This is a genomic window from Catenulispora sp. MAP12-49, from assembly GCF_041262705.1.
GTDB lineage: Bacteria > Actinomycetota > Actinomycetes > Streptomycetales > Catenulisporaceae > Catenulispora.
Window position 1 is genome coordinate 1 of sequence record NZ_JBGCCP010000025.1, and the last position, 112,831, is coordinate 112,831.

At 69.8% G+C, this 112,831-nt stretch carries 106 protein-coding genes and 2 pseudogenes; 45 read left to right on the plus strand and 63 right to left on the minus strand.

Annotated features, from left to right (window positions below; all coding sequences use genetic code 11):
- Positions 1-465: 465 nt before the first annotated feature.
- The 3 genes from ABIA35_RS34315 to ABIA35_RS34325 all read right to left on the minus strand — a co-directional run bounded on the left by ABIA35_RS34315 (position 466) and on the right by ABIA35_RS34325 (position 3,341).
- Positions 466-1,539, minus strand: coding sequence for an ABC transporter substrate-binding protein (locus tag ABIA35_RS34315; RefSeq protein WP_370344027.1), 1,074 nt, complete (start codon positions 1,537-1,539; stop codon positions 466-468).
- Between the two features lie 89 nt (positions 1,540-1,628).
- Positions 1,629-2,534 carry an ABC transporter permease gene (locus ABIA35_RS34320; RefSeq protein WP_370344026.1) on the minus strand — a complete coding sequence of 302 codons (906 nt, stop codon included), beginning with the start codon at positions 2,532-2,534 and terminating at the stop codon, positions 1,629-1,631.
- A 3-nt stretch (positions 2,535-2,537) separates the two neighbouring features.
- On the minus strand, positions 2,538-3,341 hold the full coding sequence (locus ABIA35_RS34325) for an ABC transporter ATP-binding protein (RefSeq protein ID WP_370360736.1): 804 nt from the start codon (positions 3,339-3,341) through the stop codon (positions 2,538-2,540).
- A gap of 237 nt (positions 3,342-3,578) precedes the next feature.
- Between ABIA35_RS34325 and ABIA35_RS34330 the strand changes: the two genes are divergently transcribed.
- From ABIA35_RS34330 to ABIA35_RS34340, 3 genes are all read left to right on the plus strand, one after another.
- Positions 3,579-5,222: an ATP-binding protein gene (locus tag ABIA35_RS34330; RefSeq protein WP_370360737.1), complete on the plus strand. Its 1,644-nt coding sequence runs from the start codon at positions 3,579-3,581 to the stop codon at positions 5,220-5,222.
- Positions 5,219-5,962: a response regulator gene (locus ABIA35_RS34335; protein ID WP_370360738.1), complete on the plus strand. Its 744-nt coding sequence runs from the start codon at positions 5,219-5,221 to the stop codon at positions 5,960-5,962. Before ABIA35_RS34330 ends, ABIA35_RS34335 begins: the two co-directional genes overlap by 4 nt.
- Positions 5,963-6,442: 480 nt before the next feature.
- Positions 6,443-6,778 carry an RNA polymerase-binding protein RbpA gene (locus tag ABIA35_RS34340; protein WP_370344021.1) on the plus strand — a complete coding sequence of 112 codons (336 nt, stop codon included), beginning with the start codon at positions 6,443-6,445 and terminating at the stop codon, positions 6,776-6,778.
- 221 nt (positions 6,779-6,999) lie between these two features.
- Here the strand turns inward: ABIA35_RS34340 and ABIA35_RS34345 are convergent, their stop codons facing one another.
- A complete protein-coding gene (locus tag ABIA35_RS34345; protein WP_370360739.1) occupies positions 7,000-9,381 on the minus strand; it encodes an FdhF/YdeP family oxidoreductase in 2,382 nt (793 codons plus the stop codon).
- 132 nt (positions 9,382-9,513) lie between these two features.
- Between ABIA35_RS34345 and ABIA35_RS34350 the strand changes: the two genes are divergently transcribed.
- A complete protein-coding gene (locus ABIA35_RS34350) occupies positions 9,514-10,248 on the plus strand; it encodes a GNAT family N-acetyltransferase (protein WP_370360740.1) in 735 nt (244 codons plus the stop codon).
- On the opposite strand, the gene ABIA35_RS34355 is transcribed toward ABIA35_RS34350, so the two are convergent.
- Both ABIA35_RS34355 and ABIA35_RS34360 read right to left on the minus strand, forming a co-directional pair.
- Positions 10,249-12,249, minus strand: coding sequence for a prolyl oligopeptidase family serine peptidase (locus ABIA35_RS34355; protein ID WP_370360741.1), 2,001 nt, complete (start codon positions 12,247-12,249; stop codon positions 10,249-10,251).
- Positions 12,250-12,294: 45 nt separating this feature from the next.
- Entirely contained in the window at positions 12,295-12,951 is a 657-nt protein-coding gene (locus ABIA35_RS34360; RefSeq protein ID WP_370344017.1) for a pentapeptide repeat-containing protein, read from the minus strand.
- Positions 12,952-13,004: 53 nt separating this feature from the next.
- On the opposite strand from ABIA35_RS34360, the gene ABIA35_RS34365 reads away from it, so the two are divergent.
- On the plus strand, positions 13,005-13,751 hold the full coding sequence (locus tag ABIA35_RS34365) for a class I SAM-dependent methyltransferase (RefSeq protein WP_370360742.1): 747 nt from the start codon (positions 13,005-13,007) through the stop codon (positions 13,749-13,751).
- 2 nt (positions 13,752-13,753) lie between these two features.
- Entirely contained in the window at positions 13,754-14,518 is a 765-nt protein-coding gene (locus ABIA35_RS34370; RefSeq protein WP_370360743.1) for an ATP-grasp domain-containing protein, read from the plus strand.
- A gap of 119 nt (positions 14,519-14,637) precedes the next feature.
- Here ABIA35_RS34370 and ABIA35_RS34375 read toward each other — a convergent pair whose 3' ends face one another.
- The 7 genes from ABIA35_RS34375 to ABIA35_RS34405 all read right to left on the minus strand — a co-directional run bounded on the left by ABIA35_RS34375 (position 14,638) and on the right by ABIA35_RS34405 (position 23,067).
- Positions 14,638-16,380, minus strand: coding sequence for an ABC transporter family substrate-binding protein (locus ABIA35_RS34375; RefSeq protein WP_370360744.1), 1,743 nt, complete (start codon positions 16,378-16,380; stop codon positions 14,638-14,640).
- 41 nt (positions 16,381-16,421) lie between these two features.
- Positions 16,422-18,608: a dipeptide ABC transporter ATP-binding protein gene (locus ABIA35_RS34380; protein WP_370360745.1), complete on the minus strand. Its 2,187-nt coding sequence runs from the start codon at positions 18,606-18,608 to the stop codon at positions 16,422-16,424.
- Positions 18,605-19,609, minus strand: a complete 1,005-nt coding sequence (locus tag ABIA35_RS34385; RefSeq protein WP_370344011.1) for an ABC transporter permease — start codon at positions 19,607-19,609, stop codon at positions 18,605-18,607. Before ABIA35_RS34385 ends, ABIA35_RS34380 begins: the two co-directional genes overlap by 4 nt.
- Positions 19,609-20,589 (minus strand): ABC transporter permease, encoded by a 981-nt coding sequence (locus ABIA35_RS34390; protein ID WP_370344009.1) that lies wholly within the window; start codon positions 20,587-20,589, stop codon positions 19,609-19,611. Before ABIA35_RS34390 ends, ABIA35_RS34385 begins: the two co-directional genes overlap by 1 nt.
- A 415-nt stretch (positions 20,590-21,004) precedes the next feature.
- On the minus strand, positions 21,005-21,832 hold the full coding sequence (locus ABIA35_RS34395; RefSeq protein WP_370360746.1) for a class I SAM-dependent methyltransferase: 828 nt from the start codon (positions 21,830-21,832) through the stop codon (positions 21,005-21,007).
- Positions 21,833-21,906: 74 nt separating this feature from the next.
- Positions 21,907-22,731: an HAD family hydrolase gene (locus ABIA35_RS34400; protein ID WP_370344007.1), complete on the minus strand. Its 825-nt coding sequence runs from the start codon at positions 22,729-22,731 to the stop codon at positions 21,907-21,909.
- A gap of 39 nt (positions 22,732-22,770) precedes the next feature.
- Positions 22,771-23,067, minus strand: a complete 297-nt coding sequence (locus ABIA35_RS34405; RefSeq protein ID WP_370360747.1) for a bile acid:sodium symporter — start codon at positions 23,065-23,067, stop codon at positions 22,771-22,773.
- Here ABIA35_RS34405 and ABIA35_RS34410 point away from each other — a divergent pair.
- The 8 genes and pseudogenes from ABIA35_RS34410 to ABIA35_RS34445 all read left to right on the plus strand — a co-directional run bounded on the left by ABIA35_RS34410 (position 22,996) and on the right by ABIA35_RS34445 (position 29,331).
- Complete coding sequence (locus tag ABIA35_RS34410) at positions 22,996-23,295, plus strand: FCD domain-containing protein (protein ID WP_370360748.1); 300 nt, start codon at positions 22,996-22,998, stop codon at positions 23,293-23,295. The genes ABIA35_RS34405 and ABIA35_RS34410 overlap by 72 nt on opposite strands.
- Positions 23,296-23,391: 96 nt before the next feature.
- Positions 23,392-24,348, plus strand: a complete 957-nt coding sequence (locus tag ABIA35_RS34415) for an STM4015 family protein (RefSeq protein WP_370360749.1) — start codon at positions 23,392-23,394, stop codon at positions 24,346-24,348.
- Positions 24,345-25,337: a hypothetical protein gene (locus tag ABIA35_RS34420; RefSeq protein ID WP_370360750.1), complete on the plus strand. Its 993-nt coding sequence runs from the start codon at positions 24,345-24,347 to the stop codon at positions 25,335-25,337. The genes ABIA35_RS34415 and ABIA35_RS34420 overlap by 4 nt, the downstream gene beginning before the upstream one ends.
- Before the next feature lie 68 nt (positions 25,338-25,405).
- Positions 25,406-26,302 (plus strand): serine protease, encoded by an 897-nt coding sequence (locus tag ABIA35_RS34425; RefSeq protein ID WP_370344002.1) that lies wholly within the window; start codon positions 25,406-25,408, stop codon positions 26,300-26,302.
- An 83-nt stretch (positions 26,303-26,385) separates the two neighbouring features.
- Positions 26,386-27,279, plus strand: a complete 894-nt coding sequence (locus tag ABIA35_RS34430) for a helix-turn-helix transcriptional regulator (protein WP_370360751.1) — start codon at positions 26,386-26,388, stop codon at positions 27,277-27,279.
- Between the two features lie 211 nt (positions 27,280-27,490).
- Complete coding sequence (locus tag ABIA35_RS34435; RefSeq protein ID WP_370360752.1) at positions 27,491-28,396, plus strand: carbohydrate-binding protein; 906 nt, start codon at positions 27,491-27,493, stop codon at positions 28,394-28,396.
- A 226-nt stretch (positions 28,397-28,622) separates the two neighbouring features.
- Positions 28,623-28,802, plus strand: a pseudogene (locus tag ABIA35_RS34440) (site-specific integrase); the annotation flags it as partial.
- Positions 28,803-29,085: 283 nt separating this feature from the next.
- On the plus strand, positions 29,086-29,331 hold the full coding sequence (locus tag ABIA35_RS34445; RefSeq protein WP_370343997.1) for a hypothetical protein: 246 nt from the start codon (positions 29,086-29,088) through the stop codon (positions 29,329-29,331).
- A 166-nt stretch (positions 29,332-29,497) separates the two neighbouring features.
- Here ABIA35_RS34445 and ABIA35_RS34450 read toward each other — a convergent pair whose 3' ends face one another.
- The 10 genes from ABIA35_RS34450 to ABIA35_RS34495 form a co-directional block, all read right to left on the minus strand.
- Complete coding sequence (locus ABIA35_RS34450) at positions 29,498-29,827, minus strand: hypothetical protein (protein ID WP_370343996.1); 330 nt, start codon at positions 29,825-29,827, stop codon at positions 29,498-29,500.
- A 189-nt stretch (positions 29,828-30,016) separates the two neighbouring features.
- Entirely contained in the window at positions 30,017-30,337 is a 321-nt protein-coding gene (locus ABIA35_RS34455; RefSeq protein ID WP_370360753.1) for an L-rhamnose mutarotase, read from the minus strand.
- A gap of 9 nt (positions 30,338-30,346) precedes the next feature.
- Positions 30,347-33,610, minus strand: coding sequence for a discoidin domain-containing protein (locus ABIA35_RS34460; RefSeq protein ID WP_370360754.1), 3,264 nt, complete (start codon positions 33,608-33,610; stop codon positions 30,347-30,349).
- Positions 33,611-33,818: 208 nt separating this feature from the next.
- Positions 33,819-35,972, minus strand: a complete 2,154-nt coding sequence (locus tag ABIA35_RS34465) for a DEAD/DEAH box helicase (protein ID WP_370360755.1) — start codon at positions 35,970-35,972, stop codon at positions 33,819-33,821.
- A 55-nt stretch (positions 35,973-36,027) separates the two neighbouring features.
- Entirely contained in the window at positions 36,028-37,245 is a 1,218-nt protein-coding gene (gene rocD / locus ABIA35_RS34470) for an ornithine--oxo-acid transaminase (RefSeq protein WP_370360824.1), read from the minus strand.
- Between the two features lie 1,248 nt (positions 37,246-38,493).
- Positions 38,494-39,807, minus strand: coding sequence for a lysine N(6)-hydroxylase/L-ornithine N(5)-oxygenase family protein (locus ABIA35_RS34475; protein ID WP_370360756.1), 1,314 nt, complete (start codon positions 39,805-39,807; stop codon positions 38,494-38,496).
- 31 nt (positions 39,808-39,838) lie between these two features.
- On the minus strand, positions 39,839-40,933 hold the full coding sequence (locus ABIA35_RS34480; RefSeq protein ID WP_370360757.1) for an NAD(P)/FAD-dependent oxidoreductase: 1,095 nt from the start codon (positions 40,931-40,933) through the stop codon (positions 39,839-39,841).
- A 16-nt stretch (positions 40,934-40,949) separates the two neighbouring features.
- Positions 40,950-43,286, minus strand: a complete 2,337-nt coding sequence (locus ABIA35_RS34485; protein ID WP_370360758.1) for a class I tRNA ligase family protein — start codon at positions 43,284-43,286, stop codon at positions 40,950-40,952.
- 284 nt (positions 43,287-43,570) lie between these two features.
- Complete coding sequence (locus ABIA35_RS34490; protein ID WP_370343986.1) at positions 43,571-43,945, minus strand: tRNA-binding protein; 375 nt, start codon at positions 43,943-43,945, stop codon at positions 43,571-43,573.
- A 614-nt stretch (positions 43,946-44,559) separates the two neighbouring features.
- The gene (locus ABIA35_RS34495; protein ID WP_370360759.1) at positions 44,560-45,045 is read right to left on the minus strand and encodes a hypothetical protein; all 486 of its coding nucleotides are present in this window, start codon (positions 45,043-45,045) and stop codon (positions 44,560-44,562) included.
- Positions 45,046-45,417: 372 nt separating this feature from the next.
- Between ABIA35_RS34495 and ABIA35_RS34500 the strand changes: the two genes are divergently transcribed.
- The gene (locus tag ABIA35_RS34500; protein ID WP_370343983.1) at positions 45,418-46,596 is read left to right on the plus strand and encodes an XRE family transcriptional regulator; all 1,179 of its coding nucleotides are present in this window, start codon (positions 45,418-45,420) and stop codon (positions 46,594-46,596) included.
- A gap of 187 nt (positions 46,597-46,783) precedes the next feature.
- Here the strand turns inward: ABIA35_RS34500 and ABIA35_RS34505 are convergent, their stop codons facing one another.
- Together ABIA35_RS34505 and ABIA35_RS34510 are read right to left on the minus strand one after the other, a co-directional pair.
- Positions 46,784-47,371: a TetR/AcrR family transcriptional regulator gene (locus ABIA35_RS34505; RefSeq protein ID WP_370360760.1), complete on the minus strand. Its 588-nt coding sequence runs from the start codon at positions 47,369-47,371 to the stop codon at positions 46,784-46,786.
- A gap of 56 nt (positions 47,372-47,427) precedes the next feature.
- Positions 47,428-48,870 (minus strand): MFS transporter, encoded by a 1,443-nt coding sequence (locus ABIA35_RS34510; protein ID WP_370360761.1) that lies wholly within the window; start codon positions 48,868-48,870, stop codon positions 47,428-47,430.
- Between the two features lie 175 nt (positions 48,871-49,045).
- On the opposite strand from ABIA35_RS34510, the gene argS reads away from it, so the two are divergent.
- Positions 49,046-50,878 carry an arginine--tRNA ligase gene (gene argS, locus ABIA35_RS34515; protein WP_370360762.1) on the plus strand — a complete coding sequence of 611 codons (1,833 nt, stop codon included), beginning with the start codon at positions 49,046-49,048 and terminating at the stop codon, positions 50,876-50,878.
- Positions 50,879-50,888: 10 nt separating this feature from the next.
- On the opposite strand, the gene ABIA35_RS34520 is transcribed toward argS, so the two are convergent.
- The 4 genes from ABIA35_RS34520 to ABIA35_RS34535 all read right to left on the minus strand — a co-directional run bounded on the left by ABIA35_RS34520 (position 50,889) and on the right by ABIA35_RS34535 (position 53,805).
- Positions 50,889-51,323: a DUF3224 domain-containing protein gene (locus ABIA35_RS34520; protein WP_370343978.1), complete on the minus strand. Its 435-nt coding sequence runs from the start codon at positions 51,321-51,323 to the stop codon at positions 50,889-50,891.
- A 158-nt stretch (positions 51,324-51,481) separates the two neighbouring features.
- Entirely contained in the window at positions 51,482-52,204 is a 723-nt protein-coding gene (locus tag ABIA35_RS34525) for an HAD family hydrolase (RefSeq protein ID WP_370360763.1), read from the minus strand.
- A gap of 147 nt (positions 52,205-52,351) precedes the next feature.
- Entirely contained in the window at positions 52,352-53,089 is a 738-nt protein-coding gene (locus ABIA35_RS34530; RefSeq protein WP_370343976.1) for an ABC transporter permease, read from the minus strand.
- Positions 53,086-53,805 carry an ABC transporter ATP-binding protein gene (locus ABIA35_RS34535; protein WP_370360764.1) on the minus strand — a complete coding sequence of 240 codons (720 nt, stop codon included), beginning with the start codon at positions 53,803-53,805 and terminating at the stop codon, positions 53,086-53,088. Before ABIA35_RS34535 ends, ABIA35_RS34530 begins: the two co-directional genes overlap by 4 nt.
- A 452-nt stretch (positions 53,806-54,257) precedes the next feature.
- Here ABIA35_RS34535 and ABIA35_RS34540 point away from each other — a divergent pair, with 452 nt between their 5' ends.
- Positions 54,258-55,205, plus strand: coding sequence for a family 16 glycosylhydrolase (locus ABIA35_RS34540; protein ID WP_370360765.1), 948 nt, complete (start codon positions 54,258-54,260; stop codon positions 55,203-55,205).
- An 88-nt stretch (positions 55,206-55,293) separates the two neighbouring features.
- Here the strand turns inward: ABIA35_RS34540 and ABIA35_RS34545 are convergent, their stop codons facing one another.
- From ABIA35_RS34545 to ABIA35_RS34555, 3 genes are read right to left on the minus strand one after another with little or no spacing between them, the layout of a single operon-like run.
- Complete coding sequence (locus ABIA35_RS34545; RefSeq protein WP_370360766.1) at positions 55,294-55,992, minus strand: hypothetical protein; 699 nt, start codon at positions 55,990-55,992, stop codon at positions 55,294-55,296.
- 43 nt (positions 55,993-56,035) lie between these two features.
- The gene (locus ABIA35_RS34550; protein WP_370360767.1) at positions 56,036-57,037 is read right to left on the minus strand and encodes a hypothetical protein; all 1,002 of its coding nucleotides are present in this window, start codon (positions 57,035-57,037) and stop codon (positions 56,036-56,038) included.
- 7 nt (positions 57,038-57,044) lie between these two features.
- A complete protein-coding gene (locus ABIA35_RS34555) occupies positions 57,045-57,554 on the minus strand; it encodes a SigE family RNA polymerase sigma factor (RefSeq protein WP_370343968.1) in 510 nt (169 codons plus the stop codon).
- A gap of 128 nt (positions 57,555-57,682) precedes the next feature.
- On the opposite strand from ABIA35_RS34555, the gene ABIA35_RS34560 reads away from it, so the two are divergent.
- The gene (locus ABIA35_RS34560) at positions 57,683-58,255 is read left to right on the plus strand and encodes a dihydrofolate reductase family protein (RefSeq protein ID WP_370360768.1); all 573 of its coding nucleotides are present in this window, start codon (positions 57,683-57,685) and stop codon (positions 58,253-58,255) included.
- A gap of 73 nt (positions 58,256-58,328) precedes the next feature.
- Here the strand turns inward: ABIA35_RS34560 and ABIA35_RS34565 are convergent, their stop codons facing one another.
- Positions 58,329-59,069, minus strand: coding sequence for a TetR/AcrR family transcriptional regulator (locus ABIA35_RS34565; protein WP_370360769.1), 741 nt, complete (start codon positions 59,067-59,069; stop codon positions 58,329-58,331).
- A 72-nt stretch (positions 59,070-59,141) separates the two neighbouring features.
- On the opposite strand from ABIA35_RS34565, the gene ABIA35_RS34570 reads away from it, so the two are divergent.
- A complete protein-coding gene (locus ABIA35_RS34570; protein ID WP_370360770.1) occupies positions 59,142-60,620 on the plus strand; it encodes an MFS transporter in 1,479 nt (492 codons plus the stop codon).
- 250 nt (positions 60,621-60,870) lie between these two features.
- Here the strand turns inward: ABIA35_RS34570 and ABIA35_RS34575 are convergent, their stop codons facing one another.
- From ABIA35_RS34575 to ABIA35_RS34585, 3 genes are read right to left on the minus strand one after another with little or no spacing between them, the layout of a single operon-like run.
- A complete protein-coding gene (locus ABIA35_RS34575) occupies positions 60,871-61,458 on the minus strand; it encodes a TetR family transcriptional regulator (protein WP_370343964.1) in 588 nt (195 codons plus the stop codon).
- A gap of 35 nt (positions 61,459-61,493) precedes the next feature.
- On the minus strand, positions 61,494-62,024 hold the full coding sequence (locus ABIA35_RS34580; RefSeq protein WP_370360771.1) for a hypothetical protein: 531 nt from the start codon (positions 62,022-62,024) through the stop codon (positions 61,494-61,496).
- A 50-nt stretch (positions 62,025-62,074) separates the two neighbouring features.
- Positions 62,075-62,683, minus strand: coding sequence for a hypothetical protein (locus tag ABIA35_RS34585; protein WP_370360772.1), 609 nt, complete (start codon positions 62,681-62,683; stop codon positions 62,075-62,077).
- Between the two features lie 61 nt (positions 62,684-62,744).
- Between ABIA35_RS34585 and ABIA35_RS34590 the strand changes: the two genes are divergently transcribed.
- Positions 62,745-63,515 (plus strand): aspartate/glutamate racemase family protein, encoded by a 771-nt coding sequence (locus tag ABIA35_RS34590; RefSeq protein WP_370360773.1) that lies wholly within the window; start codon positions 62,745-62,747, stop codon positions 63,513-63,515.
- On the opposite strand, the gene ABIA35_RS34595 is transcribed toward ABIA35_RS34590, so the two are convergent.
- Positions 63,499-64,665 carry an aminotransferase class V-fold PLP-dependent enzyme gene (locus tag ABIA35_RS34595; protein ID WP_370360774.1) on the minus strand — a complete coding sequence of 389 codons (1,167 nt, stop codon included), beginning with the start codon at positions 64,663-64,665 and terminating at the stop codon, positions 63,499-63,501. The genes ABIA35_RS34590 and ABIA35_RS34595 overlap by 17 nt on opposite strands.
- 421 nt (positions 64,666-65,086) lie before the next feature.
- Here ABIA35_RS34595 and ABIA35_RS34600 point away from each other — a divergent pair, with 421 nt between their 5' ends.
- Entirely contained in the window at positions 65,087-66,412 is a 1,326-nt protein-coding gene (locus ABIA35_RS34600) for an SPFH domain-containing protein (RefSeq protein WP_370360775.1), read from the plus strand.
- A gap of 202 nt (positions 66,413-66,614) precedes the next feature.
- A complete protein-coding gene (locus ABIA35_RS34605; RefSeq protein ID WP_370343957.1) occupies positions 66,615-67,394 on the plus strand; it encodes a class I SAM-dependent methyltransferase in 780 nt (259 codons plus the stop codon).
- Here ABIA35_RS34605 and ABIA35_RS34610 read toward each other — a convergent pair.
- From ABIA35_RS34610 to ABIA35_RS34620, 3 genes are all read right to left on the minus strand, one after another.
- On the minus strand, positions 67,391-68,095 hold the full coding sequence (locus ABIA35_RS34610; RefSeq protein WP_370360776.1) for a L,D-transpeptidase: 705 nt from the start codon (positions 68,093-68,095) through the stop codon (positions 67,391-67,393). The genes ABIA35_RS34605 and ABIA35_RS34610 overlap by 4 nt on opposite strands.
- A complete protein-coding gene (locus ABIA35_RS34615; protein WP_370343953.1) occupies positions 68,088-68,639 on the minus strand; it encodes a SigE family RNA polymerase sigma factor in 552 nt (183 codons plus the stop codon). The genes ABIA35_RS34610 and ABIA35_RS34615 overlap by 8 nt, the downstream gene beginning before the upstream one ends.
- 97 nt (positions 68,640-68,736) lie before the next feature.
- Positions 68,737-70,266 carry a glycosyltransferase family 39 protein gene (locus tag ABIA35_RS34620; protein WP_370360777.1) on the minus strand — a complete coding sequence of 510 codons (1,530 nt, stop codon included), beginning with the start codon at positions 70,264-70,266 and terminating at the stop codon, positions 68,737-68,739.
- 324 nt (positions 70,267-70,590) lie between these two features.
- On the opposite strand from ABIA35_RS34620, the gene ABIA35_RS34625 reads away from it, so the two are divergent.
- Entirely contained in the window at positions 70,591-71,325 is a 735-nt protein-coding gene (locus ABIA35_RS34625) for a hypothetical protein (protein WP_370343950.1), read from the plus strand.
- A 415-nt stretch (positions 71,326-71,740) separates the two neighbouring features.
- A complete protein-coding gene (locus ABIA35_RS34630) occupies positions 71,741-71,950 on the plus strand; it encodes a hypothetical protein (protein ID WP_370360778.1) in 210 nt (69 codons plus the stop codon).
- A 65-nt stretch (positions 71,951-72,015) separates the two neighbouring features.
- Here the strand turns inward: ABIA35_RS34630 and ABIA35_RS34635 are convergent, their stop codons facing one another.
- Positions 72,016-72,207, minus strand: coding sequence for a hypothetical protein (locus ABIA35_RS34635; RefSeq protein ID WP_370360779.1), 192 nt, complete (start codon positions 72,205-72,207; stop codon positions 72,016-72,018).
- 10 nt (positions 72,208-72,217) lie between these two features.
- Positions 72,218-73,366 carry a hypothetical protein gene (locus ABIA35_RS34640; protein WP_370360780.1) on the minus strand — a complete coding sequence of 383 codons (1,149 nt, stop codon included), beginning with the start codon at positions 73,364-73,366 and terminating at the stop codon, positions 72,218-72,220.
- Positions 73,367-73,592: 226 nt separating this feature from the next.
- Between ABIA35_RS34640 and ABIA35_RS34645 the strand changes: the two genes are divergently transcribed.
- Positions 73,593-74,858 (plus strand): MFS transporter, encoded by a 1,266-nt coding sequence (locus ABIA35_RS34645; RefSeq protein WP_370360781.1) that lies wholly within the window; start codon positions 73,593-73,595, stop codon positions 74,856-74,858.
- Positions 74,859-74,867: 9 nt separating this feature from the next.
- Positions 74,868-75,962 carry a serine hydrolase domain-containing protein gene (locus ABIA35_RS34650; RefSeq protein WP_370360782.1) on the plus strand — a complete coding sequence of 365 codons (1,095 nt, stop codon included), beginning with the start codon at positions 74,868-74,870 and terminating at the stop codon, positions 75,960-75,962.
- Positions 75,963-76,006: 44 nt separating this feature from the next.
- Here the strand turns inward: ABIA35_RS34650 and ABIA35_RS34655 are convergent, their stop codons facing one another.
- Positions 76,007-76,486 carry a YbaK/EbsC family protein gene (locus ABIA35_RS34655; protein WP_370343944.1) on the minus strand — a complete coding sequence of 160 codons (480 nt, stop codon included), beginning with the start codon at positions 76,484-76,486 and terminating at the stop codon, positions 76,007-76,009.
- Between the two features lie 50 nt (positions 76,487-76,536).
- On the opposite strand from ABIA35_RS34655, the gene ABIA35_RS34660 reads away from it, so the two are divergent.
- Complete coding sequence (locus tag ABIA35_RS34660; protein WP_370360783.1) at positions 76,537-77,106, plus strand: GNAT family N-acetyltransferase; 570 nt, start codon at positions 76,537-76,539, stop codon at positions 77,104-77,106.
- A 49-nt stretch (positions 77,107-77,155) separates the two neighbouring features.
- On the opposite strand, the gene ABIA35_RS34665 is transcribed toward ABIA35_RS34660, so the two are convergent.
- Complete coding sequence (locus tag ABIA35_RS34665; protein WP_370360784.1) at positions 77,156-77,674, minus strand: methylated-DNA--[protein]-cysteine S-methyltransferase; 519 nt, start codon at positions 77,672-77,674, stop codon at positions 77,156-77,158.
- A gap of 115 nt (positions 77,675-77,789) precedes the next feature.
- Here ABIA35_RS34665 and ABIA35_RS34670 point away from each other — a divergent pair, with 115 nt between their 5' ends.
- Positions 77,790-78,656: an alpha/beta fold hydrolase gene (locus tag ABIA35_RS34670; RefSeq protein WP_370360785.1), complete on the plus strand. Its 867-nt coding sequence runs from the start codon at positions 77,790-77,792 to the stop codon at positions 78,654-78,656.
- A gap of 61 nt (positions 78,657-78,717) precedes the next feature.
- Here ABIA35_RS34670 and ABIA35_RS34675 read toward each other — a convergent pair whose 3' ends face one another.
- Positions 78,718-78,894 (minus strand): hypothetical protein, encoded by a 177-nt coding sequence (locus ABIA35_RS34675; protein WP_370343939.1) that lies wholly within the window; start codon positions 78,892-78,894, stop codon positions 78,718-78,720.
- On the minus strand, positions 78,891-79,898 hold the full coding sequence (locus ABIA35_RS34680) for an ADP-ribosylglycohydrolase family protein (protein WP_370343938.1): 1,008 nt from the start codon (positions 79,896-79,898) through the stop codon (positions 78,891-78,893). The genes ABIA35_RS34675 and ABIA35_RS34680 overlap by 4 nt, the downstream gene beginning before the upstream one ends.
- Before the next feature lie 55 nt (positions 79,899-79,953).
- On the opposite strand from ABIA35_RS34680, the gene ABIA35_RS34685 reads away from it, so the two are divergent.
- Positions 79,954-80,412: an N-acetyltransferase family protein gene (locus ABIA35_RS34685; RefSeq protein ID WP_370360786.1), complete on the plus strand. Its 459-nt coding sequence runs from the start codon at positions 79,954-79,956 to the stop codon at positions 80,410-80,412.
- 129 nt (positions 80,413-80,541) lie between these two features.
- On the opposite strand, the gene ABIA35_RS34690 is transcribed toward ABIA35_RS34685, so the two are convergent.
- Both ABIA35_RS34690 and ABIA35_RS34695 read right to left on the minus strand, forming a co-directional pair.
- Positions 80,542-82,575, minus strand: a complete 2,034-nt coding sequence (locus tag ABIA35_RS34690; protein ID WP_370360787.1) for a M3 family metallopeptidase — start codon at positions 82,573-82,575, stop codon at positions 80,542-80,544.
- A 9-nt stretch (positions 82,576-82,584) separates the two neighbouring features.
- On the minus strand, positions 82,585-83,130 hold the full coding sequence (locus tag ABIA35_RS34695) for an Lrp/AsnC family transcriptional regulator (protein ID WP_370360788.1): 546 nt from the start codon (positions 83,128-83,130) through the stop codon (positions 82,585-82,587).
- A 110-nt stretch (positions 83,131-83,240) separates the two neighbouring features.
- Between ABIA35_RS34695 and ABIA35_RS34700 the strand changes: the two genes are divergently transcribed.
- A complete protein-coding gene (locus ABIA35_RS34700) occupies positions 83,241-84,413 on the plus strand; it encodes a PLP-dependent aspartate aminotransferase family protein (RefSeq protein WP_370343933.1) in 1,173 nt (390 codons plus the stop codon).
- A 194-nt stretch (positions 84,414-84,607) separates the two neighbouring features.
- On the opposite strand, the gene ABIA35_RS34705 is transcribed toward ABIA35_RS34700, so the two are convergent.
- Both ABIA35_RS34705 and ABIA35_RS34710 read right to left on the minus strand, forming a co-directional pair.
- Positions 84,608-85,414: a phosphotransferase enzyme family protein gene (locus ABIA35_RS34705; RefSeq protein ID WP_370343932.1), complete on the minus strand. Its 807-nt coding sequence runs from the start codon at positions 85,412-85,414 to the stop codon at positions 84,608-84,610.
- Entirely contained in the window at positions 85,411-85,995 is a 585-nt protein-coding gene (locus tag ABIA35_RS34710) for an exonuclease domain-containing protein (RefSeq protein ID WP_370343931.1), read from the minus strand. Before ABIA35_RS34710 ends, ABIA35_RS34705 begins: the two co-directional genes overlap by 4 nt.
- A gap of 89 nt (positions 85,996-86,084) precedes the next feature.
- Here ABIA35_RS34710 and ABIA35_RS34715 point away from each other — a divergent pair, with 89 nt between their 5' ends.
- From ABIA35_RS34715 to ABIA35_RS34725, 3 genes are all read left to right on the plus strand, one after another.
- On the plus strand, positions 86,085-86,606 hold the full coding sequence (locus ABIA35_RS34715; protein WP_370343930.1) for an N-acetyltransferase family protein: 522 nt from the start codon (positions 86,085-86,087) through the stop codon (positions 86,604-86,606).
- Between the two features lie 97 nt (positions 86,607-86,703).
- Positions 86,704-87,804, plus strand: coding sequence for an alpha/beta hydrolase family protein (locus ABIA35_RS34720; protein WP_370343928.1), 1,101 nt, complete (start codon positions 86,704-86,706; stop codon positions 87,802-87,804).
- A 29-nt stretch (positions 87,805-87,833) separates the two neighbouring features.
- Complete coding sequence (locus ABIA35_RS34725; protein WP_370343927.1) at positions 87,834-88,322, plus strand: hypothetical protein; 489 nt, start codon at positions 87,834-87,836, stop codon at positions 88,320-88,322.
- Positions 88,323-88,418: 96 nt separating this feature from the next.
- Here the strand turns inward: ABIA35_RS34725 and ABIA35_RS34730 are convergent, their stop codons facing one another.
- Both ABIA35_RS34730 and ABIA35_RS34735 read right to left on the minus strand, forming a co-directional pair.
- Positions 88,419-88,769, minus strand: a complete 351-nt coding sequence (locus ABIA35_RS34730) for a hypothetical protein (RefSeq protein ID WP_370343926.1) — start codon at positions 88,767-88,769, stop codon at positions 88,419-88,421.
- 39 nt (positions 88,770-88,808) lie between these two features.
- Positions 88,809-90,473 carry an amidohydrolase gene (locus ABIA35_RS34735; protein WP_370343925.1) on the minus strand — a complete coding sequence of 555 codons (1,665 nt, stop codon included), beginning with the start codon at positions 90,471-90,473 and terminating at the stop codon, positions 88,809-88,811.
- Positions 90,474-90,764: 291 nt separating this feature from the next.
- On the opposite strand from ABIA35_RS34735, the gene ABIA35_RS34740 reads away from it, so the two are divergent.
- Positions 90,765-91,583 (plus strand): hypothetical protein, encoded by an 819-nt coding sequence (locus tag ABIA35_RS34740; RefSeq protein ID WP_370343924.1) that lies wholly within the window; start codon positions 90,765-90,767, stop codon positions 91,581-91,583.
- A 196-nt stretch (positions 91,584-91,779) separates the two neighbouring features.
- The gene (locus tag ABIA35_RS34745; RefSeq protein ID WP_370343923.1) at positions 91,780-92,910 is read left to right on the plus strand and encodes an IS630 family transposase; all 1,131 of its coding nucleotides are present in this window, start codon (positions 91,780-91,782) and stop codon (positions 92,908-92,910) included.
- Between the two features lie 126 nt (positions 92,911-93,036).
- On the opposite strand, the gene ABIA35_RS34750 is transcribed toward ABIA35_RS34745, so the two are convergent.
- Entirely contained in the window at positions 93,037-94,509 is a 1,473-nt protein-coding gene (locus ABIA35_RS34750) for an MDR family MFS transporter (protein ID WP_370360789.1), read from the minus strand.
- A gap of 81 nt (positions 94,510-94,590) precedes the next feature.
- Between ABIA35_RS34750 and ABIA35_RS34755 the strand changes: the two genes are divergently transcribed.
- Positions 94,591-95,238 carry a TetR/AcrR family transcriptional regulator gene (locus ABIA35_RS34755; protein WP_370343921.1) on the plus strand — a complete coding sequence of 216 codons (648 nt, stop codon included), beginning with the start codon at positions 94,591-94,593 and terminating at the stop codon, positions 95,236-95,238.
- Here ABIA35_RS34755 and ABIA35_RS34760 read toward each other — a convergent pair.
- The 3 genes and pseudogenes from ABIA35_RS34760 to ABIA35_RS34770 all read right to left on the minus strand — a co-directional run.
- Positions 95,235-95,621, minus strand: a complete 387-nt coding sequence (locus tag ABIA35_RS34760) for a VOC family protein (protein WP_370343920.1) — start codon at positions 95,619-95,621, stop codon at positions 95,235-95,237. The genes ABIA35_RS34755 and ABIA35_RS34760 overlap by 4 nt on opposite strands.
- 57 nt (positions 95,622-95,678) lie before the next feature.
- Positions 95,679-96,026 carry a DUF6401 family natural product biosynthesis protein gene (locus ABIA35_RS34765; RefSeq protein WP_370343919.1) on the minus strand — a complete coding sequence of 116 codons (348 nt, stop codon included), beginning with the start codon at positions 96,024-96,026 and terminating at the stop codon, positions 95,679-95,681.
- Positions 96,027-96,443: 417 nt separating this feature from the next.
- A pseudogene (locus tag ABIA35_RS34770) lies at positions 96,444-97,133 on the minus strand (lysophospholipid acyltransferase family protein); the annotation flags it as partial.
- A gap of 143 nt (positions 97,134-97,276) precedes the next feature.
- Here ABIA35_RS34770 and ABIA35_RS34775 point away from each other — a divergent pair.
- Entirely contained in the window at positions 97,277-97,801 is a 525-nt protein-coding gene (locus ABIA35_RS34775; protein WP_370343918.1) for a DUF402 domain-containing protein, read from the plus strand.
- Here ABIA35_RS34775 and ABIA35_RS34780 read toward each other — a convergent pair.
- The gene (locus ABIA35_RS34780; RefSeq protein WP_370360790.1) at positions 97,758-97,979 is read right to left on the minus strand and encodes a DUF6191 domain-containing protein; all 222 of its coding nucleotides are present in this window, start codon (positions 97,977-97,979) and stop codon (positions 97,758-97,760) included. The genes ABIA35_RS34775 and ABIA35_RS34780 overlap by 44 nt on opposite strands.
- A gap of 89 nt (positions 97,980-98,068) precedes the next feature.
- On the opposite strand from ABIA35_RS34780, the gene ABIA35_RS34785 reads away from it, so the two are divergent.
- Both ABIA35_RS34785 and ABIA35_RS34790 read left to right on the plus strand, forming a co-directional pair.
- On the plus strand, positions 98,069-98,737 hold the full coding sequence (locus tag ABIA35_RS34785; protein WP_370360791.1) for a hypothetical protein: 669 nt from the start codon (positions 98,069-98,071) through the stop codon (positions 98,735-98,737).
- A gap of 20 nt (positions 98,738-98,757) precedes the next feature.
- Positions 98,758-99,333 (plus strand): GNAT family N-acetyltransferase, encoded by a 576-nt coding sequence (locus tag ABIA35_RS34790; protein ID WP_370360792.1) that lies wholly within the window; start codon positions 98,758-98,760, stop codon positions 99,331-99,333.
- A gap of 9 nt (positions 99,334-99,342) precedes the next feature.
- Here the strand turns inward: ABIA35_RS34790 and ABIA35_RS34795 are convergent, their stop codons facing one another.
- Positions 99,343-100,488: an acyl-CoA dehydrogenase family protein gene (locus ABIA35_RS34795; RefSeq protein WP_370360793.1), complete on the minus strand. Its 1,146-nt coding sequence runs from the start codon at positions 100,486-100,488 to the stop codon at positions 99,343-99,345.
- Between the two features lie 130 nt (positions 100,489-100,618).
- On the opposite strand from ABIA35_RS34795, the gene ABIA35_RS34800 reads away from it, so the two are divergent.
- Positions 100,619-102,283: an AMP-binding protein gene (locus ABIA35_RS34800; protein WP_370360794.1), complete on the plus strand. Its 1,665-nt coding sequence runs from the start codon at positions 100,619-100,621 to the stop codon at positions 102,281-102,283.
- Between the two features lie 136 nt (positions 102,284-102,419).
- A complete protein-coding gene (locus ABIA35_RS34805; RefSeq protein ID WP_370360825.1) occupies positions 102,420-103,223 on the plus strand; it encodes a PaaX family transcriptional regulator C-terminal domain-containing protein in 804 nt (267 codons plus the stop codon).
- Here the strand turns inward: ABIA35_RS34805 and ABIA35_RS34810 are convergent.
- The gene (locus tag ABIA35_RS34810; protein WP_370360795.1) at positions 103,196-103,798 is read right to left on the minus strand and encodes a TetR/AcrR family transcriptional regulator; all 603 of its coding nucleotides are present in this window, start codon (positions 103,796-103,798) and stop codon (positions 103,196-103,198) included. The genes ABIA35_RS34805 and ABIA35_RS34810 overlap by 28 nt on opposite strands.
- A gap of 54 nt (positions 103,799-103,852) precedes the next feature.
- Between ABIA35_RS34810 and ABIA35_RS34815 the strand changes: the two genes are divergently transcribed.
- Positions 103,853-104,749 (plus strand): alpha/beta fold hydrolase, encoded by an 897-nt coding sequence (locus ABIA35_RS34815; RefSeq protein ID WP_370360796.1) that lies wholly within the window; start codon positions 103,853-103,855, stop codon positions 104,747-104,749.
- Here ABIA35_RS34815 and ABIA35_RS34820 read toward each other — a convergent pair.
- The 4 genes from ABIA35_RS34820 to ABIA35_RS34835 form a co-directional block, all read right to left on the minus strand.
- Positions 104,697-105,602: a hypothetical protein gene (locus ABIA35_RS34820; RefSeq protein WP_370343909.1), complete on the minus strand. Its 906-nt coding sequence runs from the start codon at positions 105,600-105,602 to the stop codon at positions 104,697-104,699. The genes ABIA35_RS34815 and ABIA35_RS34820 overlap by 53 nt on opposite strands.
- 65 nt (positions 105,603-105,667) lie before the next feature.
- Positions 105,668-108,013: a bifunctional salicylyl-CoA 5-hydroxylase/oxidoreductase gene (locus ABIA35_RS34825; protein WP_370343908.1), complete on the minus strand. Its 2,346-nt coding sequence runs from the start codon at positions 108,011-108,013 to the stop codon at positions 105,668-105,670.
- On the minus strand, positions 108,010-108,441 hold the full coding sequence (locus ABIA35_RS34830; RefSeq protein ID WP_370343907.1) for a RidA family protein: 432 nt from the start codon (positions 108,439-108,441) through the stop codon (positions 108,010-108,012). Before ABIA35_RS34830 ends, ABIA35_RS34825 begins: the two co-directional genes overlap by 4 nt.
- A complete protein-coding gene (locus ABIA35_RS34835; protein ID WP_370343906.1) occupies positions 108,438-109,265 on the minus strand; it encodes an enoyl-CoA hydratase family protein in 828 nt (275 codons plus the stop codon). Before ABIA35_RS34835 ends, ABIA35_RS34830 begins: the two co-directional genes overlap by 4 nt.
- 183 nt (positions 109,266-109,448) lie before the next feature.
- On the opposite strand from ABIA35_RS34835, the gene ABIA35_RS34840 reads away from it, so the two are divergent.
- The 3 genes from ABIA35_RS34840 (at position 109,449) to ABIA35_RS34850 (ending at position 112,365) form a co-directional block, all read left to right on the plus strand.
- Positions 109,449-110,222, plus strand: coding sequence for an RNA polymerase sigma factor (locus tag ABIA35_RS34840; RefSeq protein WP_370360797.1), 774 nt, complete (start codon positions 109,449-109,451; stop codon positions 110,220-110,222).
- A 337-nt stretch (positions 110,223-110,559) separates the two neighbouring features.
- The gene (locus tag ABIA35_RS34845) at positions 110,560-111,480 is read left to right on the plus strand and encodes a hypothetical protein (RefSeq protein ID WP_370360798.1); all 921 of its coding nucleotides are present in this window, start codon (positions 110,560-110,562) and stop codon (positions 111,478-111,480) included.
- 405 nt (positions 111,481-111,885) lie between these two features.
- Positions 111,886-112,365 carry a hypothetical protein gene (locus tag ABIA35_RS34850; RefSeq protein WP_370360799.1) on the plus strand — a complete coding sequence of 160 codons (480 nt, stop codon included), beginning with the start codon at positions 111,886-111,888 and terminating at the stop codon, positions 112,363-112,365.
- Positions 112,366-112,831: the final 466 nt, after the last annotated feature.

A 112,831-nucleotide genomic window follows, 5' to 3' on the forward strand; every position in this document is an offset into this window, starting at 1 on the left:
ACTCGAACACATCTACAGCGCCACAGCACTCAACCTCATCCGGCTGGACGCCTGGTGGAACGACAAGCCACTGGACCGCACCCGCACCAGCCACCACTCCCGCCTCGAACTCGCCCTCATTGCTTAACCAAATAAATGGGCAACAGGATCTCCGCAGGGTGGCGCGGTTGTGGGGTGGTGGGCGACGCTGCGTTGGCTGCTGATGGTCTGGGTAGGTGGTGCTGTTTACTGCGGCAGTCAAAGGCGACAGTCAAGGGCGACAGTCAAGGTCGCCTGTGACTGTCAACCCCCGAACAAACCGCATCCAGCCAGCCCAGCCAGCCGCCCACACCTGAGTCAGAACCGCCCAAAAAACCGCCGCCCGCCGAGCGAACTCGGCAGGCGGCGGCTCCGGCCCGGGCGAGGGGAGTGAACCCGGGCGCGCTGGGATCGGTCAGTGCGGCCGCCGGTGTGGCGGCCTTCGGCTCAGCCGGTCGGGCCCGCCGGCGTCGTGGTGGTCGTGAAGCCGTCCAGCTGGTTGGCCTTGATCGCGAAGGTGTTCGTGAACGTGGTGCCCAGGTTGACCGAGTCGTCGGCGTTGCCGATCAGCTTCTCGGTGGCCAGCACCACCTTCGGGCCGCCGGCCGGCATGATGCCGTCGGGCAGGAACTGGCCCTTGTCCATGGTCAGGGCCGTGATGTAGTCGGCCTTGGTGATGGTCGTGTTGCTCGTGTAGGACGCCGGCAGTGCGTTGGCGATGTCCGTCGCGGAGTGCGTGTTGATCCAGTGCATGGTGTCCACCAGGGCGTCCACCACGTCCTGCACCGCCTCAGGGTTCTTGTTGACCCAGTCGGTGCGGGCCAGGACGCCGGCGGCGGGCCAGGCGCCGCCCAGCGCCTTGTTGGCGCCGTCGGTGGTGGCCAGGTCGATCGCGGAGTAGCCGAGGTTCTCCTTCTCGATGGCGGTGACGGTCGGCTGGGTGGTCATGACGCAGGAGATGGAGCCGTTCTTCAGCGCGGCCAGGGCCGTGGAGCCGGCGCCGACGCCGGTGCGGCTGAACTTGTCCTTGGCGATGCCGGCCTGCGCGGCCAGCAACTGGGTCAGGGTGTCGGTGCCCGAGCCGAGGTCGGTGACGCCCATCGTCTTGCCCGCGAAGTCCGCGCCGCTGTGCACGTTCGCCTTGTTCGCGCACATCTCGCGCTCGCCCGGCGCCCCGGACAGCTGCACCACGTCCTCGACGTTCTTGTGCTTCATCTGGAAGTCGATCGCGTGGTTGTACCAGGCGCCGGCCATGTCCACCTGGCCGGAGACCATGGCGTCCTCGGCGCCGACGCCGCCGTCCTGCTCGGTGCTCAAGGTGACGTCGACGTTGTGCTTCTTGTAGAAGCCCAGCTGGTCGGCCAGCTTGTACGGCAGGTAGATCTGCTTGTCGATGCCGCCGACCATCAGCGTGACGTGCTGGGTGGTCTTCCCGCCGCCGGAGGCGGACGAGGCGGAGGAGCTCTTGGAGGACGAGCAGGCGCTCAGCGCGGTCAGGCTCAGCGCGCCGGCGGCGGCCACGATCAGGATTCTGCGAGCGGATATCACGAGGCGATCGCCTTTCTTCAGGGTGAGGGGAGGTGGTGCGGGTGGATCAGAACGGGACCGGATCAGACCATGACGGTCTCGGAGTGGACCTTCGGCCGCCAGGCCAGCAGCCGGCGCTCGAGGCGTTCGATGACGAACTCGACGATCAGCACCAGGGCGGCGATCACGAACATGTTCGCGAACACCCCGTAGGGGTCGAAGTTGCCCTGCGCGGACTTGATCAGCAGGCCCAGGCCCTGCTGGGCGCCCAGCACCTCGCCGACCACCGCGCCGACGATGGCGAAGCCGAAGGCGCTGTGCAGGGAGGCGATGATCCAGGTCAGCGCCGAGGGGATGATCACGTGCCGGATCGTGTGCCAGCGGCTGGCGCCCAGCACCTTGGCGTTGTTCAGCACGTTGCGGTCCACCTCGCGCACGCCCTGGAAGGCGTTGAAGAACACGATGAAGAACACCAGGACCGCCGCCAGCAGCACCTTGGGCGTCATCCCGACGCCGAAGGCGACGATGAAGATCGAGCCCAGCACGATGCGCGGGATGGCGTTCACGATCTTGATGTACGGGTCCAGGACCTGGGCCAGGAACCGGTTCATGCCCAGCCCGACGCCCATGACGACGCCGACGCCGGTGCCGATCAGGAAGCCGTACAGCGCCTCCTGCATCGTGGTCTCGATCTGCGCCGGGTAGGAGCCGAACTCGGTGCCGTTCTCGAAGTAGTCCCACAGCCGGTTCCAGATGCCGGAGGGCTGGGCGTAGAAGAACTTGTCGACCCAGCCGACCGCGGTGAACCACTGCCAGCCGCCGATGACGATCACGGCCAGCAGCAGGCGTGCCGCCCAGACCTTGACCTTGCGGCGGCGGAAGGCCACCGTGGCCGCCCGGGTGCGCTCGTCCAGCGCCTGCTGGCCGGTGGCCAGGACTTCCTCGGGAGCGGGCCGCGTCGCCGTCGCCGAAAGCTTGTCATCACTCATGCGTCAGACTCCTGCCGTGCGGGCGTAGGCGCGCTCGACCTCGTCGCGCAGCGTGGCCCAGATCTCGTGGTGCAGTTCCAGGAAGCGGCTGCCGAAGCGGATCTCCTGCACGGAGCCGCGCGGCCGCGGGATGTCGATGTCGAAGACCTGCTTCACCCCGCCGGGCGAGGAGGTCATGACCACCACCCGGTCGGCCAGCGCGATGGCCTCCTCCAGGTCGTGGGTGATGAACAGCACCGAGGGCCGCGAGGCCTCCCACAGCTGGGTCAGCTCGTTCGACATGATCGCCTTGGTCTGCACGTCCAGGGCGCCGAAGGGCTCGTCCATCAGCAGCACCCGGGGCTCGGTGATCCACGCCGCGGCCATCGCCACGCGCTTGCGCATGCCGCCGGAGAGCTGGTGCGGGTAGCGGTCCTCGAAGCCGGCCAGGCCGACCCGGCGGATCCAGTCCCGGGCCCGGTCGACGGCCTCCTTCTTGCCGACCTTGCGGAAGATCAGGCCCAGGGCGACGTTCTGCAGCACCGTCTTCCACGGCAGCAGCGCGTCGGCCTGGAACATGAACCCGACGCCGTCGGTGATCCCCTCGACCTCCTTGCCGCCGACCCACACCGAGCCCTCGCTGGGCCGGTCCAGTCCGGAGACCAGCGACAGGGTCGTGGACTTGCCGCAGCCGGTGGGTCCCACGACGGCGCAGAACTGCCCCGGTTCGACGGTGAACGTCACGTCCCGGATCGCGGTGAACACCTCGCCCTTGGGGGTGAGGAACCGTTTGGTGACGTCCCTGATCTCGATCGCGGTGCCTGCCATGGCATCGGTCTCCCTCGCTGCTTGCCGTGCACTTGCTGCTTGCCGATCACTTGCGCCCCCGGAGCCGATGTGGCGTGCGCCTCACTCCGGCGGGGTGCTGTGAAACTAGAGGCGTCCGCCGGGTTACGTCGCCGTTTCGTGCGCAACCCGCGTTTGCCGCGTTACTCGCGGTTGTGTGCGTTTTGCTCAACCGGCGGACCCTTGTCTGATCTGCGGAAACAGCACACAATCTGAAAAATGCGACGTGGATCGGGACGACGGCTGAGCAGCCAGATCTTCGTCAGCCAGGTGTCGATCCTGCTGGCGGTGGTACTGGTGGGTTTCGCGCTGTTCGCGATCCAGGAACGGCGGCAGGTGGACCGCCAGTACATGGACGAGGACCTGCAGATCGCGCAGACCGTGGCCGACACCCCCTCGGTGAAGACCTGCATCGCGTTCCCGTCGGTGGACTGCGACGGCACGTTGCAGGCCATCGCCTATCGGCTGCAGATCGACACCGCGTCCGACTACGTCGTCATCGTCGACAAGTCCGGGATCCGGCACACCCACCCGAACGCCGGCCTGATCGGCAAGCCGATCGACGAGCCGCTGGTCACCCGGCCCAACGTCCGGATCGACCACGGCGCCGTCGGCACCTCGGTGAACGGCCGGGTGCCGCTGTACGGGCCGCTGGGCGACCAGGTCGGCGAGGTCTCGGTCGGACGCAAGGTGGCCTCGGTGACCGCGATCTTCACCGGGCAGCTCCCGGTGTACGCGGCCTGGTTCGGCGCGGCCCTCGGCGTCGGCGCCCTGGCCTCCTACGCCCTGGCGCACCGGCTGAAGCGGCGCACCTTCGGCCTGGAACTCGACGAGATCGCCAAGCTCCTGCAGGAGCGCGAGGCGGTGCTGCACGGCATCCGCGAGGGCATGATCGCCTTCGACCGGTCCGGCCGGGTCACCATGGTCAACGACGAGGCGCGGCGGCTGCTGGGCCTGCCGATGTTCGGCGGCGTCGGCGGCCACCTGGAGGACGTGGTCCCGGCCGGGCGCCTGCAGGACCTGCTCTCCGGCGAGATCGAGGGCAAGGACCAGGTGGTGCTGACCGACGAGTACTGCCTGACCGTGAACCGGATGCCGGTGCGGCTGGCCGGCAAGGCGCACGGCGCGGTGGTGACGCTGCGGGACCGCACCGAGCTGTCCGGGCTGCTGCGCGAACTGGACAGCGTCACCAGCCTCACCGACGCGCTGCGCGCCCAGCAGCACGAGTTCTCCAACCGCATGCACACCGTCGCCGGCCTGCTGGAGCTCGGCGAGCCCGACGAGGCGCTCCAGTACCTGACCGACCTGTCGGGGGCCGAGTCCGCCTTCGCCGAGTCGGTGCGCTCCCGGATCGCGCCGACGGTGCTGGTCGGGCTGATCCTGGCCAAGGCCGCGGTCGCGGGGGAGCGCGGGGTCGAGCTGGAACTGACCGAGGACACCTGGCTCGGCGACACCCCGGACAAGGTGCAGGCGCTGACCACGGTGCTGGGCAACCTGATCGACAACGCCTTCGACGCGGTCTCCGGGCCCGGAGTGGATCCGGGGAAGCCGGGCCGGGTCCTGGTCTCGATCGTCGAGGACGACGACGGCGTCACGGTCCGGGTCGCCGACAACGGCCCCGGCATCCCGGCCGGCGCCGCCGAGCACGTCTTCACCGACGGCTTCACCACCAAGCCGGCCACGGGATCGATGCGAAGAGGTCTCGGTTTGGCCCTGGTCCACCGTCTCGTGCAGCGGCTCGGCGGTAGCATCGCGGCGACCGAGGGGCCCGGCGCGGTGTTCACCGTGCGGCTGCCCAAGGCCGCCGGGGACCGGGACGCCGACCCGCTGCTGAGCGCCGGAGGAGGCACGAGATCACGATGAGCGCCGCCACCACGGTCCTGGTCGTCGACGACGACTACCGGGTCGCCAAGATCCACGCCGCCTATGTCGAGCGCACTCCGGGCTTCACCGTCTGCGGCCAGGCCCACTCCGCCGCGCAGGCCCTGGACCTGGTCGCCGAGCTGCGCCCGGATCTGGTCCTGATGGACGTCTACCTGCCCGACGGCGACGGCCTGGGGGTGATCCGCAAACTGCTGGAGGCCGCGGAGTCTGCCGAGTCTGCCGAGTCCGCGGAGTCCGCCGGCCCCGGCCCGCACCCGGACTTCGTGGTGATCACCGCGGCCCGCGACGTGAACACGGTCCGCACCGCGATGCAGCTCGGCGCGGTGCACTACCTGGTGAAGCCGTTCGGCTACCCGGCGATGGCCGAGAAGCTGACCTCCTACCTGGACCTGCGCCGCCGGATGCGCACCCTGGACGACGCCGACGCGGACGCCGACCAGGCGGACGTGGACGAGCTGTTCGGCCTGCTGCGCGGCCAGCCGGCGCTGCCGGCGCTGCCGGCCAAGGGGCACTCGGCGCCGACACTGGAGCTGGTGCGCAGCGCGGTGCGCGCCGCCGGCGCCGACGTCTCGGCCTCGGAGGTGGCCGAGCGGGTCGGGATCTCGCGGCCCACGGCGCAGCGCTATCTCAGTTACCTGACACGGCACGGCGTGGTGCGGCTCCAGCTGCGGTACGGGGCCACCGGCCGGCCGGAGCACCGGTATTCGGCGCTGGGGTAGGCGCTGCCGGCGCTGTCACCGCGGGGCCGGCTGCCCTTGTTGTCGGCGCTGTCCTTGCTGCCCTTGCTGCCCTTGCTGTCGGCGCTATCCGCGCTTTCCTGGCTGCCCCCGCCGCCGGAGATCGTGATCCGAGCCGTCCATAACGATCCGGTCTCCCCGGCACCGGCCACCGCTCGCACACAGTGGCCGAATATGCGTCAGACGTGGCCGCGATCCCTTACCGGCCTTCGGATTCCGCACCGGACGCGGCACCGGCCACACCCGCCTCGACCACGGCCGGCAGTCGCGCTTCGATAACGAAACCCTGACTTCCGCCCCTATTTGTCCGTTTATCGCAGCGCCAAGGCGGCGATTTCCGGCTGGTCCTGCTGAATCGTGCATCAGCACATGCCTACACTGTCTGCACCGCATCTCCACAGGCGCTCGGGCACCTGCGGGGACAGCGGGGTGTAAAGATCGGAACCCAAGGGAGACCAGACAGTGGCAAGTGGAAACGCGATCCGAGGCAGCCGCGTCGGTGCGGGACCGATGGGGGAGGCCGAGCGCGGCGACGCCGCGCCTCGGGTGTTCGTCTCTTTCTGGTGCGTGAACAAGCACGAGACCAAGCCCTCCTTCGCCAGCGACGCGCAGATCCCCGACACCTGGGACTGCCCCCGCTGCGGCTTCCCCGCCGGCCCGGACAAGGACAACCCTCCGGCGCGCTCACGCACCGAGCCCTACAAGACCCACCTGGCCTACGTCCGCGAGCGCCGCTCCGCCGAGGACGGCGACCAGATCCTGGCCGAGGCCCTGGCCAAGCTCCGCGGCCAGATCTGAATCTGACGACCGCCCCCGCGCGGACCGCCGCTGTGCGGACCGCCTCTGCGCGGACCGCACCCCTCCCGCGACACCGCTCGGCCGGGCCCCACTCGGCTGTCGGGCGGTGACGCCGGGCCCGCGGCGGTCTTGAAGCAGTAGAGCGGTAGTGACCTCTGGCGCCCGGGAGGGCGTCTTCGCCCCGGCTCCCTGATCGGGAGACGGGGCTTCAGTCATGCCGGCTACGGCCGGTTCGCCTCCAACCGCACCACAATCGCCTTCGACGTCGGCGTATTGCTCACCTCGGCCGTGGAATCCAACGGCACCAGCACATTCGTCTCCGGGAAGTACGCCGCCGCGCATCCCCGCGCCGTGTCGTACGCCACCACGCGGAAGCCCGGCGCGCGCCGTTCGGAGCCGTCGGTCCACTCCGAGACCAGGTCCACCATGGCCTCGTCGGCGATGCCCAGGGTGCTCAGGTCGTCGGGGTTCACGAACACCACGCGGCGGCCCGCGTGTATGCCGCGGTAGCGGTCGTCGAGGCCGTAGATCGTGGTGTTGTACTGGTCGTGCGAGCGGACCGTCTGCAGCAGCAGCCGCCCCTCGGGGATGATCGGCGCCTCGAAGCCGTTCGCCGTGAAGTTCGCCTTGCCGGTGGCGGTGGGGAAGGTGCGCGAATCGCGCGGGGCGTGCGGCAGCGCGAAGCCCGAGCCGCGGCGGATGCGGGTGTTGAACTGCTCGAAGCCGGGGATGACGCGCTCGATGCGGTCGCGGATGCGGTCGTAGTCGGCCGCCAGGTCCTCCCACGGCACCGGGTGCTGCGTGCCGAGCACCGTGCGGGCCAGGCGGGCCACGATCGCCACCTCCGACAGCAGAGCCGGCCCGGCCGGGTCCAGGCGCCCGCGCGAGGCGTGCACCAGGCCCATCGAGTCCTCGACGGTGACGAACTGCTCTCGGCCGCCGCGACCGCCACCGCCACCGCCACCGCCACTGCCACTGCCACTGCCACTGCCGCCATCGCTACCGCTACCGCTACCGTCGCCACCTCCGGTCCGATCCACCTCCGTGCGCCCCAGCGTCGGCAGAATCAGCGCGCGCCGGCCCGGCACCACATGGGACCGGTTCAGTTTCGTCGACACCTGCACCGTCAGCGTCGTGCTGCGCAGCGCCGCCTCGGTGACGTCGGTGTCCGGGGTGGCCGCGACGAAGTTGCCGCCCATCGCGAAGAACACCTTCGCGCGGCCGTCGCGCATCGCCCGGATCGCGTCGACCGTGTCGAAGCCGTGCTCGCGCGGCATCGGCACGCCGAACTCGGCCTGCATCGCGTCCAGGAACGCGTCCTTGGGCTTCTCATAGATCCCCATCGTGCGGTCGCCCTGCACGTTGGAGTGCCCGCGCACCGGGCACACCCCGGCGCCGGGCCGGCCCACGTGCCCGCCGAGCAGCAGCACGTTCACCACCTCGCGGATCGTGGGCACCGCGTGCTTGTGCTGCGTCAGGCCCATCGCCCAGCACACGATCAAGCGCTTGGAGGCCCGCACCTCCTGGAACGCCGCCTGGATCTCGGTCCGGGTCAGCCCCGTCGCGGCCAGGATCTCCGGCCAGTCGGTGGCGCGCGCGGCCTTGGCGTAGTCCTGGAAGCCGTGCGTGTACGCGGCGATGAACTCCTGGTCCAGCACGGTCCCGGGAGCGGCGTCCTCGGCCTCCAGCAGCAGCTTGCCGAACGCCCGGAACAGCGCCAGGTCGCCGCCGACCTTGATCTGCAGGAACCGGTCGGCCAGCGGCGTGCCCTTGCCCACGACGCCCGAGACGTTCTGCGGGTTCTTGAACCGCAGCAGCCCGGCCTCCGGCAGCGGGTTCACGGCGGTGATGCGTGTGCCGCCCCGCTTGGCCTTCTCCAGCGCCGAGAGCATGCGCGGGTGGTTGGTGCCCGGGTTCTGCCCGACCACCAGGATCAGGTCGGCCTTGCCCAGGTCGGCCAGCGACACCGAGCCCTTGCCGACGCCGAGGGTCTCGGTCAGCGCCGACCCCGAGGACTCGTGGCACATGTTCGAGCAGTCCGGCAGGTTGTTGGTACCGAAGGAGCGCACGAACGCCTGGTACAGGAACGCCGCCTCGTTCGAGGTCCGGCCGGAGGTGTAGAACACGGCCTCGTCGGGGGTGTCCAGAGCGCGCAGCTCCTCGGCGATCACCCCGAACGCCTCGTCCCAGCCCACCGGCCGGTAGTGCGTGGCGCCGGCGTCCAGCAGCATCGGCGTGGTCAGCCGGCCCTGCTGCCCCAGCCAGTACCCGCTGCGCTCGGCGAGCTCGGCCACGGAGTGCTCGGCGAAGAACTCCGGCGTTATCCGCCGCAGCGTCGCCTCCTCGGCGACCGCCTTGGCCCCGTTCTCGCAGAACTCGGCGATGTGCCGCTTGTCCTCCTCGGGCCAGGCGCACCCCGGGCAGTCGAAACCCTTCTTCTGGTTCAGGCGCAGCAGCGTCTCCGCCGAGCGCTTGACGCCCATCTGGTTCACCGCGTCACGCATCGCCACCGTGACCGCCGGAACCCCCGCAGCCCAGTCCTTGGCGTGCCCGACGCGCAGATTCTCGTCGCCTGGATCGGTGGTCGGCGCCTTGCGGGCCATAATGCGGGCTCCTTTGCCTCGGTGGTTCGGCCTCGACATTGTCGCGCTACGGACCCCGACGTGGAAATGTCCGGTCCGGGACTATGGTGGGCGTCACTTCGGAAAAGATCGCCGGCAGGGGAGCGGGAACGCGTGACGCAGTCAGGTTTGCAGGCCCAGCTCCAGGAGCGCGCGGCCAGGGCGGTGCCCGCCGAGTACGGGCAGCGCAGCGGAACGTGGTTGCTGCGTCACGCTCCGGGGTGTTCGTGGTGGATCGGCTCGGTGCTGCCGCACGGCGCCGGCTCGATCGAGGAAGCCGAGGCGTACACGGCCGAACGCGGCATCCCGACGCTGCTGCAGATGACGCCCGGAGCCGTGCACCCGGACCTGGACGCGCAGCTGGAAGCACGCGGCTACACCCGTCAGGCCTCTGTCTCACTCCAGATCGCGCAGACCTCCCAGGTGCTGGCCCTGGCACCGCGCGGCGCGCTCCGGGTCCGGCTGGAGGAACGGCCGACCCGCGAGTGGTTCGACGTCTGGCACAGCGTGGTCGGCGGCGACCCCGACCCCCCATGGCGGCTCCTGCACCGCATCACCGAACCCTCCGCCTACGCGAGCGTCGAACTCGGCGGCCAGACCATTGCGGTCGGACGCGCCGTCGCCGACACCGGCTGGGCCGGCGTCTTCGGCATGGCCACCCTTCCTGAGGCCCGCGGCAAGGGCGCGGCCGGCGCGGTCCTGGCCGCACTGGCCGACTGGGCCTCGGTGAACGACGCGCCGCGGATGTACTTGCAGGTGGAGCACGAGAACCCGGCCGCGATGCGGTTGTACGGCCGCGTCGGATTCAGCGAGCTGGCTCCGTTCTACTTCCGGGTGAAGGACAGGTAGCTAAAGCCACCGCTCGTACCAGGCCCGGATCCGCCGCAGCACGTCCAGCTGGTGGCCGCGTTCCCGCAGCCAGTGGCCCTCGCGGGGGTAGACCACGAACTCGTGCTCGACCCCGAAGTGGCGCAGCGCGCGGTGGAAGTGGATCGCCTGACCGAGCGGAACGTTGGTGTCCTGCTCACCGTGCAGGATCAGCACCGGGGTACGGATCTGCGAGGCGTAGGAGATCGGGCTGTTCCGGTCGTGCACGTGGGGCCCGGGACCCTCCCATCCGGTGCTGCCACCGAGTGCCGCATCGATGACGCCCCACTCGCCGGTCCCGGCCTGCATACCCCAGTCGCTGATGCCGGCGCCCATCACCGCGGCCTTGAACCGGTCGGTGTGGCCTATCGCCCAGGCCGCCATGAAGCCCCCGTGGCTCCACCCGGAGATCGCCAGACGCTCGGGGTCGGCCACGCCCTGGGCGATCAGCAGGTCGACGCCGCCGAGGATGTCGGTCCACTCATCGCCGCCGACCGCGCCCGCGGCCGTGGCGGCGAACGCGTGGCCGTGCCCTGAGCCGCCGCGCGGATTGGGCAGGAAGACCGCGTACCCGGTGGTCGCCAGCCACTGGCCGGAGTCCATCGGGTTGAGGTTGAACTCGTCGGCGTAACGGAAGTACGGGCCGCCGTGGACCATGGTGACGAGCGGAAACGGGCCCTCGTCCCGACCCCGGCCGGCAGGCAGGATCAGCAGGCCGTCCAACGGCAAGCCATCCGATGCCCGGTAGCTCAGACGCTCCTGGACACCCCAGCGGACCGCGCGCAGTTCCGGCCTGGTGTCGCTGAGCCGGACCAACGGTCCGCCGACGGGCCCGGCGTGGACGTTGTCGGGTTCGTACGCCGTGCTCGCCAACAGGGCACAGGTCCCCCCGGACCGGCTCGCGGTCAGCCCGGACAGTGTGCCGGGCGCCCACGCCACCCGGTCGAAACGCAAGGACTCCGGATCGAGCCGGTACAGCGCGGTGTCCAACCCATCGGCGAACAGCGCGAGCGGCGGCCCGTCCGCGACCTGCACCAGCTCGGTCGGGCAGACCGGCATGCCGGCAGTGAGATCGCGATACTCGACGGCTGCTTCGGCTGCTTCGGCTGCTTCGGCCGCCTCGGTCGTCTGCGGGCCGGCCGTTGGCAGAACACTGTCGAGCACAGCGAGCCCGCCGATCACCTGCCCGCCGGAGACCGCCACATGAGCCAGATGCCAGAGCCCGCCGCCGTACCACCACACGGGGGACTGAGCCTCCATCCCGACCGGACCCAGCTCGTACACGGCCCCCGAACCGGGATCGACCACATGCAGCTCCGCCGTCGCGACACCCGGATCGAGCTCGGCGGTGGACCAGCTCAGCACCGCCAACGGGCCGCCATCCGGACGCTGCGCCACCTCGACCACATGCCGGTCGCCCAGGCCCTCAACGGTCCGCACCTCCCGGCTGTCCAGGTCGAGCAGCCGCAGCCGGGTCACCGGAAGATGCCGGCCCCAGACCTTGACGTCGTCGCCCTCTGCATCCCGGCCCTCGTCCTGGCACTCGTCCTCGCACTCGTCCTCGGCGAGCACGGCGACGGTACGGCCGTCGAACAGCGGACAGTAGTCGGCGATACCGCCGCGCCAGCTGGTCAAAGCCTCGGCCTCGCCACCGGTCACACCGATCCGCGCAAGCTGCGCGGTATCGCGCTCCTCCCGATCGGAGGTGAAGAAGACAGAACCCGAATCCGCCGCCCACTTCGGCGCCAGCTCGCGAGCCATCCCATCCGTCAGCCGACGTGGGCCCGTGCTGCCGTCCACGGCAGCGACCCAGATCGCCCCGCGCGGACGCCCGCCCTCCCCACCGTTAGCGACCACCGCGTACGCGACCAACCGGCCGTCCGGCGAGATGACCGGCCCCATCGGGGCCGCCGCGTCCACCACCGATTCGGCGGTGAGCTCCGCGCTCGAAGGGAACGTCGTCTGCGGCTCCTGATCCACCATGCGCACATCGTTCCGCACGATCGCACCGCCGTCAGGCGGATAACCTCACCCCACCCGCAGACCCAGATGCGCCGCCATCGCCGGCGCCAGCTCCACCAGCTGCCCGCCGTCGATCGTGGCGCCGCGCAACGCGTCCAGGCCGGCCTTGAAATGCAGGCGCGCGCCGCGCAGGTCGACCTCGGCGAGCTTGGCGCGGCTGAAGTCGGCCTCCTCGAACGTGCACCCCGGGAAGCGGACGCGGGTGAGCTTCGCGCCGCCGAAGTCGGCCTCGCGCAGCAGGCAGTCGGTGAACACCACGTCGGTCAGGGCGGCGCCGCGGAAGTTCACCGAGTCCAGCTTCAGCTGGTCGAAGTGCACGCGGCGGATGTCGGCGTCGTGCCACTGCACGCCCGAGGCGATGCCGCGCACGATCTCGGTGTCGCGCCAGTGCGAGGCCGACAGGTCCGGCCCGAGCAGGCGCGAGTCCTCCATCCGCACGTCGGCGAACGTGGTCTGGTTCCACTCCCCGCCCACCAGCGTCACCTCGGCCAGCAGGCACTGGCTGAAGCGGGCGTGGCTGGCGAACACGTCGTCCCAGCTCACGTCGGCGGCACGCTGGTACTCGTAGTGGCCCTCGTCGCGCACCCGGGAGTCCAGGAGCGCCAGCTCGGATAAGGGCGGCAGGTCGGGGCGGGGCGGCGGGGCGGGCTGTGAAGATGGCATGCCGATCATTGTGGCCCACCGCGCGACCGGTCGCGGGGGCTACGGTCACTGTCATGCCCGATGCGATCTTCGCCCATCCCCGCCTCGCAGAGATCTACGACATCTTCGACGACGACCGCTCCGACCTGGACGCCTACGTCGCGATCGCCGCCGAGCTCACCCCGGGACCGGCCGCGGCGGCGGTCGTGGACGTCGGCTGCGGCACCGGCGCCCTGGCCGTCCGGCTCGCCGCGCTCGGCTACCGGGTCACCGGCGTCGACCCGGCGGCCGCGTCGCTGGCCGTGGCCCGCACCAAGCCCCACGCCCAGACCGTCACCTGGATCGAGGGCGACGCCACCGCCCTGCCGGCGCCGGCCGCCGCCGACCTCGCCCTGATGACCGGCAACGTCGCCCAGGTCTTCCTCACCGACGAAGACTGGACCGGCACCCTGCGCGCCGTCGCCGCCGCCCTGCGCCCCGGCGGCCACTTCGTGTTCGAAACCCGCCGCCCGGAGGCGCGCGCGTGGGAGGAATGGGCCCTGGGCTCCGCCCCGGTGGTCCGCGAGGTCCCCGGCATCGGCACAGTGCAGGAGCACAGGGTCTCCTTCAGCGTCGACCTGCCGTATGTGTCCTTCGGCGGCGCCTACCACTTCCCCGACGGCGAGATCGTGAACTCCCAGTCGACCCTGCGCTTCCGCACCCGCGAAGAGGTGCAGGCCAGCCTGGACGAATGCGGGTTCGACGTCGTCGACGTGCGCCAAGCCCCGGACCGGATGGGAAAGGAGTATGTGTTCATCGCCCGCAGACGGGATCATCGGTGACCATGTCCGCACCGATCGACGTCCTGGCCCTGTCCCCGAAACAGACACCGACCTCGACCTCCGGGCTGCTGGCCGACGCCGCACGGGCCCGAGGCCTGCGCGTCCTGGCCGCCGACCAGGTACCGGCCGGGGCGCGCGCCGCGTACTACGGCGGCCCGCTGTACGGCGCGAAGGTCGCCGCCGCACTCGGTGTCGGCCTGCTCGTCCCGCCGGAGGACTTCCTGCAGTCGCTGCCGCCGGACCTGCTCGGACGGAGCGTCCAGGCCATGTCCGCAGGCCAAGCCCGGCAGCTGAGCCGCCCCTTCTTCGCCAAGCCGCCCACCGACAAGTCCTTCGACGCGGGCGTCTTCGCCGACGGCACACGGCTGCCCGAACTCGCGCCGGACACCACCGTGCAGATATCGGAAGTGGTCACCTTCGCCGAGGAACACCGCTTGTTCCTCCTGGACGGCACGGTCCACACCGCCAGCCGCTACGCCCGCTTCGGCCGCCTGGACGTCGCACCGGCGACCGCCGCGGCCCTGGCCTTCGCAGACCGTGTCGCCGGGCAGATCAGCGGCCTGGTCCCGTCGGCGGTGGTCGTGGACGTCGGCCTCATCAGCGACCCCGACTCCGGCACGGAGCGCTGGGCCGTGGTCGAGGCGAACATGGCATGGTTCGCCCACAGCTACGCCGCCGACCCCGACCGCGTCCTGGACGTGATCACCGCCGCGGCCGGGCCGCGCGAGGCCGTCCGGCACGCCGACCTGCCGTTCCTGGACGCATGACGAGGGCACGACGTAAGGGGCCGCCGGGTTCGAAAACCGGCGGCCCCTTACGGCTACTGCCTTTCAGCCTCTGGTTCTAGCTCGGGGAGGAGGGCGGGGGTACTGATCAGGACCAAGGACTAGCTCCCGCTCACAAACCCCAGGTTCTCGTAGACCGTGTCCTGAACCCCCGGCGCCCCGTAGTTCGCCAGCTTCGAGTTCGTCGCCACGATCTGCGGCCGCTGATACAGCGGCACGATCGTGTCCAGCTTCCAGATCGCCGCGTCCGCCTGGTTCGCGTACGCGATCGTCTGGCTGCGGTCCATCGTGCTCAGCGCCTTGGTGAACAGGTTGTCGATGTCGGTGTTGCCGATGCGGCCGTAGTTCTGCTGGATGTTCAGCGTGCCGTCCGAGCCCGTGGTGGGATTGGCGAACACCGGCTGCGCCGTGCTGATCGGGTAGGCGTTGCCGCCCAGGGTCACCGGGGCGATGTCGAAGTCGCCGGTGTTCACGTACTTCGTGTAGTAGTCCGAGCCCGGGACCGGGACGATCGTGATCTGGATCCCGATCGCCGCCAGCTGGTTCTGCACGATCTCCGCCAGCTGCTTGGACGTGTCGTTCGTGGAGGAGATCACGAACTTCAGGGTCAGCGTCTTGCCGTCCTTGGTCCGGGTCTTGCCGCCGTCGGTGCTCGTCCAGCCGGCCTGGTCCAGCAGCGTCTTGGCGCGCGCCACGTCCTGCGTGCCCAGGTCGCCGGAGTTGTCCTGGTAGCCCTGCTGGTTGGTGAGCAGCACGTGGTTGTCCAGCGGGTCGGTGCTCACCCCCAGCGGGCCGACGATCGCGGTGTCGATCTGCTTGCGGTTGATGCCGATGGTCACCGCGTTGCGGACCTTGACGTCCGACAGCGGGCCGGTGCCGGCGCCGTTGAAGGTCAGGTTCGCCCAGACCGGGCCGGCCGCCTTGTGCACCGTCACGTTCGGCAGGTTCTTCACCTGCGCGTAGTACGCGACGTGCGCGCCGATGCCGTACTGCAGGTCGACTTCGTTGTTGGCCAGCGCGCCGCTTTGCGCGTCGGAGTCGATCGACAGGAACACGATCTTGTCCAGCTTGGCCTTGTCGCCCCACCACTTGTCGTTGCGCACCAGCGTCAGCGTCTTGGCGGTCTGGTCGATCGAACCCAGCTTGAACGGGCCGTCACTGGTCGGGATCGCGTCCTTGAAGTCGTTCACGAACTTCTTCGGGTCGCTGTTGGTCGCCGCCGGGTACAGCGGCGAGAACAGGCCCTGCCACTCGCTGTAGGGCTTGGTGAAGGTGATGATCGCCTCCTTCGGGCCGGCGCCGGCCTTGATGCTGGAGATCTGGTCGTAGCCGACCGTGCCGGAGACCTGGAAGGCCTGGTTCGTGCCGTTCAGCGCCTTCCACTGCGCCTCGAAGTCGGCCTCGGTCACCGGCGTGCCGTCCAGCCACACCGCCTGCGGGTTGATCTCCAGGGTCACCACCTGCTGCGGCGACTGCGTGACCGTGTAGGAGGCGACCAGGTTCTTGTTGTTGTGCGGCACACCCTTGGAGTCGGCGTAGAACGGCTGCTCCAGGACCGCGGCCATGATGTCCGACACCGAGCCGTCGGTGCCGTCCACCTCGTTGTAGTTCAGCTGGTCCGAGATCCCCGCCTCCGGCCAGCGCAGCGTGCCGCCGTCGGCGATCTTGTCGCGCGGCTGCGGGTTGATGTCGTTGCCCGGCTGGGTGTTGATGTTCTTCGCCGGGGCGCCGCTGCCGCCGGACCCGGACTTGCCGGAGGAGGAACCGCCGCACGCGGCCAGGCCGAGCGCCAGCACGGCCGCCACGGCCGTGCTCAGAACCAAAGAACGGGGACTGCGTCTCACAGTGCTGTTCTCCTTCAGTGAGGGGGTGAGGCCGGGGCGGGTCACGCCACGGTGCTGTGCGGGATCAGGGCGGGCGCCCAGGCGCCCAGGTGGTGGCAGGCCGCCGTCCGGCCCGGGTCGCCGTCGACCGGCTCCGGCGCCGGATCCTCGGCCTCACAGCGCGTGCGCGCCTGGGCCGACTCCAACGCCGCGTACAGCGGACAGCGGCCCCGGAACCGGCAGCCGCGCAAGGCGTCGGCATCGGTGTCGAGCACCACCGGACTCGGCGGGTCCCCGGGCAGCACGATGCGCTCACGCCGGCGCTCCACCACCGGATCCGGCACCGGCACCGCCGACAACAGCGCCCGCGTGTACGGATGCCGCGGGTCCTCGAACACCGCGTCGGCGTCCCCGTACTCCACGACCCGCCCCAGGTTCAGCACCGCGACCCGGTCGGCGACATGCCGTACCACGGCCAGATCGTGCGACACGAACAGATACGCCAACCCCAGCTCGCGCTGCAGATCGGCCAACAGGTTCAAGATCCCGGCCCGCACCGACACGTCCAGCGCCGAGACCGGCTCGTCCAGCACCACCAGCCGCGGCTCCAGCGCCAGCGCCCGGGCGATCGCCACCCGCTGCCGCTGCCCGCCGGAGAACTCGCGCGGGAAGCGGTTCGCGTGCGAAGGCTCCAAACCCACCATCCGCAACAGCTCACGCACCCGCGGAGCGGTCTGCCCGTGCCCGTGCGTCCGCAGCGGCTCGGCCAGCAGATCACCCACCGGCAACCGCGGATCCAGCGAGGCCAGCGGATCCTGGAACACCGCGGCGATCCCGGCCCGCACCCCCTTGGCCCGCCGCCGCACACCCCGGCCCCGGTTCAGCGCGTCCAGGTCCTGACCCAGCACGCTGATACTGCCGGCCTGCGGAGTGCGCAGCCGCAGGATCTCCATCACAGTGGTGGTCTTGCCGCTGCCCGACTCGCCGACCAACGCCAACGTGGTGCCCGCCGGGATGTCCAGGCTGACCCCGTCGACGGCGCGCACCGTGCCGATGCGGCGGCGGATGATCGAGCCCTTGGTGAGCGGGTGGTGCTTGATCAGGTCGCGGACCGTCAGAACCGGCGACGGGGTCTCAGTGCTTGCCTCGGGCGCCGGTTGAGCCTGTTCGACGGGCTCTGGTTCACCGGCATCGGAGCCGACGTCAGAGCGAATGTCAGAGCCAATGTCAGAGCTTTGATCGGGGGTCGACTCGGTGCCGGCCATCAGATCCAGGCCCTCACCACTGCGATGACAAGCCGCCTGCCGCCCGGCCGCCACCGCCACCAGCTCCGGCTCCACCGTCCGGCACACATCCACCACGAACTCGCACCGCGCCGCGAACGGACACCCCGCAGCCAGCTCCAGCAACGACGGCGGCGCCCCTGGTATCGCCCGCAGGCGCGCGCCGCGCCCGGCGTCCAGGCGCGGCAGCGAACCCAGGAGCCCGGCGGTGTACGGCATCCGCGGCTCGGCGAACAGCTCCTCGACCGTCGCGGTCTCCACCGGGCGCCCGGCGTACATCACCGCCGCGCGGTCGGCGAAGCCGGCGACCACGCCGAGGTCGTGCGTGATCAGCACGATCGCCGCGCCCGTGGCCTTCTTCGCGGTGGCCAGGACCTCCAGGATCTGCGCCTGCACCGTCACGTCCAGCGCGGTGGTCGGCTCGTCGGCGATGATCACGTCCGGGTCGTTGGCGATCGCCATGGCGATCATCACGCGCTGGCGCATGCCGCCGGAGAACTCGTGCGGGAACGCCTGCGCGCGCCGCACCGGGTCCGGGATGCCGACCAGCTCCAGCAGCTCCACCGCACGCCGCATCGCAGCGTCCGACGACACCTCCTGGTGCACCCGGATCGCCGCCGCGATCGCCTCGCCGACCCGGTACACCGGGGTCAGCGCCGACAGCGGGTCCTGGAACACCATCGAGATGCCCGCGCCGCGGATCCGCGACATCTCCTTGTCGTTCAGCCCCAGCAGCTCCCGGCCGCGGAAGCGCACCGAGCCGGTCACCTTCGCGTCCGTCGGCAGCAGGCCGATCGCCGCCATCGAGGACACCGACTTGCCCGAGCCGGACTCCCCGACGATCGCCAGCGTCTCCCCGCGCCGCACCTGGTAACTCAGGCCCCGTACGGCCTCCAGCCGCCGGCCCTTCTCGCCGGGGAACGACACGTGCAGGTCCGTGACCTCCAACACCGCGTCCGAATTCACGCCGCACCCTCCGAAGTCGAGTCCGAGGCCGAAGTGGAACCTGATGTGGAACCCGAGGTGGAATCCGAAGAGGAACCCGAGGGGGAGGCCGAGGCGGTGCCGGCCGTGTCGTCCATCGCGTCGCGCAGGCCGTCGCCCACGAACGCCACCGCCATCACCGTCAGGATCAGCAGGATGCCAGCCGGGTAGAACAGCCACGGGAAGTTCAGCGCCGAGTCGGTCCCGTCGGCGATGATCGTGCCCAGCGACACGTCCGGCGGCTGCACGCCGAAGCCGAAATAGCTCAGCGAGGTCTCGGCGATGATGGTCCCGCCGACGTTCAACGTGGCGTCGATGATCAGCAGCGAGGCCATGTTCGGCAGCAGGTGCCGGGTGATGATCCGCAGCGGGTGCACCCCCATGACCTCCGCGGCCGTGACGAACTCCCGCTCGCGCAGCGAACGCGCCAGGCCGCGCACCATGCGCGCCGTCACCATCCAGTTGAACGCCGCCAGCAGCACCACGAACAACAGCCAGGTCCGGCCGTGGAACAGCGGCGAGGTGATCGCCAGGATCAGGAACGAGGGCAGCACCAGCAGCAGGTCCACGAACCACATCAGGACCCTGTCGGTCCAGCCGCCGAAGTACCCGGCGGCGGCGCCCACGATCCCGGCCAGCCCCGTCGACAGCACCGCCGCCAGCAGCCCGATGATCAGCGACTTCTGCAGCCCGCGCAGCGTCTGCGCGTACACATCGGAGCCGATCTGCGTGGTGCCGAACCAGTGCGTGGCCGACGGTCCGGTCAGGAAGTTGCTGTAGTCCTGGTCCTTGTAGTTCCACGAACTCAAGTACGGCCCGATGAACGCCAGCGCGAACATCAGCACCAGGATCACCAGCCCGGCCACCGCGAGCTTTCGCCGCAGGAACCGCCGCAGCACGATCCGCCCCCGGCTCAGCGCCTCCGGCTCGGCCGGCCGCGCCGCGTCCTCCTCGGCGATCACCAGCTCCATCCCGGCCGCCATCACACACGCACCCGCGGGTCGAGCAGCGCGTGCGCGATATCCGAGAGCAGCCCGGCTATCAGGATCAACACCGCGGTGAACAACACCATCGCGGCCACCGAGTTCACGTCCTGGCGCCCGATGGAGTCCACGAACCACTCGCCCATCCCGTGCCAGCCGAAGATCTTCTCGGTGAACGTCACCCCGGTCAGCAGCATGCCCATCTGGTAGGCGAAAAGCGTCGCCATGGGTATCAGGGCCGTGCGAAGTCCGTGCTTGACCAGTGCCGGCCCGCGCCGCATGCCGGTGGCGCGCGCGGTGCGGATGTAGTCCGCGCCCAGCACGTCGAGCATCGCCGAGCGCTGATACCGGCTGAACAGCGCCGCCTGGCCCAGCATCAACGACAGTGTCGGCACCACCAGGTGCTGGCCGCGGTCGACCAGGTGCCGCAGCCAGCCGCCGGTCAGCCCCGGCGTCGTCTCGTTGGTATAGGGCAGCAGCGTGGTTCCGGCCGCCTGGTTGATCTTCACGGTGCCGATCTTCAGCAGCACCGCCAGCAGGAACACCGGCGTGGACAGCACCAGGAACGACAGGAACGTGATCGCGTGGTCCGATGGCCGGTACTGTCTGATGGCGCCGATGAAGCCCAGGGCGACGCCGACCAGCGCGCCGCTGATCGTGCCGACCAGCACCAGCCGCAGCGTCACCCCGACCCGGCGTCCCATCTCGGTGGACACCGAGGTGTCGTCGATGGTCTTGCCCAGGTCGCCGGTCGCCACGCCCTCGGCCCAGTGCCCGAACCGGTCCAGGATCGGCGTCTTGTCGTTGAGGTTCAGCTCGTTGAGCGTGGCGTTGACCGACGCCGCGGGCGGCGGCGGCTGGCGCTGCGCGAAGTACTCGCGGGGCTGGAGGCTGGAGGCCGCGAGCAGATAGCCCAGGCACGTCGCCAGAGTGATCAGAACCAGATAGTTGACGATCCTGCGCAGCAGGAAAGGGCCCATGGCGTCGTGTGGCTCCCGTATCAGGGCACGCTTATGCGTGTCGAAAGGACTTGGCATGGCGCTGAGCGGTTCTCGGACCGATCGGTACCCGGGAATCACCGCTTATATGCAAAGCCTTCGACTAAAAGACCGGCATGCGGATGGCGGGGGAGGTCAGAACCCTTATCGGGAAAACGGACACAGCGCGCTGGCCACGCGGCAGTAGTCCACGTGGTCGCGGGTTGTCAGCAACACGGCGCGGTCCATGGGCTGGAACCATAGCGGTAAAACCCTGATTGTGCACGAACAGCCCGGCCCTCTCAGGATACGAGAGGACCGGGCTGTGGGCGGAAATATCGGGACACCGAATAGTTCGGCCCCCGAATAACGCCGTCGCTCGGCGTATTGGCGCGCGCCGAAGGTTATTCCGGGTATATCAGGCCACGCAGATGATCTCGCCATGAACGACGTTGAACCACCCGTCTTCGGCCGCCGCCCAGGAACGCCAGCCGGCCGCCACGGCCTCCAGATCCTCCAGGTACGCGAAGCCCTTCTCGACGTACTGCGCGGCCGTCGAGGACTTGGTCGTGCGATCGGCCCACAACTCGGCCCACCACTGGCGATCCGCCGGCTCGGCGAACACCCACGACGACGCGCCGGCCGTCACGGCGTCCTCGGGGAACCCGGCGGCCAGCGCCCAACCGCGCAGCCGGCGTCCGGCGTCCGGGTGGCCGCTGTTGGACGTCGCCAAGGCCTGATACAGCCGCAGCCACTCATCCAGCGCCGGGACCTCCGGGAACCAGCGGAACTCGCCGTAGTCGCCGTCGCGCGCCGCGACGATCCCGCCGGGCTTGCAGACCCGCCGCATCTCCTTCAGCGCCAGCACCGGATCGGCCACGTGCTGCAGCACCTGGTGGGCGTGGACCACGTCGAAGCTGTCGTCGGGGAAGTCCAGGGCGTGGACATCGGCGACCGCGAACCGGACGTTCGGCGTGCCGCGCCGGGCGATCTCGTCGCGCCCCAGGGACAGCGCCTCCTCGGTGATCTCCACCGCGGTGACCGTGCCCGGTGCCGCGCGCTCGGCGAGGTCGGCGGTGATGGTGCCGGGCCCGCAGCCCACGTCGAGCACGCTGTGACCTGCCGACAGGTGCGGCAGCAGATACCCGGCCGAGTTCTCCGCGGTGCGCCAGCGGTGCGAGCGGAGGACCGACTCGTGGTGGCCGTGGGTGTACGTGTTCTGAGGAGTCTCCGGCCGTGTCGTCATGCCGGAGACTCTAGCGAGCTGTTCGATATTCGAGAAGATCTGTCTCGGTATACGATATGAAGGTGGGCCTGATTTCAGCCTCGGGTATCGAAGAGCCCTTCCACGATCAGCGCCACACCGTCGTCGTCGTTGCTCGCCGTGAGGCCCTTCGCGGCCTCCTTCACCTCCGGCAGCGCGTTGGCCACCGCGTACGACCGCCCGGCCCAGGCCAGCATCGGGATGTCGTTCGGCATGTCCCCGAACGCCACCACGTCCGCGGCCTCGATACCGCGTTCGGCACACCACGCGGCCAGCGTCGTGGCCTTGGTGACCCCGGGCGGCCCCAGCTCCAGCACCCCGAACCGGGTGGAGTAGGTGAGATGGCCGAGCGTCCCGACCGCCGGGCTCGCCTCGGCGAACATCTCGGCGCTGTCGCGGGCCCGGTCCGTGGTCAGGACCTTCAACACCGGCTGGTCCGCCACCGCCGAGGCCAGGTCCTCGTACGGCACCACCAGCCGTCCGGCGTCATCGCCGTCCTGGTCGAAGGTCGACAGCTCGTAGCCGTCCTCGCGCACCATGCCGTAGGCCGTCTCCATCGCGAACCGCGCGTCCGGCAGCGCCGCGCGCAGCCCGGCCAACAGTTTCGGCAGCGTCGCCGGCTCGAACGGCCGCGCGTCGTAGGCCCGGCCGTCCGCCAGGTCGTAGCACACCGCCCCGTTGGAGGCGATGACGTGCGGCAGCTGCCCGAAGCACGGCTTGAGCCGGTCCAGCCACCGGATCGGCCGCGCGGTCACGGCTATCACGTGCGCACCGCGCTCCATGGCCAGGTCCAGGGCGGCGCGCGTGCGCTCGGACGTACCGCCGCCGCTCAGCAACAGGGTGCGGTCCAGGTCGGTGGCGATGACTTGAGGTGGGTTCACACGATCAAGACTCGCACGCGGGGCGGACGGGGAGAATTCTCAAGCGCGCGCCGCGGCCAGCCCGCGCCCGGCCGGACCGTCGGCCTGCGCGCCGGAGCCGGCGCCTTGGTTTCCCCACCGCCGTGCCAGCACCGTGCACGCCATCAGCTGCACCTGGTGGAACACCATCAGCGGCAGCACCATCAGGCTCAGCTCGTGCCCCGGGAACAGCACCGCCGCCATCGGCAGCCCCGAGGCCAGGCTTTCGGCCGGCTCAAGGAACTGGTGGCGCTGGCCGACGGCGCGCTGGCCGCCGGCCGCCTGGAGGAACTGGCCCGGCTCAACAGCCGGTTCCACGAGGTGCTGGCCCAGGCCTCCGGCAGTCGGACCCTCACCGAGCTGATCACCCAGCTCCGATGGAAGATGGAATGGGTCTACACCGCCAAGCTGCCCCGCCGCGCCCAGGATTCCTGGCGCGAACACCGCGAGATCGTCGAGGTCCTGGAATCCGGCGACCCGGACAAGGCCGCCCGCGTCGTGGTCCGGCACATCGCGCGGGGGCGGGACGTGCACAAAGAGCAGTGACCTTCTCGGCAGGTCAACGCTCAAAGCCCTGATACGTGGATTGTATACAAGCGGTCCACTCGCCACACTGTCCGCCGCAGCCGATACCGTGCCCGGGTGATCCAGGATTTCCGACACGACGCCCTGACCACCTTCCACGGGCTGCCGGTGTTCCCCTTCGCCCACGACGACCCGGCCGACCTGGAACCCGGCGGCGTCCCCGAGGACATCGAAGCCTGGGCCTGGCGCGTCGGCGCCGACGAATACGACGAGGCCGACGGCGAGAAGATCTGGCCCGCCTTCCTCGCCGCCGTCGACACCACCCGCGTCAAAGCCCTGACCCTGGCCGCCTGGGACTCCTGCGAATCCGGCACCGGCTGGCAGGAATACCACGCCGCCCTCCTGGACGCCGCCGACCGCTTCCCCAACCTCGAAGCCCTCTTCGTCGGAGACGTCCCCTCGGAGATGTCCGAAGTCTCCTGGATCGAACAAGCCGACCCCGGCCCGCTGCTCGCCGCCTTCCCGAACCTGCTCGCCTTCGGCCTGCGCGGCACCGCCGAACTGACCATCGAACCCCTGGCCCACGACCGACTCCGGGAACTGACACTCCAAACCGGCGGCCTGCCCCCGCACATTGTCCGCGCCATCGGCACCTCCACCCTCCCCGCCCTCACCGGCCTGGACCTTTACCTTGGCACCTCCATCTACGAAGGCGGCGCCGACGCCGCCGACCTGGCCGGCATCCTGTCCGGCGCGGCCTTCCCCGCCCTGCGCCACCTCGGCCTGCGCAACGCCGAAGACACCGACACCCTGGCGGCCCTGCTCGCCCACGCACCCGTCGTCGCTCAACTGGAATCCCTGGACCTCGCCCTGGGCACCCTCGGCGACGACGGCGTGGCCGCCCTGCTCGCCGGCCAGCCACTGACCCACCTGCGCCGCCTGGACCTGCACCACCACTGGATCAGCGAGGCGCTGATCGAACGGCTCTGGCGAGCCCTCCCGGAAGTGGACATCAACGTGGACGAAGCCCTGCTGGGCCGCGACGACGACCGATTCATAGCGGTGGCCGAATGAGCACCCCGAGCCCGGTGGTCGTGACCGCCGAGAACGACGAGCCGGTGCGCGCCGAATGGTCGCGTGCGGCGCGGGAGACCGGCCTCGCACAGCCGCGTCTCGTGCCGTGGTCCGCCGTGGTGGCTTCCGAGGCCGAGTTCGCTCCCGGCGAGGTGGTCTTCGTCGAACGTCTGCACCCTGATACCGCCGGGAATCCGGTCGGCGGCCAGCGCGCACGGTACGCGGAACTCCAGGCCGCGCTGGAACATCTGGACACGGCGGTCACCAAGGCCGGCGCGACGCTGGCGGCCTCTGTGGAGCAGACACTGCTGGCGCTGGACCGGACGAAGTGTGATGAGTTCCTGCGTAGCAGCGGTCTGCCGCTGCTGGAGCTTTCGGACGTGTCGGCGGTGAGAAGCAACATCCTGCGACCGCGGTTCGCCGGCTCCGACGAATGGATGATCGACGGCTGGCGTACACAGCTGTTCCGGCACCGGACCCGCACCGGCTTCGAGGTCTGGCGTGCTCCCGGCCAGAGCTCCGGCGACAACCGGGAACTGGCCCAGGTGGCCGAGTTGCTGGCCGACGACGGCTTCCACGCGGTCGCCGCGCTGCACCGCGTGCACTTGCTCAACGACTTCTACGATTTCCGCTTCGCGGTGGTGGACGGCAAGGTCACCCACGCCGCCGGTGTGAAGCGCGAAGGGGAGATCCTGGCGCGCGAGTGGTACGGCGGGAAGCGCCGCGAGATCGATGCCTTCGTGAAGCGGTTCACGACCGAGCGCTGGGAGAGGCTGATCGCGCTGGCCGAGCGTACCGCCACGTTCTTCCCCGGGATCCGCTCGCTGGGGGTGGACCTCATCATGGACAACGAGAAATCCGAGTTCGTGTTCGACGTGGATCCGTTCGGCGCATCGTTGCCCGGCCTCGTCGCCGGCCTGGCCGATGCCGGGGGCGAGCCGGGCCCGGTGCGTGCCGCGGTGCTGCGTTCGCTATCAGTGCATTGGTAATCCCGACGACCGCGACCGGTATGCTGCGCGACTGACAACGTTCCGAATCCGGAGGCATCCTCAGCGTTATGAAGAACCGTCGCCACGGTCTGCTCGCGTCCACAGCCATCGCCTTGTCGGTGCTGGCGACGGCCTGCCACGGCGGCTCTTCCGCCGCTGATGCCGCCGCCAGTTCCTCCAGCAGCGAGGCGGCCCACACCACGGTCGTCACGCACGTCATGGAGACCACTCCGAACGACCCGCACACGCTGCTGCGCTCCGGGCCGCCGCTGACCGGCTCGATCCCGGCCGGCACCACGACCGACGGCAAGCTCAACGCCGTCGCCTTCGACGGGGTCCCCAAGGTCGGCGCGGTGTTCTTCAGCGTCGGCGGCGTGGTGTCGGCGCACTACTGCACCGGCAGCGTCGTGCACAGCGGGTCCGGCGACCTGATCGTGACCGCGGGGCACTGCGTGTACGACAAGCTCTACGCCGGCTGGAACAACCACATCGTGTTCGTGCCCGGATACCACGACGAGACCGCGCCCTACGGGGAGTGGGTGGCCACGACGGCCTACGTGGACTCGGACTGGGTGGCCAAGGAGGACCCGGACGCCGACATAGCGTTCCTGAAGGTGCGCAAGGTCGGCGGCGGGTCGCAGACCCTGGAGAGCCTTACCGGCGCCGACACGTTCTCCGCCGAGCCAGGATACGCGAACTCGATCAGCATCGCGTCCTATCCGCTGCTGGCGTCCCGGCCGGTCGGCTGCACCACGAAGACGAAGAAGTACACCGACACCCAGATGGAGCTGGACTGCTCGGGCCTGCCGGACGGCGCCAGCGGCAGCCCGTTCATCGCCTCGGGGGACCGGCTGGTCGGCGTGCTCGGCGGCTACGAACAGGGCGGCAACTCGCCGAACACGTCCTACAGCATCTACTTCTCCGAGCGGATCGCGAAGATCTACCGGGCCACCTCGGGCTCCTGAGTCGTCCTGAGCCGGCCTGAGCTGTTCTGAGCCGTCCTGAGCCGGGCTGGACGCGCGGCACACCGGCATCGCAGGATGCCGCTATGGACGTTTCGGCGCCGTCCCCCAACGAGCGCGGGCCCGGCGCCGGCCGCGGCGGGCTGGACCTGCACGAGCTGGAGGTCCCCGAGGTCGCCCTCCTGCCCTTCGCGGCGGGCTCGTTCCAGCGCGTCGGGCCGCTCTCGCTGGCCGACTTCCCGCACCGGCACACGTTCTACGAGATCGTGCTGGTGACGGGCGGCCGCGGCCTGCACGTCGTGGACTCCCAGCCCTGGCCGATCGCCCCGCCGCACTTCGGCGTGATCGCGCCGGGCCAGGTGCACCACTGGGAGGACGCGCAGGGCGTCGAGGGCTCGGTGCTGCTGTTCAACGAGGACTTTCTGGTACGCCATCCCGAGGACGTCCCACTGCTGCGCGCTCTGCACACGCTCACCTGGCTCAGCCCGAGCGCCGCCCAGATGGCCGCGCTGCTGGCGCTGGCGGGGGAGATGGAGCACGAGCTGAGGACGGCCGCCCCCGGCCACGAAGGGGTGCTGCGGGCCTGTCTCCACATCCTGATCGTGCGCGCGGCGCGTATCGCCGGGGCCCCCGCCGCGCCGACCCCCGGCGCCGTGCACCAGGTGAGCGAGCTGGTCGACCGGTTCCTGCGGCTGATCGCGGCACCCGGCCAGGGGAGCAGGACCCTGATCTCCTACGCCCGCGAGATCGGCGTGTCCCCGGGCCACCTGCACGAACTCGTCCGGGAGCAGACCGGCCTGACGCCGGGCCGGCTGACGCGGCGGCAGCGGGTGCTGGAGGCCAAGCGGCTGCTGGCCGGCACCGATCTGACCATCCGACAGGTCTCGGACCAGACCGGGTTCGCCGATCCCGCCTACTTCTGCCGGTTCTTCCGGCGCGAGACCGGGCTCAGCCCGGGGGAGTTCCGGCGGCGCGCCTGAGCGCCGGAGCACCGGAGCACCCGAGGAATGCACCACGATCCCGTGGTCTAGTCCATTTCGGCGGCCCGGCGCAGTGCCTAGATTCACCAGCAGTTCAGGCCCCATGGCAGGGTCCTGCCGCCACCGCCACCGCCACCGCCACCGCCACCGCCACCGCCACCGCCACCACCTTCTCGCCCCCGCCGTATGCGCTGCCACCGAAGGAGCCGCCATGCCCGTCCCCGAGGAGCCGCCCGCCCCGCCCGCCATCTCCCGCAAGGCGCTGCTGAAGGCCGCCGTGGCCGGCGGGCTCGCGGTGCCGCTGCTGGTCGACACCGGCGCCTTCGCCAACGACGCGTCCGCCGCCGATCACGCCGATCACGCCGACCATGCCGACCACACCGAGCCCGCTGGCAATGTCGGCCAGGCCGGCCACGCCGAGCCCGTCGCCACCGGCCCGGCCGGCCCGCGTGCCATCACCCCGGCGTGCCACGACGGCGACGCCCCGACCATCGACCAGATCGAGGGGCCGTACTTCAAGCCGAACTCCCCGCAGCGCACCGTGCTGGCCGGCCCCGGCACCCCGGGCACGCCGCTGACCGTCACCGGCGTCGTCTACGGCCTGTCCTGCCTGCCGATCGCGGCGGCGCTGCTGGACTTCTGGCAGGCCGACGACGGCGGCGACTACGACATGACCGGCTTCACCTTCCGCGGCCACCAGTACACCGACGCCAACGGGAACTTCACCCTGACCACGATCGTGCCCGGCCTGTACCCCGGCCGCACCAAGCACATCCACGTCAAGGTCCAGGCCCCCAACCAGCCGATCCTCACCACGCAGCTGTATTTCCCCGGCGTCCCGCAGAATTCCACCGACACCATCTTCGACGCGCGTCTGCTGATGGACGTCACCCCGCAGGGCGCCGGTGAGGCGGCGGCCTTCGACTTCGTCCTGAACGTCCCGCAGGGCCCCGGCGGCGGCAACCCGCCGCCCTCCGGCACCTGGGTCGCCGGACACGCCTACAAGGCCGGCGACACCGTGACCTACAACGGCGTCACCTACGTGTGCCTGCAAGGGCACACCTCCCAGGTCGGCTGGGAGCCCCCGAACGTCCCCTCGCTCTGGCAGTCGCAGTAGCGCCAGGGACGCGTGCCGCCGCCGGCGTATTGCCGGAAGCCGACGGGCGGCGGCATGGTTCGGCGGTCGTGCTCCTGCGAACGTGTGGCCCGCGTTGCGAACTCGCGCCGCCACCGCGTCGGCCAGCGTGGGGCTGGGCTGGGATCGCAGCGGGCACGGCCGTCGGCCGGATCCCGCACCGGTTGGTGCTACCGGTGCGGGACCCGGCGTTTGTACGCCAGCCCAAAGGAACTGGTTCGAGCGGCCGCTGTGGGAGATGGAGCCCGCCGACGCGGACCGCTACTTCGGCAAGGTCCTGCACTCGGCGGCGCCAGCCACCCGCGCGGCCAGGGCCGCAGCTCTGGACGTCTGCTTCCACTACCTGGAGCTGCGACACAAGGTCGAGATCTACCACCTCACCGGTCGCGCCCGACACCGAACGGCCGGGTGCGACGCGTACACCCCGCGAGGAAGTCGACCACGCCTGCGCGGCGGCGGCCGGTCCACGGCCGGCCGGAATCCGGGTGCCGAGGGCGGACATCAGCGTCCAGCTTTCGAAGGAAGGTGCCCGGACACGCCGTACCAAATCACTTCTCAGGCGGGCAAAAGCCGCAAAAATTGCCCCGGACTGTGTCACCGAAGATCCATGTGACCCGGGACAACCGCGTCGTCCTTCCAGGACGACCCTGACACCCGCAGAGGACAATCCGATGAAAGCAATGAAGCACAAACTCAAGATCAGCACCTGCGCCGTGGCGGCAGTCGGTACGCTGATGCTCGCCGCACCGGCCGCCCATGCAGCCGACTGGCACCGTGTCGACACCTCCAGCACCTGGGCGGGTTGCCAGACGTATATCCTCATCAACTTCGGCAACTGGCCCGCTGATCGGGTCAAGTGCGAAATCGACGGCTCGTGGACCCCGTGGCAGACCTATGGTGGCTACGTCTACTACTGATCTGTGCGGGCCGGCGCCCACTGAGGTGCGGCTCAGCGACATCAGGATGTCAGTGGGCTGGCTGTCGCGGGGAACGACCGATTCCCCGCGACACCACGGACGCTTCGAACGTTCCCGCCGGAAGTGGTGCGAGCGCACCACTTCCGGCACTGGGGGATCGACGAGGCTACCTGTCAAACATGAAGCTGGTGGGGGCGTTGCTGTATGACTCTCCCGGGAGGAAGAGTTCCACCGGGCCGTCGGGGCAGTCGGCGCTGTTGTACTTGGTGCTGTGGACGAGGAACTGAAGGCTGGTTTGGTTGATGATGAGACTTTTCGCGGGGACGTTGTAGCACCTCCACGGCTGCGGGTCGGTGATGACCTGCTTCACGGTGGTGCCGTTGGGACCTTCCGACTCGATGGTGACGGTGCCGGTGGCGGCGTGAGCCGTGCTGGGCAGCACGACGGCGAGCATCGCCGCGCTGAGACCAGCCCCAATGAGTGAGCGGATACGCACAAAGACTCCCTGAACTCGGGTGGGCAAGACAGCTCGATCACATCGCACTCACCCACCTGCGCCCGGGAAACCAGCTGAACGTGGGCGCGTTGAGTCGGCCCCGGAGCCTTGGTGCAGTTGAGGATCAAGCGTCGTCGGCGGCGTGACGACGCGGACCGCTCGTCACGCAACCTGCGGACAAGAACATCCTCACTCCAGGTGGAACACCTCGGTCAGCGGCACCATCGCCGCGTCCGGCGCCCCGCCGTCGATCCCCTCGAAGTAGTGCGCCATCTGGCTCTGCCACCGGGCGTTGACCTCGGTGGCGGCCATCGCGGCCAGCGCGGCGCCGAAGTCCTCGGTCTCCAGGTAGCCGACCAGCAGGCCGTCCGGCCGCAGGAACAGCGAGTAGTTCCTCCAGCCGGACGCGCTCAGCGCCGCCAGCATCTGCGGCCACACCGTCTCGTGGCGTGCCCGGTATTCCTCGGCCAGCTCGGCCTTCACCTTCAGCAGGAAACAGACGCGCTGCATGCCGTGCTCCTACGTGACCGAGATCCCGGCCAGCTGCATGTAGTACGTGCCGAACGGGTCGGCGGTCAGCTGGGTGCCGGTCACTCGGACATAGCGGGCCGTGGAGGCGGTGAAGCCGAAGGACTGCCCGCCGGCGCCGGGCCGCGGGTACGAGCTCTGCGAGGCGATGGTGGTCCAGGTCGTGCCGTCGGGGGAGATCTGGATCGTGAACGCGGTCGGGAAGCCCAGGCCGGTGTTCGGTGCGTCGTCCCGGGGGTAGAGCGTGACCTGGCTGATCAGCGAGGGTCCGCCGAGGTCCACCTGGGCCCACTGCGTGGTGTTCGGCGAACTGGTCCCGGCGCTGCTCCAGCCCGAGGAGCTCCACAGGTCGGTGTGGTGCGCGCCGTCGGTGAGGTTGGCGGTGAGCCAGCCCTCGTTCGGCAGGTCGGCCGAGCTCGACGCGCTGACCGGCCGGCCCAGCGCCAGGTCGCCGCCGTGCGCCTCGATCTCGGCGAACTGCATGTGGAAGTGGCCCAGCGGGTCGGTGCCCAGGTTGGTGCCGGTGACCTTCACATACCGGGCCGTGGTCGCGGCGAAGGGGAACGTCTGGGCCCCGGCGCCGGGCTTCGGGTAGCCGGTCTGCGTGCTCACCGTGGTCCAGTTCGTGCCGTCGGCCGAGACCTGGATCGTGAAGTCGATCGGGAACCCCAAGCCGGTGTTGGCTCCGTCGTCACGCGGGTAGAGGTCGACGCGGTCCAGCGAGCGGGCCGAGCCCAGGTTCAGCTGCACCCACTCGGTGTGGTTGACGGTGTACGTGCCCAGGCTGCTCCAGCCCATGGAGTCGGCCACGGAGGAGCGCTGGCCGTCGGCCGCCGAGCGGATGCCCCAGCCGTCGCCCTCGTACGAGCTGGAAGCCGTGATGGCCGCGCCCTCGACCGGATCCACGGACGTCGGCATCACCCGGGCGTTCCAGAAGTTCGCGCTCGCCCCGCCGGTGACCACCCCTACGTCGCCGGCGCTGAACGCTGAGTCGGTGACGGTCAGCACCGGCGCCTGGCCGGTCCCGGAGTACACCGTCAGGGTGCTGCCCTGGGCGACGACCCGCAGGTGGGTGCGCTGCCCGGAGACGTAGCCCGGGACGGTCGCGTGCGCGAGCGTGGTACCGCTGCGGTAGACGAACACCTCGCCGTCGTTCCGCTGGGCTATGAGATAGCCGGAGTCCATGTCGGTGCCGTTCGCCGAGCGCACCATCAGCCCGGCCCAGTTCTGGCTGCCGCCGCTGGCGTTCACCCCGGTGATCTGCAGGTCCACGCTGGCCGAGACGTCCTGGTAGCCGCGGCCGCGGATGTAGGAGACGTAGCCCCAGTTCGCCGAGGAGTCAGACTGCGTGTACTCCGCGCCGTTCGTGGACCAGGTCCCCAAGGCGTGAGTCCAGAAGTGGTCGCCGCCGCTGAAGTCGTCGGTGAACGGCAGCGCCAGGTCGCCGGTGGTGCCGGTGGTTCCGGCGAGCTCGTCCAGCAGCTGCTTGTGCACGGCCTCGACATCCCAGCCGGAGGTGTCGTACGAGGTCGGGTTGGTCACCAGCGTCTCGCTCAGGGTGCGCGCCGCGTCCGGCTTGGTCGCCGCGAGCTGGTGCAGCAGTTCGTAGTCCTGCAACCCGGCGGTCTGCGCCTCGCTGCGCAGGCTGTCGTAGATCGCGTAAGCGGACTTGTCCGGGTAGACCAGCCACTGGTCGCCGGTCTGCGGGCCGTTGAACGTGTCGGCGGGCGTCCACTGCGCCTTGGCGGTGTCGATCCAGTAGTTCCAGCCCCAGTGCAGGTAGCCGTCGCCGCCGATCTTCCAGTCCAGCCACGGGATCAGCCGCGTCTCGTCCAGGTAGTTGCTGGTGAACCTGTTCATGTACTTGCCCTGCGGCGATATGCAGGTGTAGAGCCACAGGTCCTTCCCGCTGATCCGGTAGTTCTGGTACAGCGCCGTGTTCTGGTCGTAGACGATGCTCTGCGGGGTCGAGGTCGTCAGGTACGAGGCGTCGCCGGTGAACGCGTTGTCCTGCGCTTCGTTGGTCATCGGGTTCGGGAAGTACTTGTCGTAGACCGCGTAGAACCAGTTGGCGGCCGCGGACTGCTGCGAGGTCGTCGGCTCGTCCAGAGCGCTCATGTAGAAGCGGTTCGTCCAGCCCACGGCGTCCAGGTGCGCCTTGAGCGCCGGGAAGAACTGGTTGAGCCAGGCCGTGGTGTTCGGACAGCCGTTCGCGGGTCCGGCGTCGACCGGGCACAGCACATGCTTGACCGCGCCGCTCACCCCGTTGGCCGCGACCAGCGTGTCCACCTGCGGGTCGGCACCGCCGCCGGTCGGGCTCGGTTCCAGCAGCGTCGGGGTGTAGATGTACTGCATCGCGCCGGAACTCACGAACAGGTTCACGAACCGGTCGAACGTGCCCCAGCCGAACGTGAAGTTCCCGGAGGCGTCCACCGTGGTGTCCGGGATCGCCAGCGCCTCGGCATCGGCGTAGATCACGTTATTGCGGTGCTTGGCCATGTCCGCGGCGATGTTGGTCTCGACGGTCCACCAGTTCGGATCGAACATCTGGACCCCGTACTCGCCGGGGATGGACGTGACCGTCCCGGTGTAGTCCCAGCCCGCCGAGGTGAACCAGTTGTTCATCTTGAACGTGGACTGACTCGTCGGCGGAATCGTCACCGGATACACGGTCACCGTCACCGGCACCGCCACGGCGCCCAGGCTGCTGTTCACCGTCGCCGTACCGCTGTAGACCCCCGGCGCCTGCCCGGCCGGCACGCTCACCTCGTAGTAGCTCGCGAAGGTCGTGTCAGCGGCCACGGACCGCGCACTGTCATCGATCAGCGCGTCGTAGTAGGCACTGCCGCCGTCCGGCGGATTCTGGATGTTGCCGACCTTGGAGATGGCCGGGTGGTCGTACTCATACCGAGCGCTGATGTCCGAGGCCGGTATGGTCGCACCTCCCGGACCGCTCAGCGCCCCGGCGGTGACCGAAACCCCGGTCTGCGCCGAGGTGGAACGGACAAGAATCTGCGCGGCCTCGGTGTCATCGCCGGCCGCGTACAACTGAATCGATGTCGGCGCGGTACTGGGCTCGGTGGTGGAGGTGAAGGGCCGGTCGGTCGCGTCAAGGATCCAGACGGCGGGACCGGCGGCGGTGGCGGCACTGGTGGCGGCGGCCGTCGCGTCGGGTTCGGCCAGCACGCTGACCGACAGGGTCGTCAGCGCGAGGCTCATCAGGAGGCGTAAGGGCGTGCCGGAACGTATGCGCATAGGGACTCCGGGCTCTGGGAGGGCGTCTGACGCCGCTGTTGAAACGATTCATTCGTCTCGGTCGCTCGGAGACTAGTCAGGGCTCGAATACCCGTCAATGTTCTGCTTTACTGTGTCGTGAATCCGTTGTCCGGCAACACTTTCCGGCAACGCAACAGAGCCACCTCGCACATGGTGCGGGTGGCTCTGGACGGTTGAATCGTCGGCGCTAAGCCTCCAGCGCCAACGCGAACGGCAACACCTCGTCGGCGCCCGCCTGCCGCAGCATCCGCGCCGCGACCGTCATCGTCCAACCGGTGTCGACCCGGTCGTCCACCACCAGGACCGGACCCTGATGCGCCGCCACCGCCTCGGCCAGCGCCGGGCTCAGCGCGAACGCGTCATGCACCTGCATCAGCCGCTGCGCACTGTTGCCGCGCCGCGCCTGCCCCGCCGCCGTCACGACCGGGTCCACCGCACCCAGATACTCCAGCCGCCCGATCGCGGCGATCCGGCGCGCCGTGTCCGCGATCAGACCAGGGCGGGTGTGCGAACCGATCGACACCACCGCCGTCGGACGCTGCTTCCAATCCCAGGCCGCCAGCACCTTCACGATCCCGTCCACCATCGGCGCCGGCAGCGGCTGGTCGGCGGTGCCGTCGGCGAGCAGGTCGCGCAGGCGCGCACCCCAGCCCAGATCGGTCAGCCGCCCCAGCGCACGGCCGGTCTCTGCGGCCTCGCCCGCCGGGATCTTGCCCGTCAGCGCGACACCGAGCGCCGACATCCCCGTGGGCCACAGCTTGCGTGCCGCGATCTGCACACCGGGCTTGGCCAGGGCGGCGCGCGCGGCCTCGGCGCCCTCGCCGCTGACGCTCGCGGTGTACTTCGCCCCGGCGCAGTTGTCGCAGCGTCCGCAGGGTCCTTCGATGGCCGGGTCGTCGAGCTGGCGGCGCAGGAAGGTCATGCGGCACTCGCCGGTGCTCTCGTACTCGATCATCGAGCGCTGCTCGGCCTCGCGAGCGGCGGCCACGCGGGCGTAGCGCTCGCCGTCGTAGTGCCAGCTCCGGCCGGTCGACTCCCAGCCGCCCTTCACGCGGCGCACGGCCCCGTCGACATCGAGCACCTTCAGCATCGTCTCCAACCGCGAGCGCCGCAGGTCCACCCGCGGCTCCAGCGCCGCCGTGGACAGCGGCCGGCCGGCGGCGTCCAGGGCGTCCAGCGTCTGGCGGACCTGCTGCTCGGGCGGGAAGGCCAGCGAGGCGAAGTACTGCCAGATCGCGCGGTCCTCGGCGCCGGGCAGCAGCAGCACCTCGGCGTGGTCCACGCCGCGCCCGGCACGCCCGACCTGCTGGTAGTAGGCGATCGGCGAGTTCGGCGCACCGAGATGGACCACGAACCCCAGGTCCGGCTTGTCGAACCCCATCCCCAGCGCCGACGTCGCGACCAGCGCCTTGATCCGGTTCCCCAGCAGATCAGCCTCGGCCTGCCGCCGCTCGGCGTCCTCGGTCCGCCCCGAGTACGAGGCCACCTCGAACCCGCGCGAGCGCAGGAACGCCGCGACCTCATCGGTGGCCGCGACCGTCAGGGTGTAGATGATCCCCGAGCCCGGCAGCTTCGGCAACTGCTCGGCCAGGAACGCGAACCGCTCCTCGGGACTGCCCAACCGCACCACGTGCAGCGCCAGGCTCTCCCGGTCCAGCGTCCCGCGCAGCACCAGCGTGTCGGCGGTGTCACCCTCGCCGTGCGTCCCGAGCTGTTCGGCGACGTCGGCCACCACCCGGGCGTTCGCCGTCGCGGTCGTGGCCAGCACCGGAACGCCCGGCGGCAGGTCGGCCAGGAAGGTCCGAATACGCCGATAATCCGGCCGGAAGTCATGCCCCCAGTCACTGACCGTGTGCGCCTCGTCCACGACCAGCAGCCCCACCTCGGAGGCCAGCTTGGGCAGCACCTCATCCCGGAAGTCGGGATTGTTCAGCCGCTCCGGCGAGATCAGCAGCACATCCACCTCCCCAGCCGCGACCTCGGCCTGAATGTCCTCCCACTCGTGCAGGTTCGCCGAGTTGATCGTCCGAGCCCGAATCCCGGCCCGCTCCGCAGCCTCGATCTGGTTGCGCATCAACGCCAGCAGCGGCGAAACAATCACCGTCGGCCCGGCGCCCCGAGCCCGCAGCAAGGCGGTGGCCACGAAGTACACGGCAGACTTGCCCCACCCGGTCCGCTGCACCACCAACGCCCGCCGATGCTCCTCGACCAGCGCATGAATCGCCGTCCACTGGTCCTCCCGCAACCGCGCCGACTCCCCGGCCAGCCGCCGCAGCAGCGACTCGGCCTCCTCACGCAGGGCGGGGGAGGGGCTGGCGGTCGGTGCGCTGGCGTTGCTCATGGTGTTATTTGTACAGGTTCGGTCAGACAGCCCGCACGGGGGCTGGTAGTCGGGCCTAAATGCGCAACGCCTCCCGCAACTGCGTCACCGCCCAGTCGATCTCCTCGGACGTCACGACCAGCGGCGGTGACATGCGGATCGCCACGCCTTGCGTGTCCTTCGCCAGCACACCCCGGGCCATCAGTCGTTCGGACACCTGCCGTCCGGTACCGCATGACGGGTCGATCTCGACCCCGGCCCACAGGCCGCGGCCGCGGACCTCCCGGATGGCGGACGACGGCAGCTCGTTCAGCAGCGAGTGCATCCGAATTCCCAGCGCGCGGGAGCGCTCCTGGTATTCGCCGGTCCGCACCAGCCCGATGACCGCGCGTCCGACCGCACACGCCAGCGGATTGCCGCCGAACGTCGACCCGTGCTCGCCGGGCTTGAACACCCCGAGGACGTCGCGGTCCGCCACCACCGCCGACACCGGCAGGACGCCGCCGCCGAGTGCTTTGCCCAGCAGGTAGATGTCCGGCACGACCGACTCGACGTCGCACGCGAACGTCTCGCCGGTGCGACCGAGGCCTGACTGGATCTCGTCGGCGATGAACAGAATGCCGCGGCGTGTGCAGATCGCGCGGACCGCACTCAGGTAGCCGGCCGGCGGTACCAGCACGCCCGCCTCGCCCTGGATCGGCTCGAGCAGCACCGCGACGGTGTCATCGGTGATCGCCGACTCGATCGCGGAGGCGTCGCCGTAGGGTACCGACACGAAGCCGGGCGTGAACGGCCCGAACTCCTCGCGTGCCTCCGGATCGGTGGAGAACGACACGACCGAGAGCGTCCGGCCGTGGAAGTTCCCCTCGCAGGTGATGATCTGCGCGCGGTCCTGCGGGACGCCCTTGACCTGGTACCCCCACTTGCGCGCGGCCTTCAACGAGGTCTCGACCGCCTCGGTGCCGGAGTTCATCGGCAGCGCCGCGTCCTTTCCGCACAGCTGTGACAGCTCCTGGACGAAGGGCCCGAACACCTCGTGGTGGAACGCCCGGGAGGTCAGCGTCAGCCGGGACAACTGCTCGCGGGCCGCGGCGAGCACCACGGGGTTGCGGTGCCCGAAGTTCAGCGACGAGTATCCGGCGAGCATGTCCAGGTAGCGGTTGCCGTCGACGTCGGTCACCCAGGCGCCCTCGGCCTCGGCGATCACCACCGGCAGCGGGTGGTAGTTGTGGGCGCTGTGCTCCTCGGTCAGGCCGATCAGGCGCTCGGTGTCCGCCGAGCCGGGAGCGCTCACCGCGCGTGCGGATCCACGTCTGGGTTCGTCGAAGTACGACTCGCACGTCCCGCTCCTGCGAACGTCCAGCGTGGCGCAGTGGAACGATCCGCCGAAAAGCGTGTAGTCCTCGAACGAGCACAGGATCGGCTCGAACCCCCATTCCTCGAGGGCCTTGGCCAGACCGATCTGGTTCCGCTCGACGACCACTCGCCGCTCGTCCAGGGACAGAACGTTGATGGCGCTCCACCGGCTCATGACACCCTGCGCGGTCTTGGGCGTCACGACCGGCTCCGGCGCGATCAGGACGTCCCATGTGCTGAACACCTCGGGAAGATCGTCGGGATCGAGGAACTCGGGGTTGACCATGACTTTGCCCGGTGCCAGCGGGACCAGGGACGTGTCGATGTGCATCTGCCGCCGGTAGCGCGGACGCACCTCGTGGACGCGGTAGGCGTCCCCGAGATGGCGGCGGAGCCAGGCGATTCCCGGGGCGTTGGTCACCTGGCTGGCCTCGATGAAGATGTCCCGGCCGCAGCGTACGACGTCGGCCGCATCGAACACGGGCTCGAAGTCGGTCAGGCCCCACTGGTGCGGTTCGCCCTCGGCGGGCACCTCGTAGCCCGGGCGGTACAGGTCGTCGAGCAACTGTGGGCGCGGAGCGGCGACCCATCGGGCGCCGTCGTTGAAGTACTCCTTGAGCAGAGCACGGTAGGCCCACGTCTCGTAGTGCCGTGCCCGGTCCGGCATCGGCGCCTCGATGATCTCCTCGCCGATCACGAGGAAGACGTCCCGCGGATTGGCGCACGACCAGCCGTGCGCCGCGGACCATCCGGGAGTCGAGAACCCCGCGGCGAAGTCCGGCGGTCGGGGTCGGCGAACGGCTACGCCGGCGTCCTTCAGGATGCCGGTGAACTCCTCCACACAGCGCTGCGCCGCCTCGACCAGCTCGGCACGGTACGGGGTGCCGGGCCGGCCGATGGTGGCGTCGAGCGACTCCGAACCGGGGGGAACGGTGGTGCGCTCGATGGTGGTCCACGACGGGATCATCGCCCCCGCGGGATCTCCGACGACGACTTCCTCCAGCGGCTGCCACTCGGTATGGGAACTCACAGCTGACATGGTTCGCTCCTCACGGGATGGTCGGATCCGAGCCGACGAACGCGGACCGGAGTGGATCCGCGGTCGGATTGATGACTTCGACGCGGTGGCGTCGCAGTGCCGGTGGCTTCGTCAGTGCGGTCATCGGTGTCGACCCACTGCACGTGATCATGTCGAGCTGTGCTGCGGCTGGGCGGCGAGCATCCGAACCCGCTCGCCCAGTACGGCGGCGCGCAGCGACAGCAGGCTGAAGGAACCCGCGTCGCCGATTCCATGCGTGGTCTCGCACAATCCGTTGAGGAACAGGGGAGGCAGGCCGTCGTCTGCCGGAAGGACCCGGTATCCCTCGTCGATCGCCAGGTAGCCGGCGTCGTCGAACTGAAGGCGCCCGGCCAGTCCGGACATCAAAGCCGGAACCGGTTCCCGGCCGGGCCCCGGACCGATGTCCAGGAACCCGGTTGCCAGGACGACCAGGTCTGTCTCCAACTCCTCCCGTTCGCCGGTGTGGACTTCCGCGACTGTCAGGCAGACCGAGCCCGGGGTGGCGGCGACATCGATCACCTGGCGGTTGGTGTGGACGAACACCCGCTGCCGGCCGTCCAGTTGCTGCTCGTAACACTGGAGGTAGAGCTCGTGCAGGACGTCGGCGTCGATGGACGAGTAGTTCGTCGGCCGCAGGTAGGCGTCCAGGTTCGTCTTGCTGACCCGCGAAGCACGGAAGTAGTAGTCGGTGAAGCTCGGGAAGAACGCCTCCTCACTGAACGGGCTGGTGTCCTTGAGCTTCAAACCGAAAGACCGCGTGTAGTTGTGGATCCGGGCGGCCGGAAAGCGCCGGGTGAGGTCCAGAGTGATCTCCACGGCACTCTGGCTTCCGCCGACGACGACAACCGTCCCGGGCTCCGCGGCTCGATCCGCGAGTCGGTAGAGGTAGTCCCCGGCATGGAACACGCGGTCGTCCCTCAGCTCGTCGAAGGGGACGGGGATATGGGGTGCCCGACCGGTGCCGATGACCAGCGTTCGGCCCAGAAGCCGCAGCCCGCGTTCGGTCAGGACCTGGTAGGCCGGAGCGCCCTCGTGCTCGACGACCTCGATGCTCACCACACGGTGGCCGTAGTCGACGAGGTCGTCGAAGTGGTGTCGAACCCAGGCGATGTACTGCGCGTACTCCTTGCGCAGGGGGAACTCCCCAGGCAGGTTGAGGTGCTCCAGCAGGCGCCCGCACTTGTGCAGGTAGTTGATGAAGCTGTAGCGGCTCCGAGGATTGCGCAAGGTGACCAGGTCCCGGATGGGATTGTTCTGGATGTTGGAGCCGTCGAGCAGCATGCCGCCCTGCCACACGGGATCCTCGTCGGCTTCGACGAACCGTGCCGATACCGCCGTCAGGGCGGGGTCGGTCTCGAGGGCTTCCTCCAGAGCGATCGCGAGTGCGATATTCGCGGGACCGAATCCGATCCCCACCAGGTCGTAGCATTTCGCACGCATACATCACCCTCCCTCGTGCGATTCTGCGTTCTCAAGCGTCAGGGCGCGCCAGCAGTTGCTCGGCAACCCTCCTGCCCAGCTCCGGCGCGACACGTACGCCGCCTCCGTTGCCGACCCTGACGGACCACACGCCGGGAGACCGGGTGCGCAGCAACAGATCGGCCTTGTCGCAGTAGCCGTCGAACGAACGGACCAGCCGAACGGTCTGCCCTCGGGGGACCCAGGGCAGAAAGCGCCGAACCTCCTCCAAAGTGCGTCGATGGTGGCCGATGTCGGCCGCCGGGGCCGAATCGGGATCCACACCCCAGACCGTGAGCGGGAAACCGATCAGAGACCGGCGTCCCGTCATCGGCCTCCCATAGCACCCGGTACGCAGATCCACGAACGTGGTGTGCGGCGGAACGCCGATCGGGCGGCGTATCACACAGGCCTGAATCGATCGTGTGCCGATCAGCGCTCCGACCACGTGGACACCGCTCGGTGGGCGACTGGTCCAACCACCGAGCGCCAGGACGACGATGCGCGCACGGACGGTGAGCCCGGCGCAGCGAAGCAGAATCCTGCCGCCCGTCCCGGAAACCGCTTCGAGCCGGGTGCCCGTCATCAGCCTGGATCCGTCTCGAACCGCCTGCCGCACGAACAGCCGCGTCACTGACACCGGATCGACATAGCCGGCCGTCGGTTCGACGAGCGCGACGGCCCCCGCCAGCCGCACCCCGGCCACCTCCGACCCGCCGGCGTCACTGACGACATGCGCGTCCAGGCCGGAAGCCGCGCGCAGTTCGCCCTGCGCCCGGCGCAGATCCTCGGACTGGTCGAGCCAGGCCAGAGTCACAGCGCCGACCCGATGCAGCGGCGCGACACCGGTGTTCCATCCGGAGGGTTCCGCGTAACGTGCGATGCTGCTGCTCGCCAGCTCGGCGGTGGTGGGATCGGGATCGTATCCACGCACCATTCCGCCCGAAACACGGGTAGCACCACAACCCGGCTGCCCCGCTTCCAGAATGAGCGGCGGGGCGCCGCGGCCGGCGAGATGCGCCGCGATGGACGCCCCGGTGATCCCCGCCCCCACGACCACGTACTCAGCCGTCACATCGGTCCGGCCGCTCCCGCCCCCCGACTTCATGGTCCCCGCCTTCTCATCAAGACTTCGGCCACTGCGCGGCGAGCTCTCGTGCCGAGGCCAGGTCGGCATGTGTTCCGGCTGGGATGAACGACCACGCCTGTTGGCGGACAGGCACGCCTGGCAGACCCAGGCCCTGCCATGCCCGCTCCCCGAACGACGGCATGACGGGATAGCAAAGAGCTGCGAAGGCCTTCGCGGCGAGATACTCCAACGCCACGCTGGTACGCGCCTCCTCCTGTTTGTCGACCAGCAGACGCCGCGTCCGTTCAGCATTCCGGAACCGTTTCGCACCGCGTACGAACGATTCCAACGTCTCGACATAGGCGGTGCTGCTGAACGCGTCAACCGCCAGAAAGCCATCCAGACGCGTCGTGAGAAGACAGACACCGCGATAGAACTCACGATGGGCCACCGACCACGCGCCGGTACTGGGGATCGCGCCGGCGCCGGGAAGCTCGGCGAACCCGTCGATCCACTCCCGGATCTCGTCCAACAGCGGATCGTGCAGGGCGTTCGCTCGCGCCACGGTGATGTCGACCACGGCTTCCTCGGGCGCCTCGCGCAGGAGCGCCAAGCGGACGGCGTCGGCCGGAACCTTCGCCAGCGCGTCGTCGGCCCACACGGCGTGGCCTTGGCTGGTCGAGAATTTCTCACCGTCGAGGTGAAGGAAACGGTTGACCACGTAGCCGTGCGGCAACGCGTCCTCGGCCCCTGTCGCGAAGGCCAAAGCGGGCATGAGGACGCCGTAATAGAAGCTGTTGTCGTAGCCCAGGAAAGTCACCGATCCGGGTCCGGACCCGGGTCCGGACCCGGACTCGGACTCGGCCCAGGCCCCGGCACGGTCGGCGCTCGCCGCCTGGTCGAGGTGGGTGAGTGCCAACTCCGCCCAGGGATCGACGACCTGGCCCGACAGATCGCCATCGAGGGCGATGCCCCACGTCGATGAGCGGCTGATCCGGTACGGTCCGAGCCCCGCGTCGACGAGCTGCCTGGCCAGCAGTCTCAGGCCGCTCCCACCTTCCAGGCCGGCGAGGTGATCGCGCAGATCCTCGGCGAAGACGTTCAGGTCGAGCAGCAACGCCGGTTCCTCACGGAACATCGGGGCGGCTCCGCACAGAGCGCAGGCGAGATCGAGGAGATCGCGCGCGTCGTTGGGCATGCCACAGGCTTCGCAGATCTCGCCGACGCATCGTTGGCCACAGTGCGGGCAGTTTCCGGCCGCGAAGGATTGATAGAGGGAACAACCGCACGACGCGCACCAAGGCGTCCGAACCGACCTGAAGCTTGTCGCAGGGGACGCGGCGAGGGCTGCGAAACGGGTTCGTATCCGCTCCTGCAAGCCTTCGTCCGTGAGTGGGCGGTAGACGGACGTGGCGGTGTAGCCGGCCCGGGTCAAAGTGGCGAGAACACGGTCTCCGGCCTCGACGGCCAGCTCCGTGGTATCGACCCCGCCGCGCAGTGCCTCGGTGGCGACGTAAGACTGGTGGTCATCGGTACCCGTCACCAGCGCGACGTCTGTGCCCATGGTGCGCAGGGCGCGCGCGAACATGTCAGCGCGCAGGTAGGGACCGGCCAAATGTCCGAGATGCAGGTCTCCGTTCGGCGTCGGAGGCGGGCAGCTGACCACGACCCGGTGGGGGACGTCGAGCCGAGGGGGATGAGCGGCCAGTCGTGCGGCGGCGGTGTCGCTGTCGTCCCAGTAGATCGACACCAGGTTGAAAGGCTCGTCGGCCGTATTGCGAATTCCGTGGACGTCGAAGGGCGTCAAGTACACCAGGTCGCCGGCCCCGATCTCGATCGATGCCGCGCCCGACCGGATCTCGGCGCGGCCGCCGAGGGCCAGGAAGATCTCGCCATCCTGCTGGCGGTGGTACTTCGACGTCGTGTGAGGGTCCACCGAGCCGAAGACACTGCCGAACGGCAGGCCGGGGATGTCCGCCTGGTCATAGAGATGCTGGATACGCATCTCGTACGCCCAGTCCATCGCGGCGCGATCAAACGTACGCACCCCGCATGCCGCCTGCGTGGTGGCCGATCTGTCCCATGTCGCGCGCACGAAGTCCACTGCATCGGTGTCTACTGCGCGAAGTACGTACCCTGACTCGCGCGCGACGTGAACGGCGTCGCCGGGTGAGAGCGGGTGAAAGCGGCCAGATGATTCGGTCAGGTTCCCCGTGCCGGACAGGACGAAGAGGACCTCGTCGCTGGAGGTGTCACAGAGTTCTGCTTCCGCCCCTGAAGCCAGGCTCCCGTAGATGAGCTGGAACGGGAGTCCTTCGATGTCCGCTGACGACAGGACCTGATCATGTCCCCCCGTGCCGACTGCTGCCCGATCAAATGACCTGTGAATCATTGAGCATCAGGAGCCTTCGTCGATGACTGTCGACCGTGGGCCGATGGCTCTGGCAGACGCTCGTGCGCTACTCAAAGTCGGGGCCCCGCTACTGCCGGTCTAGTGCAAGGGGCACCCCAGGTCTAGCGGGAGGGGCGAAATGTCTCAAAGGGTGAGACATCGGGTGATAAGTCGATCACGGCCACGTCCTCCAAGCGGAATCGCTGGGAGGACGTGCCGCTCAGTCTGTTGTCCGGGACCGATCGCTCGACCGCTGTGGCAGCCATCGAGCGCCCATGGTTGCCTCAGCCGGCGCGCGTGCCGTTCGGCACGGCGCGTTCCGGCAGCGCCAGCGCCGGTGTGACCTTGTCCGGGTAGCCGATGTCGAACATCATCCCCTCGGACATCTCGCCCATCATCTTGCGTGGCTCGAGGTTGACGACGAACAGTGCCTGCTTCCCGACGACCTCGGCTGGATTCTCCCGCTCCTGCTTCAGCCCGACGATGATGGTCCGTTTGTGATCGCCGAAGTTGACGGTCAGCCGCACCAGCTTGTCGGACTTGGGCATGTCCTCGACATGTTCGATCGCTCCGACCCGGACGTCGACCTTCGCGAGGTCTTCGTAGGAGATCGTCGGCTTGATGGGGGCCGCGACGAAAGTCTCAGGGGCGCTAGTCATGTAACAACTCCACGAAAGTATGATCATTGCCTGATGTCAAGCTGCTGTGTAAAAGGCGTTCGTGGAAAGGTACCAGCGATTTGCGCTGCCTCGATGGTGAATCGCGCATCTGTCTCGGATGCCGAGCGGCGAATCTTGTGGGCTGCTCCGTCCCGTCGAACGGCTGTTGCTGAAGGGGCGAGTAGGTCCTGTGGTGATGCTGATTTCGCCCGCTGACTTGCGAAGCCCTGCGACATCCTCGCGCCACTCCGTCTGGCGCCGCGGCCTCGTCATGGCGCGTCGGTGCAGGTGAGATCTTCGGCATTCGTACGCAGGATGAATGAATATCATTCTAAACGACTTGTGGCGCAGGGTGCTTAATTCATTGTTGGGCATCCAAGGGGTCAAACATGCGTTGTCCGAACTACTGGCATGAAGTTCTCGCCCAGGTCTTTTCCGGCATACTGATCAGGCGTTGCCGTCAGGGTGTCTGTTGGCCCGTCTGCGCCAGTCGGGGCGGCCGTGGCGCCATGCCGGGTCGGCTCGGAGTTCTTCCGACGCGTGAAGAAGGTCTGATCCGACGCCGACGCGTCAGATCAGACCTGTTCAAAGGAGCGACGGAGTCTTGCGCTTGATCACGTGCGGTTGCCGTGCCTGGCTCCGGGCCAGGTGAACTGCTTCGGTGCGGCAGGCGTTCGGCCTCGGAGCCGGTGCCGGCGCCGAATACTCCGCCCGTGATCCATTGCCGCGGAGGCGCTCGCCATCGCTGCCCGTCCCTTGCCGGCGATGGCTGCCCGAAGCGTGCTTGCCGCCGAGATCAGCGGCTGCCCGCGGCATCCGGAATCGGTGACCCGGGAATCCCCTTCGGTCTGCGTCTGATCATTCGGGGATTCGCAGGGCATTTCCTCGGTTGGCCGGGAATCGTGCCTCCGGGGCCTTTCCCGGCGGCTGTCCGGGTCGCCGGCGCCCGCGCGCCAAATGCCGGCGGCGAGCTGGATCGCGATCGTTCCGAACCGCATCGCGATGTTCCAGTTCGCGCTGAAGACGGGACCGACGATGATCGCGCCCAGCGTCAGGACCACCGAAGCCACGGCCTTCGTGACGGCAACGAAGATCGCCATATCCCGTTCCGGGGCAGGCGAATTGTATCCTCGTTCTTTGTCATGGTGGCTCATATTCCACCCCTATCGGTGTCGGTGCCTCCTGGTGGAAGCACCCACCTCGATGGTGGGAATGAGCGGCGTGACCCATCCAGGGACGGGAATGGACCTGAGCAGGACTTTTGCGGACCACAACAGGACCATGCGGTGGAACGTCGCCTTGCGGCAATTGTCGGAGTAGCCTTTGATGGACGGATGGAGGTCGCCATGGCCGGGCGCGACTCGCAAGATCCCCGTACAGTCCTGGAGCATCTGCTTCGCGCACAAGACCGGACCTATGAAGAGATCGCCGCCGATTTCGAAAGGAAGGCGCGGCAGCTCGATGAGCGGGGCGTGTCCATCACGGCCCGGCATTTGCGGCGTCTGGCGTCGGGGGAGCGGCTCGGTACGACGCCGGCGACTCGTCGCATCCTTCAGGCGATGTTCGGCAGGCCGGTCGGCGAACTCCTGCAACCATGGAACCCCGAGGACGATGCCGCGTCGGCCGCGGTGACAGCCCCCCAATCCGATGTGGAGTTGCTGACCATGGCAGCGGAGCGATCGCGGGACTTCAGCCTCACCAAGCAGCTGGTCACCAGCCCCGAGGTCATCGACCGGCTCGAAGACGAGGTGCGCGAGCTGGCCGCGGTGTTCCAGCGCACCCCGGTCCCGATGATCCTCGGCCGGCTCGTCGGCGTTCAGGACACCATCCTGGCGTCCCTGGAGCTGCGGCAGAAGCCGTCCAATGCCAGACAGCTGTACTTCCTGGCCGCGGTGGTCTCGGGGATACTCGCCCACGTCGGCAACGATCTCGGCAAGCCTACGATCGCGATGGACCACTCCCGCAGCGGTTTCGTCTGGGCCGAGTACGCCGACCACAACGGACTGCGTGCCTGGATCAGAGGCATTCAGTCATACCTCTCCTTCTGGGCGGGACGGCCGCGCCAATCCCTGAGCTATGCGCAGTCCGGAGCCGCCTTCGCGCAGGACGGCATCGGATCAACCGTCTCCTGGCTCCACGCGAGCCAGGCCCGAGCCTGGGCGGCGCTGGGCAACACCGAACAAGTCCGCTCCCTGATCCGCACGGCCGACGACGTGTATGAGAGCACGACGCCGAGCGACCTGGACGAATTCGGCGGCCCCTGCACGTTCGGCCGGCCCAAGCATCTGTACTACTCCGCGCGGGCCATGGCGACGCTGCCCGACCTCGCGGAAGCCGCACGAGACACCGCGAGCCTGGCGGTCGATGCCTATGGCGACGAGAACGACGCGGACTGGGACTACAACTGCCTGGCCGACTCCCAGGTCAGCCTGGCCTTGGCGCGACTGTCCCTGGGCGAACTCGACGGTGCTGCCGAACCGCTGCGCCCGGTCTTCCAGCTGGCACCGGAACAGCGGGTCGCGGACATCGTCTCGACGGTCGGCCTGGTACACCGGTCGCTCAACCAGTTCGCCACGGACCAGCGTGCGCGGGACCTCCAAGAGGAGATCGAAGTGTTCACGCGGGCATCGCTTCCGCAGTTCCCGATGTAGCCGTCCCGACGTAGCCGCGAGATGGCCTTCACTCGTGCAGGTTCGCCAAGTTGATGGACCGGACCTCTCGGATGCCTCGGATGCATCACCGGCTGCCCATCGGCGTCCAGCGCCCTGATTTGCTTCGCAGGTCCGGGGGGACGTGGCCCGGTTCCGTTCCAGGGGCCTGCGACAAGGTGCGGCACGTCTAGCTCCCGCCTGGCCCCCGCAGCAGCCCGAGCACCGTCGTGCTCAGCAGATCCGCGGCTTCTTCGCGTCCCAGCCGCCCGGCGTCGGCCTCGCCGGCGGCGGCGTGCGCGAGCGCGTACGCCGACGCCATCGTCCACGGCAGCGGCAGGTCGGTGCGGAACTCGCCGGATTCGCGGCCTCGCACGATCACCGCCTCGATGCGGGCGAAGACTTTCTCGTGCAGCTGCCGTACCTTCTCCGGGCCCAGGTGCCGGGTGGCGGCGGCCAGCAGGCCCTGGTAGCGGCCCAGGAGCCAGGGTGCGTGCAGGAGCCGGTCGACGGCCTCGGCGGCGGTGCCCGATTCCAGGTCCAGGGCCGCGAACGTCTCGTCGGCCTCGGACAGGGAGCGGACCAGCAGCGCGTCGACGATCGACTCCAGGGAGTCGAAGTGCCCGTACACCGTGACCCGGCCGACGCCCGCCGCCTTGGCGATCTCGGTGACCGTCGCGTCGGGGCCGACGGCGAAGCACCGCAGGGCCGCGTCGAGGACGGCGGTGATGGTCCGCTCGGCGTCGGCGCGCTTGGGCTTGTCGGTCTTGTCGGCCATGGTCACAGCGTATGGGGTGCGGTGGGGCGGCTATGTCGGGACGGGCGCGTGCCGCCTCAGTGCCCGAACACCGGCCGCGCCGACGGATCCGGACGCCCCGCCGGCAGCGCCCGCAGCGCCGCGAGCGCCGCCACCGCCGCGATGCCGGCGGCGGCCGCGAACGCGGTGTGGAACCCGCCGACGCCGGTTGACGGTGCCGTTGCCGTTGTAGCAGCCCCCAGGCTCCCGCCGGCCAGAACCGAGGCCAGCGCCACACCGAGCGCCGACCCGAGTTCGTGCCCGGTGTTGACCAGGCCCGAGATCAATCCGGCCTCACTGTGGTCGGCCTGGTGCAGCGCGGCGGTCGTGGCCGTCACCAGCGCCATGCCGACGCCCACGCTGAGCAGCATGAACCCGGGCAGCACCGCCAGCGCCGCGTTCCCGCTGGCCGGGAGCCGGGTCAGCAGCAGCGCGCCGGCGGCGGCCACGACGAAGCCGGAGACGGCGGTCCGCCGGAAGCCGAGGTGCCCGACGCCGTGCGAGGCCAGATGCGCGCCCAGGCCCGTCGCCACCGCCACCGGCAGGTAGACCACGCCGGTTTTGAGCGCCGAGTAGCCCGCGCGGTGCTGGAGGTACCACGACAGGAGGAAGAACCCGGTGATCAACAAAATCGTCGCCGCGAACATCACCCCGGCCCCGGCAACCACCGCGCGGTCTCGTATGAGCTCCCGTCGTAGCAACGGATGCGCCGCCGAACGTTCCACCAGAACCAGTACGACAGCCGCCAGCACCGCGCCAGCCAACGGCAGCAGCGTGGCCGCGGTGCCCCAGCCCGAACCGCCGGCGTGGATCAGGCCGTAGACCAGCAACGCGGCGGTGGCCGTCGCGGCCAGCGCGCCGGGCACGTCCAGCCCGCGCAGCGACCGCGCCGGCGCCGAGGCCGGCACCAGCCGGGGCAGCAGCACCAGTACCGCCAGGCCGATCGGCAGGTTCACGAAGAACACCCAGCGCCACCCCGGCCCCGAGGTCAGCGCGCCCCCGACCAGCACCCCGACCGCCGCGCCGGCCCCGCCGATCGCACCCCAGACGCCGAGCGCCTTGGTGCGCTCCGGACCGTGGAACGTCGTAGTGACGATCGACAGCGCCGCCGGAGACAGCAGCGCGGCGGCGACACCCTGCGCGGCGCGCCCGGCGATCAGCTCCCCGGAGGAGTGCGCGAGCCCGGACATCAACGAGGCGCCGGTGAACGCGGCCAGCCCGAGCAGGAACGCGCGCCGGCGTCCCAGGCCGTCGGCGAGCCGGCCGCCGAGCAGCAGCAGGCCGCCGAAGCACAGCGTGTAGGCCGCCGGTACCCAGGTCAGCGCCTGGCGGCTGAGGGAAAGGTCGTGAGCCATTGTGGGCAGGGCCAGGTTCACCCCCGTGATGTCGACGATCAGCATGAACTGGGCCAGGCACAGCAGGGCCAGGGCGGCCCATCGGGAGTGGTCGCGGCTTTCACCGTGGCCGGGGCTGTCGTCCATCGGAATCCCCTCCGTCGCGGAAATCAAACAAGGCTGTTCGATTTCCACGATGACCTACCGCCCCTCACTAAGTCAAACGCCAGTGTCTGAGTTACTAATCGATTCGGCCCGGGCGCTAGGCTTGACAGACCCCACCAAAACGGCCGGAGAACCGGTCCGAGCAGCGAGGAAACCCATGGCCAAGGCACTGTCGGAGATCCTGGCGGACGACGTCCGCGCCGCGCTGACCGCGGTGCTCGGGGACGCGGCGCGCGACGCCGATCCGCTGATCCGCCCCTCCGACCACGCCGACTTCCAGGCCAACGGCGTGCTGCCGCTGGCCAAGGCGGTGAAGGGCAACCCGCGTGAGCTGGCCACGAAGGTCGCCGCCGCACTGGTTCCGGCAGGCGCCGAGGGCGCGGCCGGCGCGGCCAGTGCGGACAGCGCGGACAGCTCCGCCGGCTCCGAGCCCGTCGCCACCTCCGGCGTGATCGCCGCCGTCGAGGTGGCCGGCCCCGGCTTCCTCAACCTCACCCTCACCGACGCCGCCCTGGCCGGCCAGGCCGCCGAGCGCCTCGGCGACCCGCGCCTGGGCGTGGCGCCCACCGCGGTCGGCCAGACCACCGTCATCGACTACTCCCAGCCGAACATCGCCAAGGAGATGCACGTCGGCCACCTGCGCTCGACCGTCATCGGCGACGCGCTGGTCCGGCTGCTGGAGTTCGACGGCCGCACCGTGGTGCGCCAGAACCACCTCGGCGACTGGGGCACCCAGTTCGGCATGCTCATCCAGTACCTGGTCGAGCACCCCGAGGCCCGCCCGGCCGAGGCCGAGCACTCCGGCGAGGTCGCCATCTCCTGGCTGACCGCCCTGTACCGCGACGCCCGCGCCCACTTCGAGTCCGACGCCGAGTTCGCCGACCGGGCCCGCAAGCGCGTGGTGACGCTGCAGGGCGGGGACGCAGACTCGCTGGCGGTCTGGCGCGAGATGGTCGCGGAGTCCAAGCGCTATTTCGAGGACGTCTACGCCCGCCTGGACGTGCGCCTGGTCGACGCCGACGCGGTCGGCGAGAGCTTCTACAACCCCTACCTCGCCGAGGTCGCCGCCGACTTGGAGGAGCGGGGCGTCGCGGTGTGGAGCGAGGGCGCGCTGTGCGTGTTCTTCGAAGACGTCAAGGGCCCCGACGGCGAGCCGGTCCCGCTGATCGTGCGCAAGAGCGACGGCGGCTTCGGCTACGCCGCCACCGACCTGGCCGCGATCCGCTACCGCGTCGACACCCTCAAGGCCGGCCAGATCCTCTACGTCGTCGACAGCCGCCAGGCGCTGCACTTCCGCATGGTGTTCGAGACCGCACGCCGCGCCGGCTACCTGCCCGAAGGCGTCGAGGCGGTGCACGTGCAGTTCGGTTCGGTCCTGGGCACCGACGGCAAGCCGTTCAAGACCCGCGCCGGCAAGACCATCCGCCTGATCGAACTGCTGGACAGCGCCGTCGAGCACGCCGTGGCCACGGTCGAGGAGAAGAACCCGGACCTGGACGCCGACAGCACCCGCACCGAGGCCAAGATCGTCGGCATCGGCGCGGTGAAGTACGCCGACCTGTCGACCTCGCGCACCAAGGACTACATCTTCGACCTGGACCGCATGGTCTCCCTGCACGGGAACACCAGCGTCTACCTGCAGTACGCGCACGCCCGGATCCACTCGATCCTGCGCAAGCTCCCCGAGGGCACCGCCTCCCAGGTGCACCCGGAGCTGGAGCTGGAGCCGGCCGAGCGCAGGCTGGCCCTGCACCTGGACGACCTCGGGGCGACACTGGCCACGGTCACGGAGAACTTCGAGCCGCACCGGCTGGCGTCCTACCTCTACGCGCTGGCGCAGACCTTCTCGGACTTCTACGAGAACTGCCCGGTCGTCAAGGCACCGACCGACGCGGTGCGGGAGAACCGCGCCGCGCTGGTGCGCCTGACCGGGGAGACGCTGAAGCTGGGGCTGGCGCTGCTGGGGATCAGCGCGCCGGAACAGCTGTGAGCGGTGCTCATCAGCCTTCGACGGCGCCGACCTGCCCGGGGCTGATGGCGTAGTCGAACCGGATGCGGTGCGTGCCGTCCGCGTCGACCTCGATGCTGCCGGTACCGGTGATGCCCGCCAGCTCACCGGTACCGCTGCCGGGCACGATCAGGAAGTACTCATCGGACCGGTCCGCCCCGGCCGTTGTCGCGGAGTGCACGAAGTTGAAGGTGCCGGCGCGCCCGTCCAACGTCCCCTCGAACGACTCCAGCGCCAGATAGGTGCCCGCGCCCCGCTCCTGGTCGTACGCCGAGGTGAACAGCGTGGCCGAACGCCCCGCGATCCCGCCCTCGAACGCCTTCTCCATGGTCGCCACCCCCGTCGCAGTGGCCGTGACGACCTCCAGCGACGGCTCGACGGCGGCCGGCGCGAACGACGTCACGCTGAAGGTTCCCTCGGTTCTCATGACGACGACCGTAGCGGCCGCCGGTGGTGGTTCCGGTGCTACCTCCCGTGTGAGTTCCGGAGCCACCACCCGTTCTAGCTCCCGTTCTAGCTCCCGTGTGAGCTCCGGAGCCAGCTCCCGTGCTACCTCCCGTGTTAGCTCCGGTTCTACCTCCGGCGTCACCGGCCGCGGGACACCACCGCAGTAGCCTGCTCGATCGCCGCCAGCACACCCCCGGTGTCGGCCAGGTCGGCGATCACCACCTGCGCGCCGGCGTCACGCAGATCCGCGACCGCCGTGGTCCCACTGGCGACGGCGACCACGGCGGCGCCGTGCGCCAGCGCCGCCTCCACGTCGCGGACGGTATCGCCGAGGATGACCGTGTGCGCCGGGCCGTACCTGTGTCCGTACCGGGACTCGGCACGGCGCCAGGCGTGCGGGATCAGGTCGTTGCGTTCGACCTCGTCGTCGCCGTAGGCGCCGATCGCGAAGTCGATCCAGGAATGCAGCTCGAAGGCCTGCAGCTTCATCTCCGCGACCGTCCGGATGTTCCCGGTCAGCACCGACTGCCGGGCCTGCGGCGCGGCGGCCAGCGCCTCCAGCGCCGCGCGGGCACCGGCCAGGGCATGGCCGCGGGCCCTGACGGCCTCGGCGCGGGCGAGCAGCGAGCGTTCCAGGTTCGCCAGGAACAGCGTGAGCAACGCCGGGTCGGGCTCGACGTCGTGCATGCGCAGGATCCGCACGGCCATGGCGCGCTCGGTCAGCCCGTTGAACGTCATGTCCCCGCGCCACGGGCTGCCGATGGTCTCCAGCACCGCCTCGGTGTACGCCTCGGTGGCCACGCCGGTGGTCTTGATCAGCGTCTGGTCGATGTCCCACAGCACCAGCAGTGCGCCGCCCACGCCCGGCTCCCTCGCATCGTGTCCGTCACGGTGTTGCACCGGTGTCGCACCGGTGTTGCACGCGATGCCGCTCGCGGAGCCTTCCGCCCCGCTCACCCGGCCCTGCTCACCCGGCCCTGCTCACTGTGCCCCGGCTACCTGCCCGGCTCACCCCGTCCGGCGGCGCAGCGTCACAGCACCCAGCGCCAGCGCGAGCACCCCGGCACCGGCGATGATAGCCATGTCGGCGATCAGCGCGCCGGACACCGCCGACCGCGCCGTGATCTTGTCCATGGCGTCCACCGCATACGACAACGGCATCACATCCGACAGCCACCGCAACACCGGCTGCATCCGATCGCGCGGCGTGAACAGCCCGCACAACAGGAACTGCGGCAGCACGAACGCCGGAAGGAACTGCACCGCCTGGAACTCCGTCCGCGCGAACGCGCTCGTGAACAGCCCCAACGCCGTCCCCAACAGCGCATCGAGCACCGCGACCACCACCAGCGCCCACGCCGGCCCCGCCACCGACAACCCCAGCGGCCCGAGGGCCAGCGCCGACACCAACGACGCCTGCACCAACGCCACCGCACCGAACGCCACCGCATAACCGCCGAGCAGGTCGCCCTTGCCCAGCGGCATCGTCAACAGCCGCTCCAACGTCCCGCCGGTCCGCTCCCGCAGCATGCCCACCGACGTCACCAGGAACATGACGATGAACGGGAAGATGCCCAGCAACGCCGCGCCGATCGACTGGAACACGTGCGGCGAGGAATCGAACACCCACTTCAGCAGCGTGATCAGCACACACGGCACGACCAGCATCAGCGCGATCGTCCGAGGATCGTGACGCAACTGCTCCAGCACCCGGCGCGCCGTCGCCGCCGTACGTCGCAGGCTCATGACTGCGCCCCCACCAACCGCAGGAACGCACCCTCGACATCCCGCGCCCCGGTCCGCGCCAGCAACCCCTCCGGCGTGTCGGAAGCCAGAATGCGCCCCTCACGCATGAGCAACAACCGAGTACACCGCGACGCCTCATCCATGACATGACTGGAGATCAGAAACGTCACCGGATCCTCACCGGCCGCCAACCGATGGAACAGCCCCCACAATTCGGCCCGCAACACCGGATCCAACCCCACCGTCGGCTCGTCGAGCACCAGCACCCTCGGCGCCCCCAACAAAGCCGCCGCCAGCGACACCCGCGCCCGTTGCCCACCGGACAGACGATCGGCGCGCGCCTTCTCCTTGCCCGCCAGCCCCACCGCCGCGATCACCCGTTCGGGATCCCCCCGCGGCGCCCCGAGCACGGCCGTGAAGTACCGCAGGTTCTCCATCACCGACAGGTCGCCGTAGACGGAAGGGGCCTGAGTCACGTAGCCGATGTGGTCGCGCAGCGCGGGGCTGCCGGCAGGGGAACCCAGCACCCGTACTTCGCCACCGGCCACCGTCTGCACCCCGACCACCGATCGCAGCAGCGTCGTCTTGCCGCACCCCGACGGCCCCAGCAGTCCGGTGACCGACCCGACCTCCACCTGGGCGCTCACGTCGCGGAGCACCACCTGTCCGCCTCGGACGACGCGCAGGTCGCGGACGTCGACGGCGTAATTCATCATGTGTTGAGTTTCTGCCTGGGCACCCGAGGGTGTCAAGGAGGGGCGTCAGGTGCTGATGCTTCCGCTCAAGGCATGTTGCGCCGAATATTGCGAATCATCCGTTTTGCGCCTTCCGCGAAGCCGGCCGTCGCTTTCCGTAGGCGTCCCGTCGCGCGAGTAAGGCATCGTCATCACCCGCCTGAGCACCACCTTGACAGCAATATCAACCATGTTATGGTTTCGGTGCCTCTCCCGGGAATGTCCTGGGAAAATCGGGCCGTCGATCGCGATCGGCGGCCCTTCAGCTCGGCGACTTTTCGTCGCCGCATCACCGAGGCAGGGCCCGTCGCCCCATGGCGACACGGCTTTCCGGGGACGCCGACCGCAGCGGTCGAGCGTCCTTTTTGTATAAGAATGATGATTCGCCCGAGAGGGGCTAGTCCATGCGGGCTGTCCGCCGACATCCGATACTCGTGACCACCACCGCCGTGGCCCTCGTGGGCCTGGCCGCCACCTCCGCCTCGGCTTCGCCGTGGCACCACTCGCGGTACCACCGGCCTGCGCCTGCGCCTTCGTCGTCGGCGAGCACCACGCAGCCGACGCAGCCCACGTCGTCCGCCCCCTCCGTGCCCACCTCGACGCCCTCGGCCACCTCCTCGCCGTCGACGCCCGCGGCCCCGCCGACCAGCACCTCCGCTCCGGCCCCCAGCTCCTCGAGCTCGACCAGCGCCCCGTCCTCCGCCGGGCCCCAGGGCATCGCCGGCAGCTGGCGCAACGTCTTCAGCGACTCCTTCGCCAACGATTCCGCCCTGGACACCACCAAGTGGTCCACCGGCTGGAACGCCTCCGGCATCACCCGCCCGCCGAACTGGTCCGAGAACGACTGCTACGACCCGGCGCAGGTCTCGGTGACCGGCGGCACGCTCAACCTCACCGCCATCCAGAAGGCCGTGAACTGCGGCGAAGCCAAGGACTACACATCGGGCCTGGTCAACACCAACGGCAAGTTCAACTTCACCTACGGCGCCATGGAGGCCCGGATCTACCTCCCGGCCGGCTCCGACGGCAAGATCGCGAACTGGCCGGCGTTCTGGGCCGACGGCCAGAACTGGCCGACCGACGGCGAGACGGACGTCATGGAGGGCCTGACGGGCGATGCCTGCTACCACTTCCACTCCACCGCCGGCGGCCCCGGCGGCTGCGCCAGCGGCAACTACACCGGGTGGCACACCTACGGCGCCGACTGGGAGCCGGGTTCGGTCACGTACTACTACGACGGCGTGAAGGTCGGCCAGATCACCACCGGTATCACCTCCGTGCCGCAGTACCTGATCCTCAACAACGCGGTCGGCGGCTACGGCGGGACCACCCTGGCCCCGTCGACGATGAAGGTCGACTACGTCAAGGTGTGGCAGCACTGACAGCAGCCCCTGAGGGGAGGCGCCGCTAGGCGGCGCTGCCACGTGCCGGTCGCGCTAGGGCGGCCGGCACAACCCTTCCCACCGCCGATCAGACCTTTGTCTGACCGCCGAGCCACTGTCGCAGTTCGATCGGTGTCCGCGATCCGTAAATCGGGGCCCGCGTCCCCGGGAAGTACTCCGAGCTCAGCAAAAGGTTGATGGTGACGACGTCGACCTCAAGGAGGTAGCGCCGGTAGTGGAGCCCGGCCGCGTCGGCGAGCCGGATCAGGCGCGGCTCGTCGAACCCGTCCACCGGGATGTCGGCGACCTGCTCGGCCCGCTCGTTCAGGAGCAGAAGCCAGAACACGAAGAACGGGCTCGTCACCGCCGCGATTTCCGCGACCCGGCCGGATCCGCCCCGGCCGCGAGGGCGTATGTAGATCGGAGTGCGCTCCGGGTCGCCGCGGAACTCCGGCAGAACACCGCCGGCTCGAGGTGTCCACGAATCCACGTCGCCGGTCGACGACATGACGGTCAGCAGCTCGCCGTTCCAGCCGATGCCCCTGCGGTTCGGGCCCCGGCCAACGTCGGGGCGGCGATCGGGGGTGACCGCCGGAACGTAGGCGGTCCTGGTGGTCGCGCTGCCGCCGTCGTACTCGTATTGGACGTAAGCGAACGGCGGGGAGCAGGCGTCCCGCTCCGCCTGCAACCTGTCCACCGGATGGGGAGAGTGCTTAGCCGCGTCGGTCAGCACGTCGCCGAAGAAGCTGGTCCCCGTGCTGTCTTCCTTGGGTCTCCGCCACCGCATGGGACCACCATAGGGCCGTCAACTGAACCGTTCATCGGACTGTTCACCGGGAGGCGTCGGTCGGAATCGAACCCGTGGCACTGGGAGCGGGCCGGTTCCCCGGGTTCGCCGTCATCCGCAGGTCGGCCCCGTCGTAGAGCCAGATCTCGTCGTAGCTATTGGTGAGAACCGCCTTGGTCTGCTTAGGGGCGCCGGGATAAGTCGGCGCAGCGGGCGGCGTATTCGAGCTCGGATAGACCAAGGACGCGCTCGGCAGCCAGAACACCCAGCCGGGCTTCATACCGGGCACCGTGTAGAAGGTCTCGAGCCTGGTCTCGCGGACGACCTCGCTCCCGCCCTTGGACAAGTCAGGGCCGACATATATGTCGGTCACCCGGTCTTCGACCCGCACCGGCAGGTCCGAGCTCGCCATCACACCGGCCGTCGGCACCATGAGATTGCCGCCGCCGATGGTCTGCACCGCGAACATGGACCTGAAGTACTTGTCCGTCGGGACATGGCCGGCACATGGCGGCGCGTCGCCGGTCGTCGCCGGCGGCGCAGTGACCACCATCCGGCAGATCACGGCCTTGCCGCCCTTGTCGTCCTTGCCCAGCGGGGAGTCGCACTCGACGAACGCCGGCGTAGACATGTCCGGCTTGCCATAAGACGTGATGCTGTGCGGCGCGTACCGGCACACCGAGTCAGTGGTCATCCAATAGAACGCCCCGTCGAGGTCGCCGGGGACAGTGATGGCCTGATGCGCCGGCACCTGCTTGACCGGGGAGTGCGTACCGGGCGCGATCGGGTCCGGCGCACTGCCCGTTGTACTGGGGGAGACCCCCGGGTTGACCACGGTGTCACCGCCCGAGCCCGACGGCGCGCTCACCAGCACGAACACCGAGGCCCCCACGAGTGCCGCGACGCCGAGTCCGCCGACCGCGGTCCGGGCCCGGCTCCGGGTCCTGCGCCGCCGCGCGCCGGAGACGACCTGGTCGGCGCTGATCCCGGACGGCGTGAAGGCGTAGCCGTGCATGGCTTCGCGCAGCGAATCGTCGAAGTTCACAGCCGGCCTACCTTTCCCGCCCGGTGAGGGACTCATCAAGGCCCGGGAACGAGCGCAGCCGCGTCATCGCCCGGGACAGGGTGCTCTTCACGGTGCCCGGCGCGATGCCGGTCTCGGCCGCTATCGCGGCGACGTCCAGGTCGGAGTAGAAGCGCAGAACCACCACGGCGCGCTCCCGCGGCGTCAACGTCGCCAGCGCCCGGCGCAGCAGGTCGCTCTGCGCCAGTGCCACGGCGTGGTCGTCGCTGACCCCGGTGTCCGGCGGCCGCTCGAGCAGCACCTCCCGGTCGCGGCGCCGCCGCCACCAGTTCCGGTACTGGTTGACGATGATCTGCCGGACGTAGGCATGCGGATCCTCGACCTGCGTCTTGGGCCAGCGGATATAGGCGCGCTCCAAAGACTCCTGCACCAGGTCCGCGGCCCGGTGCGGGTCGCCGGTGAGGAGCTCGGCGAAGCGTGTCAGACGGTTGACGCTGCCCGCCACGAACTCGGTGAAGCCCGCGTCCGACCGATCCACGTGGGCCTTCCTGCCGGCTGAGCCGATGATGGGGGTGCTCACGTATGGGTGACACAACTCAGGCGTACAACGTTCTGTCTGCCGCCGGATTTCCCGGAAAACCGTGCCGCACCCGCGATACTGATGGCATGCGAAAGGTGATCGCGACCGTCTTCAACTACTCCCTGGACGGCCTGCTGGCCGACGAGCACACCGAGTTCTGGGACTTCTGCTTCTCCCACCCCGAGATCGCTCACCCCGAGGACCCCGCGCACCTGGACTTCCTGCGCGGCGCCCACGCGCACGTCATGGGCCGCGCCTCCTACGAGGCCATCGCCGAGGCCATGACGTCGCCGACCGCCGACCACCCCTTCGCCGGCCTGCTGACCGACGGGCACAAGGTCGTCTTCAGCCGCACCCTGAAGAAGGCCGACGCCGACTGGGCCAACACCACCATCGCCGCCGGCGACACCACCGAGCAGATCGACAGACTCCGGACCGGCGGCGACGGCTACATCCTCGTCTGGGGCGGCGTCGGCCTGTTCCGGTCGCTCATGCAGCTCGACCTGGTCGACGAGCTCCGGGTGAGCATGTTCCCCTACATCGCCGGTGAAGGCACCCGGATCTTCGACGGGGTCCCGAAGTCCTACCAGCTGGAGCTGGTCTCCCACACGGCCTCCGCCGGCGGGGTCATCGAGCTGCGATACCGGCGAGCACGCTGACCCCGTCACCGAGCTACGACTAGAGCTATGACCGGAGCTACGACCAGAGCGACGACCAGCCCTGCGAACATCCTTACAACACGTCCGCCAGGCCCCGAGCCAACTGCTCGTACACCTGCTCCGAGCGGGCCGTGGCGCGCGCCAGCAGCTCGTCCTTGCCCATCCCGGCCGCCAGATCCCCCTGGTACCGCACCTGCGCGGCCTGCACGGCGCCGGCGATCTGCGCCGCCGCGACCTCCAGCACGAACGGGTCGATCTGCGGGTGGTTCTCGACCATCAGCTCGGTGAGCAGGTTTTGCCGCTCGTACATGAACCCCACCGAGCGCGTCCACAGCGTCGGGGCCTCGCGCAACAGCCGTGAGAAGGTCCGGGACCGCTCCACATGCTTGGGCGACTGGACGTAGTACTCGTACATCTCCTGCTGCCACTCCTTGACCGCGGCCAGCACGCCGATCTCCGCGGCCCGCGTGCGCAGCGCGGTGCGCAGCCGGTCGTTGGCCACGTGCCGCAGCTCGTAGACCAGGTCCTCCTTCGAGGCGTAGTGCGTGAACACCGTGGCCGGGGCGACGTCGGCGGCGCGGGCGATCTCGGCCATCGTCACGTGGTCGTAGCCGCGCTCGGCGAACAGAGCCATCGCCGCCTCGTGGATCGCCATGCGGGTGCGCTGCTTCTTGCGCTCGCGCAGGCCCAGCTGCGGGGGGTCGCTCTGGGGCTCGCTCCGGTGGTCACTCCGGGGCTCATTCCGGGGCTCGCTCCGGCGGTCTGCCTGGGGGTCGAGCCCGCCGCGCTCTGGTGCTCCTGGTCCGGTCTCCATGGAGCAATAATAGCTGGACTTCGTCTATCATTAGAGTCACTCTAAGATTAAACACACTCCGGGGAGGGTCCCTTGTCTTCGACCGATCAGATAGCCGGCGCGCCGCCGTCCTTGGCGGCCGACGTCGTGCCCGGGCCGCGCGTCGGCGGCCTGCGCGCGGGCAACAAGACCGCGCTGCTGGTCATCGCTTGTATCGCGCAGTTCATGGTGGTGCTGGACGTCAGCATCGTGAACGTCGCGCTGCCGGCCATGCGCGGCGCCTTGGACCTTTCGCCCACCGGCGTGCAGTGGGTCGTCAACGCCTACGCGCTCGGCTTCGCCGGCCTGCTGCTGTTCGGCGGACGCGCCGCCGACCTGTTCGGCGCCAAGCCGGTGTTCCTCACCGGCCTGGTCGGCTTCACCGCCGCGAGCCTGGCCGGCGGCATGGCCGACACCGGCGGCCTGCTCATCGCCGCCCGCTCGGTGCAGGGCCTGGCCGGCGCGGTGCTCGCCCCGGCGACCATGACGCTGATCATGACCACCTTCACCGACCCGCGCGAGCGCACCAAGGCCCTGGGCGCGTGGAGCGCGACCATGGCGGCCGGCGGCGCGATGGGCGCCGTCGTCGGCGGGATGCTCACACAGTGGGTGAGCTGGCGCTGGGTGCTGTTCGTCAACGTGCCGATCGGCGTGGTCCTGATCCTGGCGGCCGTGCCGCTGATCGCCAGGACCCGCGGCCGCGGCGCCACACTGCGCACCCTGGACCTGCCCGGCGCGATCACCGTCACCCTCGGCCTGACCGGCATCGTCTACGGCGTCGTCACCACCGACACCCACAGCTGGGGCTCGGGCTCGGTGCTCGTCCCGATGATCGGCGGCGCAGTGCTGCTGGCGCTGTTCGTCCTGCTGGAGGCACGCAGCAAGCACGCCCTCGTGCCGCTGCGCGTGTTCCGCAACCGCTCCCTGGCCGTGGCCGACGTCGCCGCGCTGCTGATCGGCGCCGGCATGTTCGCCATGTGGTTCTACGTCAGCCTCTACCTGCAGCAGGTGCTCGGCTTCGACGCCCTGCAGGCCGGCTTCGCCTTCGTGCCGGGCTCGGCGATGATCGTGCTGGGCACCATGCTGGCCACCCGCGCCCTGCCCAGGATCGGCACACGCCCGCTGCTGCTGGTCGGCCCGCTGGTCGCCGGGATCGGCCTGGCCTGGCTCTCACGCTTCCCGGCCGACGGCTCCTACACCGCCGACGTCCTCGGCCCGCTGATGGTGCTCACCTTCGGCATGGGACTGGCCATGACCCCGCTGGCCGTGGCCGGCACCGCGGGCATGCCCCGGCACGAAGCCGGCCTGGCCTCCGGCCTGATCAACACCTCCCGCCAGGTCGGCGGCGCCATCGGCCTGGCCGCTCTGTCCACGATCTCCGCGCACGTCGCGGCCGGCCACGGCGGCAGCCTCAAGGCCGCGACGGCCGCGGGCTTCGGCGCTGCGATGATCGGTGCGGCGATCCTGCTGGCCGCCGCCGGTGCGGTGGCCGCGCTCCTGCCGCGGCGGGGGAGCGCGCCGGCCAAGGCGTAAGCGGACACTGCCACCCGACCCCGAAGGCGGCGCGGTGCGGACCGGAAAAACCGGTTCGCATTGCGCCGCAACGGTTTCAGGTCACGGTGTTAGCTCAGCTCGGAGAACCGGGCACTGCCAAAGGCCCGACCAGCCAGGGCCGCATGGGTACGACCGATGGCCCGACCAGCCAGGGCCGCAAGGGCACGACCGATGGCCCGACCAGCCGGATCCGCCAGACCGTCGGCCCACCGCCCCCACCGCGCAAACCTCAGCCCAAGAACCGCTGCAAAGCCGGAGCCAACAACCCCACCAACTCCTCCGAACCCAGCGAAGCCACCGGCTCCACCCCGATCACATACCGCGCCATCGCCAACCCGATGATCTGCGCCAGCGCCATCTCCACCCGCGCCTCGGCATCCGGACCCCCGACCCGCGCCGCCAACGGCACCACCAGCCGCGGCCGGGCGAACCCGCGTACCAACGCCGCCATATCCCCGTTCGAAGCGATCGTCCGCAGCACCGCCAGCAACCGCTCCCGCGCCTGCGGCACCTCCCACAGCCCCACCACATACCGCGCCAGCCGCTCCCCGATCCCCGCCGAATCCCCGGCCACCTGCTCCAGCACCACCGCCGGATCCACCGGGAACTCCAACGCCGCGACGAACACCTGCTCCTTCGACCCGAAGTAGTGGTGCACCAGCGCCGCATCCACCCCCGCGGCCCGCGCGATACCCCGCACCGTCGCCTTCTCATAGCCCCGCGAAGCGAACTCGGCGCGCGCCGCGTCCAGGATCTGCCCGCGGGTGTCGGCCGACCCCGGCCGGCGACCGGGGCGTTTGGCGGCGGGGGCGGTCATGATTCTCACAGTAGCCGCCGATCGCCGGCCGCCGGTCACACCGTGTCCCACCAGCGGATGTCGGGCAGCTCCGGGGCATCGGGGTACGGGAAGTAGAACGGTACGCCGAAAGCCTCCGCCAGCGCCGTTCCCAGCTCGGCGGCCTCGTGAGCCTCCGGCCACGGCGGCACCCGGCTGTTGAACAGCCGGATGTCACCACCGTGCCGGATGATCGTCAGACACTTCTCGGTGCGCGGATCAGCCGTCACGGCCTCCAGCCGCACCATCCAGCCGGTACTGTCCCCGTCCCAGAGCGCTTCGATCGCATCCGGGGTCCTCGGCAGCGCCGAGATCGCGGCGGTCAACGTCGCCAGGTCGCGCGGCGGCGCGGGCCGGCGTTGAATCCGATCCGCGAGCACCTTCTGTCGAGCCCAGACGAGCCGTTGAGCGGTCCCCACCTGGACCCGTTCCCCACCGTCGTTCCGGACTAGTTCGTGTACGGCACGGAACCACTGGTCCGCCAGCACCAGCTCGTCCACCCGCGCCCGTACTACCTCCGCAAGCGTCTCCCACTCGATCTCAGCCACGCCCCAGACCGTAGCCCTACACGATCGCCAGCCCTACACGTTCGCCAGCCCTACACCATCGCCGCCAGCACGTCATAAAGCAGCGCCCGGAACGCCGACGCGTCCCGCAGCAGGTTCCCGCTCACGACCAGCCCGCCGTCCGCCAACGGCCAGAACACCCGCCCGGCCACCGGCAGCACCGTGATATCGAGTTCGAACTCCCGTGCCTGACGCCCCAACTCGTTCTCCAACTGCCGCACCACCGCGGCCGGCTCGCGCGCCACCGACGTCGGCGCCCCGCTGCCGCGCGAGGCCATCAGGCGGAACTCGGCCGACCATCGTGCAGCCTCCAGGAAGCCCGCCTCGACCAGCTTCTTCAGCTCCGGGGACCGGACGAGCAACTCAAAGCCCGGAGGACCGAGCGTCTGCAAGGTGAACCAGTCCTCCAACCGGCCCTCCCACAGCCCCAGCCACAACCCGGTCCACTGCGCGGTGGCCCGCGGCCCGGCCAGCGCCGCCAGCCTCTTGTCCACCTCCACCGGCGGATCCAGCGGCGGGATCGCCGGGTCCAGATCCGGCCTCATACCCGAGGCGTCCCGCAGCCACAAAGCCATCGTCATCGTCTGCCGGTCGCCCACCGCGATCCGCCAGCCGGCGCCCCTCTCCCGTCGCAGCCGCATCCTTCTAGCATCGCCGACGACGCACCAGAGCGGAACGCCTGAGGCACGGGACAATACGTCGATGCAGAAGAACCACCGCCACCTGGGCATCCTCGCGCACTCCGCCGAAGGCGCCGCCCTGTCCTTCCAGACCTTCTGCCGCGAAGGCTTCGCCCGCCTCGGCCCCCACGCACACCCCGACGTCACCCTCGACCTGATCCCGCTGTCCCGCTCCATGCCGTACTGGGAATCCGGGGACTACCACGCGGTACGCGCCATCCTGCGCGAAAGCGCCGAACGCCTCGCCGCCGCCGGCGCCGACTTCTTCATCTGCCCCGACAACACCGCCCACCTGGCCTTCGAACTCGACGGCGACCCCTACCCGATCCCCGGCCTGCACATCGCCGAAGTAGTCGCCGACGAAGCAGCCGCCCGCGGCCACCGCAAAGTCGGCATCCTGGGCACCCGGTTCACCATGGAAGGGCCCGTATACCCCCGCGCCCTCGCCGCCCGCGGCATCGAAGCGGCCGCACCGGACCCCGCCGACCGCACGGCGGTCGACACGATCATCTTCGACGAACTCGTCAACGGCGTCTTCACCGACACCGCCCGCACCGCCTACCAGCACGTCATCGAACACCTCGCCGACCAAGGCTGCGACGCCGTCGCCCTGGTCTGCACCGAGATCCCCCTGCTGATCACCCCCGAGACCTCGCCGCTGCCGACCCTGGACTCCACCCGGCTGCAGGCGCGCGCCGCCTTGGACGTGGCGACCGGCGCGCGCGCCCTGCCGACGTGGTACGGCGGTCCGGTCGCTCCCGCACCCTCGCCGATCGCTACAGAACGGACCTGATCCCCGCGGCCAGCCTGTCGTACTCCGACGGGGCGTTGTACACGTTCGCGCTCACCCGCAGCAGCGTCATCCCGTTCCACTTCGGCACCGACACCTCGACGCCGAGCCGGTCGGAGATCTCGGCCTGCAAGTCGCGCGGGTCGTCGTACGGGACCGGCAGCGGCACCAGCCGCATCGACACCCCCGCATCGCCCGGCAGCGTCGCCGGATCGACGTCCAGCGCCGAGGCCAGCGCCGCCTGCCCGTACTCGGCGAGCTTCACGTTGTGCTCCCGCACGCGCTGCGGGCCCAGCGCCCGCAGGAACGCGATGCCGTTCGGCGCGCACAGCCGCGACGTGGGGTCGTGGGTGCCGATCTCCTGCAGGTTCAGCGGGAACTCCTCGTCCTGACCCCACGACACGATCGGGTTGCGCAGCGCCGGACGCCACTTCGGCGCGGCCCAGAACGCCCCGGCCGAACGCGGCGCGTACCCCCACTTGTGCAGGTTCCCGCCCCAGAAGTCCGGGTTCAGCGCCGCCAGGTCGATCGGCACCATGCCGGGGGCGTGCGCGGCGTCGACGATGACGATCACGCCGCGTTCCTGCAGCGCCGGTACCAGCTCCTCGATGGGGAACCGGCGTGCGGTCGAGGAGGTGATGTGATCGATCAGGGCCACCTTCGTGCGCGGTGTCACCGCGGCCAGCACGATCCGCGCGATCTCGGCGGCGTCGGCGGTCAGCGGTATCCGCGCGGTCACCACGCTCGCCCCGACCTCCCGGGCCCGGCGCTGCGCGGCCCAGGTGGCGGTCAGGTAGCCGTGGTCGGTGACCAGGAACTCGTCCCCGGCGGCCAGCGGGACCGAGTCCACCGCGATGGTGGTGGCCGCGGTGACGTTCGTGACCAGCGCCACGGAGTCGCCGGCCGGGGCGCCCAGGAATTCCGCGACGGCACGGCTCGCCGTGGCCATCCCCGGTGCCACCTCCCGGCGGAAGAACCGGGTGGCGTTGGCGTTCATCCGCGCCCGCCATTGCCGCTGGGCGAGCATCACGGTGCGCGGGGAGTTGCCGAAGCCGCCGTGGTTCAGATAGGCGTGGCCGACCTGGAGGGTGTCGAACAGGGCACGGACCTCGGTCCAGTCGTCGCCCCACAGAGGGTTGTCGAGGGTTTCCATGCCTGATGATCGTAATTGCCGCCGGCGGCCGGGCCCAAGGGCCACTTCCGGCGCTTTGGCCCTGCCCGACTGCGCCTGCGGCCCGGCCCGATTCGGCCCCGGACCCTGCCGGATTCAGCCTCGGACCCTGCCGGATTCGGCCTCCACCTGTCGTCGAGCCCTGCTACGGTTCCGTCACCATTGCGACTATCCAGGGGGTGACATCGTGGCGGACCAAGGCCGCAACACGTATCTCGACGATGTCTTGGCCAACCAAGAACGTCTGGAGTCCGATCTGCGCTCCAAGGGTTACGCCGGTTCTACCACGGGCGGTCAGCGCGGAGAGAAGGCGGAGAAGCGGGAACGCTCGATCGCCCCGCCGCAGCAACTGTCAGTGCCATACCCGCCGATGCCTTCGGCTCCTGGAGGGATGCCCGAACCGATGCCTCCGTCCCTTTCAAAGCCCGCCCCGGCCCCGGGCGGCGGCGGTCCGGGTGCCCCGAGCCGCGGCCGCGCCGCACGCCTGGAACGCTTCTCCGCCGAGGCCGACGCCGGACGCGGCGTCGGATCGACACCGGCCAACAGCGTCGAGGTGCGCGTCACCGGTGTCGGACGCTTCAAGACGGTGCTGGTCCCGCCGAACGCGTTCGTGGTCCACACCCGCCGCGGCGAGAGCAAGCCCCGGCACATCGGCCTCGGCGTCTCCTTCCGCTACCGGCCGGCCACCGACTCCTTCCTGGTCGTGCCCGGCGCGATGCAGACGATCTTGATGAACGCGTTCTGCATATGCAGCGAGTTGCAGGGCATCCTGGTCCAGGCCTACGTACAGTGGATCATCGAGGACTTCGGCACCGCCTACCGCAAACTGGACTTCTCCGACCCGGAGGACCCGATGCGGCTGGTGAACCTGCAGCTGCGCGAGCAGGCCGAGGCGGCGATCAAGGACAAGGTCGCCACCATGAGCGTGCACGAGGTGCTCTCCGACCGGCAGCCCATCATCGAGGAGCTCACGGCCCGGCTGCGCGGCGTCGCCGAGGGCGCGGGGCAGGCCGAGGACGGCCTGGGCCTGCGGATCGTCACCGTCCAGATCAAGGAGGCGGTGGTCAGCTCCAAGACGCTGTGGGAGAACCTGCAAAAGCCGTTCCGCTCCGAGCAGGGCCGCCTGGCCGCGCTGGCCGAACTGGCCGCCGACAGCGTGATCACCGACAGCCGGATGGCCGAGAACCGCAAGCAGGAGACCCGCCGCCTGTCCGACGAGCGCGAGCTGTCCGAACTGCGGGCCCTGAACGCCGCCCGCGAGTTCGACCGCGACGCCGGCGAACAGGCACGCCGCGACGAGCACTCCCAGGCCAACGCCCGCAAAGCCGCGGACGAGGCACACCACACCCGCCTGCACACGCTGGCCCTGGAACGCGAACGGCACGAACAGGAAACCGTCATGGCACGCTTGCGGCTGGAGGAGGAGCAGGAGCTGAGCCGCATGCGGCTGGAAGCCGAACTCGCCGCCGCCCGCGCCCGGCACGCCGCCGACCACGACCGGCAGCTGATGGAACTGGAACGGGAACGAGTCCGGGCGGAGATCGCGAACGCACGCTCGGCGGCGGCGTTGCAGGCGGAGCTGATCGGACGGCTGCCCGAGATCGTGGAGCACCTGCCCGCGCCCTCGGAGTACAAGGCTGTGACGGTCGGCGGATCCGACCCCGGCACGCTCGCCGGCATCGTCGCGCAGGTATCGGCGGTGCTCAGCGCGATGAAGACGGGGGAGTAGGGCCTCGGCTCGCCTTTGGCAGATGCCCCGCGGCATCCGCCAAAACCATTTCTGGTCGGCGGGCTCGGACTGGCACAGTGCCGTGGTGAACGATCACGCGGAACGATCATCGAGCCCTGAATCATCACCAGCCACCGAGCCCGCGCAGAGTACCGAGCCCGCGCAGAGTACCGAGCCCGCGCCGAGCACTGACCCGACACAGATGCGCAACAGCCGCCGGATGTCCTTCAACACCGACGCGCCCACCTACCGCCGCGGCCGCCCGCCCTACCCCGACGCCGTCTTCGACCTCCTGGCCGACCGCTGCGGACTCCGCCCCGGCGCCCGAGTCCTGGAGATCGGTGCCGGCAGCGGCCTGGCCACCGGACCCCTCCTGGCGGCCGGCGCCCACGTCGTCGCCGTCGAACCCGGCGAGAGCCTGGCCGCGATCCTGTCCGCCGAACACGCCGGCGACCGGCTGGACGTCGTCGTCTCCGACTTCGAGACCGCCGACCTGCCCGGCGGCTTCGACCTCGCCGCCGCCGCCACCGCCCTGCACTGGCTCGACCCCGACACCTCCACCGCGCAGATCGGCCGCCAGGTCCGGCCCGGAGGCTGGCTGGCGGCCTGGTGGACCGAGTTCGGCGACGCCAACCGCCCCACCCTGTTCCGCGACCGCCTCGACGACGTCTACCACGACCTGCTGCCTTCCGAAACCGGCTACCGCGCCAGCCGCTCCCACGTCCTGGACACCGACCGGTGGCGCGCGCAGCTGACTGCCGGGGGCTACTTCGAGGACGTCCAGGTCGACATGATCGAATGGCAGCAGACCCTGACTCCGCAGACCGCGCGCGACCAGTGGTCGACGTTCCCGAACATCGCCGAACTGGCACCGGCGGCTCATACGGAGTTCCTGGACCGGCTCGCCGGGATCATCGACGACCTCGGCGGGAGCGTCGAGGATCCACGGCTGACGGTCGTCTACACGGCCCGGCGGGCTTAGCCCGCGGTGCCGCTCGCGATCCGGATCGTGTCACCGACGGCCAGCTGCGTGTAGAACCAGGCTGCGTCGTCGGTGCTGAGCCCGATCTCACCCGTGGTGGTGTTCCTCATGCCCAGGCTGTCCGGCCACCAGGGCATGGCGTAGATCGTCGGTGCGTTCGGACCGAGGTCGATGAAGGAAGTGACGGTCAGGCTGTAGGTGTTCGGACCCATCGGGGAACTGAGCTCCTTCGACGGCTCCTTGCCCGCGACGGTGAAGGTTCCCGTCTGGGTCGGATGCGCAGACGAACCGGCGGTGATCGGCAGGGTCTTGACCAACTTGCCCTGTGCGTCCAGGACGATCAGCGTGTGACGGGCCAGGTCCACCGTGGCGACCAGCGTGGCGGACCTGGCCGGCCCGGTCGGCGTGGTCGGCCTGGCCGGCTTGGTCGTCGGCGTTGTGCCCGCGGCCGAGGTCCGGGTGTCGGACACCGACGGCGAACTCCCCAGGTTCGGCCGCGACGGCCCGCCGGAGGGCCGCGACGTCAGCCCCACGCTCCCGGCGATCGCCAGGACGGCCACCGGCACCACCGCCATCGTCGCGGTGTGCCGCCTGCGCCGCTGGTCACCCCGGGCCCGCACCCCGGCCGGCGAGTGGACCGTGGCTTCCTGCTCCAGACGCGCCGCGCCGGCGGTCAGGCGCTCGTCGAGGTAGTCACGCATAGCTGCGCTCCCCGCTTCCGTTGTCGAGTACTGCCTTGAGGTGCGAGGCCGCCTCCGGGCCGTCGGAATCCGGTTCGGCCAACAGCGCCGCCAGCGCGGCGCGCCCCCGGGAAAGCCGTGCCTTGATCGTCCCGGTCGGCGCGCCGACCTCGGCGGCGACCTGCTCGATCGTCAGCCCCGCGATGTGGAACAACACGATTGCCCGCCGCTGTGCCTCAGGGATCTGCCGCAACGCCGCGATCAGCGCTACCGCGTCAGGGCTGTGGTCGGGCACGTTCCCGGGTGGCCCGTGCCGCCGGTGCGCGGCGACCCGCCGGACGGCCGACCGCCACGCCGACACCTTGATCCGATACGCGACGACCCGTACCCAGGCGACCGGGTCGTCCATCTTCGACACGGTGTCCCAGCGCTGCCAGGCCCGTGCGTAGGCCTCCTGGACTGCGTCCTCGGCCTCCGAGGCGTCCCCCAGCAACGCGACGATCTGCGCCGTCACCTTGCGCACCGTGCCGAGATAGAAGTCGTCGAAATCCCTCTCCGCTCCCACCGGTTCCCCTCACTGCCGCCGTCACCTGCTCATCAACCCACCACGACGCCGGCCGTGGGACCGAGGTTGCATGCCGCTTCCGCTTGGCACAGCCCCGCTAGTCCACGTGGTGCAACTGGGGCCACAACTGCGCCCACGTCCCGCGCGGCTGACGGCACAGGTAGATCGCGGCGTGCCGGTCGGTCTCGGCGTTCTTCAGGCCGGCGGGAAGGGTGATCGGTGCCACCTCGGTGACCTGTCCCCAAAAGCGGCTCAGATACCCCGCCGGGAACTTGCCGACGCACAGCACCGTGTCCGGCGTGCCGGCCGGCGGACCCCAGTACACGTAGTTGTCGTGGCCGCTGTAGACGGGGCGCCGCAGGCCCGCACCGGGGCCCAGGATGGTCAGCGCGCCGGCCTCCCCGAAGTCGCTGGTGAAGATCGGCACACTCGCCGGCTGCGCCGCCGCCGCGACGGCGACCTCGTGCGTGAACCGCGGCCAGCCGTAGGTCTGCATCAGCTCGGGATTGACGAAGCGCAGCGCCGTGGACGCGGCCGGGGGCAGGATCGGCAGGCCGATGACGGCGGCGACGAGGGCTGATATCGCGACCCCCCTCCCACCCCGCCCCAATCCGGGGGACAACCACCCTCGCGTCGATTGTCCCGCACCGTCAACCGCCGAACGAAGGCCCCGCCGCGGATACCACTGGATCGGAGCAGCGACAGCCCCGGCCGCGAACAGCGGCATCAACAGCGGCGCCGGGTAGTAGACCTTGCCGCCGCCGCACACGAACACCGCCGTCACCACCGCCGCCGTCGGAACCAGCCACCGGTGCGCCCGGCCCTCCGGCGAGCGCAGCCAGCGCAGACCCAGCCACCACAGGCCGATCAGCGGCGGCCCGGCGAGCAACAGCGGCAGCTCCGGCATCCTGGCCAGCGAACCCAGCGGCCCGCCCTGCTGTTGCGACAGCGTGTGGTCCATCGTCAGGTTCGGCCAGCCGTGCAGCGCGTCCCACACGACGTTCGGCGCCGCCAGCACCCCCGCCACCGCCAGCGCGACCCACGGCCCCGGCGTACGCACCACCTCCCGCCGATGGACAACGACGCCCACCGCGATACCGAGCACCAGCACCGCGATCGTGTTCTTCCCCTCGAACCCGAGCCCCGCGACCGCGCCGGAGGCCGCCCACCAGCGCACCCGGTTCTCCCGCAGCGCACACGTCACCAGTACGAACACCGCCGCCCACGCCGCCTGGTCCAGCACCGTCGTCCCGAACAACATCGACGCGGCCACGAATACCGGACACGCCGCCACCGCCGCGGCCGCCAACGTCTGGGCCGCACGCCGTGCCCCGAACTGCGACGCCAGCACGCCGGTCAACACGATGCAGACAAGCTGCGCGACGATCGCCAGCAGCCGCACGCCGAACAAGCCGCCGGCCGCGTCCGCGAACCGGGCCAGCAAGGGCGCCGCCGGCGGCTGGTCGACGTAACCGAACGCCGGATGCCGACCGCAGATGACGTAGTAGAACTCGTCGTGGTGCCAGCCGTACCGCGTCGCCACCATCAGGTGGAACGCTCCGGCGACGGCCGCCACCAGCGCGATCGGACGCCAGGCGATGCCACCGCCGTCGATCGCGGCCCTCACAGGCTCCTGAATCTCTTCCGTATCAACACCCACAGCGACCGATCCCCCCGTCGTCATCGAACACCCCCATCGCCTGGCAGCATAAGATGACTGATCCAGTCAGTCAATCAAAACTCGACGACGCACCGGCACCCGCCGCGGAAGATCCGAAACCGTTACCGCGACGGCGAAATTGCCTACATCCGTTCCCGCCCGGTCTGTCATCATCATGTCCACGCCATGGACCGGCCGACCCGACGTACGGACTGTCGGCACCCGTCCATAGGCTCTGCCTCAGCAACACATCAGACTCACGACATGCCCTAGCGCATGGGGGGAACCATCATGGCCACGAAACTCAGCCAGATCATCGCGATCGAAAAAGGTGTCAAGAGCAAGTCCTACGCCGAACTCACCCAGGCCCACCACGACGTCCAGAAGCAGCCTCTGCTCACCGGACTGAGCCGGACCTACCAGCCCAAGGACGAGGACGGCGAGCAGCTGCCCCCGGAGTCCACCCGCGTGCAGGTCAAGGCCGAGGACGTGCTGCGCCAGATCGCCACGGGCCTGACCCGCCTGTTCGACGTCACCGCCACCAAGGACTGGGCCAACTGCGTGGCGCACGCCGACGTCGTCGTGGAGGGCACCACGCTGCTGCGCGACGTGCCGGTGTCCTACCTGCTCTTCCTGGAGAAGCAGCTCGCCGACCTGAACACCTTCGTCAAGAAGCTGCCCGTGCTCGACGCCGCCGAGTCCTGGTCTGCCGACCCGTCCACGGACTGGTACCGCACCGAGTCGGTGCGCACGCTGCGCACCAAGAAGGTGCCGCGCAACCACGTCAAGGCCGAGGCCACCGAGAAGCACCCGGCGCAGGTCGAGGTCTACTACGAGGACGTCGCCATCGGCTACTGGACGCAGACCAAGTTCTCCGGCGCCCTGCCGGCGCAGCGCGTCAACGAGCTCGTGGAGCGGGTCGAGAAGCTGAGCCAGGCGGTGAAGTTCGCCCGCGAGGAGGCCAACACCTTCGAGGTCACCGACCAGCGCGTCGGCGAGGCCGTATTCGGTTACCTCTTCGCCTGAGGTTTCGCTAGGATCGGCGGCGAGCGACCAAGCTTAATGTGACGCCTGAATTTTACGAACACTGTGACAGTGGGGGTTCGAATCCCTCCCTCTGCATAAGCGTGCGGAGGTAGCCCAAGTAGGTAGAGGCAGCAGTGAGCAGTTTCAGACTCTCGCTCCAAGCTCAGTCCTCGCCGTCCATCGCCGGATCGACCGGAAGCGGGTTACACACCGAGGTTGCGGGTTCGAGCCCCGTTCCCTGCTCTCTCATGCGGGGATAGCTCAATAGGAAGAGCGCGGTGCCTCAGCCTTACCTGCTTTCTTAAACGCCATCGGCGTGCGCACCACGACGGCACCACACTCACCGTGTGGAGGGGCCCAGGGCGGGCAAAACCCTGGGCCTCGCCCCTTTTCCGGGCCCTCGTAGGATGCGACGGTGGCGGTCTTCCTTCTGTGGCACGTCGCGCATCAGAACGCCCGTGACGACGCGAAGCTGCTCGGCGTCTACTCCTCCAGGGCCAAGGCCGAGGCCCGTATCACCTCGGCACGCCTTCTGCCGGGCTTCGCCGACGAACCGGAATGCTTCACGATCGACGAGTACACGGTCGATCAGGACGAGTGGGTCGAAGCGTTCGGACGGGCTTGACCGGACGGCCTCCAAGGCCAGCTCAGAGACGGTCTCCCGTTCTACCTCTGGTACGACCTCCAGCGCTACGGCCGGCGTGTACCCAAGCGGACCGGCCCGCCTACCGCATGACCGCAATCGGCAGCGGATGATCCGCCTCCGGCCCCGGCAGCCTGTCCATGCCCGCCGTCCACCGGCGCCGACGCCACGAAGTACATCGGCTGCGCGGCGATGAAGGTGCGAAGACGCTCGTCGGTGTGGTCGAACTCCTCGGCCATCACAAACCCCTCAGCCTAAGGTGGGCCCCGTGTACTCCCGCCCTTCGGCCTCGGCCAGCTTGCGCCCGGCGTTGAGCTGGAACGGGCTGATGCCTGCAGCATCCCACGGCCCGACGCTGCCGGCCCCGACCGCCTCGGGGCTCTTGGGCGCCAGCAGCAACTCCTTGCGCAGCACGTCCACCGGCTTGTCGGCGACCGCGAACCAGTCGGTGGCCATGAAGTCGTTGCTCCCGGTGCACAGCGCCGCGCGCCGCAGCGCGTCGCCGAAGCGCGCCGCCATCCCCGGCTGCGACAGGTGCCCCCGGTCGGCCTCGAACAACCCGGCCCCCGAGGCCAGCGCGCCGGTCTCGAACAGGCTCACCACCATGGCCAGCAGCGAGAACGCGTGCAGGTCGTCGTTGGCGCGGGCGATGAAGGCGAAGACCTCGATCTCTGATTCGACCCGGGTGCCGTAGTCGGCCAGGATGTGCACCCAGTCGTGCTGGGCCAGCAGCGGCGGGGCCGAGCCGGGGGAGCCGGGGAAGGAGAAGCCGCGGGTGCGGTAGAAGTCGTACACGCCCCGGCCCAGCGTCCCGGCCGGCAGGTCGCCGAGCGAGGCCCAGCGCGCGGCCAGCGCCGGATCGTTCTCCACCGGCGTCCAAGGCCCGGTCAGCGCGCCGTCGCCGACGTGCAGTTGCGCGATGTGCTGGACGTCGAAGTCGTGCAGGTACCCGTTGCGGTCGAAGTCGATCGAGGCCAGGCGGCGTCCGGAGTCGGCATGGCCGTGCAGCACGTCCTCCAGGTCGTCGTGGACGGACAGCTCCGCGGCGAACTCCGCCACCCGGCTGGCCACCTGAGCCGGCAACGGGAAGAGCACCAGCTCGGCGGTGACCATCGTCTGCACGATCCGCCCCCGGAACGCCGCGTTGCGCCGGTGGAGGTCCTCGGCGAACTCCGTCGCGCTGTACGGCTTGCCGGCCAGCTCGGCCTGCACCGCCAGCGGATCGATGTCGAACCCGGTCAGCGAATGGAACATGGCGGCCAGCAACGTCTGCTGCAGCCCGGTCAGCCCGCCCTCCGGAGCCACGGCGGAGATGACACCGCGCGCCACGCAGGCGACCTCGGCGGCGTCCGGCGGCAGCAGCAGGACGGAGGCGGCGTCGGGCAAGGGCACTGGCATGCGATGGCCTTCCGGGCGGAGGTCGTACGGAGCGGGGTCGAGGGGGAGCGAGTGTCGGGGGCGGCGCGCGGCAGCCCATTGTCACCCGCCGCCGACGTCTAAGAGACGATCATCGGATTCCCACTGATCACCGCAGTTCGCGGCCATTCCCCGAAATATCTTGCGCGGCTGATCGCGTTCTCCCTACGTTTGCGCCATTGGTCTAGACCTAAAGGGGTGGGGCGCCTTGACGACGGCGACCTGTGACGTCCGGCTGCCGCCCGCGCGGCCCCGCTTGTGGAACCGGGACTTCCGGCTGTACTTCACCGCGCGCCTGGTCTCGCTCCTGGGCGACTCCATGCTCCCGGTCGCACTGCTCTACGGCGTCGTGAGCCTCGGCTACGGCACCACCGGCGTCGGGTTGGTGCTTGCCGCGCAGGTGCTGCCGTTCGCGGCGTTCGTCCTGTTCGGGGGAGTGCTCGCCGACCGGTTCACGCCGCAGCGCATGATGGTCGGCGCCGACGCCGCCCGGTTCGTCCTCCAGGCGATCGCCGCGACCGCCTTCGCCACCGGCCACCCGGCGCTGTGGCTGCTGATGGGCCTGTCGGGCTTGTCCGGGGTGGCGACCGCGGCGTTCCAGCCGGGACTGGCCAGCGTCATCACGCAGGTGTCCGACGACCTGCAACGTGCCAACGCCGTCACCCGCGTCGCCGAAGCCATGGCCACGCTCGGCGGACCGGCGATCGCCGGCCTGCTGATCGCGGTCTCCGGCGTGCCGGTGGTGCTGGCCGCCGACTCCGCGACGTTCGCCGTCAGCGGTGTCTGCCTGCTGATGCTGCGCCTGGCCCCGATGGTCCGGACGGCCACCCAGGAGTCCACGTGGCGCAACCTCGTCGAAGGCTGGCACGAGTTTCGCATCCGCACCTGGATGCCCTCGGTCATCCTGGCGTGGATCGTCCTGGGCATCACCGTGTGGGGTCCGATCCGGCCGCTGGCCACCATCCTGGTCACCGACCGCCACGGTGCCTCGGGGCTGGGCCTGATGTGGACGGCCTTCGGCGCCGGTGGAGTACTCGGCGGACTGGCCGGCGTGCGCTTCCGGCCCCGGCATCCGCTGCGTGCCGGCGCCGCCGGACTGCTCGCCTGGTCGGCGTGGCCGCTGGTACTGGCCGCCGGACTTGCGCTGCCGCAGGTCTGCGTCGGCGCTGCTCTTGGCGGCGCGACCAGCGCGTTCTGGGGCGTGATGTGGTCCACCAGCGTGCAGACCCACGTCCCGGCCGCCGTTCTGAACCGCATCTCCGCCTACGAGATCGCCGGCTCGCTGATCGCGTTCCCGATCGGTCAGGCCCTGGCCGGTCCGGTCAGCGACGCGGTCGGGACCAGCCACGCGCTCTACGCCTCCGCCGCGATCCTGGTCGCAGTACTGATCACGATGCTGTGCGTGCCGGCCATCCGGCACCTCGGCGCGCGGGCCGTCGAAAATCAGAACGACTCGGAGCATCTCGGGCGGTAGCGTCCGGCTATGGCTGACGTACAGGGCACGTATACGAAAGAGTTCTCCGCGGTCGCCGAAGCACTGTCCAAACTGCTCGACACACAGGACCTCGGCGCCTCGGCGGCGGTGTTCGTCGACGGCGAGCAGGTGGCCGACATCTGGGGCGGCTACGTCGACACCGAGCGCTCCGTCCCGTGGGAGCACGACACGATCGTGAACGTCATGTCCACGACCAAACCGATCACGGCGTTGTGCGCGCTGATCCTCGCAGATCGAGGCCTGCTCGACCTTTCCGCTCCCGTGTCTACCTACTGGCCGGAGTTCGCAGCGGCCGGCAAGCAGAGCGTCCTGGTCCGGCATCTGCTCTCCCACACCGCCGGACTCCCCGACTGGCCGGGCCGGATGGTCGCCGAGGACTTGTACGACTGGAGCGCGGTCACCGAGTTGCTCGCCGCGATGCCGACGCAGTGGGAACCCGGGACGGCGGCGGGGTACCACTCGATCACGTTCGGGTTCCTCGTCGGCGAGGTGGTACGACGGGTCAGCGGGCGCAGCCTCGGCCGGTTCCTCGCCGAGGAGGTGGCCGGGCCGCTCGGCGCCGACTTCCACATCGGCCTGGCCGCCCAGGACGACCACCGGGTCGCGCGGTTGTACCCACCGTCCTCACACGGGGACGACTTCAGCTCCGCCGGCCCCGACTACGCCTCGAACGGCGGCATCCGGGTCAAGGACGCCAACACCGAGGCGTGGCGGCGTGCCGAGATCCCGGCGGCGAACGGCTTCGGAACCGCACGCGGCATCGCCCTCATCCAGTCCGCGTTGACCAACGGAGGCATGGCCGGGGGAGTGCGGCTGCTGTCCGAGAAGGCGTGCGAGCCGGCGTGGCACGTGGAGTACTCCGGCCAGGACCGCGTGCTGGGACAGCAGACCACCTACGGGATGGGCTTCGGGGTCTGGGGCGGCACGTTCGGGTGGGGCGGCTGGGGCGGCTCACTGGTGATGAACGACCCCAAGTCGCGGATGACCGTCGCCTACGCCATGAACCAGATGTTCGATCCCCGCGGACAGCAGGACAGCCGCGGCTTGTCGATCGCCGCGGCCGCCTACGAAGGGCTGCGCTGAGGGCCGCCCCGGTCTACAGTCCCCGCAGTACTTACCCGCCGTCCTCAGTTCACCTCGACGACGTCGCCGCCGGTCACCCGCACCAAGTCCGCGAACGTGATCGCGAACACCGTGTGCGCGTGGCCCGCGGCGGCCCAGACCTCCGGGTAGGCCGCCAGCGCCTGGTCGATCAACGTCCGGACCGGCGCGGGATGCCCGAGCGGGGCGACCCCGCCGATGCGCTGGCCGGTGTGCTCGTACACGAACTCCTTCGAGGCCCGGCCCACCTTCGCCACCCCCAGGTCCGCCGCCACCTTCACCGTGTCCACACGGTGCGCACCGCTGGTCAGCACCAGCAGCGGAGCGCCGTCGGCCTCGAACACCAGGCTGTTGGCGATCGCGCCGACCTCACACCCGACCTGATCCGCGGCGGCCTGGGCGTTCGGTGCCGACTCCGGCAGCACGACGACCTTCGGCTCGAAGCCCTTCGCCCGGAGTTCCTTCTCGACGGCCTGCACGGCCGGATGCTCAGCGATCCGTTCCATGACGGGATATTAATCCGGGCCCCCGCCGGAAGTCCGGCACAATACGCGGCATGGAAACACTTGATCGTGTCGTGGAACCGACCGAGATCGTCGCCGGCCGGTACCAGCTGCGCCCGCCGTCGCTGCGGGACGTCCCCGACATGATGGAGCTGTCCCGCGACCCGGAAGTCGTCCTGTGGAACCCGCTGGCCAGCGGCGCCGACGAGGAGACGGCGCGCGCCTGGGCCGAGCGCTGGGCGGACTGGGACGGCGGCCAGTCCGCGCAGTTCGGGGTGTACGAGGCCGTCGAGGGACGACTGCTCGGGCTGGTGTCGCTGCACAAGATCGACCTGCTGCTGTCCTCGGCCGAACTCGGCTATCGCGTCGCGCCGTGGGCCCGCGGCCGCGGTGTCGCGACGACGGCGGTCAGAACCGTTACGGAGTGGGCCTTCGGGGCCCTGGAGCTCACACGGGTGCAGCTGATCCACGCGGTGGAGAACGTGGCCTCGTGCCGCGTGGCGGACAAGTGCGGCTTCCTGCACGAGGGCACGACCCGGAGCTCGTACCGGTACGGGGACAACAAGCTGCACGACGAGCACATCCACGGACGGCTCGTTGGAGACCCGGCGCCGGGGCGCTGACCCCAGAGGCGGGACGCTGATCCCAAAGGCGGGACGCTGACCCCAGAGGCTAGACCTCCCAGTCCAGCGCCGGCGGCATCACGCCCTCCCACGCCAGCAGCCACTCCTTCGTCCGCAGCCCGCCCCCGAAGCCGCCGAGCCCGTCCGCGGCCAGTACGCGGTGGCAGGGCACGACGATCGGCAGCGGGTTGCTGCCCATGATCCCGCCGACCGCCTGCGAGGCCGTCACACCGGCCCCGGAACCCTTCGCCAGGTCGCCGTAGGTCACCGTCTCGCCGAACGGAACCTCGGCCAGCAGCTTGAGCACCGTCAGGCGCAGCCCGTTCACGCCGTACCAGTCCAGGGCGATGTCGAAGCTGGTGCGGCTGCCGTCGAAGTACTCCGTCAGCTGCAGGACCGCCTCGTCGAGTTGGGCCTGGGCGATGTGGTCGGGCTTGGCGGTCGGCTCGCTGGTGACGAAGGGCTGGTCCTGCTCGCGGTCGCGCGGGAACTGCACCAGGCGCAGGCCGCGGGCCGTGGCCCCGATGTTGAGCGTACCGATCGGGCTGTCCAGCAAGGCGGTCTGCATGTGTCCATTGTGCCAAGCGGGGCCGACAGCCCGCTGCGCGAGCTAGGGTTGCGGCATCAGCCGGATCCGTCTTCCACCACCTGAGGATCCGGCGGCGAGATCCCAGGAGGACGGCATGCCCAAGGCCCCCGCGAACGGCGTCGAGCTCGAGTACGACACGTTCGGCGACCCGAGCGCTCCGCCGCTGGTGCTGATCATGGGGCTGGGCACGCAGATGATCGCGTGGCCGGTCCCGTTCTGCCAGGCGATCGCCGACGAGGGCTTCCACGTCGTCCGCTTCGACAACCGCGACTGCGGACTGTCCACGATCGTGGACGCGCCCCCGCCCGGCTTCGGCGACCTGCTCGCCGGCGACACCTCCGGCGTCCCCTACCTGATGCCCGACCTGTCCGACGACGTCGCCGGACTGCTCGACGCGCTCGGGGTCGACTCGGCCCACATCGTCGGGCTGTCGATGGGCGGCATGATCGCCCAGCAGTTCGCCATCGACCACCCGGCGCGGCTGCGCACCCTGTGCTCGATCATGTCCACCACCGGGGCCCACGACGTCGGGCAGCCGGCGGCCGAGGTGATCACGCTGCTGCTGAGCCCCGCCGCGACCAACCGCGAGGAAGCGATCGACCGCGGGCAGAAGATGTTCGAGACCGTCGGCTCCCCGGCTTACCCGACGCCGACCGCCGAGCTGCGGGCCCGCATCGGGGAGGCGTTCGACCGCTCCTTCACGCCCGCCGGCTCCGCACGCCAGCTCGCCTGCATCGTCACCTCGCCCGACCGCACCCTGGGGCTGGCCGCCGTCAGCGTGCCCAGCGCCGTCATCCACGGCGACTCCGACAAGCTCGTCGACGTCAGCGGCGGCCGTGCGACCGCCGCCGCGCTCGGGGTCGAACCGCTGATCATCCCCGGCGCCGGCCACGACCTGCCCGAGGAGCTGTGGCCGACCTACGTCCAGGCGATCGTCGCCAACGCGCGCAAGGGCGACTGACTGAGCGCGCCGCCGCCCTCGACCGATCGCATCGGCTGATCGGACCTCGACCAGGTCTCGATCAGCCTTCCCGTTGCAGCACCGGACGTTCCACGACGTAGTACAGCTGCTTGTGCTGGACTCCGGCCTCGATCTCGGCGACGGCGGCCTCGGCCGATGCCCGATCCGGATGGGTGGTCATCAGGTACCGGTTCCCGTTGTCGTCCTGACGCCAGACCTCGAACACGGTGCCGTTCACGAACGTCCCGCATCCCACGCGGCACCAGCCCGGGCCAGACGCTCGCGGTACTCGATCTGCTCCGGCCAATCCGCCGGGAACGCCTCCAGCCCGTGCCGCGCCCCCAGGAAAGCGCCGGCCAGCGCGGCGATCGAGTCCGAGTCACCACCGGTGGCAGCAGCCCGGCCCAGCGCACGCACCGGCTCGTCGGAGTACATAAGGAAGCACAACAGCGCGGTCGCCAGCGCTTCCTCGGCGATCCACCCCTCGCCGGTGTAGTCGCAAGGATCAACCGCCGGATCCGGGTTCTCGGCCGCCCTGGCCAGCACGCCGAGGATCATCCCGCACTCGACCCACCCGGCCTCGATGAACTCCTCCGGCGAGTTCCGCATCGGGACTCGCCACAGATCGTCGCCGAGCCAGTCACCGTGGTAGATACGGCGCTGCTCCTGGCAGCGCTCCCGCAGCGCCGGTACGAGATCCGACGGCGCCATCCCCTGCGCCAGCCAGCGCGTCGCGAACGCCGTCAGGTCCGAGGCGGCCAGGCCGGTCGCGTGGCCGTGAGTCAGCGCCGCTTGCAACTGCGCGGCGCCGGCGATCGTCGTCTCCGAGGCCTGCGGCAGCAGCCCGATCGGAGTCACGCGCATGTTCGCACCGCACCCCTTCGAACCGCGCTGCGTCGCCTCCGGCCAGCTCAGACCGTTGCCCAGGTTGCCGATGGCACGCAGACAGGTCATCCCCGGCGCACGGTTGTTGTCCGGCGACTTCGCCCACGCCAGGAAGTGCTCGATCAACGAGGCGGTGAACGGCTCCACCGCCAGCTCGGCACCCTCGGGCTGCTCCAGCAGCGCGTCGGCGACGGCCAGCGCCATCTGCGTGTCATCGGTGACCAGGCCGCCCGGAGGTAGAACCGAAGGACCCTGCGGGCCGTACAGCCGCACGATCTCCTCGAACCGTTGGAACTCCGTGGGCTTGCCCATACAGTCCCCGAACGCGAGCCCGAACATCGAACCGGTCGCCGTCATATGATCCCCTCCCGCTGATACGACCACGTCAGTGTGCCAGCTACAGTGCCGGTCTATGACCGAGTCCTTGATCCTCCGTGACGCCACCACCGCAGACCTGCCCGCGATCGTCGCCATGCTCGCCGACGACAAGCTCGGCTCCACTCGCGAGGACCCCCAGGACATGACGCCCTACCTTCCGGCCTTCGCAGAACTCGAAGCCGACCCCAACCAGCGCCTGATCGTCGCCGAACGCGGCGGCGTCGCCGTCGGCACCTTCCAACTCACCTTCATCCCCGGCGTGGCTCAGCAGGGACTCAAGCGGGCGTTGATCGAGAGCGTGCGCGTCGCCTCCAGCGAGCGCGGCAGCGGCCTGGGCACGCAGATGATGCAGTGGGCCATCGAGCAGTCGCAGAAGGCCGGGTGCAAGCAGGTGCAGCTGACTTCTAACGCTGAGCGCCCCGACGCCCACCGGTTCTACGAGCGGCTCGGATTCGTGCCGTCGCACGTGGGCTTCAAGCTGAAGCTGGGCTGACCCGCGGGCCGGCGGACTCAGGCCCCGAGCTCATAGCTCAGGCCCCGAGTTCATACTGGGGGCTCCAAGCCGCCACCAGCCATGGGCCGCGCCGGGCGAACACCGCCCCGCGCGGCCCAGCGAACCACCTCAGGCCGCCAGCCCTCGGGCCCTCAACATCGGTTCTACCTCCGGCGCGCGCCCCCGGAACTGCGCGAAGGCCGCCATCAGGTCCCCACTCCCGCCCCGGGAGAGCACCGCACGCCGGAACGCCTCGCCGCTCTCGCGGATCGACCGCCCCTGCCCCACACCGTCCTTGAACCAGTCGACCGTGTCCTTGTCCAGGACCTCGCTCCACAAGTACGAGTAGTAGCCGGCGCAGTAGTCGTTGCCCCAGATGTGCGCGAAGTAGCTGGTGCGGTAGCGCGACGGGATCTCCGGCACCGCCAGCCCGTACCGTTTGAGCGCGGCCGCCTCGAACTCCTTGGCCTCAACCGGGTCCTCGCCGGCCCCGATCGTGTGCCATGCCCAGTCCAGCATCACCGCGCCGAGGATCTCCACGGTCGCGAAGCCCTGGCCGAACTTCTCCGCCACGGCCATCCGCTCCAGCAGGTCCGCCGGAACCGGCTCGCCGGTGAGGTAGTGCTTGGCGTAGTTCGCCAGGACCTCCGGCCACTGCGCCCACATCTCGTTCACCTGGGACGGGTACTCCACGAAGTCCCGCGGCGTGCTCGTACCGGAGAAGGTCGGGTGCTCCACGTCCGAGAACAGGCCGTGCAACGCGTGTCCGAACTCGTGGAACAACGTGCGGACCTCGTCCCACATCAGCAGCGTCGGCTCGCCGGCCGGCGGCTTGGCCACGTTCAGGTTGTTCACGATCACCGGCGGCTGGCCGAGCAGCCGGGACTGGTCCACGTAGTTCGTCATCCACGCCCCGCCGCGCTTGGAGCCGCGCGCGTAGAAGTCGCCGAGGAACAACCCGATGCCGGAGCCGTCCGCGTCGAAGACCTCCCAGATCCGCACATCCGGGTGGTAGGCCACCAGGTCGGGACGGGCCTTGAAGGTGATCCCGTACACCAGCTCCGCGGCGTGGAACACACCGTCGACCAGCACGGTGTCCAGCTCCAGGTAGGGCCGCAGCGCCTCGGAGTCGACGTCGTACTCGGCCAGGCGCACCTTCTCCGAGTAGTACGTCCAGTCCCAGGCCTCCAGGCTCTGACCGGCCGGCAGGTGCGCACGCAGCGCCTCGGCCTCCTTGCCGGCGTTCGCCACCGCGGCCGGGATCAGCCGCGCCATCAGGTCCTCCACCGCCTCGGTGGTGCGGGCCGTCCGGTCCTGGAGCGCGTACTCGGCGTACGAGCCGTAGCCCAGCAGCGCCGCACGCTCGGCCCGCAGCTTCGCCATCTCGACGGCGATCGGACCGTTGGTGTCCCAGGCCCGCTCCAGGGACGCCGTCAGCAGTGCCCGGCGCGCGTCCCGGTCGTCCAACGAGGCCAGCTGTGTCTGGTTCGAGAAGTTCTTCAGCGAGATCACGTACTTGCCGGGCAGCCCGACCGCCTCGCCGTTCTCCTTCGCCGACGCGACCGCGTCCGCGGTCAGGCCCGCCAGCTGCTCGGCGGAGTCGAACACCTGCTGCCCGGCCTTGTTCGCGGCCAGCAGGTTCCGGTCGAAGTCCGTGGACAGCGCGGCCAGCTGCTCGTTGAGCGCCTTCAGGCGGTCCTTGTCGGCCGCCGACAGCTTCGCGCCGCCCCGTACGAAGTTCAGGCGGTGCTTCTCCAGCAGCCGCAGCTCCACCTCGCTCAGGCCCAGGTCCGCACGGCGCTCGTAGAGGTCGTCGATGCGTGCGAACAGCGCCGGGTCCAGGTTGATCGCGTCCATGTGCGCGGCCCAGCGCGGGTTGATCTCCTGCTCGATCTCCTGCAGGGCGTCGCTGGTGTCGGTGGAGGTCTGCGGGAAGAACACCGAGGCGACCCGGTTCAGCAGGGTGCCGGCGCGCTCCATGGCCACGATCGTGTTCTCGAACGTCGCCGGTTCGGGGTTCCCGGCGATCGCTGCGATCTCGGCCAGGTGCTCGGCGAAGCCGGCGTCGAAGGCCGCGGTGTAGTGCTCCTCGCGGATGTCGGCGAACGGCGGCAGCTCATAGGGCAGCGTGCTGCGGCGGAAAAACGGATTCTCTGTGGTCACGTCCCGACTCTAGCCCTCGGCAGGTAGGTGGCGTACACCGGTTTGATCGGTTACCGGTGCCCGGCCGGCCGGGCTCGTGGCGCCGACCGCGCCGCGCAGGTGCCCGAAGATCAGACTCGTCTCGGTGTGACCCACGGCCGGGTGTGTCGTCAGGTGCTCCAGGACGAAGTCCCGCAGCGCGTCGGAGTCGGCGACCGCGATGTGCAGCAGATAGTCGTCGGCGCCGGCCACGTGCCAGACCCCGACGACGTCCGGAAGACCGGGCACGTCCCGTATGAACTCCTGCACACGCTCGCGCGTATGGGCCCGCAGCCGCACCGCGATCATCGCCTGAAGCCCGCGCCCGAGCGCCGTCGGGTCGATGTCGGCGTGGAACCCGCGGATCACGCCGCGCTCGCGCAGCGTCCGGATCCGGGCCAGACAGGTCGACGCCGCGATCCCCACCGCCTCGGCGATCGCGTTGTTCGGGGTGCGCGCGTCGGCCGCCAGCACCGCCAGGATCGCGCGGTCGGTGTCGTCCAGGACCGGCCGGGCGGCTCGCAGATCGTTCGGCATACCGCTCAGTGTCACCGATGCTGCTGAATCTTTCAATGAATGCCCTGACCTGCACAGAATCTTGTTCGCGACACTTCCCATCCTGCCGACGTATCTTCAACAATGACCGCATGCTGCCCGCCTCCGCACTGCCCGACACCATCGCCGTCCACGCCGGCCGCGACGACCTGGCCGCCCTCGGCGTCCACGTCCCCCCGATCGACCTGTCGACCACCAACCCGCTGCCGAACGTGGGCCTGGGCGGGGACAGCTACGAGGCCCTGGCCGGCGGCGGCACGCCGATCAGCGGCGGCAGCCACGTCTACCAGCGGCTGTGGAACCCGACGACCGCGCGCTTTGAGGAAGCCCTGGCGCGCATGGAGAACACCGAGGCCGCTGTCGCGTTCGCCTCCGGCATGGCCGCGATCACCGCCTGCCTGCTGGCCGCGGCCGCCGAGGGTAAGCGGCACGTCGTGGCCGTCCGGCCGTTGTACGGCGGCAGCGACCACCTGCTGGCCAGCGGCCTGCTCGGCACCGAGGTGACCTGGGCGGCGACCGACGGCATCGCCGCCGCCCGCCGCCCGGACACCGGCCTGGTGATCCTGGAGACCCCGGCCAACCCGACGCTGGAACTGCTCGACCTGGCCCGCGTCGCCGAGCAGTGCGGCGACGTCCCGCTGCTGGTCGACAACACCTTCGCCACGCCGATCCTGCAGAAGCCCGCCGACTTCGGCGCCACCCTGGTCGTGCACAGCGCCACGAAGTACCTCGGCGGCCACGGCGACGTGCTGGCCGGCGCGGTCGCCACCACCCAGGCCTGGGCCGAGCGCCTGCGCCCGGTCCGCGCCATCACCGGCTCGGTGCTGCACCCGCTGTCGTCCTACCTCCTGCACCGCGGCCTGCAGACGCTGCCGCTGCGCATCCGGCACCAGTCCCAGAACGCTGAGAAGCTGGTCGACCGCCTGCTGGCGAACCCGGCGGTGGAACGCGTCTACTACCCGGGCCTGACCGAGTGCGACCCGCAGCACCTCATCGGCCGCCAGATGACCGGCCCCGGCGCGGTGTTCGCCATGTCCGTGCGCGGCGGCTACGACGCGGCGGCGCGCGCGGCGGACTCGGTCCGGCTGATCACCCACGCGGTGTCCCTCGGCGGTGTCGACACCCTGATCCAGCACCCGGCCTCGCTGACCCACCGGCCGGTCGCCGCCGACGCCAAGCCGCACGCCTCGGTGCTGCGGATCTCGGTGGGCCTGGAGGACCCCGAGGACCTGTACGCGGACCTGGAGCGCGCGCTGCGCTCATAGAAGCGTGGGATGGCAGGGGCGCGCGGCTGGCCGTGCTGCCCCTGCTCGAGCAGGAGCTACAACGGGAGGTAGTACGGAAGGACCACCGTGACCTGGGGCTCGACCTGCTGGATCGTCTTCGATGCCTGCCCCTTCGATGCCTGCCCCTGCGGCAGCTGCCCCTTCGACGGCTGATCCGGTGAGGGCCGCAGCCGCTAGCGGTCGGCGGTGAGCGCGGCGAGGAATGTCTCGTGCTGGTCCTCGAGCCAGGCCAGGATCTTCGCGTACCGCATCGGATCGCGCTCGGCGTCGACTTCGGTGAACACCGGGTCGCCGGCGGCCACGCGCGCCTTCATGAACGTCTGCATCACGGTGACAGCCGGTGCGAAGAGCTCCAGCAGCGCTCGGCGGTCCGCGTCGTCGAGCCCGTAGGCGTCGACCAGGATCCGCAACCGGGCCGCGCTGTCCATGCCGTCGAGACCTTCGACCGCCGCGATGGCCTGCGGAACCATCGGTACCCAGTACCACGCGCACATCGCCAGATCCCACAGCGGCCGTCCCGGTGCGGCGAAGTCGAAGTCGATCAAGGCCACCGCCCGACCGTCGCGGAAGACGATGTTCTCCAGGCAGGCGTCGTTGTGGCAGAGCACGAGCCGCTCGGCCTCGCCGGCTCCGGGGTCGGCGAACTCGGTCGGCCACTTCGCGTCGGGGATCGGTACGTCGGCGGTCGCGTCGTGCATCCGCCGCAGCAGTTGTCCTACCGATGTGAGCACGTCCTCACCGCGTGACCACTCGGGGTACGGCGGAATCGCGACGTCGCCGCGCACGAAGCTCAGTACCTCGCGCTCCCCGCTGAGCTCCTTCGGCTCCGGGACGCCGTCGAACCCGGCCTCTTGCAGCGCACGCAGGTAGGTGTGCAGCGCGGCGGCGTGCGGGGGAGCGGGACGCTCGACGGTGTCGCCACGTTTGACGACCTGGCCGTGGTTCGCCAGTCCGCCGCCCAGGATCTGCTCGTCGCTCATGGTTTCTCCGTCTCCCCATCCGTGTCCGTCCAGGCGCCGCGCGCGATCAGCTGCAATATCAGGGCTGCGATGTTCCAGGCGTCGTCGGCGCCGCAGTGGTGTCGGCCCTCCAACGGCAGGTTCGCCACCTCCAGTGCGTGGTGCATCCCGACTCCCTTCGGCCAGCCGTTGGCCAGGGCGAACCGCTGCTTGGTGTTGGTGTGCGCCGAGGAGAAGGGATACCGCACGTCGGCGGCGCCGCACTGCCGTTGGAACTGCTTGCGGTCGTAGTCGCCCCAGCTTGCCCATGTGCGTGAGTCGGCGTAGTGCTCGCGCCGCAGTTGGTCGCAGGCCTGCTCGAAGGTCACACCGGTGTCGACCTGTTCCTGCGTCCATCCCGTGAGCTCGGTGCAGAACCCGCTCACGGTCGAGCGCTGCGGCCGTACGACGATCTGGTGTTTCCCGACCCGCACACGCTCGTGCAGGTCCACGACCGTCAGCCCGATTTCGATGATCTCGGACACCTGGTCCGGCGGCTGTTCGCCGGACCAACAGGTGGCCTCGACGTCGACCACGTTCAGATAGCGTCCATACGTTTCCACGGTCGGCAGGGTAGAGGCGCACAGGCCTTGACCGCCTGTCGATTATCCGACGTAACACCCGGGAAACCGCGCCGTTCTACGCTCCGGGCATGACCGAGTCCATCGTGATCGCCCCGATGACGGCGGCCCACGCCGACGACGTCCTGCGCATCTACCAGCACGGCATCGACGAGGGGAACGCCACCTTCGAGACCGCGGCGCCGAGCTGGGAGGTGTTCGACGCCGGGAAACTGACCGAGCACCGGTTCGTCGCCCTGGACACCGAGGCCGGAGACGCCGCGAAGCCGGTGATCCTCGGCTACGTCGTCGTCTCCGGAATCTCGAAACGCCCCTGCTACGCCGGCGTCGTCGAACTCTCCGTCTACGTGGACCCGGCCGCCCGCGGTCGAGGCATCGGCAACCGTCTGGTCAGCGCGCTCATCGCCTCGACCGAGGAGGCGGGGGTCTGGACCATCAACGCCGGGATCTTCCCCGAGAACACCGCGAGCCTGGCGTTGCACGAACGCCACGGCTTCCGCGTGCTGGGACGCCAGGAACGCATCGGTAAGACGGTCGCCGGCGTGTGGCGCGACGTGCTGCTGTTGGAACGGCGCAGCCCGGTCGTGCAGTAGCTCAATTGTTGTGCGGTATCCGGCCGCGTTCATATGTTCCAGGCGCATGCTGGTCTCACGGATCCGATGTCGAACACGCAGGGATCAGGGGGACACCATGCGTACCATCCGTGCCACCTGTGTCATCCGTGCTACCCGAGCCACCCAGGCCGTGGCAGCCGTCGCGGCGGCCGCGCTGGTCCTCGCGGCGTGCAGCTCCGCCGGGACGGTGACGCAGCGCCCGGCCACCACAGCCCACGACGTGACCTTCACCAGCAGCGGCGACACCCTCTACGGCACGTTCCAACCCGGCACCAGCAAGCAGCACGCGGGCGCAGCTGTCCTGATCATCGCTGGTAGCGGCGCCACCGACCGCAACGGCAACGACGCACAGCTTGCCGAGGGCAACACTTACCAGCGCTTCGCGCAGAGCCTGGCCTCCGACGGCGTCAGCTCCCTGCGGTACGACAAGCTCGGCAGCGGCCAGACGGGCCTGGCCACCCACACCGACGGCCAGGGCATCACGTTCGACCTCTATGCGGACGAGGCCCTGGACGCCTACCGCACGCTGGCCGCGCAGCCCGGTGTGGACCCGCACAAGATGATCATCCTCGGCCACAGCGAAGGCGGCCTGTACGCGCTCTGGCTCGCCCACAAGCTGGCCGGCACCCCCGACGCGCCGCACGCGCTGATCCTGGCCTCCACGGTCGGCATCCGCTTCATCGACCTGCTGGACCGGCAGTACACCGCCGGCTACCAGGCCGCAGCCGCGGCCGGGACGATCACCCCGGCCGCCGCGAACCTGCTCATCCAGCAGCTGAACACCGCCTTCGCGAGCATCCGCGCCGGCCAGGGAGTGACCACGCCGTTGGACGACAAGGGCATCGCGGCGCTGCTGTCGCCGACGAACGTCCCGATCCTGGAGCAGGAAGACCAGCAGGACCCGGCGGCGCTGGCCAGGAGCCTCGGCGCGCACCTGCCGGTGTTGGTCCTACACGGGACCAAGGATTCGCAGGTCAGCGACGTGGACACCGCCCCGCTGCTGACCGCGCTGAAGGAGGACAGCGCCCTCGTCCACGACGAGGTCCCGAACGCCAACCACCTCTACCAGCAGATCAACGGAACACCGAACCCGGTGGCCGACTACGTCAACACCTCGCTGCCCCTGGCGGCGCAGGTTGGACCCGACTTGAAGAAGTTCCTGCAGAAAGCCTTCTAAACGGCTCGCAGGACGTCAGGGAGCAGCCAGTGAGATTCGTCGACATCCAGGTCACTGACACCGGGAACCTGATCAACCCCTTGTCCTACCTGGACCAGCTCTCCGATCTCGCCCCGCGGCTCCCACCCGGCGCCCGCGCCTTCGCCACGGACCCGGACCACTACGACTTCGTCGGCGAGCGTTGCGTCAAGGACCTGACGATCGACACGCTTCGCTTCGGCGCCGACGACGACGGCGCCACCTTCGAGGTCCTCCTGCGCCACAACTGCTGGAAGCACGAGGAGGACCTGCGGATCACCTACCGCGGCCTCAGCGCGCTGAACATGGTCAACGACCCCGAGGACAAGTGGGGCGGGCAGATCGTCGTCCTCGACGAGATCCTGCCCCACGACCTCGGATGCAGCCACGAGATCGCGTGCCACACCGGCACGCTGACCATCGTGTGTGAGGACCTGGAGGCACTCTGGGTTCCGGCGGACTGCTCCGAGCAACGACCGGAGCAAGAACTGGAGCCATGACCGGAGCTACGACCGGAGCTACGACCAGAGCTAGAACCTGAGCAGGGCTGGAACGGCTGCAGGGGTGAGAAATCGCTGGGGCTACTGCCCCGAGCGTCAGCCGGTTTCCAGCGCGTCGGCCCGCCGCTGAAGGTCGGTGGCGATGTCGTCCCAGTCGGGACCGTGCAGCAGCAGACTCACGGCGGCTTCCCGCATCAACGCCGGGTCGTCGGGCCGCTGAAGCAGCAACAGCCGATATGACAGGTTCCGGATCCAGATCGGCAGGTAGCCGTCGGACAACCTCGGGGACAGCTCACGCAGCATGGCCAGGATCGCGTCGGCGCCGGCGAAGGTCAGCTCCTCGACGAAATAGGCGTCCGAGTGCTTGTTCTGCTGGCTGCACTCGGGGGTCGGCCGGTATTCGTCTCCGTAGAGGCATCGGGCGTGCTCGGTCAAGGTGCTGTGCATGTCCGGAGCATACGACTGAGTGATCGACGTGCCTGCACCCTATTCGGATGCGAACACCTGTGTGCCCTCCACGAACGTCCGCAGCACCCGCGCCTCGCCGATCTCACACGCGGGCCCGTCGAACGGATCCCGGTCCAGGACCACCAGGTCGGCGAGCTTTCCGACCTCGATCGAGCCGGTCAGTGCGTCCAACTGGTTCACGTACGCCGAGCCGGCGGTGTACGCGGCGATCGCCTGACCCAACTCCAGCCGCTCATCCGGATAGAACACCTTGCGCCCGGCGAACTCCCGCGCCGACAAGCCCGGCTCCACTCGGTTTACTGCGGTGTGGATGCCCCACAGGGGGTTCGGCGAACTCACCGACCAGTCCGAGCCGGCCGCCAGCGTCGCCCCCGCACGGCTGAGCGAGCCGAACGGGTACTGCCACCCAGCACGCTCCTCGCCCAGGAACGGGATGGTCAGCTCGTCCATCGCCTGCTCGTGCGCCGCCCACAGCGGCTGGATGTTCGCCGTCGCGCCGAGCCGGCGGAACCGGTCGATGTCGTCGGGATGTACGACCTGTAGGTGCGCCAGATGATGGCGGCCGCCGGGGCCGTTCGAGGCCCGCGCCGCCTCCAGCGCGTCCAGCGCGTTGCGGACGGCGCGGTCGCCGAGCGCGTGGAAGTGGACTTGGAAGCCGGCGGCGTCCAGGGCCGTGACGTAGGTGTTGAGCTCGGCCGGGTCGATGAAGTCCAGGCCGGCGTTGTCGGTGGTGCAGCCGCAGCGATCCAGGTAGGGGTCCAGGAGCGCGGCGGTGTGGTTCTCGGCGACGCCGTCGAGCATCATCTTCACCGTGCGGGCCCTGAAACGTCCCGTGCCCGCCGCCGCACGGCGTTCCCGGAACAGCTCCAGCTGTTCCAAGTCGCGATCGCGCTCCCACCACAGCGCCCCTGCGACCCGCGCGGTCAGGGTGCCGCCGGCTTCGGCGTCGAGGTAGGTCTCGAAGACATCGCCGATGCCCAGGCCGGTGCCGACCCACGCGTCCTGCCAGGCGGTGATCCCGAACGAGTGCAGGTACGCCTGGCCGGCCAGCAGGCCGTCGGCCAGTTCCTGCCGCGTGGGGACCGGCAGGTGCCGGTCGACCAGGGCCATCGCGCCTTCCTGGAGGCAGCCGGTGGGCTCGCCGTCGGCGTCGCGCTCGATCCGGCCGTCGAACGGGTCCGGGGTGTCGCGGGTGATCCCGCAGACCTCCAGCGCCTTGCTGTTGACCCACATGCCGTGCGCATCGCGGTTCGGCAGCGCGACCGGCCGGTCCGGGACGACCGCGTCCAGCAGCTGCCTGGTCGGCATGCCACCGGGGAAGGCCCCCATGCTCCATCCGCCGCCGCGGATCCACGGCGCCCGCGGGTTGCGGCGCGCGAAGTCGGCCACGGCGGCGACGTACTCCTCGGCCGTGTGCAGTTCGTGCAGGTCGCACAGGCGCAGGGTGGTACCGCCGAGGACAGGGTGGACGTGCGCGTCCTGGAAGCCGGGCAGCAGGAGCTTGCCAGCCAGGTCCACGACCTCGGTGTCCGGCCCGATCAGGTCTTCGACGACGGTGGGCCGGCCGACTGCGGCGATCCGGCCGTCGGTGACGGCCACCGCACCGGCCCAGGAGCGTGCCGGATCGACGGTGCAGCACGGGCCGCCGGTGAAGACGAGGTCTGCGAACGACGATCGGGTCACCGGTCCTCCAGGGGTGCGTACGGCGCGGCCGGACAGAAGTCGTGGACAAGTACGGACAAGTCTGGGCCGCCGGCAGCGCGGTGCGACATTGGCAACGTGGCTGGTGCTGCCGCCGATTCACGTCACTGTGCCGCCGGACGGCCGAGGAGTTCGAACACACACTCGGATCGCTGTCACTCCTGCCACCTGAGCGGAGTACTGTGACAGCGCTTCTGAAGTGCGGCGTCGAAATACGGGTGTTACCAACGTTGTGGGGATCTGCCCCGTCACCGCATCGATGGAGGAACCTACATGGGACCGAGACTCGCAATATCGGTCGACTGGGGCTCGGGCATCACGAACGCCTGGACCTCGGTCACGCGCATCATCCCGAAGCTGATCGCGTTCGCCGTGATCATGCTCATCGGCTGGCTGATCTGCCGGGCGATCGCCAAGCTGCTGGACGTCGTGCTGCGCCGGATCGGTGTGGAGCGGATGGCCGAGAGGGCCGGCGCGGGCCGGGTCCTGGCGAACTCCAAGTGGGACACCACGACGATCCTGGTCAAGGTCGTCTACTACGGTCTGTTGCTGGTGTTCTTGCAGTTGGCGCTAGGCGTGTTCGGAGCCAACCCGATCAGCACCATGATCCACAGTGTGGTGGCCTGGATCCCCAAGGCGATCGTCGCACTGGTCATCGTCATCGTGGCCATGTGGCTGGCGAACGTGGCCCGCGAGTTCATCTCGAACGTCCTGTCCGCGGCCTCCTACGGCAAGGTGCTGGCCTGGGTGGCGTGGTCGTTCATCGCGTTCATCGGTGCCATCGCCGCGCTGTCGCAGATCGGCGTCGCGAACTTCGTCCTGGGACCGATCCTGAACGCGGTGCTGTTCACCATGGCCGGCATCGCGATCGTCGGCATCGGCGGCGGCATGATCCAGCCCATGCGGTCCCGCTGGGAGCGCATGCTGACCAAGGCAGAGACCGAGACGACCCGGGTGCAGGCCTCGGTGCAGCAGAACGCGCTGGCCTACCAGAAGGGTCGCGCCGACGCCCGCGCCGGGCAGCCCGCGGACACGCAGGGGTCCACGCAGGCGAACACGCCATACGGCCGGGAGCCCGGTACGACCGCGTGACGCGATGAGGCCGGCGAGCAGCCGGCACGGGGAACGCCAGGGTGCGGGTCCGGCGAGATCGGGCCCGAGCCCTGGCGTTTGTCGTTGTAGTTCTGGTTCTAGTGCGGTGACCGGATTGGTCCACCGGCTTCGGGAATAGCTGTCGCAGTTGCCTGCTTTGGTGGGATGGATCGTCTCATCGAGTGGAAAGGCACTGATGGCGGAACGAGTGAAAGCCAGGCGGCTGACCGATCAGGAAGGTCAGCGGCTGTTGCGGATTGTGCGGCGCGGGTCGGCCAGTGCGGTGCGGTATCGGCGGGCGATGATCGTGTTGGCCTCGCCCAGTGGGAACACGGTGCCGGCGATCGCGCGGCTGGTGGCGGCGGACGAGGACACGGTGCGCGATGTGATCCACGCGTTCAACGAGATCGGTCTTCGATGCCTGGACCCTCGGTGGGCGGGCCACCGCGCCCGCCTGCTCAGTGAAGACGAAGAGGACTACGTCGTAGCTGTGGCGAGCAAGCACCCCGGGAAGTCCGGGGCGCCGTTCACCCGCTGGTCGATCCGCAAGCTGGCCGCGCACCTCGCCGCTGACCCGGTCCGCCCGATCCGGATCGGGCGTGAGACGCTGCGCACGCTGCTGTCCCGGCGCGGGGTCACCTTCCAGCGCACGCGTACCTGGAAGGAGTCCCCGGACCCGCACAAGGAAGCCAAGCTTGCCGCGATCGAAGACGCGCTGGAGCACCACGCCGAGGCGACGTTCGCCTTCGACGAGTTCGGGCCGCTGGGCATCCGCCCGGTGGCCGGGGCCGGCTGGGCCCGGGCCGGGCATCCGTGGCGGTTGCCGGCCACCTATCACCGCACGCACGGGGTGACCTACTTCCACGGCTGCTACAGCGTCGGGGCCGACCGGCTGTGGGGGATCAACCGGCGCCGCAAGGGCGCGGTCAACACCCTGCTCGCGCTCAAGAGCATCCGGCGGACGCGACCGGCCGACCAGCAGATCTTCATCATCTTGGACAACCTGTCGGCGCATAAGAACAAGGACATCCGCACCTGGGCCGCCGCGAACCAGGTCACGCTGTTGTTCACTCCGACGTACGCCTCCTGGGCCAACCCGATCGAGGCGCAGTTCGGGCCGCTGCGGCAGTTCACCATGGCCCACTCCCACCGCTCCCACCACGCCGAGCAGACCCGCGACCTGCACGCCTACCTGACCTGGCGCAACGCCCACAGCCGCCACCCCGACGTGATCGCCGCCCAGCGCCGCGAACGCGCCCGGGTCCGCAGCGAGAAGGGACTGCGCTGGGGAGGACGCGCCCGAGGCGACCTCGCCCTGGCCGCATGACAACACATGAACCGGCGAACCAATCCGGTCACCGCACTAGCTCTGGTTCTAGCTCTGGATGTAGTTCTAGTTGTAGTTCAGGCTCTAGTCCTGGTTCTAGCTCTGGTCGTAGCTGTGGCTGTGCGGTCAGCGGGTGCCCTGGTCGGCCAGGGCCGGCGAGGCGGTCGGTGCGGCGCCAGGACTCGGCGCCTTGCGCAGCGGCACTTCCTTGATCGCCAGCGCGGCCACGAACGCCACCGCGCAGACCAGGCCCGCGATCAGGAAGATCAGGTGCGAGCCGTTCGCGACGCCCTGCGCGGCCGAGGCCTCATGGCTCACTTGCCGGTTGTACAGCGAGCCGAACACCGCCACGCCGATCGACCCTCCCACCGTGCGGAACAGGTTCAGGCTCGCCGAGGCGGCACCCATGTCGCGCATCTCGACGCTGTTCTGCGCGATGGTCGTGACCATCTGCATCTGCCCGCCGAGACCGATCCCGACGATCGCCATGTACAGACTCGTGGTGGTACGGGAGGTGGTCGGGTCCATGGTCGACAGCAGGATCAGCCCCACGGCCATCAAGGCCGCGCCGAGGACCGGGAAGATCTTGTAGCGGCCGGTCGCCGACATGTAGCGCCCGCCGAGCTGGGACACGATGACGATCGGGATCATCATCGGCAGCAGGAGCAGCCCGGAGCTGGTCGCCGTGGCGTGCTGCACGCTCTGTTGGAACAGCGGGAGGTAGAGCGAGGCGCCGAACATGACCACGCCCGAAGCGGTGATCAGGGCGATCGCGAGCGGGAAGTTCCGCTGGCCGGTGAACACCCGCGGCGGCAGGACCGGCTCGGTGCAGCGGCGCTCGACCGTGATGAAGGCGCCGATGCCGGCCACCGCGAGCGCGAACAGCCCGATCACCTGCCACGACGCCCACGAGTACGTGGTGCCGGCCCAGTTGGCGGCCAGCGTGACGGAGGTGATCACCAGGGTCAGCAGGCTGATGCCGGCCCAGTCGATCCGCGCCCGTCGGCGTACCAGGGGGAGATCGAGCATGACCTGGCACCAGACCAGTGCCAGCAGGCCCAGCGGCAGGTTCAGGTAGAACGCCCACCGCCAGCCGAAGTGCCCGGTGACGAACCCGCCGAGCAGCGGCCCGCCGATGGTGCCGATCGCCATGACCGAGGCGGTCATGCCCTGGTAGCGGCCGCGCTCCCGTGGTGGGACGAGGGCGGCGATGAGGGCGAAGGCGCCCGCGCCGATTCCGCCGGCGCCGATGCCCTGGAAGGCGCGCGCCGCGATCAGCCAGCTCATCGACTGCGCGGCGCCGGACAAGGCGGAGCCGGCCAGGAACAGGACGATCGAGACCAGGTAGACGTGCTTGCGGCCGTACAGGTCGCCGAGTTTGCCGCAGACCGGGGTGGCGGCGGCGGTGGCCAGGGTGTAGGCGACGACAACCCACGACAGGTGGTCGAACCCTCCCAGCTCGCGGACGATCGTCGGCATCGAGGTGCCCACGACCGTGTTGTCGAGCATGGAGAGCAGCATCGCGAGCATGACGCCGAGCAGGGCCCAGCGCACGTGGCGTGGGGCGGCGGCGGGGGACGGAGCAGGGGTGGTGGACATGGCCTCAGAAAAGCACACTCGATTCAAAAGTGCAACGAGTCAACTTTGCCACTGGGTTCACCATGGCTCTAGGATGGAGTCATGACCGGCAGTGAAGCGGAATCCCAGCAACCCGGACGGCGCGAGCGGAAGAAGGCGGCCACCCGCCAGGCCATCGCCGACGCCGCGCTGGCCCTGTTCCTGGAGCGTGGCTACGACCAGGTGTCGATCCGGGAGATCGCGGACGCCGCCGACGTCTCCACGACGACGCTGTTCAAGCACTTCAGTGGCAAGGAGGCACTGGTCTTCGACGAGGACGCGCAGATCGAGGCCCAGCTGGTCGCCGCGGTGCGCGAACGGGCTGCGGGCACGTCCATCCTGGAGGCACTGCGCGCACTGACCCTGGAACGTCTGAAATTCCCCACCGAGGACGAGGGCTTCGCGGCGTACACCCGCCTGGTCGAGGACACGCCGGTGCTGCGCGAGTACTGGCACCGGATGTGGATGCGCCACGAGGGGGCGCTCGCGACGGCGATCGCCGTCGAGGTCGGGGCGGCGCCGGAGGACGCCGCGTGCGCTGTTCTTGCGCACTTCGCGCTGGAGACCGCCTCGCTGGCGCGGGCCAGTAAGGACCCGAAGGGCACGGTCGAGGTGGCGTTCGCCGTGCTGGAGAAGGGGTGGCACGGGATCGGCGAGATCGGTGGTGTCAGCGAGTCCGGTTCCCGCTCCGGATCGGGGTCGAAGGGCTAACCTTCACCGTCGTGGCACAGGCAGAACGGGTGCCCGGCCGGGTCGAAGAGCACCTGGACGTTCTCCTGCGGCTGGTGCGTGGCGGGCGTGGCGCCCAACTCGATTGCTTCGGCCACGGCCTCATCCAGGTCGCCCACCTGGAAGTCGAGATGCATCATCGGCCGTTGCTCGCCCTCGGCCGGCGGCCACACTGGCGGGCGGTACCCCTCGGCGTGCTGGAAGACGAAGTACGGGCCCTCCGGCGAGGAGGCGACGATGGCGGCACCGGGCTCCTCGTGGACGGTGGGCCATCCCAGCAGCGCGGAGTAGAAGCGGGCCAGGGCGGCGGGGTCGGGTGCCTCGATCGCAGTGCCCCACCACATGCCCGCGCGTCGGGATCGCATGTTTGATCCTGTCCGATCAGGCCCTCGCTTGGCTACCGGTGAGCCGCCGGGCCGGCCTCAGAAGGCCAGCAGGTCCTGCTCGCGCACCAGCCAGCAGATGGCGGTCAGGCGCAGGGTGGCGAAGTCGTACCCGACCGGCTCTTCCCAGCCGGTCTCGGTCAGGACGTCCTTGAAGCCGAGCACGTAGTCGCTCAGGTCCTCGCGCGCGACGGTGCGCTGCTTGGGGACGAGGACTTCGGAGGTGTCCATGCTGAGCGTGTCGCAGACCGCCGCCGCGTGCTGGTCGATCGCCGCGAGCAGGCCGGGATCGAACGCGAACTCGGCCAGGCGCGACATGAACGCGGCCACCACGCCCGCCAGCGGGGAGGCCAGCGGGGGCGCGTCGTCGTACGGCGGGAAATCCATGCGTTGACGGTAAAGTGCCAGCTCATCGCACGTCAAAGGGGACTTTACTGGGTGATCGAGCGGGTGCCGACGGTAGCTGGAATCAGCGGTTTCACCCCGGCACCCGCAGTGAGTCGGGCGACCTCAGGCGTCTTCGGTGGTGTCCTTGGCCGAGACGGCTTCCTTCGCGGGCTCGTCGGCCGGTTCCACAGTCGATTCCGCTGTCGGTTCCGCAGCTGGTTCCCCAGCCGGTTCCGTGTCTGACTCCTTCGCAGGCTCCTCGGCCTCGACGGCCGTGGCCTTTGCCGGTTCCGCAACCGGAGTCTTCGGCGGTTCCGCGGCTTGTGCCTTTGCCGGCTCCTCAGCCTGGGGCTCCGCCGGCTCGGCAACGGTTTCCGGCTTGGCAGCCGCTTCCTCGGCCGGGTTCTCGCCGCGCCCGCGCGCGTCCATCTCCGCCGCCTGCTCCAGCGTCGGCGCGGTGCCGCCGAGGTGTGCCGGCAGCCACCACGACTCCTCGGGGCCGGAGGGCTTGTCCGGGTAGTTCGCCTGCGCCTCGTCGAGCAGGGCGCTCAGCCGCGCGTGCAGCTCGGCGGTCAGCTCGTTCGAGTTCTGGCCCTTCTTCGGGTACATCGGCTCGCCGACCAGCACGGTGATCGGCAGGTGCCGCTGCCACAGCCGCTTGGGCCGGCCCTTGGTCCACATCCGCTGCGTGCCCCACAGCACCACCGGGATCAGCGGCACGTTGGCGGCCTGCGCCATGCGCACGGCGCCGTTCTTCAGGTCCTTGATCATGAAGGACCTGCTGATCGTGGCCTCGCCGAACACGCCGACGATTTCGCCGGACTTCAGGTAGTCCAGCGCCTGGCGGTAGGAGGACAGACCGGCCTCGCGGTCCACCGGGATGTGGCGCATGCCCCGCATCAGCGGCCCGGAGATCTTGTTGTCGAAGACCTCCTTCTTGGCCATGAACCGCACCTTGCGCTTGGCCGGCAAAGCCGCGGCCCCGGCGAAGATGAAGTCCAGGTAGCTGATGTGGTTGCTGGCCAACACCGCCCCGCCGCTGCGCGGGATCCGGTCGGCCCCGTGCACGTCGACCTTCAGGTCGAGCGCTCGGAAAGCACCCTTCATAGCCCGGATCACCGGGGGATAAACGTATTCGCGTTCGGCCACAGGAGGACCCTAACCTACTTCACCGTAAGTTACCGATCCCCGCTGAGGCGGCGGGACTTACCGCGACCCGCTGGAACCGGTATTTGGAATGATGGGGAAACGTGAGCGACGGAAACGCAGTGCTGAAGCCCGGAACGACCATCACCGTGCGCCTGCTGAAGGCGCCGCGGCCGGACGTCGAGTACCCGGCCGAGGTCCGGCACGACGACGGTGAGCACGTCGTGGTCGTCGCGCCCTGGTTCGGCGACGCCCCGCGTGACATGGGGTTCGCCGTGTTCGCGCCGGGTGACGTCTGGACCGAGCACTACTGGCGGTCCCGCTGGTACTCCATCAAGGAGGTCCGCACCGGGACCGGCAAGATCAAGGGCTGGTACTGCGACGTCACCCGTCCCACCACCGTGTTCGCCGACTCCGCCGACGGTCCGCGCCTGGAGGTCGCCGACCTCGACCTGGACCTGTGGCTGTCCTGCGACCACACGCAGATCCTGCGCCTGGACGAGGACGAGTTCGAGGACAGCGGGCTGCGCGAGCGGGAGCCGGAGACGGCCGGGCAGGCCGAGGCCTCGCTGGACGAGCTGGAGGCTATGGCTCACTGCGGCGGGTTCGCGGCGGTTCTGGCCTGGTGACCGGCTGACCGGTGGCCTGCTGATCCGGGGACTTGATGCTGACCACGCCGCTGTCCAGGTCGATCGGACCGCGGTGCGGGTCGCCCTCACCCTCCTCGTCGCGGGTCCACTCCTGCCGGTTCCGTTCGTCCTCGACGTGGCGCCGGCTCGGGACGAACATGTCGAAGAAAACGCTCATGATCGGTCAACGCACGACACGCCCGGGACGTTCCTGGCCGCGACACGCCGAATCGTGCGGCCGACTGGGTGAATCATTCGCATTCTGACTTGCCTGAACTATTCGCCCCGAATCATCCTGGTGCCTCCACATTCCTGAGGGGACAGGAGAAAGGGGGCGCCACCATGGCTCCGCGAACCACCGACCTCGATTTTCTCAACGGCAGAGAACTTGCTGCCCGCGGCTGGACTCCGGCGATGATCCGTGACTTCCTCGGCAGTCCGGACCACTTCGAGTACATCCCACGCTTCCGGAACGCCGCTCCGATGCTGCAGTTCGCCCTCGCGCGCGTCTTGGCCGCCGAGCGCACGGCGAAATGGGCGGCGCGCCTGGAACTGGCCGCTCAACGATCGGCGGCCGCCCGCAGAGCGGCGGACCGGCGCCGCGAGGAGATGATCAGCCTCGTGGCCGACGAAATGCCGATCCCCGATCTGGGCCCGGACGTGCTGACCGACCGCGCCGTCCGACACGGCGAGCCCCGCGACGCGATCGGCGCGGGCAAGGCCGATCACAAAACCCTGAATCGCTGGAAGGTGAACTACCTGCAGTACGACCTGATCCGATTCGACGAGAAGATCGAGGGCATGTTCGGCCAGATCGGGCGTGCCGCAGCCGTGAAGTCACTCCGAAGGCGCGCGCTACAGAAAATCGGCGCGGCGTATCCGGACCTGTTGTGGGAGTGTCAACGACAGCTTCGGTTCAGCGAGCGGCGGCAGTGAAGACGACGGGGGAGGCGCAGATGGGCTACACCATCCGCGAGTACGGGCCCGGAGACGAGGGGTCCTGGCTGCGATGCCGGGTCCTGTCCTTCCTGAGCACCGCCTACTTCGACGACGTGTGGCGCGCCAGACCGCGCATCGAGGCCCCGGGCTTCGAGCTCGTCGCCGTCGACGAGGAGGGGACGACGGCTGCGATCCTGGACGTCGCGGTCGACGGCGAACTGGCGACCATAGAGACCGTCGCGGTCCATCCCGACCACCAGCGCCGCGGTCTGGGCCGGGCGCTGCTCGCCGAGGCGGCCGCCCGCGCCGCCGCGGCGTCGGCGGCCACCCTCGACGCCTGGACGCGCGACGATCCGGACACCCTGGCCTGGTACCGCGCCATGGGCTTCGCCGAGAGCGACCACTACCTGCATGTCTACGCCAACCTCTACACCGATGCCGGGGAACCGAGGCGAGCCGTCCCGCAGCCCCGGCCCGGCCTGAACCCGGTGATCCTCCTCCTGCATGCCAAGCTCGCCGACGAGCAGCGCATGCGCGAGGAGTTCACCCGGGTCCACGTCTGCCGGCGCTTCGCCAAGCCGCTGGCGCGGTAGAACTCGCGCCTATGCCCGGTACAGCTCGCGCCCGATGATCGTCCGCTGCACCTCGGAGGCACCCTCGTAGATCCGCGGCGCGCGAACCTCCCGGTACAGGTGCTCCAGCAGGTGGCCGTGGCGGAGGGCGACGGCGCCGTGGATCTGCACGGCCGCGTCCACGACGAACTGCGCGGTCTCCGTCGCGAACAGCTTCGCCATGGCCGAGCGGCCGGCGATGCGCTTCTCGCCGCTGTCGTAGGCCTCGGCGGCGCTGTAGACGAGCAGGCGCGCGGCCTCGATGCGGGTGGCCATCTCGGCCAGATTGTGCGAGACGGCCTGCAGGTCCTTCAGGAGGCCGCCGAAGGCTTCGCGCTGCCCGGCGTGGGCAATCGAGGCGTCCACGGCGGCCTGGGCCATGCCGACGGCGAAGGCGCCGACGCTGGGGCGGAACAGGTCCAGGGTGCGCATCGCGACGCGGAAGCCCTGGTCGACCTCGCCGAGCAGGTCGGCGCGGGTGACCGGGACGGCGTTGAAGGTGACCCGGCCGATGGGGTGCGGAGAGATCATGTCCAGGTGCTCGCCGCCCAGGCCCGGGCGGTCGGCCGGGACCAGGAACGCCGTGACGCCGCGCGAGCCCGCCTCGGGGGTCGTGCGGGCGAAGACGCTGTAGAAGTCGGCCTCGGGCGCGTTGGAGATCCAGATCTTCTCACCGCTCAGCGTCCAGCCGTCGGCCGTGGGTGTCGCGGCCAGGGACAGGGACGCCGCGTCCGAGCCGCTGCCCGGCTCCGACAGCGCAAAGGCTGCGACCGCTTCGCCGGCCACCACCTTCGGCAGCCAGTGCGCGATCTGTTCCTCGGTCCCGCTCTGCACTACGGGATACGTGCCGAGTCCTTGTAGCGCGAGCGCGGTCTCGGCTTCGGTCGACACCTGCGCGAGCGACTCCCGCAGCAGGCACAGGTCCAGGGCCGCGGCCTCGGCGCGGCCGTCGGTGCCGCCGGGGAACAGGCGGGCCAACAGTCCGTGCCGGCCCATGGCGGCGAGCAGGGGGCGGTTGACGTGGCCGGGGGCGCCGGCCTCGGCCAACGGGGCGAGGTCGGTCTCGGCGAGGGTGCGGACCTGGGCGCAGAAAGCTGACTGGGCCGGGGTCAGGCGGAACTGGGAGCCGGATTCCATACGAGTCAATGTAACAAAATCTTGACTGCCGTCACAGAAGCCGTACGCTGGAGCCGTCGAGCCCGGCCCTGCCTTTGCCGCACCCGCTGTAAGCCAGCCCAGCCAGCCCCACGGAGTCCTGGAGGACCCGATGGACCTGCTTCCGTCAGCGCACGTCGACAGCTTCGCCCGCGACCGCCTGCCCGTCGCGGACCGGTGGCCCGAGCTGCGCTTCGACCTTGGCGGACTGCACTACCCCGACCGGCTCAACTGCGCCGGGCACCTGCTCGACAGCGCGATCGCCAGGTTCGGGCCGGACCGCAGGTGTCTCATCTCCGATGCCAAGACGTCCGATGTACAGACCTCCGATACCCAGACCTGGACCTACGGCGACCTGGACCGGCACAGCGACCAGATCGCGCACGTCCTGACCTCCGAGCTCGGTGTCGTGCCCGGGAACCGCGTCCTGATCTGCGGCCCGAACAGCCCCTGGACCGTGGCGTGCTGGTTCGGCGTGCTCAAGGCCGGCGGCGTGGTGGTGACGGTCGTACCTCTGCTGCGCAGCGAGGAGATCGCGACCGTCGCCGAGATCGCCCAGGTGAGCGTGGCGCTGTGCGCGCCCGGGTGCGACGAGCAGGCCGCCGGGGCCGGTGTGGCCGGCATGCAGGTCGTGACGGTCGGCGGGAAGGGGCCCGAGGACCTCATCGAGCGGTGCTCCCGGGTCGCCGGCTTGCCCGAGTTCGAACCGGTGCAGACATCGCAGGACGACGTCGCGATGATCGCCTTCACCTCGGGCACGACCGGCCGGCCCAAGGGCTGCCTGCACTTCCACCGCGACGTCCTGGCGATCGCCGACACCTTTGCCAAGCACGTCCTCAAGGCCGAACCCGACGACATCTTCACCGGCAGCCCGCCCCTGGGCTTCACCTTCGGGCTCGGCGGCCTGGTCATCTTCCCGCTCCACGTCGGGGCCTCCACGGTGCTGTTGGAGCGTGGCAGCCCCGAGGCGCTGCTCGCGGCGGTCGACAAGCACGGTGTCAGCGTCCTGTTCACGGCGCCGACCGCCTACCGGGCCATGCTGGCGATGCTCGACGACGGCGCGTCCGGCGGCGACAACCGGCTTCGCACGCTGCGCCGCTGCGTGTCGGCGGGGGAGGCGCTGCCGGGGGAGACCTGGCGGGCCTGGCACGCCGCGACCGGCGTCAAGATCATCGACGGCATCGGCGCCACGGAACTGCTGCACATCTTCATCTCGGCCGCCGACGACGACATCCGCCCCGGCTCCACCGGACGTCCGGTGCCCGGCTGGGAGGCCGCGATCCTGGACGCCGAAGGCCACCCGGTGCCCGACGGCGAACCGGGATTGCTGGCCGTGCGTGGCCCGGTCGGCTGCCGGTACCTGGCCGACGAGCGGCAGACCACGTACGTGCGCCACGGCTGGAACTACACCGGGGACACCTACATCCGCGACGAGGACGGGTACTTCTGGTACCAGGCCCGGTCGGACGACATGATCATCTCCTCCGGGTACAACATCGCCGGCCCCGAGGTGGAGAACGCGTTGCTGCGGCATCCGTCGGTGCTGGAAGCCGGCGTCATCGGCATGCCGGACCCGGATCGCGGGCAGCTGGTGACGGCCTTCGTGGTCCTGGGGCCGGAGGTGCCGACCGGGGAGGCCACCGTCAAGGAGCTGCAGGAATTCGTGAAGGCGAGGATCGCCCCGTACAAGTACCCGCGCGCCGTGCACTTCGTACCGGCGCTGCCCAGGACCAACACCGGCAAGCTCCAGCGGTTCAAGCTCCGAGATCTGCTCTGAGCCCGGACGGGTGGCACGGTATGTTGCCGCTGTGCCGCCCGAGCCCGCCGAGACCGCGACCACCGCCGCCAGGAGGAAACCGCAGCCAGTGAGCGCACCGTCGAAGGCCGAAGGGCCGGCGCCCGAGGCCACCGCCATGAAGGCGCCGACGCCCCGGTCGCTGATCGTGTCGTTCTTCGGCGCCTACGGCCGCGAGCTCGGCGGCTGGATAGCGGTCGCGGACCTGGTGACCCTGCTGGGCCGGCTCGGTGTAGACGCCCCGGCAGTCCGCTCGGCGGTATCCCGGCAGAAGCAGCGCGGCTTCCTGCAAGCCCACCAGGCCGGCGGCGTCGCGGGCTACTCCCTGTCGGCGGATGCCGAGGAGATCCTGGCCGACGGCGACCGCCGTATCTACCTGCGCCAGGACGTGCAGCTGTCCGACGGCTGGGTCCTGGCCGTGTTCTCGGTCCCGGAGACCGAACGCCACCGGCGCCACCTGCTGCGCTCGCGCCTGTCCCGCCTTGGCTTCGGCGCCACGGCACCGGGCGTGTGGATCGCACCGTCGCACCTGGCGGAGGAGGCGCGCCACACGCTGGAGCGGCTGGAGTTGGCCCCGTACGTGGACCTGTTCCACGCCGACTACCTGGCCTACGCCGATCTGCGCGACGCGGCGGCGCGCTGGTGGGACCTCGGAGCGGTGCAGGCCGGGTACGCGGAGTTCTCCGAGCAATTCCTTAAGACGACCTCGGATGCGGACTCGTCCGATGACGCCGACGCGTTCGCGACGTACCTGCTCGCCCTGGACGCGTGGCGCCGGATGCCGTACCGCGACCCCGGCCTGCCTCCGGAGCTGCTGCCGGAGGACTGGCAGGGCGCGCGGGCCGCCGACATCTTCTTCGGGCTGCACGACCGGCTGCGTGCTCGTGGGTTGAGCTACGTGAAGAGCGTCGTGTCGAGGTAGTACCGAAGGACCGTCAGCGCCTCCTCGCCGGTGCGCTGGCCGCCCAGGACGCTGGAACCCAGGCCGTTGACCATGGCTAGCAGTCCCGCCGCGGCCATTTCAGGGTTCGTGTCTGCGTTGATCTCGCCGGTCTCCTGTGCTGCCCGGACCTGCTTGGCGAGGAAGCCTTCCAGGACGGCCGGCTGGGCCGCGCCGTGCTTCTCCAGGACGTCGGGATCGCTGAGGACCAGGGTGTAGTAGCCGTTGTAGGTCCGGGCGATGCGGCTGCTCTCGGCGTCGGTCGGGACGATGCACGACAGGATCGCGGTGATCACCGAGCGCGGGGTCGGCGGGGTGCCGGCGGCGGCGATCCAGGTGTTCATGCGGGCCTGGAGCTGGCTTTGGAGCCGCACTAGGGCGTCCAGCAGCAGCGCTTCTTTGGTCGTGAAGTAGTACTGCACCAGGCGCAGGGACACGCCCGCCTCGGCCGCGACCGCGCGCATGCTCGCCGATTGCAGCCCTTGGGTGTCGGCGATGCGCAGCAGCGCCTCGGCGATCTGGGTTCTGCGTTCCTCGTGGTCGACGCGGGCGGTCATGGTGTGACCTCTCTCTCGTGGTACACCCGTATCATGTCATGATACATATGTATCATGACAGTCAGCCAGTTCAAGGACGCGAAGGCCGCTGAGCGCTTCCACACCACCTATGAGCAGCTTCTCGACAAGCTGTGGCCGGCTTCCCGGACCGTGCTGGACGTGCCGACCCGCTTCGGGACCACCCGCGTAGTGTGCACCGGCCCTGAGACGGGCGAAACGCTCGTCCTGCTGCCCGCGTCCGGTGGGAATGCCCTGATGTGGCACCGGTATGTCGAAGAACTGAGCCGAGACCACTGCGTCTACGCGGTCGACACCGTCGGCGAGCCGGGCGCCAGCGTGCAGACCGAGCCGATCGCCGACGGCCGGGACGCGGCGGCCTGGCTGGACGAGGTGCTGACCGGCCTGGAGGCGACGGACGCGCACATCGTCGGGTGCTCATACGGCGGCTGGATCGCGCTGAAGCACCAGATCGACCACCCGGGCCGCGTCGCGCGCCTCACCCTGGTGGATCCGGCGGGCTTCGCCGAGGTCGGGTGGCGGTTCTACCGCTGGGTGATTTTCGGGGGACTGGCCGGGCTGGCACCGCGTCCGCTACGGCCCTGGCTGTCGCGCAGGGTCCACAACAGCGCCATCCTCGACGCCGACCTCATGGCACTGATGCGCGTGTCGGTGGGCTTCCGTCGCAGGCTCCCGAAGACCGACGTGTTCACCGACGAGGAACTGCGGGGGATTCAGGTACCGGCGCAGTTCCTGCTCGGCGCGCGTAGCGCGATCCATCACTCCGGGCAGGTCGCCGAGCGGATCGGAGAGTTGATTCCGTCGGCGCGCGTCGAGGTGGTACCGGGAAGCGGGCATGCGCTGTCCACCGACGAGCCCGAGCTGGTGATCGACCGTATCGTCAACGCCGCAGCGCTCGGCGGCGCCGCAGGAAGTCGCACGCCAGCTTCGTGAAGGCGTAGGTGGCAAGGCTGGCCAGGACGGTCTCGGAGACGCCGTCGATGACGACGGGTCCGTCGCCGTCGAGCCCGTGGATGCCGCCGTCGACGTTGATCGCGGGCAGTCGGTCCCCGACGGAGAGGTTGGCGGTCATGGTGTCGATCAATACGCCGTGGCGGTCCGCGGTGGCGTTGGCCGACACGAAGTCGCCTCTGGAGGAACAACTCTTGAAACAGCTCACCTCGGTCACGGTGAACGTGCCGTAGGAACCCTGCCCACGGTGGGCTTTCCAGTCCAGAGGTGGTGAGTGGGCGACTAGGAGAATCCAGCCGGCGGTCGCCGCTGCCGCGAGCACGCTCATACCGATCAGAAACAGAGGGCTTCGTCTGCGGATCAGACGGTACGAGTCGGGTCCACGACCGGTGCTGCGTGCGGTGGTGCAGTCGGCCACGATGCGGTCGGCCTCGGTGTGGAAGCCGGCGCTGTCGGAACCGGACAGGTTCGGGGCTCCTAGGTGCCAACGGTGGGAGTACGCATCGTGGACTGTCACTTTGCCCCAGTCGCTCCGGTTGGAGGAGGACCGCTCGACGGTGATCTTCGTGACGTGGGTCCACCGCACGTCGTGCTTCTCGATCCACCAGCGGCTGCGCAGCCCTTTGGAGTCGACCTCGGTGTAGGCGTAGACCGTGCCGAACCAGGCGGCGATCGGGAGCGGTAGGACGGTCGGGATCGCCGAGGGGAGAGAGCCGTCGTTGGCGGCGATGACACCTGCGAGCACACCGGCGATCACGATCGCCAGCGTGACAGCTCCGACCTGCCGTCTCCGGTCCGAGCGCTTGGTCTGGGCCGGGGTCGCGGAGACTTCCATCGCAGAATCGTGACGCGCTCGCGGCCGGGTCGGCAATACCGTCCCGGCCGCGCTGTGCTCGGGGATTACCCTCCCGGCCGCCACCGGGCGTGCGCCGTCTCGCCGACGCCCTCCCGGATCAGCTCCAGCCGTGGCCGAGGACCGTCCGTCCGGCCTGAGGCCGGCTTGCGCGCGCCGGCGCGGAACGGTGCCGGCCACGCTGCGCCGGGGCCGTTGTACTCCTGCTCGATGCCGGCGTGCAGGGTCCACTGTGGGTCGTACAGGTGCGTGCGGCCCAGGGCGCACAGGTCTGCGCGGCCGGCGAGCAGGATCGAGTTCACGTCGTCGTAGGAGGAGATGGCTCCCACGGCGATGGTGGCGATGCCTGCTTCGTGGCGGATGCGGTCGGCGTACGGGGTCTGGTAGGAGCGTCCGTATTCGGGCTTCTCGGCGTGGGTGACCTGGCCGGTGGAGACGTCGATGGCGTCGGCGCCGCGGGCGGCGAAGGCCTTGGCGATCTCCACTGATTCCGCGCCGTCCACGCCGCCGGGGGCCCAGTCGGTCGCCGAGACGCGGACCGTCATCGGGCGCTCGGACGGCCATACGGCGCGCACCGCGTCGAACACCTCAAGGGGGAAGCGCAGGCGGTTCTCCAGCGAGCCGCCGTACTCGTCGGTGCGCTGGTTGGCCAGCGGCGACAGGAAGCTGGACAGCAGGTAGCCGTGGGCGCAGTGCAGTTCCAGCAGGTCGAAGCCGGCTCGGGCGCCTCGTTCGGCCGCGGCGGCGAACTCGGCCTTGATCGCGTCGAGCTCGGTGGTGGAGAGCTCGTGCGGGACCTGGTTCACACCGGGCTTGTACGGCAGCGGCGAGGGTCCGACCACCGGCCAGTTGCCCTCCGCCAGCGGCTCGTCGATGCCCTCCCACATCAGCTTCGTCGAGCCCTTGCGGCCCGAGTGGCCGAGTTGAAGGCCGATCGCCGCGGTCGACTGCGCGTGGACGAAGTCCACGATCCGGCGCCAGCCCGCCTCCTGCTCCTCGGTGTACATCCCGGTGCAGCCCGGGGTGATGCGGCCGGTGGCCGAGACGCAGACCATCTCAGTCATCACCAGTCCGGCGCCGCCGAGGGCTTTGGAGCCCAGGTGGACGAGGTGGAAGTCGTTCGGCATGCCGTCGCCGCGGGCCGAGTACATGTCCATCGGGGAGACGATCACGCGGTTCTTCAGTGTCAGCTCCCGGAGGTGGAACGGGCGGAACATCGGGGGAGTGCTGTCGCCGTTCACCTCCGCCACGAACTCCGGGTCGCGCAGCTTCAGATTGTCGTACGTGACCCGGCGTGAGCGGGTGAGGAGGTTGAACGCGAACTGCAACGGCTCCTGGTCGGTGTACCGGCCCAGGTCCTCGAACCAGCGCAGGGAGGCCGCCGCGGCGCGCTGGGTGGATGCGACCACCGGGCGGCGCTCGGCCTCGTACGCGGCCAGGGCCGAGGCGGTGTCCGGGTTCTCGTGCAGGCACGCCGCCAGGGCCAGCGCGTCCTCCATGGCCAGCTTCGTGCCGGAGCCGATGGAGAAGTGCGCGGTGTGGGCGGCGTCGCCGAGCAGCACGATGTTGTCGTGCGACCAGCGCGCGGTGGTGACGGTCGCGAAGCTGAGCCAGCGCGAGTTGTTGGCGATCAGCCGGTGGCCGCCGAGCATGTCGGCGAAGATCTCGGCGATCTGGGCGATGCTCTCGTGGTCGCTCTCGCCGGGGGCGAAGTCGCGGGCCGCGAGGCGGTCGAAGCCGGCCGCGCGCCAGACCCGCTCGTGCATCTCCACGATGAAGGTCGAGCCGTGCGCGTCGTAGGGGTAGCCGTGGACCTGCATGACGCCGTACGGCGTCGGCTGGACCTGGAAGCGGAAGGCGTCGAAGACCAGGTCCGTGCCGAGCCACATGTAGCGGCAGTCGTGGGTGCTGACGGAGGGCCGGAAGGCGTCGGCGTACTTGGTGCGGATCGCCGAGTTCACACCGTCGGCGGCGACCACGAGGTCGTACTCGGCGGCCAGCTGCTCGGTCGGCGGGGCCGTGGTGAGGTAGCGCACGGCGATGCCCAGGTCGGCGCAGCGCCGCTGGAGCATCTGCAGCAGCCGGACCCGGCTCAGGGCCGCGAAGCCGTGGCCGCCGGAGGTCACGACCTTGCCGCGGTAGTGCACGTCGATGTCGTCCCAGCGGGCGAACTCGGCGGCCATCGCCTCGTGGATCCGGCGGTCGGCGTGCTCGATGCCGCCGAGGGTCTCGTCGGAGAAGACCACGCCGAAGCCGAAGGTGTCGTCGGCGGCGTTGCGCTCCCAGACGTCGACGGTCGCCGCCGGGTCCAGCTGCTTGGCCAGCGCCGCGAAGTACAGCCCGCCCGGGCCGCCGCCGACGACCGCGATCCGCCTGGCCGCCCCGGAGCTCACGGCACCACCGCGACGCCGGTCAGCTCCACCAGCGCCGCCGGGTCGAACAGGCCCTTGACCTCGAAGAAGGCCATCGCGGGGTAGTGCTTGCCGAGGTGGCGGCGCCAGATGGCGCCGAGTTCCTTCAGGTCCGCGCGGTACTGCTCGGCGTCGGTGGCGAAGACGGTGACGGTCACCAGGTGCTCGGGCTTGGCGCCGGCGGCGGCCAGCGTCGTGGCCATGTTGGCCAGCGCCAGGTCGAACTGCTCGACGAGGGTGGCCTTCGGGTCGACCGTGCCGTCGGGGTGGATCCCGGCCTGGCCGCCGAGGTAGACCGTGCGGCCGCCGGCTGCGGCCACGGCGTGGGAGAAGCCGATGGCCGGGGCCAGCTCCGGCGGGTTCACCAGCTCGTGCGGGGTCGGCTGCGGGGACGTCGGCTGCGTGCTCATCGGCCCTCCCACTTCGGCGTCTCCTTGGCGTTGAACGCCCGGTGGAACTCGGCGTGGTCGCGGGTGTTCATCAGCAGCGCCTGGACTGCGGCGTCCATCTCCAGCGACGGCGACAGGCCCATGTCCAGCTCGCGGGTCAGCAGCATCTTGGTCTGGGCGTAGGCCAGGGCCGGGCCGTCGGCCAGCCGGCGGGCCAGTGCGGCGGTCGCGGCCACCAGGTCGTCGTCCTCGACCAGCTCGCTGACCAGGCCGTACCTGTCGGCCTCCGGGGCCTTGACGGTGTCGCCGAGCATCAGGAGCTTGGTGGCGTTGCCCAGCCCGACGATCCGCGGCAGCAGGTAGGCCGCGCCCATGTCGGAGCCGGACAGCCCGACCTTGGTGAACAGGAACGCGAAGCGCGCCGAGCGGGCCACGATCCGGAAGTCGGCGGCCAGGGCCAGCACCGAGCCGGCGCCGGCGGCGATGCCGTGGATCGAGGCGATCACCGGGATCGGGACCTCGCGGATCGCGCGGACCACGTCCCCGGTCATGCGCGTGAACGCCAGGTGCTCGTCCGGGCGCATCTTCAGCAGCTCGCCGATGATCTCGTTGACGTCCCCGCCCGAGCAGAAGCCCGGGCCCTCCCCGCGCAGCACCAGCACCCGGGTGTCGCCGCGGTGCGGCAGCTCGGCGAGCAGGTCGCGCAGGTCGGCGTAGGCCTCGAAGGTCAAGGCATTGATCTTGTCGGGACGGTTGAGGGTCACGGTCGTGACTCCGTCGGCGTGCTCGACGCCGAAGTGGTCCCACTTGTCGGTGAACGGGACCGAACCCCGGAACGGGCTCATCGGTGTCCTCCCGGTGTTCTGTCGCGGACGGGTCCGGACCGGCGCGGGTCGCCTGGTCATCACCAATGTATGACTGTCGTCAAGGAAACGCCATACCCCTGGCGGTGGCGTGTCGCCCCGCCAGGTCGGGCGGGGCCGCGCGGGCGTGTATCGTTCGGGCGGCGACAAGCTGTAGCAGCGGCGGTGCTCGTGCACGCATGGTTCGAGGAGGGGTACGGCTTGGCCTGGGGCGATCTGGATTCCGCCCTGGCCGCGGCCCGCCGCGGCGAGGAGACGGGATTCGCAGAGCTTTGGCATGCCCTGCATCCGCTGCTGCTGCGCTACCTGCGCGCCGTCGTCGGTGACGCCGCCGAGGACGTGGCCAGCGAGACCTGGCTGCAGGCCGCCAAGGATGTGCGCGGGTATCGTGGCGACGCGGCCGGGTTCCGCGTCTGGCTGTTCCGGGTGGCGCGCCACCGCGCCCTGGACGAGCTGCGCAAGGCCTCGCGCCGCAAGGAGGACAACGGCGACGTGGCCGAGTACGTCACCGACTGGCCGGCCCCCGACGACACCGAGCGCGCCGCCGCCGAACGCGAGGACACCGAGCGCGCCCTGCGGCTGATAGCCCGGCTGCCCAAGGACCAGGCCGAGGCGGTGCTGCTGCGGGTGGTCGCCGGGATGGACGTGGCGCAGACGGCGAAGGTGCTGGACAAGCGGGACGGCGCGGTGCGGATCGCGGCCATGCGCGGGCTCAAGCGGCTCGCGGCGATCCTGGCCGAGCAGCAGGCCGACGGCGACACCGGCCACGACACCGGTACTACGGGTAGTACTGGCGCGACAGGTAGTACGGAGACGACAGGTAGTACGGGGACGACGGGCAATTCGGGCGCCAACGGGGGGATGGAGGGGGCCGGCGACGCGGGGCCCGGCCGCAACGGGCGGGGCTCGCGCACGGTGAAGGGTGCGGAGTATGGCTGAGCTCAGCGACGATGAGGCCGAACGCTTGCTGGAAGCGTTCCGAACCGCCGGCCTCGGCCCGGCCCCGATTCCCACGGTTCCCACTCCGGATCGACAGTCCGGTGTCGGAAACGGGTATCGGCATCCCGGCCCAGGTCCGGCCGCTCTTCCGGGTAGCGGAAATTCTGCCGTCGCCGGATCACCGCGACGGATGCCATACTCGGCCGGTTGGGACGGCGCCGGAGATGCCACCGAAGGCGCACCAGGCTCAGCGGGATCCACCGCTCCGGCGGCCCCGGAAGGGGGCTGGACGCCGGACGGACACGCAGGCTCGGGGGACAACGGAGGTGGCACGACCGTGAGCAGCGTGGACTTCCTCGCGGACCTCGGGCCGTCGGCGGACATGCGGGCGCTGGCCCGGGTCCTGTCCGCGGCGACCGCGCCGCCGTGGCCGCAGGAGCTGCGCGGCTACGAGGCGGCACGCAGGGCGTTCGAGAACGCAGGAACCGCCGGGGCCGCGGGAACCGCGGGAAGCGCCGGGACCACACCGGTCCGGCGCGGAGCCGGGGTGCCGCTGCGGCGGCTGATCGGTGTGAAGCTGGCCGCCGTGGCCGGGGCGCTGACCGTCACCGGCGTGGCGGTCGCGGCCGAGGCCGACGTGCTGCCCTCGCCGATTCAGCGGGCCGCGCACCAGGTGCTCGGCGGCGTCGGCGTACCCGACCGGGACCCCGATCCGCGAACCGGGCAGACCATGGCGTCCGCGCCGGGTTCGGCGTCGGGGCACCCGGGATCGAAGGTTTCGCAGAGCCCGAACCGGGCGTCCGGCGACCCCTCCAGCAACGGAGGGCTCCCGCCCGGGACGCCGGTGGGCGCCTCGGACGGCTCGGCGCCGAGCACGTCGGCCCCGGCTGCCGATGTGGTGGCGCTGTGCCGTACCTACGTCGCGCACAAAGGCGACTCGAACGGGAACGGCAACGACAAGGACGGGCTGAGCGAGCACGACAAGCGCAGGCTCGCCACGCTGGCCGGCGGCGCGGACAAGATCGCAGGCTACTGCGCGCAGGTGCTCGCGGCGCCCACGAGCCCCATCCCGCAGCCGACCGGTGTTCCGACGACGCCGCCCGCCTCGACGCCGGCGACCCCGTCCCCGTCGCACGACCACAAGCCGAACCCGACCTCGTCCAGCAGCGGGACCTTCGTCCCGGCGAGCACCTCCTCGCCGGACGGGAACGGCAACGGACACAGCCACACGCCGGACCCGTCCCGCGTCAAACACTGAAGCCGTGCTCTGACCTGGTGAAGTAACGGCAGACGGGCTCGGCGCGCCTATTCCCGCAAGAGGGATTCGCGGCATGCGAGCCCGGCCGTACCCATCCCTGCCGGCCGGTCCTCCAGGTTGTGCCCCGCTGCGACGCGGCGGGGCACAACCATCACCAGACGGCGAAGGACACGGCGAACAGTGCAGACCCCGGCGGGACGACAGCAGCGGACGTTGGCGGGGGGCGATGGCGCGACGCTGGTCGGGGCGGCGGTCGGCGCAGGCCCCACGGAAACCGGGCGTGTAGGGCCCGGACAGCATGCGGCGCCCGCGAATGCGGTTGCCGGGCATGCGAGGCCTGACACCGCGGCGGGTGCTACGACGACGGAGGGTCCGGCAGCGAGCGCTCCGAACGCGGGTCGCTCGGTGTCCGGGGTCCCGATCTTCGTGGACGCCTCGGGGCGGCGGCGCAAGCTGGCCCGGCGTGCGTCGCTGGCGGCGGTCGTGGTGCTGGCCGGATATGGCGGACTGCTCGCGGTGAGCTTCGCCGGCGGACCGATCCCGCCGAACGCGTTGCTGCCGGTGCCCGGGATCCCGTCGGGCAAGGCGCAGGTACCTGCGTCGTCGGCGAACGCTGGACCGTCGGCAAAGCCGAGCTCTGGTCAGGACGCGGCACCCGCCGCCGGCAGTACCGACCACCGGCCCGGGGAACGGGCCACCACGCCGGGTGGGGCTCTGCGGCAGAGCGCGCCGCCGGAGCCCACGCCCACCACGTCTGAGGCGCCGACGCAGGTGCCGACGCCGACCGGCACGTCCGCGGCGACGAGCCCGGGGAACACACACGGCAATCCCACGCCGCCCGGGCACACCCGGCGCAAGTCGCCGGCTCCGGGCCAGAGCAGCTGAGGGCGGCGGACATGCCCACTCCTTCGCAGTCGGGCCACGACGCTGATCGCTACGGTTCGGACTACGACGACTACGACCACGACGGCCACCGCGACTACGACGGCCACCGCGGCTGCGACGGCCACTACGGTTCTGACCACTACGGATCCGATGGCTTTGGACCTGATGGCTACCAATCTGGCGACTACCGGTCCGATCGCCGACCTCAGGCCGATCCACATGCCGGTTATGGTCTTCGATCCGAGGCCGATCAGGTTGGTACTGGTGGTTGGTCGCAGCTTGAGTCGCCTGCCGACTACGAGCCCGATCAGGCTGCTTCCGGCGGCCGGTCGCAGCTCGAGTCGCATGACGGCCACGAGCCTGGTCCGGCTGGCTCCGGCCACTGGTCCCGGCCTGATTCCCATGCCGGCTACGGTCCTGGTCCCTCGGCCCGCCCAGCTCCCGCAGGTCGCCACCCACCCCGTCC

What these genes read in the sequence shown, in the direction of transcription:
- ABIA35_RS34320 (WP_370344026.1), bottom strand. Translation starts at nt 2,534, where the DNA reads ATGAGTGATGACAAGCTTTCGGCGACGGCGACGCGGCCCGCTCCCGAG.
- ABIA35_RS34325 (WP_370360736.1), bottom strand. Translation starts at nt 3,341, where the DNA reads ATGGCAGGCACCGCGATCGAGATCAGGGACGTCACCAAACGGTTCCTC.
- ABIA35_RS34330 (WP_370360737.1), top strand. Translation starts at nt 3,579, where the DNA reads ATGCGACGTGGATCGGGACGACGGCTGAGCAGCCAGATCTTCGTCAGC.
- ABIA35_RS34335 (WP_370360738.1), top strand. Translation starts at nt 5,219, where the DNA reads ATGAGCGCCGCCACCACGGTCCTGGTCGTCGACGACGACTACCGGGTC.
- ABIA35_RS34345 (WP_370360739.1), bottom strand. Translation starts at nt 9,381, where the DNA reads ATGGCCCGCAAGGCGCCGACCACCGATCCAGGCGACGAGAATCTGCGC.
- ABIA35_RS34355 (WP_370360741.1), bottom strand. Translation starts at nt 12,249, where the DNA reads ATGGTGGATCAGGAGCCGCAGACGACGTTCCCTTCGAGCGCGGAGCTC.
- ABIA35_RS34360 (WP_370344017.1), bottom strand. Translation starts at nt 12,951, where the DNA reads ATGCCATCTTCACAGCCCGCCCCGCCGCCCCGCCCCGACCTGCCGCCC.
- ABIA35_RS34365 (WP_370360742.1), top strand. Translation starts at nt 13,005, where the DNA reads ATGCCCGATGCGATCTTCGCCCATCCCCGCCTCGCAGAGATCTACGAC.
- ABIA35_RS34370 (WP_370360743.1), top strand. Translation starts at nt 13,754, where the DNA reads ATGTCCGCACCGATCGACGTCCTGGCCCTGTCCCCGAAACAGACACCG.
- ABIA35_RS34385 (WP_370344011.1), bottom strand. Translation starts at nt 19,609, where the DNA reads ATGGCGGCCGGGATGGAGCTGGTGATCGCCGAGGAGGACGCGGCGCGG.
- ABIA35_RS34390 (WP_370344009.1), bottom strand. Translation starts at nt 20,589, where the DNA reads ATGGGCCCTTTCCTGCTGCGCAGGATCGTCAACTATCTGGTTCTGATC.
- ABIA35_RS34395 (WP_370360746.1), bottom strand. Translation starts at nt 21,832, where the DNA reads ATGACGACACGGCCGGAGACTCCTCAGAACACGTACACCCACGGCCAC.
- ABIA35_RS34420 (WP_370360750.1), top strand. Translation starts at nt 24,345, where the DNA reads ATGAGCACCCCGAGCCCGGTGGTCGTGACCGCCGAGAACGACGAGCCG.
- ABIA35_RS34425 (WP_370344002.1), top strand. Translation starts at nt 25,406, where the DNA reads ATGAAGAACCGTCGCCACGGTCTGCTCGCGTCCACAGCCATCGCCTTG.
- ABIA35_RS34430 (WP_370360751.1), top strand. Translation starts at nt 26,386, where the DNA reads ATGGACGTTTCGGCGCCGTCCCCCAACGAGCGCGGGCCCGGCGCCGGC.
- ABIA35_RS34435 (WP_370360752.1), top strand. Translation starts at nt 27,491, where the DNA reads ATGCCCGTCCCCGAGGAGCCGCCCGCCCCGCCCGCCATCTCCCGCAAG.
- ABIA35_RS34445 (WP_370343997.1), top strand. Translation starts at nt 29,086, where the DNA reads ATGAAAGCAATGAAGCACAAACTCAAGATCAGCACCTGCGCCGTGGCG.
- ABIA35_RS34455 (WP_370360753.1), bottom strand. Translation starts at nt 30,337, where the DNA reads ATGCAGCGCGTCTGTTTCCTGCTGAAGGTGAAGGCCGAGCTGGCCGAG.
- ABIA35_RS34460 (WP_370360754.1), bottom strand. Translation starts at nt 33,610, where the DNA reads ATGCGCATACGTTCCGGCACGCCCTTACGCCTCCTGATGAGCCTCGCG.
- ABIA35_RS34465 (WP_370360755.1), bottom strand. Translation starts at nt 35,972, where the DNA reads ATGAGCAACGCCAGCGCACCGACCGCCAGCCCCTCCCCCGCCCTGCGT.
- ABIA35_RS34475 (WP_370360756.1), bottom strand. Translation starts at nt 39,807, where the DNA reads ATGCGTGCGAAATGCTACGACCTGGTGGGGATCGGATTCGGTCCCGCG.
- ABIA35_RS34480 (WP_370360757.1), bottom strand. Translation starts at nt 40,933, where the DNA reads ATGAAGTCGGGGGGCGGGAGCGGCCGGACCGATGTGACGGCTGAGTAC.
- ABIA35_RS34485 (WP_370360758.1), bottom strand. Translation starts at nt 43,286, where the DNA reads ATGATTCACAGGTCATTTGATCGGGCAGCAGTCGGCACGGGGGGACAT.
- ABIA35_RS34490 (WP_370343986.1), bottom strand. Translation starts at nt 43,945, where the DNA reads ATGACTAGCGCCCCTGAGACTTTCGTCGCGGCCCCCATCAAGCCGACG.
- ABIA35_RS34495 (WP_370360759.1), bottom strand. Translation starts at nt 45,045, where the DNA reads ATGGCGATCTTCGTTGCCGTCACGAAGGCCGTGGCTTCGGTGGTCCTG.
- ABIA35_RS34505 (WP_370360760.1), bottom strand. Translation starts at nt 47,371, where the DNA reads ATGGCCGACAAGACCGACAAGCCCAAGCGCGCCGACGCCGAGCGGACC.
- ABIA35_RS34510 (WP_370360761.1), bottom strand. Translation starts at nt 48,870, where the DNA reads ATGGACGACAGCCCCGGCCACGGTGAAAGCCGCGACCACTCCCGATGG.
- argS (WP_370360762.1), top strand. Translation starts at nt 49,046, where the DNA reads ATGGCCAAGGCACTGTCGGAGATCCTGGCGGACGACGTCCGCGCCGCG.
- ABIA35_RS34520 (WP_370343978.1), bottom strand. Translation starts at nt 51,323, where the DNA reads ATGAGAACCGAGGGAACCTTCAGCGTGACGTCGTTCGCGCCGGCCGCC.
- ABIA35_RS34530 (WP_370343976.1), bottom strand. Translation starts at nt 53,089, where the DNA reads ATGAGCCTGCGACGTACGGCGGCGACGGCGCGCCGGGTGCTGGAGCAG.
- ABIA35_RS34535 (WP_370360764.1), bottom strand. Translation starts at nt 53,805, where the DNA reads ATGATGAATTACGCCGTCGACGTCCGCGACCTGCGCGTCGTCCGAGGC.
- ABIA35_RS34545 (WP_370360766.1), bottom strand. Translation starts at nt 55,992, where the DNA reads ATGCGGTGGCGGAGACCCAAGGAAGACAGCACGGGGACCAGCTTCTTC.
- ABIA35_RS34560 (WP_370360768.1), top strand. Translation starts at nt 57,683, where the DNA reads ATGCGAAAGGTGATCGCGACCGTCTTCAACTACTCCCTGGACGGCCTG.
- ABIA35_RS34565 (WP_370360769.1), bottom strand. Translation starts at nt 59,069, where the DNA reads ATGGAGACCGGACCAGGAGCACCAGAGCGCGGCGGGCTCGACCCCCAG.
- ABIA35_RS34575 (WP_370343964.1), bottom strand. Translation starts at nt 61,458, where the DNA reads ATGACCGCCCCCGCCGCCAAACGCCCCGGTCGCCGGCCGGGGTCGGCC.
- ABIA35_RS34585 (WP_370360772.1), bottom strand. Translation starts at nt 62,683, where the DNA reads ATGCGGCTGCGACGGGAGAGGGGCGCCGGCTGGCGGATCGCGGTGGGC.
- ABIA35_RS34590 (WP_370360773.1), top strand. Translation starts at nt 62,745, where the DNA reads ATGCAGAAGAACCACCGCCACCTGGGCATCCTCGCGCACTCCGCCGAA.
- ABIA35_RS34595 (WP_370360774.1), bottom strand. Translation starts at nt 64,665, where the DNA reads ATGGAAACCCTCGACAACCCTCTGTGGGGCGACGACTGGACCGAGGTC.
- ABIA35_RS34600 (WP_370360775.1), top strand. Translation starts at nt 65,087, where the DNA reads ATGCCTCCGTCCCTTTCAAAGCCCGCCCCGGCCCCGGGCGGCGGCGGT.
- ABIA35_RS34605 (WP_370343957.1), top strand. Translation starts at nt 66,615, where the DNA reads ATGCGCAACAGCCGCCGGATGTCCTTCAACACCGACGCGCCCACCTAC.
- ABIA35_RS34610 (WP_370360776.1), bottom strand. Translation starts at nt 68,095, where the DNA reads ATGCGTGACTACCTCGACGAGCGCCTGACCGCCGGCGCGGCGCGTCTG.
- ABIA35_RS34625 (WP_370343950.1), top strand. Translation starts at nt 70,591, where the DNA reads ATGGCCACGAAACTCAGCCAGATCATCGCGATCGAAAAAGGTGTCAAG.
- ABIA35_RS34635 (WP_370360779.1), bottom strand. Translation starts at nt 72,207, where the DNA reads ATGGCCGAGGAGTTCGACCACACCGACGAGCGTCTTCGCACCTTCATC.
- ABIA35_RS34640 (WP_370360780.1), bottom strand. Translation starts at nt 73,366, where the DNA reads ATGCCAGTGCCCTTGCCCGACGCCGCCTCCGTCCTGCTGCTGCCGCCG.
- ABIA35_RS34650 (WP_370360782.1), top strand. Translation starts at nt 74,868, where the DNA reads ATGGCTGACGTACAGGGCACGTATACGAAAGAGTTCTCCGCGGTCGCC.
- ABIA35_RS34655 (WP_370343944.1), bottom strand. Translation starts at nt 76,486, where the DNA reads ATGGAACGGATCGCTGAGCATCCGGCCGTGCAGGCCGTCGAGAAGGAA.
- ABIA35_RS34660 (WP_370360783.1), top strand. Translation starts at nt 76,537, where the DNA reads ATGGAAACACTTGATCGTGTCGTGGAACCGACCGAGATCGTCGCCGGC.
- ABIA35_RS34665 (WP_370360784.1), bottom strand. Translation starts at nt 77,674, where the DNA reads ATGCAGACCGCCTTGCTGGACAGCCCGATCGGTACGCTCAACATCGGG.
- ABIA35_RS34670 (WP_370360785.1), top strand. Translation starts at nt 77,790, where the DNA reads ATGCCCAAGGCCCCCGCGAACGGCGTCGAGCTCGAGTACGACACGTTC.
- ABIA35_RS34680 (WP_370343938.1), bottom strand. Translation starts at nt 79,898, where the DNA reads ATGACGGCGACCGGTTCGATGTTCGGGCTCGCGTTCGGGGACTGTATG.
- ABIA35_RS34685 (WP_370360786.1), top strand. Translation starts at nt 79,954, where the DNA reads ATGACCGAGTCCTTGATCCTCCGTGACGCCACCACCGCAGACCTGCCC.
- ABIA35_RS34695 (WP_370360788.1), bottom strand. Translation starts at nt 83,130, where the DNA reads ATGCCGAACGATCTGCGAGCCGCCCGGCCGGTCCTGGACGACACCGAC.
- ABIA35_RS34700 (WP_370343933.1), top strand. Translation starts at nt 83,241, where the DNA reads ATGCTGCCCGCCTCCGCACTGCCCGACACCATCGCCGTCCACGCCGGC.
- ABIA35_RS34705 (WP_370343932.1), bottom strand. Translation starts at nt 85,414, where the DNA reads ATGAGCGACGAGCAGATCCTGGGCGGCGGACTGGCGAACCACGGCCAG.
- ABIA35_RS34715 (WP_370343930.1), top strand. Translation starts at nt 86,085, where the DNA reads ATGACCGAGTCCATCGTGATCGCCCCGATGACGGCGGCCCACGCCGAC.
- ABIA35_RS34720 (WP_370343928.1), top strand. Translation starts at nt 86,704, where the DNA reads ATGCGTACCATCCGTGCCACCTGTGTCATCCGTGCTACCCGAGCCACC.
- ABIA35_RS34730 (WP_370343926.1), bottom strand. Translation starts at nt 88,769, where the DNA reads ATGCACAGCACCTTGACCGAGCACGCCCGATGCCTCTACGGAGACGAA.
- ABIA35_RS34740 (WP_370343924.1), top strand. Translation starts at nt 90,765, where the DNA reads ATGGGACCGAGACTCGCAATATCGGTCGACTGGGGCTCGGGCATCACG.
- ABIA35_RS34745 (WP_370343923.1), top strand. Translation starts at nt 91,780, where the DNA reads ATGGCGGAACGAGTGAAAGCCAGGCGGCTGACCGATCAGGAAGGTCAG.
- ABIA35_RS34750 (WP_370360789.1), bottom strand. Translation starts at nt 94,509, where the DNA reads ATGTCCACCACCCCTGCTCCGTCCCCCGCCGCCGCCCCACGCCACGTG.
- ABIA35_RS34755 (WP_370343921.1), top strand. Translation starts at nt 94,591, where the DNA reads ATGACCGGCAGTGAAGCGGAATCCCAGCAACCCGGACGGCGCGAGCGG.
- ABIA35_RS34760 (WP_370343920.1), bottom strand. Translation starts at nt 95,621, where the DNA reads ATGCGATCCCGACGCGCGGGCATGTGGTGGGGCACTGCGATCGAGGCA.
- ABIA35_RS34765 (WP_370343919.1), bottom strand. Translation starts at nt 96,026, where the DNA reads ATGGATTTCCCGCCGTACGACGACGCGCCCCCGCTGGCCTCCCCGCTG.
- ABIA35_RS34780 (WP_370360790.1), bottom strand. Translation starts at nt 97,979, where the DNA reads ATGAGCGTTTTCTTCGACATGTTCGTCCCGAGCCGGCGCCACGTCGAG.
- ABIA35_RS34790 (WP_370360792.1), top strand. Translation starts at nt 98,758, where the DNA reads ATGGGCTACACCATCCGCGAGTACGGGCCCGGAGACGAGGGGTCCTGG.
- ABIA35_RS34795 (WP_370360793.1), bottom strand. Translation starts at nt 100,488, where the DNA reads ATGGAATCCGGCTCCCAGTTCCGCCTGACCCCGGCCCAGTCAGCTTTC.
- ABIA35_RS34800 (WP_370360794.1), top strand. Translation starts at nt 100,619, where the DNA reads ATGGACCTGCTTCCGTCAGCGCACGTCGACAGCTTCGCCCGCGACCGC.
- ABIA35_RS34805 (WP_370360825.1), top strand. Translation starts at nt 102,420, where the DNA reads ATGAAGGCGCCGACGCCCCGGTCGCTGATCGTGTCGTTCTTCGGCGCC.
- ABIA35_RS34810 (WP_370360795.1), bottom strand. Translation starts at nt 103,798, where the DNA reads ATGACCGCCCGCGTCGACCACGAGGAACGCAGAACCCAGATCGCCGAG.
- ABIA35_RS34815 (WP_370360796.1), top strand. Translation starts at nt 103,853, where the DNA reads ATGACAGTCAGCCAGTTCAAGGACGCGAAGGCCGCTGAGCGCTTCCAC.
- ABIA35_RS34820 (WP_370343909.1), bottom strand. Translation starts at nt 105,602, where the DNA reads ATGGAAGTCTCCGCGACCCCGGCCCAGACCAAGCGCTCGGACCGGAGA.
- ABIA35_RS34830 (WP_370343907.1), bottom strand. Translation starts at nt 108,441, where the DNA reads ATGAGCACGCAGCCGACGTCCCCGCAGCCGACCCCGCACGAGCTGGTG.
- ABIA35_RS34835 (WP_370343906.1), bottom strand. Translation starts at nt 109,265, where the DNA reads ATGAGCCCGTTCCGGGGTTCGGTCCCGTTCACCGACAAGTGGGACCAC.